This window comes from Shewanella sp. GutCb (genome assembly GCF_002836135.1).
Classification (GTDB): Bacteria; Pseudomonadota; Gammaproteobacteria; order Enterobacterales; family Shewanellaceae; genus Shewanella.
The window spans coordinates 288,357-403,699 of the sequence record NZ_PJBL01000001.1 but is presented as its reverse complement, the minus strand read 5'-3'; the positions used below and the strand labels follow the sequence as shown (position 1 = coordinate 403,699).

At 43.6% G+C, this 115,343-nt stretch carries 104 protein-coding genes and 1 tRNA gene (2 of these 105 cut by a window edge); 68 read left to right on the top strand and 37 right to left on the bottom strand.

Translation table 11 applies throughout. The features are described 5' to 3' along the window. The 6 genes from betI to CXF86_RS01765 all read left to right on the top strand — a co-directional run. On the top strand, positions 1–307 hold the 3' portion of the coding sequence (gene betI, locus CXF86_RS01790; RefSeq protein ID WP_101090509.1) for a transcriptional regulator BetI. The gene continues 299 nt to the left of window position 1, outside the view; 307 of the gene's 606 nt are visible here — the last part of the coding sequence; its start codon lies off the left edge, out of view; it ends in the stop codon at positions 305–307. Further along, positions 298–1,761, top strand: coding sequence for a betaine-aldehyde dehydrogenase (gene betB / locus CXF86_RS01785; RefSeq protein WP_101090510.1), 1,464 nt, complete (start codon positions 298–300; stop codon positions 1,759–1,761). The genes betI and betB overlap by 10 nt, the downstream gene beginning before the upstream one ends. A 9-nt stretch (positions 1,762–1,770) precedes the next feature. Continuing rightward, positions 1,771–3,471, top strand: a complete 1,701-nt coding sequence (betA, locus tag CXF86_RS01780; protein ID WP_101090511.1) for a choline dehydrogenase — start codon at positions 1,771–1,773, stop codon at positions 3,469–3,471. A gap of 305 nt (positions 3,472–3,776) precedes the next feature. Next, positions 3,777–4,994, top strand: a complete 1,218-nt coding sequence (locus tag CXF86_RS01775; RefSeq protein WP_101090512.1) for a choline transporter — start codon at positions 3,777–3,779, stop codon at positions 4,992–4,994. Between the two features lie 18 nt (positions 4,995–5,012). Next, positions 5,013–5,717 (top strand): TorF family putative porin, encoded by a 705-nt coding sequence (locus CXF86_RS01770; RefSeq protein ID WP_101090513.1) that lies wholly within the window; start codon positions 5,013–5,015, stop codon positions 5,715–5,717. A gap of 123 nt (positions 5,718–5,840) precedes the next feature. Then, positions 5,841–6,329, top strand: a complete 489-nt coding sequence (locus CXF86_RS01765; RefSeq protein WP_102038187.1) for a MarR family winged helix-turn-helix transcriptional regulator — start codon at positions 5,841–5,843, stop codon at positions 6,327–6,329. A gap of 33 nt (positions 6,330–6,362) precedes the next feature. Here CXF86_RS01765 and CXF86_RS01760 read toward each other — a convergent pair whose 3' ends face one another. From CXF86_RS01760 to CXF86_RS01750, 3 genes are all read right to left on the bottom strand, one after another. Continuing rightward, the gene (locus CXF86_RS01760; RefSeq protein ID WP_102038186.1) at positions 6,363–6,581 is read right to left on the bottom strand and encodes a hypothetical protein; all 219 of its coding nucleotides are present in this window, start codon (positions 6,579–6,581) and stop codon (positions 6,363–6,365) included. Between the two features lie 526 nt (positions 6,582–7,107). Then, positions 7,108–7,581 carry a GNAT family N-acetyltransferase gene (locus CXF86_RS01755; RefSeq protein WP_102038207.1) on the bottom strand — a complete coding sequence of 158 codons (474 nt, stop codon included), beginning with the start codon at positions 7,579–7,581 and terminating at the stop codon, positions 7,108–7,110. 32 nt (positions 7,582–7,613) lie between these two features. Next, a complete protein-coding gene (locus CXF86_RS01750) occupies positions 7,614–8,270 on the bottom strand; it encodes a Bax inhibitor-1 family protein (protein ID WP_101090516.1) in 657 nt (218 codons plus the stop codon). A 385-nt stretch (positions 8,271–8,655) separates the two neighbouring features. Here CXF86_RS01750 and CXF86_RS01745 point away from each other — a divergent pair, with 385 nt between their 5' ends. The 6 genes from CXF86_RS01745 (at position 8,656) to CXF86_RS01720 (ending at position 12,561) form a co-directional block, all read left to right on the top strand. Continuing rightward, positions 8,656–9,354 carry a 5'-methylthioadenosine/adenosylhomocysteine nucleosidase gene (locus tag CXF86_RS01745; protein WP_102038185.1) on the top strand — a complete coding sequence of 233 codons (699 nt, stop codon included), beginning with the start codon at positions 8,656–8,658 and terminating at the stop codon, positions 9,352–9,354. Between the two features lie 37 nt (positions 9,355–9,391). Continuing rightward, a complete protein-coding gene (locus CXF86_RS01740) occupies positions 9,392–10,387 on the top strand; it encodes a cobalamin biosynthesis protein CobD/CbiB (RefSeq protein WP_102038184.1) in 996 nt (331 codons plus the stop codon). Positions 10,388–10,537: 150 nt separating this feature from the next. Then, positions 10,538–10,915, top strand: a complete 378-nt coding sequence (locus CXF86_RS01735) for a DUF2721 domain-containing protein (RefSeq protein WP_101090548.1) — start codon at positions 10,538–10,540, stop codon at positions 10,913–10,915. Then, positions 10,912–11,535 carry a trimeric intracellular cation channel family protein gene (locus tag CXF86_RS01730; protein WP_101090519.1) on the top strand — a complete coding sequence of 208 codons (624 nt, stop codon included), beginning with the start codon at positions 10,912–10,914 and terminating at the stop codon, positions 11,533–11,535. The genes CXF86_RS01735 and CXF86_RS01730 overlap by 4 nt, the downstream gene beginning before the upstream one ends. Continuing rightward, entirely contained in the window at positions 11,535–12,014 is a 480-nt protein-coding gene (locus CXF86_RS01725; RefSeq protein ID WP_101090520.1) for a nuclear transport factor 2 family protein, read from the top strand. The genes CXF86_RS01730 and CXF86_RS01725 overlap by 1 nt, the downstream gene beginning before the upstream one ends. Positions 12,015–12,171: 157 nt before the next feature. After that, positions 12,172–12,561, top strand: a complete 390-nt coding sequence (locus CXF86_RS01720) for a hypothetical protein (RefSeq protein ID WP_101090521.1) — start codon at positions 12,172–12,174, stop codon at positions 12,559–12,561. 104 nt (positions 12,562–12,665) lie between these two features. Here the strand turns inward: CXF86_RS01720 and tyrS are convergent, their stop codons facing one another. Continuing rightward, complete coding sequence (gene tyrS / locus CXF86_RS01715; RefSeq protein ID WP_101090522.1) at positions 12,666–13,862, bottom strand: tyrosine--tRNA ligase; 1,197 nt, start codon at positions 13,860–13,862, stop codon at positions 12,666–12,668. Between the two features lie 126 nt (positions 13,863–13,988). Here tyrS and CXF86_RS01710 point away from each other — a divergent pair, with 126 nt between their 5' ends. Together CXF86_RS01710 and CXF86_RS01705 are read left to right on the top strand one after the other, a co-directional pair. Next, positions 13,989–15,410 (top strand): peptidoglycan DD-metalloendopeptidase family protein, encoded by a 1,422-nt coding sequence (locus tag CXF86_RS01710; RefSeq protein WP_101090523.1) that lies wholly within the window; start codon positions 13,989–13,991, stop codon positions 15,408–15,410. 43 nt (positions 15,411–15,453) lie between these two features. Then, on the top strand, positions 15,454–16,563 hold the full coding sequence (locus CXF86_RS01705) for an anhydro-N-acetylmuramic acid kinase (RefSeq protein ID WP_101090524.1): 1,110 nt from the start codon (positions 15,454–15,456) through the stop codon (positions 16,561–16,563). Positions 16,564–16,585: 22 nt separating this feature from the next. Here CXF86_RS01705 and CXF86_RS01700 read toward each other — a convergent pair whose 3' ends face one another. Further along, entirely contained in the window at positions 16,586–18,724 is a 2,139-nt protein-coding gene (locus CXF86_RS01700) for a winged helix-turn-helix domain-containing protein (protein WP_180960984.1), read from the bottom strand. Positions 18,725–19,084: 360 nt separating this feature from the next. Here CXF86_RS01700 and CXF86_RS01695 point away from each other — a divergent pair, with 360 nt between their 5' ends. The 5 genes from CXF86_RS01695 (at position 19,085) to CXF86_RS01675 (ending at position 25,566) form a co-directional block, all read left to right on the top strand. Beyond that, positions 19,085–21,844, top strand: coding sequence for a TonB-dependent receptor plug domain-containing protein (locus CXF86_RS01695; RefSeq protein WP_102038182.1), 2,760 nt, complete (start codon positions 19,085–19,087; stop codon positions 21,842–21,844). Positions 21,845–21,934: 90 nt separating this feature from the next. Beyond that, positions 21,935–23,386, top strand: coding sequence for an alkaline phosphatase (locus tag CXF86_RS01690; protein ID WP_257985254.1), 1,452 nt, complete (start codon positions 21,935–21,937; stop codon positions 23,384–23,386). A 187-nt stretch (positions 23,387–23,573) separates the two neighbouring features. Then, positions 23,574–24,269 (top strand): aquaporin Z, encoded by a 696-nt coding sequence (gene aqpZ / locus CXF86_RS01685; protein WP_101090527.1) that lies wholly within the window; start codon positions 23,574–23,576, stop codon positions 24,267–24,269. A gap of 134 nt (positions 24,270–24,403) precedes the next feature. After that, positions 24,404–24,784: a DUF2750 domain-containing protein gene (locus tag CXF86_RS01680; RefSeq protein WP_101090528.1), complete on the top strand. Its 381-nt coding sequence runs from the start codon at positions 24,404–24,406 to the stop codon at positions 24,782–24,784. A gap of 350 nt (positions 24,785–25,134) precedes the next feature. Beyond that, entirely contained in the window at positions 25,135–25,566 is a 432-nt protein-coding gene (locus CXF86_RS01675; RefSeq protein WP_101090529.1) for a hypothetical protein, read from the top strand. 87 nt (positions 25,567–25,653) lie between these two features. On the opposite strand, the gene erpA is transcribed toward CXF86_RS01675, so the two are convergent. Together erpA and CXF86_RS01665 are read right to left on the bottom strand one after the other, a co-directional pair. Then, on the bottom strand, positions 25,654–26,004 hold the full coding sequence (gene erpA, locus CXF86_RS01670; protein WP_101090530.1) for an iron-sulfur cluster insertion protein ErpA: 351 nt from the start codon (positions 26,002–26,004) through the stop codon (positions 25,654–25,656). After that, positions 25,997–26,800 (bottom strand): DUF6776 family protein, encoded by an 804-nt coding sequence (locus CXF86_RS01665; protein ID WP_102038181.1) that lies wholly within the window; start codon positions 26,798–26,800, stop codon positions 25,997–25,999. Before CXF86_RS01665 ends, erpA begins: the two co-directional genes overlap by 8 nt. A 66-nt stretch (positions 26,801–26,866) precedes the next feature. On the opposite strand from CXF86_RS01665, the gene CXF86_RS01660 reads away from it, so the two are divergent. The 6 genes from CXF86_RS01660 (at position 26,867) to CXF86_RS01635 (ending at position 32,962) form a co-directional block, all read left to right on the top strand. After that, positions 26,867–28,582, top strand: coding sequence for a chloride channel protein (locus CXF86_RS01660; protein ID WP_180960983.1), 1,716 nt, complete (start codon positions 26,867–26,869; stop codon positions 28,580–28,582). Positions 28,583–29,161: 579 nt separating this feature from the next. After that, positions 29,162–29,482 carry a c-type cytochrome gene (locus CXF86_RS01655; RefSeq protein WP_102038179.1) on the top strand — a complete coding sequence of 107 codons (321 nt, stop codon included), beginning with the start codon at positions 29,162–29,164 and terminating at the stop codon, positions 29,480–29,482. Continuing rightward, positions 29,482–30,708: a sulfite oxidase gene (locus CXF86_RS01650; protein ID WP_101090534.1), complete on the top strand. Its 1,227-nt coding sequence runs from the start codon at positions 29,482–29,484 to the stop codon at positions 30,706–30,708. Before CXF86_RS01655 ends, CXF86_RS01650 begins: the two co-directional genes overlap by 1 nt. Beyond that, complete coding sequence (locus tag CXF86_RS01645; protein ID WP_374702312.1) at positions 30,705–31,115, top strand: cytochrome C; 411 nt, start codon at positions 30,705–30,707, stop codon at positions 31,113–31,115. The genes CXF86_RS01650 and CXF86_RS01645 overlap by 4 nt, the downstream gene beginning before the upstream one ends. A 1-nt stretch (position 31,116) precedes the next feature. Next, a complete protein-coding gene (locus CXF86_RS01640) occupies positions 31,117–31,524 on the top strand; it encodes a c-type cytochrome (RefSeq protein WP_101090536.1) in 408 nt (135 codons plus the stop codon). A gap of 325 nt (positions 31,525–31,849) precedes the next feature. Next, positions 31,850–32,962: a glucosaminidase domain-containing protein gene (locus tag CXF86_RS01635; RefSeq protein WP_101090537.1), complete on the top strand. Its 1,113-nt coding sequence runs from the start codon at positions 31,850–31,852 to the stop codon at positions 32,960–32,962. A 120-nt stretch (positions 32,963–33,082) separates the two neighbouring features. Here CXF86_RS01635 and CXF86_RS01630 read toward each other — a convergent pair whose 3' ends face one another. Continuing rightward, positions 33,083–34,945: a methyl-accepting chemotaxis protein gene (locus CXF86_RS01630; protein ID WP_102038178.1), complete on the bottom strand. Its 1,863-nt coding sequence runs from the start codon at positions 34,943–34,945 to the stop codon at positions 33,083–33,085. A gap of 413 nt (positions 34,946–35,358) precedes the next feature. On the opposite strand from CXF86_RS01630, the gene CXF86_RS01625 reads away from it, so the two are divergent. The 4 genes from CXF86_RS01625 (at position 35,359) to CXF86_RS01610 (ending at position 38,553) form a co-directional block, all read left to right on the top strand. Further along, complete coding sequence (locus CXF86_RS01625) at positions 35,359–36,318, top strand: bifunctional Delta(1)-pyrroline-2-carboxylate/Delta(1)-piperideine-2-carboxylate reductase (RefSeq protein ID WP_102038177.1); 960 nt, start codon at positions 35,359–35,361, stop codon at positions 36,316–36,318. Positions 36,319–36,526: 208 nt separating this feature from the next. Continuing rightward, complete coding sequence (locus tag CXF86_RS01620) at positions 36,527–37,060, top strand: RNA polymerase sigma factor (protein ID WP_180960982.1); 534 nt, start codon at positions 36,527–36,529, stop codon at positions 37,058–37,060. A gap of 24 nt (positions 37,061–37,084) precedes the next feature. Next, positions 37,085–37,615, top strand: a complete 531-nt coding sequence (locus CXF86_RS01615) for a hypothetical protein (protein WP_102038176.1) — start codon at positions 37,085–37,087, stop codon at positions 37,613–37,615. Then, positions 37,612–38,553 (top strand): DUF4097 family beta strand repeat-containing protein, encoded by a 942-nt coding sequence (locus CXF86_RS01610; RefSeq protein WP_102038175.1) that lies wholly within the window; start codon positions 37,612–37,614, stop codon positions 38,551–38,553. The genes CXF86_RS01615 and CXF86_RS01610 overlap by 4 nt, the downstream gene beginning before the upstream one ends. Positions 38,554–38,609: 56 nt before the next feature. Here CXF86_RS01610 and CXF86_RS01605 read toward each other — a convergent pair whose 3' ends face one another. Then, on the bottom strand, positions 38,610–39,515 hold the full coding sequence (locus CXF86_RS01605; protein WP_101090542.1) for a LysR family transcriptional regulator: 906 nt from the start codon (positions 39,513–39,515) through the stop codon (positions 38,610–38,612). A gap of 657 nt (positions 39,516–40,172) precedes the next feature. On the opposite strand from CXF86_RS01605, the gene CXF86_RS01600 reads away from it, so the two are divergent. After that, the gene (locus tag CXF86_RS01600; RefSeq protein WP_102038174.1) at positions 40,173–45,077 is read left to right on the top strand and encodes a S8 family serine peptidase; all 4,905 of its coding nucleotides are present in this window, start codon (positions 40,173–40,175) and stop codon (positions 45,075–45,077) included. A 289-nt stretch (positions 45,078–45,366) separates the two neighbouring features. Here the strand turns inward: CXF86_RS01600 and rsuA are convergent, their stop codons facing one another. Then, the gene (gene rsuA / locus CXF86_RS01595) at positions 45,367–46,059 is read right to left on the bottom strand and encodes a 16S rRNA pseudouridine(516) synthase RsuA (protein WP_101092897.1); all 693 of its coding nucleotides are present in this window, start codon (positions 46,057–46,059) and stop codon (positions 45,367–45,369) included. 127 nt (positions 46,060–46,186) lie between these two features. On the opposite strand from rsuA, the gene CXF86_RS01590 reads away from it, so the two are divergent. From CXF86_RS01590 to CXF86_RS01570, 5 genes are all read left to right on the top strand, one after another. After that, positions 46,187–46,741, top strand: a complete 555-nt coding sequence (locus tag CXF86_RS01590; RefSeq protein WP_101092899.1) for a sugar O-acetyltransferase — start codon at positions 46,187–46,189, stop codon at positions 46,739–46,741. A 224-nt stretch (positions 46,742–46,965) separates the two neighbouring features. Continuing rightward, positions 46,966–49,050 (top strand): M13 family metallopeptidase, encoded by a 2,085-nt coding sequence (locus CXF86_RS01585; RefSeq protein ID WP_101092901.1) that lies wholly within the window; start codon positions 46,966–46,968, stop codon positions 49,048–49,050. 171 nt (positions 49,051–49,221) lie between these two features. Further along, complete coding sequence (locus CXF86_RS01580) at positions 49,222–50,004, top strand: RelA/SpoT domain-containing protein (RefSeq protein WP_101092903.1); 783 nt, start codon at positions 49,222–49,224, stop codon at positions 50,002–50,004. A 120-nt stretch (positions 50,005–50,124) separates the two neighbouring features. Further along, positions 50,125–50,526: an SMI1/KNR4 family protein gene (locus tag CXF86_RS01575; protein ID WP_101092905.1), complete on the top strand. Its 402-nt coding sequence runs from the start codon at positions 50,125–50,127 to the stop codon at positions 50,524–50,526. A gap of 25 nt (positions 50,527–50,551) precedes the next feature. After that, the gene (locus CXF86_RS01570; RefSeq protein ID WP_101092907.1) at positions 50,552–51,052 is read left to right on the top strand and encodes a DUF4447 family protein; all 501 of its coding nucleotides are present in this window, start codon (positions 50,552–50,554) and stop codon (positions 51,050–51,052) included. A gap of 148 nt (positions 51,053–51,200) precedes the next feature. On the opposite strand, the gene CXF86_RS01565 is transcribed toward CXF86_RS01570, so the two are convergent. Then, on the bottom strand, positions 51,201–51,824 hold the full coding sequence (locus CXF86_RS01565; protein ID WP_102038205.1) for a glutathione S-transferase family protein: 624 nt from the start codon (positions 51,822–51,824) through the stop codon (positions 51,201–51,203). Positions 51,825–52,037: 213 nt separating this feature from the next. Here CXF86_RS01565 and CXF86_RS01560 point away from each other — a divergent pair, with 213 nt between their 5' ends. The 9 genes from CXF86_RS01560 (at position 52,038) to CXF86_RS22975 (ending at position 60,103) form a co-directional block, all read left to right on the top strand. Continuing rightward, positions 52,038–52,574, top strand: coding sequence for a PH domain-containing protein (locus tag CXF86_RS01560; protein ID WP_101092909.1), 537 nt, complete (start codon positions 52,038–52,040; stop codon positions 52,572–52,574). A 59-nt stretch (positions 52,575–52,633) separates the two neighbouring features. After that, the gene (locus CXF86_RS01555) at positions 52,634–53,899 is read left to right on the top strand and encodes an Nramp family divalent metal transporter (RefSeq protein ID WP_102038173.1); all 1,266 of its coding nucleotides are present in this window, start codon (positions 52,634–52,636) and stop codon (positions 53,897–53,899) included. 15 nt (positions 53,900–53,914) lie between these two features. Then, entirely contained in the window at positions 53,915–55,072 is a 1,158-nt protein-coding gene (locus CXF86_RS01550) for a serine hydrolase domain-containing protein (protein ID WP_102038172.1), read from the top strand. Positions 55,073–55,149: 77 nt separating this feature from the next. Then, the gene (locus tag CXF86_RS01545; protein ID WP_101092916.1) at positions 55,150–55,632 is read left to right on the top strand and encodes a YehS family protein; all 483 of its coding nucleotides are present in this window, start codon (positions 55,150–55,152) and stop codon (positions 55,630–55,632) included. Positions 55,633–55,832: 200 nt separating this feature from the next. Beyond that, positions 55,833–57,521, top strand: coding sequence for an NAD-dependent malic enzyme (locus CXF86_RS01540; RefSeq protein WP_102038171.1), 1,689 nt, complete (start codon positions 55,833–55,835; stop codon positions 57,519–57,521). A gap of 333 nt (positions 57,522–57,854) precedes the next feature. Continuing rightward, positions 57,855–58,547 carry a YajG family lipoprotein gene (locus CXF86_RS01535; RefSeq protein ID WP_102038170.1) on the top strand — a complete coding sequence of 231 codons (693 nt, stop codon included), beginning with the start codon at positions 57,855–57,857 and terminating at the stop codon, positions 58,545–58,547. Between the two features lie 352 nt (positions 58,548–58,899). Beyond that, a complete protein-coding gene (locus tag CXF86_RS01530) occupies positions 58,900–59,535 on the top strand; it encodes a cytochrome P460 family protein (RefSeq protein WP_102038169.1) in 636 nt (211 codons plus the stop codon). Between the two features lie 2 nt (positions 59,536–59,537). Beyond that, positions 59,538–59,816, top strand: a complete 279-nt coding sequence (locus tag CXF86_RS22980; protein ID WP_257985251.1) for a hypothetical protein — start codon at positions 59,538–59,540, stop codon at positions 59,814–59,816. 14 nt (positions 59,817–59,830) lie between these two features. Then, entirely contained in the window at positions 59,831–60,103 is a 273-nt protein-coding gene (locus CXF86_RS22975) for a cytochrome P460 family protein (RefSeq protein ID WP_257985249.1), read from the top strand. Positions 60,104–60,286: 183 nt separating this feature from the next. Here CXF86_RS22975 and CXF86_RS01520 read toward each other — a convergent pair whose 3' ends face one another. Then, entirely contained in the window at positions 60,287–60,724 is a 438-nt protein-coding gene (locus tag CXF86_RS01520; RefSeq protein ID WP_101092926.1) for a DUF3069 domain-containing protein, read from the bottom strand. 33 nt (positions 60,725–60,757) lie between these two features. Further along, entirely contained in the window at positions 60,758–61,282 is a 525-nt protein-coding gene (locus tag CXF86_RS01515) for a phosphatase PAP2 family protein (protein WP_101092928.1), read from the bottom strand. A 186-nt stretch (positions 61,283–61,468) separates the two neighbouring features. On the opposite strand from CXF86_RS01515, the gene CXF86_RS01510 reads away from it, so the two are divergent. Together CXF86_RS01510 and queG are read left to right on the top strand one after the other, a co-directional pair. Continuing rightward, a complete protein-coding gene (locus CXF86_RS01510; protein ID WP_102038168.1) occupies positions 61,469–63,352 on the top strand; it encodes a tetratricopeptide repeat-containing diguanylate cyclase in 1,884 nt (627 codons plus the stop codon). Positions 63,353–63,427: 75 nt separating this feature from the next. After that, the gene (queG, locus tag CXF86_RS01505) at positions 63,428–64,612 is read left to right on the top strand and encodes a tRNA epoxyqueuosine(34) reductase QueG (protein ID WP_101092932.1); all 1,185 of its coding nucleotides are present in this window, start codon (positions 63,428–63,430) and stop codon (positions 64,610–64,612) included. A 43-nt stretch (positions 64,613–64,655) separates the two neighbouring features. Here queG and CXF86_RS01500 read toward each other — a convergent pair whose 3' ends face one another. The 6 genes from CXF86_RS01500 to metE form a co-directional block, all read right to left on the bottom strand. Beyond that, the gene (locus CXF86_RS01500) at positions 64,656–64,865 is read right to left on the bottom strand and encodes a dodecin (RefSeq protein WP_101092934.1); all 210 of its coding nucleotides are present in this window, start codon (positions 64,863–64,865) and stop codon (positions 64,656–64,658) included. Positions 64,866–65,071: 206 nt separating this feature from the next. After that, complete coding sequence (locus CXF86_RS01490) at positions 65,072–65,596, bottom strand: protein disulfide oxidoreductase (protein ID WP_102038166.1); 525 nt, start codon at positions 65,594–65,596, stop codon at positions 65,072–65,074. Continuing rightward, positions 65,596–66,375 carry a DsbA family protein gene (locus CXF86_RS01485; RefSeq protein WP_101092940.1) on the bottom strand — a complete coding sequence of 260 codons (780 nt, stop codon included), beginning with the start codon at positions 66,373–66,375 and terminating at the stop codon, positions 65,596–65,598. The genes CXF86_RS01490 and CXF86_RS01485 overlap by 1 nt, the downstream gene beginning before the upstream one ends. A gap of 120 nt (positions 66,376–66,495) precedes the next feature. Further along, positions 66,496–68,559, bottom strand: a complete 2,064-nt coding sequence (locus CXF86_RS01480) for a protein-disulfide reductase DsbD family protein (RefSeq protein ID WP_257985248.1) — start codon at positions 68,557–68,559, stop codon at positions 66,496–66,498. A gap of 195 nt (positions 68,560–68,754) precedes the next feature. Further along, positions 68,755–69,090, bottom strand: coding sequence for a hypothetical protein (locus tag CXF86_RS01475; protein ID WP_102038165.1), 336 nt, complete (start codon positions 69,088–69,090; stop codon positions 68,755–68,757). Between the two features lie 237 nt (positions 69,091–69,327). After that, positions 69,328–71,598 carry a 5-methyltetrahydropteroyltriglutamate--homocysteine S-methyltransferase gene (metE, locus tag CXF86_RS01470; protein ID WP_102038164.1) on the bottom strand — a complete coding sequence of 757 codons (2,271 nt, stop codon included), beginning with the start codon at positions 71,596–71,598 and terminating at the stop codon, positions 69,328–69,330. A gap of 175 nt (positions 71,599–71,773) precedes the next feature. On the opposite strand from metE, the gene CXF86_RS01465 reads away from it, so the two are divergent. Next, on the top strand, positions 71,774–72,676 hold the full coding sequence (locus CXF86_RS01465) for a LysR family transcriptional regulator (protein WP_102038163.1): 903 nt from the start codon (positions 71,774–71,776) through the stop codon (positions 72,674–72,676). Positions 72,677–72,732: 56 nt separating this feature from the next. Here CXF86_RS01465 and CXF86_RS01460 read toward each other — a convergent pair whose 3' ends face one another. Beyond that, a complete protein-coding gene (locus CXF86_RS01460) occupies positions 72,733–73,461 on the bottom strand; it encodes an HDOD domain-containing protein (protein ID WP_101092950.1) in 729 nt (242 codons plus the stop codon). A gap of 334 nt (positions 73,462–73,795) precedes the next feature. Continuing rightward, positions 73,796–74,389, bottom strand: a complete 594-nt coding sequence (locus CXF86_RS01455; protein WP_101092951.1) for a GDSL-type esterase/lipase family protein — start codon at positions 74,387–74,389, stop codon at positions 73,796–73,798. Between the two features lie 407 nt (positions 74,390–74,796). Between CXF86_RS01455 and CXF86_RS01450 the strand changes: the two genes are divergently transcribed. Continuing rightward, on the top strand, positions 74,797–76,953 hold the full coding sequence (locus CXF86_RS01450) for a TonB-dependent receptor (RefSeq protein WP_102038162.1): 2,157 nt from the start codon (positions 74,797–74,799) through the stop codon (positions 76,951–76,953). Positions 76,954–77,044: 91 nt separating this feature from the next. Here the strand turns inward: CXF86_RS01450 and lgt are convergent, their stop codons facing one another. Then, entirely contained in the window at positions 77,045–77,830 is a 786-nt protein-coding gene (gene lgt / locus CXF86_RS01445; protein ID WP_101092955.1) for a prolipoprotein diacylglyceryl transferase, read from the bottom strand. Between the two features lie 678 nt (positions 77,831–78,508). On the opposite strand from lgt, the gene CXF86_RS01440 reads away from it, so the two are divergent. The 3 genes from CXF86_RS01440 (at position 78,509) to nhaD (ending at position 83,005) form a co-directional block, all read left to right on the top strand. After that, a complete protein-coding gene (locus tag CXF86_RS01440) occupies positions 78,509–79,528 on the top strand; it encodes an aspartate carbamoyltransferase (RefSeq protein ID WP_102038161.1) in 1,020 nt (339 codons plus the stop codon). A gap of 28 nt (positions 79,529–79,556) precedes the next feature. Continuing rightward, complete coding sequence (hemL, locus tag CXF86_RS01435) at positions 79,557–80,846, top strand: glutamate-1-semialdehyde 2,1-aminomutase (protein WP_101092959.1); 1,290 nt, start codon at positions 79,557–79,559, stop codon at positions 80,844–80,846. Between the two features lie 911 nt (positions 80,847–81,757). Next, entirely contained in the window at positions 81,758–83,005 is a 1,248-nt protein-coding gene (gene nhaD / locus CXF86_RS01430) for a sodium:proton antiporter NhaD (RefSeq protein WP_101092961.1), read from the top strand. Positions 83,006–83,106: 101 nt separating this feature from the next. Here nhaD and CXF86_RS01425 read toward each other — a convergent pair whose 3' ends face one another. Both CXF86_RS01425 and CXF86_RS01420 read right to left on the bottom strand, forming a co-directional pair. Continuing rightward, on the bottom strand, positions 83,107–84,123 hold the full coding sequence (locus tag CXF86_RS01425) for a general secretion pathway protein GspB (protein WP_102038160.1): 1,017 nt from the start codon (positions 84,121–84,123) through the stop codon (positions 83,107–83,109). After that, a complete protein-coding gene (locus tag CXF86_RS01420; RefSeq protein ID WP_102038159.1) occupies positions 84,123–85,742 on the bottom strand; it encodes an ExeA family protein in 1,620 nt (539 codons plus the stop codon). Before CXF86_RS01420 ends, CXF86_RS01425 begins: the two co-directional genes overlap by 1 nt. 313 nt (positions 85,743–86,055) lie before the next feature. Here CXF86_RS01420 and CXF86_RS01415 point away from each other — a divergent pair, with 313 nt between their 5' ends. Together CXF86_RS01415 and CXF86_RS01410 are read left to right on the top strand one after the other, a co-directional pair. Then, positions 86,056–87,285, top strand: coding sequence for a multifunctional CCA addition/repair protein (locus CXF86_RS01415; protein WP_101092967.1), 1,230 nt, complete (start codon positions 86,056–86,058; stop codon positions 87,283–87,285). A gap of 229 nt (positions 87,286–87,514) precedes the next feature. Then, the gene (locus CXF86_RS01410) at positions 87,515–87,781 is read left to right on the top strand and encodes an Lpp/OprI family alanine-zipper lipoprotein (RefSeq protein WP_101092969.1); all 267 of its coding nucleotides are present in this window, start codon (positions 87,515–87,517) and stop codon (positions 87,779–87,781) included. A 204-nt stretch (positions 87,782–87,985) separates the two neighbouring features. On the opposite strand, the gene CXF86_RS01405 is transcribed toward CXF86_RS01410, so the two are convergent. From CXF86_RS01405 to folB, 5 genes are read right to left on the bottom strand one after another with little or no spacing between them, the layout of a single operon-like run. Continuing rightward, complete coding sequence (locus CXF86_RS01405) at positions 87,986–88,882, bottom strand: L,D-transpeptidase family protein (RefSeq protein WP_102038158.1); 897 nt, start codon at positions 88,880–88,882, stop codon at positions 87,986–87,988. A gap of 53 nt (positions 88,883–88,935) precedes the next feature. Next, complete coding sequence (locus tag CXF86_RS01400; RefSeq protein ID WP_101092973.1) at positions 88,936–89,769, bottom strand: putative RNA methyltransferase; 834 nt, start codon at positions 89,767–89,769, stop codon at positions 88,936–88,938. Between the two features lie 51 nt (positions 89,770–89,820). Further along, the gene (locus CXF86_RS01395; protein ID WP_101092975.1) at positions 89,821–90,621 is read right to left on the bottom strand and encodes an undecaprenyl-diphosphate phosphatase; all 801 of its coding nucleotides are present in this window, start codon (positions 90,619–90,621) and stop codon (positions 89,821–89,823) included. 24 nt (positions 90,622–90,645) lie between these two features. Continuing rightward, entirely contained in the window at positions 90,646–91,137 is a 492-nt protein-coding gene (gene folK / locus CXF86_RS01390) for a 2-amino-4-hydroxy-6-hydroxymethyldihydropteridine diphosphokinase (protein ID WP_102038157.1), read from the bottom strand. Then, a complete protein-coding gene (gene folB / locus CXF86_RS01385) occupies positions 91,138–91,491 on the bottom strand; it encodes a dihydroneopterin aldolase (RefSeq protein ID WP_102038156.1) in 354 nt (117 codons plus the stop codon). Between the two features lie 311 nt (positions 91,492–91,802). On the opposite strand from folB, the gene plsY reads away from it, so the two are divergent. Then, entirely contained in the window at positions 91,803–92,414 is a 612-nt protein-coding gene (gene plsY / locus CXF86_RS01380; protein ID WP_101092981.1) for a glycerol-3-phosphate 1-O-acyltransferase PlsY, read from the top strand. A gap of 91 nt (positions 92,415–92,505) precedes the next feature. Here plsY and tsaD read toward each other — a convergent pair whose 3' ends face one another. After that, complete coding sequence (gene tsaD, locus CXF86_RS01375; RefSeq protein WP_101092983.1) at positions 92,506–93,522, bottom strand: tRNA (adenosine(37)-N6)-threonylcarbamoyltransferase complex transferase subunit TsaD; 1,017 nt, start codon at positions 93,520–93,522, stop codon at positions 92,506–92,508. Between the two features lie 228 nt (positions 93,523–93,750). On the opposite strand from tsaD, the gene rpsU reads away from it, so the two are divergent. The 6 genes from rpsU to CXF86_RS01345 all read left to right on the top strand — a co-directional run bounded on the left by rpsU (position 93,751) and on the right by CXF86_RS01345 (position 99,823). Beyond that, entirely contained in the window at positions 93,751–93,966 is a 216-nt protein-coding gene (gene rpsU, locus CXF86_RS01370; RefSeq protein ID WP_020911290.1) for a 30S ribosomal protein S21, read from the top strand. A gap of 7 nt (positions 93,967–93,973) precedes the next feature. Further along, on the top strand, positions 93,974–94,417 hold the full coding sequence (locus tag CXF86_RS01365) for a GatB/YqeY domain-containing protein (RefSeq protein ID WP_101092985.1): 444 nt from the start codon (positions 93,974–93,976) through the stop codon (positions 94,415–94,417). 104 nt (positions 94,418–94,521) lie between these two features. Then, positions 94,522–96,252 carry a DNA primase gene (dnaG, locus tag CXF86_RS01360; RefSeq protein ID WP_101092987.1) on the top strand — a complete coding sequence of 577 codons (1,731 nt, stop codon included), beginning with the start codon at positions 94,522–94,524 and terminating at the stop codon, positions 96,250–96,252. Positions 96,253–96,378: 126 nt separating this feature from the next. Beyond that, the gene (gene rpoD / locus CXF86_RS01355; protein WP_180960981.1) at positions 96,379–98,208 is read left to right on the top strand and encodes an RNA polymerase sigma factor RpoD; all 1,830 of its coding nucleotides are present in this window, start codon (positions 96,379–96,381) and stop codon (positions 98,206–98,208) included. A gap of 245 nt (positions 98,209–98,453) precedes the next feature. After that, positions 98,454–98,530, top strand: a tRNA-Ile gene (locus CXF86_RS01350). A 936-nt stretch (positions 98,531–99,466) separates the two neighbouring features. Continuing rightward, positions 99,467–99,823, top strand: coding sequence for a hypothetical protein (locus CXF86_RS01345; protein WP_101092991.1), 357 nt, complete (start codon positions 99,467–99,469; stop codon positions 99,821–99,823). Between the two features lie 536 nt (positions 99,824–100,359). On the opposite strand, the gene CXF86_RS01340 is transcribed toward CXF86_RS01345, so the two are convergent. Continuing rightward, positions 100,360–100,950, bottom strand: coding sequence for an HAD-IB family hydrolase (locus CXF86_RS01340; RefSeq protein WP_102038155.1), 591 nt, complete (start codon positions 100,948–100,950; stop codon positions 100,360–100,362). A gap of 149 nt (positions 100,951–101,099) precedes the next feature. Then, positions 101,100–102,569, bottom strand: a complete 1,470-nt coding sequence (locus CXF86_RS01335) for a carbon starvation CstA family protein (RefSeq protein ID WP_101092995.1) — start codon at positions 102,567–102,569, stop codon at positions 101,100–101,102. 498 nt (positions 102,570–103,067) lie between these two features. Here CXF86_RS01335 and CXF86_RS01330 point away from each other — a divergent pair, with 498 nt between their 5' ends. Further along, positions 103,068–103,484, top strand: coding sequence for a hypothetical protein (locus tag CXF86_RS01330; RefSeq protein ID WP_232775143.1), 417 nt, complete (start codon positions 103,068–103,070; stop codon positions 103,482–103,484). 22 nt (positions 103,485–103,506) lie between these two features. Here CXF86_RS01330 and CXF86_RS01325 read toward each other — a convergent pair whose 3' ends face one another. The 4 genes from CXF86_RS01325 to CXF86_RS01310 all read right to left on the bottom strand — a co-directional run bounded on the left by CXF86_RS01325 (position 103,507) and on the right by CXF86_RS01310 (position 108,182). Further along, positions 103,507–104,535, bottom strand: a complete 1,029-nt coding sequence (locus tag CXF86_RS01325; RefSeq protein WP_308303107.1) for a hypothetical protein — start codon at positions 104,533–104,535, stop codon at positions 103,507–103,509. A gap of 317 nt (positions 104,536–104,852) precedes the next feature. Continuing rightward, positions 104,853–106,043: an alginate export family protein gene (locus CXF86_RS01320; protein ID WP_101092997.1), complete on the bottom strand. Its 1,191-nt coding sequence runs from the start codon at positions 106,041–106,043 to the stop codon at positions 104,853–104,855. 305 nt (positions 106,044–106,348) lie between these two features. After that, positions 106,349–107,212, bottom strand: a complete 864-nt coding sequence (locus tag CXF86_RS01315; protein ID WP_101092999.1) for a nuclear transport factor 2 family protein — start codon at positions 107,210–107,212, stop codon at positions 106,349–106,351. Positions 107,213–107,306: 94 nt separating this feature from the next. Then, the gene (locus CXF86_RS01310) at positions 107,307–108,182 is read right to left on the bottom strand and encodes an AraC family transcriptional regulator (RefSeq protein WP_101093001.1); all 876 of its coding nucleotides are present in this window, start codon (positions 108,180–108,182) and stop codon (positions 107,307–107,309) included. A gap of 141 nt (positions 108,183–108,323) precedes the next feature. Here CXF86_RS01310 and CXF86_RS01305 point away from each other — a divergent pair, with 141 nt between their 5' ends. From CXF86_RS01305 to CXF86_RS01280, 6 genes are all read left to right on the top strand, one after another. Next, on the top strand, positions 108,324–108,563 hold the full coding sequence (locus CXF86_RS01305; RefSeq protein WP_101093003.1) for an HP1242/YdcH family protein: 240 nt from the start codon (positions 108,324–108,326) through the stop codon (positions 108,561–108,563). A 211-nt stretch (positions 108,564–108,774) separates the two neighbouring features. Beyond that, entirely contained in the window at positions 108,775–109,680 is a 906-nt protein-coding gene (locus CXF86_RS01300; protein ID WP_102038154.1) for a prohibitin family protein, read from the top strand. 412 nt (positions 109,681–110,092) lie between these two features. Beyond that, positions 110,093–110,383, top strand: coding sequence for a putative quinol monooxygenase (locus CXF86_RS01295; RefSeq protein WP_102038153.1), 291 nt, complete (start codon positions 110,093–110,095; stop codon positions 110,381–110,383). A gap of 76 nt (positions 110,384–110,459) precedes the next feature. Further along, positions 110,460–111,116 carry an NAD(P)H-dependent oxidoreductase gene (locus CXF86_RS01290; RefSeq protein ID WP_101093009.1) on the top strand — a complete coding sequence of 219 codons (657 nt, stop codon included), beginning with the start codon at positions 110,460–110,462 and terminating at the stop codon, positions 111,114–111,116. Between the two features lie 321 nt (positions 111,117–111,437). Then, entirely contained in the window at positions 111,438–111,773 is a 336-nt protein-coding gene (locus CXF86_RS01285) for a hypothetical protein (RefSeq protein ID WP_102038152.1), read from the top strand. 115 nt (positions 111,774–111,888) lie between these two features. Further along, complete coding sequence (locus CXF86_RS01280) at positions 111,889–113,961, top strand: M13 family metallopeptidase (protein ID WP_102038151.1); 2,073 nt, start codon at positions 111,889–111,891, stop codon at positions 113,959–113,961. 103 nt (positions 113,962–114,064) lie between these two features. On the opposite strand, the gene CXF86_RS01275 is transcribed toward CXF86_RS01280, so the two are convergent. Continuing rightward, complete coding sequence (locus CXF86_RS01275) at positions 114,065–114,313, bottom strand: hypothetical protein (protein ID WP_101093014.1); 249 nt, start codon at positions 114,311–114,313, stop codon at positions 114,065–114,067. Positions 114,314–114,579: 266 nt separating this feature from the next. Here CXF86_RS01275 and CXF86_RS01270 point away from each other — a divergent pair, with 266 nt between their 5' ends. Further along, on the top strand, positions 114,580–115,343 hold the 5' portion of the coding sequence (locus CXF86_RS01270; protein ID WP_102038150.1) for an HAD family hydrolase. Its footprint extends 241 nt past the window's final position; only the first 764 of its 1,005 coding nucleotides appear in the window; it begins with the start codon at positions 114,580–114,582; its stop codon lies off the right edge, out of view.

Genomic DNA, 115,343 nt, shown 5'->3' with positions numbered 1-115,343 from the left:
CTCACGACCGGTAACAAAAACCTGGTTGAGCTTTTGGTCACAAGCCATGCACGAGCAAGGGCTTGCTAGATTGCAACATATCAACAGCCAACGTTTATACAGCAACCTTTTGTTCTCTTTCAAAAAACTACTCCCCAAGGATAAGGCAATCACTGCAGCCAAACAAACCGCAGCAATGATTGATGGTTTTTGGTTACGTAGTGCAATGAGTCACTCACCAGAGAAAGAGTTCGAACAGGCCCAAATTTTATGTAAAGCCTTTATCGAGGCCGTTATCATGCAGTACGGAGCAAATCGATGTCATTAGTTGTTTACCCAAATTACGTCCACGGGCAGGCGCTCTCCAATGAAACGGGCGAAACCTTTGAAGTCATTAATCCAGCCAATGGAGAAGTGAGCTACTTAGTTGAAGTCGCCGATGAGAAGATCCAACAAGCCGTCATTAAAAGCGCACAAGCCGGTTTTAACACTTGGTCAAAGATGACCGCGATAGAGCGCAGTCGCATTTTGTTAAAAGCAGTTGCCCTGCTTCGAGAACGAAATGACGAGCTTGCTGCTATTGAAGTACAAGATACAGGTAAGCCATGGCAAGAAGCCTCTGTGGTTGATGTTGTGACCGGTGCAGACTCTATTGAGTTCTTTGCCGGACTAGCCCCTAGTATCGAAGGCAATCAACAGACCGTTGGCGATGATTTTTATTACACTCGCCGCGAGCCTCTCGGCATTTGCGCCGGTATTGGCGCATGGAACTACCCACTACAGATAGCTTGCTGGAAAGCGGCGCCAGCGTTAGCTTGCGGTAATGTGATGATCTTTAAGCCATCAGAAGAAACCCCACGTGGCGCACTAAAACTTGCCGAAATATTGACTGAAGCGGGCTTGCCCGATGGCGTATTTAACGTCGTTCAAGGCGATGGCCGTGTCGGTGCTTGGCTAACGAATAATGACCAGATTGCTAAAGTCTCTTTCACTGGCGAAGTCGGTACCGGTAAAAAAGTAATGGCTGCCGCGGCAAGCTCACTTAAACAAGTCACCATGGAGCTCGGTGGTAAATCGCCGCTGATTATCTTCAATGACGCAGACATCGACAATGCGGTTTCTGCTGCCATGCTAGGTAACTTTTACACTCAAGGTGAAATCTGTACGAATGGCACTCGAGTATTTGTGCAGCAAGAGATCTACCCTCGCTTTATCGAAAAACTGTTGCAACGTACCAAAGACAACATCATTTGTGGCGACCCAATGGATCCTGAGACCAACTTTGGCGCGCTGATCTCAAAAGCCCATCAAGAAAAGGTGCTTGGCTATATTGAGATAGGTAAGAGTGAAGGTGCTGAGCTACTCATCGGCGGCCACGCACTTACCCCAGAAAACAGCCCTAACGGTTACTTTGTTGCTCCGACTATTTTTGGTCAGTGCACCGATGAAATGACATTAAGTAAAGAAGAGATCTTTGGCCCAGTGATGTCAGTGCTGCCTTTTACCGATGAAGATGAAGTGATTCGCCGCGCAAATGGCACTCGCTTAGGCTTAGCCGCTGGCGTATTTACCCAAGACATTACCCGCGCTCATCGTGTCATTCATCAAATGCAGGCCGGTATTTGCTGGATCAATGCTTATGGTGCATCCCCAGCAGAAATGCCTGTGGGCGGTTATAAAATGTCAGGTGTTGGCCGTGAAAATGGCAGTGAAACACTGAAAGCTTATACCCAAATCAAAGCCGTATACGTTGGTATGCAGCCTCTTGAAAGTCCATTTTAAGGCGCTGATATGACTCAATCTATGAACGAAACATACGACTATATTATCGTTGGTGCTGGCAGTGCAGGCTGCGTGCTAGCCAACCGTTTATCGGCCGACGCCAGTAACAAGGTGTTGTTGCTTGAAACCGGCGGCAGCGATAAGAGCATCTTTATCCAGATGCCAACGGCGCTGTCTATCCCGATGAATACCGCTAAATATGCGTGGCAGTTTGAAACGGAAGCTGAGCCACATCTTGATAATCGCCGTATGCATTGCCCACGCGGTAAAGTGTTGGGCGGTTCATCATCAATCAACGGCATGGTTTATGTGCGCGGTCATGCACGAGATTTCGATGAATGGCAGCAAACAGGTGCCAAAGATTGGGATTACGCCCATTGCCTGCCTTACTTCAAAAAAGCGGAAAGCTGGTCTTTTGGTGAGGATGATTACCGTGGCGTTGATGGCCCATTAGCGGTTAATAACGGCAACAATATGAAAAACCCACTGTATCAAGCTTTTGTGGATGCAGGGGTAGATGCTGGATATTTAGCCACCGCAGACTACAACGGCGCGCAGCAAGAGGGCTTTGGCCCGATGCATATGACCATTAAAAATGGTGTGCGTTGGTCAACATCTAATGCTTACCTAAGACCCGCAATGAAGCGTAACAACCTCACCGTTATCACTCATGCGCTAGTACACAAAGTGTTGTTTGAAACCAAAGCGGGTGAAGCTAAAAAAGCGGTCGGTGTGCATTTTGAGCGCAAAGGCAAGCATCTTGAAGTTAAAGCCAATAAAGAAGTAGTGTTATCAGCCGGTTCGATTGGCTCACCACATATTCTGCAACTGTCTGGTGTTGGCGCCGCGAGTACGCTTGCTAAAGCAGGTATCGAGCAAGTACACGAACTGCCGGGTGTAGGTGAGAACTTACAAGATCATCTTGAGTTTTACTTCCAATTTAAGTGCCTAAAGCCAATATCACTTAACGGCAAGATTGATCCACTGAACAAGTTGTTTATTGGTACTCGCTGGATATTGAATAAGTCAGGCCTTGGCGCAACCAATCACTTTGAGTCTTGCGGCTTTATTCGCTCTAAAGCGGGACTTGAATGGCCAGATCTTCAGTATCACTTCTTACCAGCAGCAATGCGTTATGACGGTAAAGAAGCCTTTGCTGGTCATGGTTTCCAAGTGCATATTGGCCATAACAAACCTAAGAGTCGCGGCAGCGTTAAAGTGGTATCAAGCGATGCTCATGTCGCGCCGAGCATTCAGTTTAACTATCTGTCTCATCAAGATGATATTGAAGGATTCCGTGCTTGTGTACGCCTCACTCGCGAGATCATCAATCAACCTGCGTTAGATGAATATCGCGGCGAAGAGATCCAGCCTGGCACTGCAGTAGAAACAGATGAACAGATAGACAGCTTTGTAAGAAGTTCAGTTGAGAGCGCCTACCATCCATCATGTTCATGCAAAATGGGCGAAGATCCGATGGCAGTCGTAGACTCGCAAACGAGAGTGCACGGACTACAAAGCCTTAGAGTGGTTGATTCTTCAATATTTCCTACCATTCCAAACGGCAACTTAAACTCACCCACCATTATGTTAGCGGAACGCGCAGCCGATCTAATTTTGGGTAAAGCACCACTTGCACCAAGTCGTGCTGCTGTTATTACCGCTAATGACTGGCAACAGCAACAGCGGAATAAGGCACCAACAAGATAGCGCGTTTGATTTGCCTGTTTGTGCAATAGGCAAATCAAATGATGTCACCAGCGACCTGAAGGTGCTCGGCAATCGATATGCCGCATCTTCAAATAGTTGGGTATAGGCAACTGACCAGCCTAAGCCAAGTAGGGCTAAATGGTCTTAATCGCCACGTTTAATTTATCAAACCTTAACTTTCGTTAAAGCGACAGTTAAGGCTTGAGGGATTTTTGCAGCCTAAATTTGCTGCAAGTTGGTAAATATAAAATAAGAAAAGGATTTAAACCTATGTTTTATCTTAACAATAAGTTGGGAGCCCAATAATGACTACTTGGCTTACTATCGGGATATTATTTACTTTTACCGCCATCGCCTTTGTCATTTATCGCTGGGGGAATGTGAAATGTGTTGGTGTTACACCAGTGCGTACCTTTACCTTCATCGCGATTTTGTTTACCTCTGGCTTAGATGTGGGACTGATCATGTTCCCACTGACCGAATTTGCCGGCTACGCTGATTTAGGCGCCAGTCCAGAATATGGCTTTACCAATCCATTGGCCATTGAATTTGGCTTCTGGGCATTTCTCATCTGGGCATTTTACTTTTTAACTTGTTTCTATTTTTGCGTGATAGAACCAAGAGTGAAGTACTTTGAGATCCCTGTGATCAAGTTTATTAACAACATTGTGATTATTGGTACCTGTGCTTTTACCGCATACCTGTTATTAACCAACTTACCTTGGTATCTGCCGGAGATGGGCGATGGCGAAACCATTGTCAGTAGCTTCTATCTCATCGTATTTGTGATTATTGCGGTCGCCGTTTACTCAAGCACCAGTATTCGTTATGTACGCATTCTTAGCTTAGCCAGTACTTGGTTATTTCTAGGTTTGATCGCACTAATGTGGGCCGGTGCTTTCATGTCGGACGGCAGCGGAATTGGTGAGTTTGTTACAACCTTCGCATTAATTGGCGACTACTTTGGCAATATTCATCACTTTGTATTGCCACTGAATGATTACCATGAATTTTATCTTTTCTGGTGGTTTGCTTGGAGCATCATGATTGGCCAGTTCACCTCACGCTTTGTTGGCGGCATGCGAACTTACCAAGTCCTGATCGCGATGATGGTGTTCCCGTCACTGCCAATCGCAGTGTGGTTTACCGTGTTGTATTACTACAGCGCCAATGAGATAGCCACCACAGGGTTCTATAACCTCGCCATGGTCTTTGTGGGCATCACTTTTGTAGTGAACTCACTCGACTCCTTGATCCGCCTTTACACCGACAACCTTAACCTAACCGTTGAGCGCTTTGGCAAGACCAAATACATCATAGGTAATGTTGCTCTAATGAGTAGCCTTACCTTGTTATTCCAACTGAATTTCTTAGAAATTCAGTGGGTTGGCGCCTTAGCGATTGGTCTAATATTGACGTGCTTCGGCTATATCATGACAACTAAATATAAGAAAGTTGCCGCGATTGAACATTCACCAATAGAAAACAAAATTGATTTTAGCAAAATTGAATTAGCTAACTAAAAATAAAAAAGGGAAATGATGAAAACTACAATTAAAAATCTTGCACTAGTAGGGCTATTAGCCTTGCCAACAACCGCATTTGCAGGCGTTAGTTCAACAATTAATGCAACATCTGATTACACCTTTAATGGTGTAAGCCAAACAGATAATGGCCCTGCTTTACAAGCAAGTCTTGATTACGCTGCTGATGCGGGTTGGTATGTAGGAACTTGGGCATCAAACGTTGATTACGGCTCAGGCGATGACACATGGTTAGAGCTAGATTTTTACGGCGGCATGTTCTATCAGCTAAGTGAAAGCGTGTCTCTTGATGCTGGTATTGCTTACTATACTTACCATGGCGACTCTTTCTCAGACGAGTACCAGTATCCAGAGGTTTATACTAAGTTCGGTTACGGCTCTTCATTGGGTCAGTCAGAATTAAACTTCTGGTATACATGGGATTACTTTGGTGTTGATGTTGGTAGCTATGTAATGATGGCTGCGCACACATTTACTGTAGCGGAAGGTCATGACATTCGTGTTAGCTTCGATCGCACGACTTCTACGGATGAAAACAAGTGGGCATGGGATGGTGATGAGGCTTATAACCACTACCGTGCTGAATACATGACGAGCTGGAAAGGTTTCGACTTTAACCTAGCCGTAGAAGACACCAGCATGAACATCGATACCGCCGATACACGTGCTGTGCTATCTGTCGCAAGAACGTTCGCATTTTAGTCTCTGACTCGATATAACCTTGCACCATAGAATAAAAATGCGGTATAACGCTCCGTCGTTATTCCGCATTTTTATAAATTTTAGCTATGTTGGCTATGCAGTTGGATATCAGTAGGAAAGATTATGGAAAAATATGAACAGTTATTGATTTCACTGCGCCAAGTGATCCGTGCGATTGATATACATTCACGCCAATTAAATAAGCAGTCAGGTCTTACCGGGCCGCAGTTAATGGTGATGCAAAATATTGAACAACTTGAGGCTCCACTAGCAAAAGAGATAGCAAAAGAAGTGTCTCTAAGCCCTGCCACGGTGACCACTATAGTCGATAGATTAGAAAGCCGTGAGTTGGTCATTAGAACCCGCAGTGAAACCGATAAGCGTAAAGTTCACTTATCATTAAGTGAGTCCGGAAAAACACTATTAAGTCGCTCGCCAAAGCCACTGCAAGAACACTTTATTACTCGCTATCAAAACCTTGAACAGTGGGAACAAAGCCAACTGCTATCGTCAGTAGAACGTATTGCCTCGATGATGAATGCTGATGAACTTGATGCTGCGCCGGTACTATTGGTAGGGCAAATTCAAGCGGATGAAGTGTCAAAGAGTTAATTGCTACAACGGGTTATTCTTGGGATCTCGAGATTAACCCAACACTAAAACCACCTTACTCTTAAGCTGTGACGCTTTAACAGGGCCGATATCATCGATACCGACACTGTTGTTATTCTCACCTTTAAACCAAAAATCAGATAACGCGTCGTTAGACGACATCTGCCGTACTTTTTCGTGGGCATTCTTTAAGAAGTGCAATGCCATCTCACTTTGTTGTTGACGCTCGTGTAAATGGGCTAAGTTATGCATACCCGCAATCCAGGCGAATAGCAGTTGGCGATCCCCCTCCTCTGTCGATCATTGCGTCTCAATCATCGAGACCGCGAGTTGATAGCAATATTGAGCATCCATCCAAGCAGACTCTTTTTAGTGTTGATTTCCCGACTGCATAACATCTTGCCCATTTTCCATCTCACCACAAACCCCATACTAATGATATTAATTATCATTTAAATCCAGCATGGTTAAACAGGGATCTCAAATGCCGCTTACATAATTTACTTGTTTAGCATGTGCGCAATTTAATTCTCTGGAGGGAATGGTAATAAACAGTTTATTGGGCAGAACTGCTTATTCCTGAACCTAAAACCAGAAATTTAAACCAGGGCAAGTCGAGACCGACTGGGAGTTGTTTAGGAATGAGGTTAGAGTGCGTTAAGAATGAGTTCAGAGAAAAATGAAGAGTGAGCAGATAAGAATGATGTGGTATTGAGCATATTGAAAGCTTCAGAGTGAGTGACTTATTCCCTCACTCTGATGCTCTATAACATGAACATTATAGTTCAAATGGCTTCATCATTGATTTAGACATGAACTCGCTATAAGGATCTTCTTGGTAGTCAGCAAACGGCTTACATTGCTCAAAGCCAAACTGTTGATATAACCTTTTAGCAGGCTCAAAGGCGGCCATTGAGCCTGTTTCAAGGCTTAAGCGTTGATAACCACGTAGCCTAGCCTCGGTAATAATATGCGCTAAGATTTTATGCGCCACGCCTTGTCTTAAGAAGTCCGCAGAGGTGCGCATCGATTTGATCTCGCCATGTTGCATATCAAGCGCTTTTAGTGCCCCAATACCAGCTAGCAACTCACCCTGCCACAGTCCAAAAAAAGTGACGTTATCAGCTTCTAGGCCGCTAATATCCAGCGCATGCACACTCTCCGCAGGAGAGTGCGACAACATATCTTGATGATGCTGCTGTAACAGCACCAGCACTTGTTCGCTCTCTAACTGGCCAACTCGGATCTGCATATTCGTCATCAGTAACCTGCTCTTATTATTGGCTATTTTCTACCAAGTATTCTAAGGATGCGTAAAAATAGATTAATAATATCCATATACAAGGCTGCAGCACTATCCACCGCATTGTCATATGTTTTAGGAATCGCATTGGCTCTTGCCCAGTCATAACCAATATAACCACAAAAAATAATCGCAACGATCCAATCTAAAATCCCGTGATGCGTATTGAATATGAATATTTCAATGAGCTCAACGACGATCACACACAGCAAGGCTATTGTAAGGCCACCCGCTATCTTATTAAAAAACGCAGGATACATTGAACCTAAAAGCATCATCACAAAAGTGACCATCCCAGTAACCCTAATCGCTTCTAGTACAATATCTGGATCATACTGGCTGACCACTAGATTAATAATGAGTCCGAAAGGAACAACGACAAAGTTATAGCCAATGAAACTCACGATCGGACTGTCAGATTTACTAAAAAGATAAATACCCAGAAAACATGAAGCAAAATATCCGACAAAGAAGACAATGGGATTGATACTGCTAATTGATTCAACGGGAATATTTAGAACCATTAACCAGTTTATGGCAAAGCCCCAGATTAGCGTTAAGCCGATAACCAAATTGTAAACAGAAGCACTTATTATCTTGTCATTGGTTTCTGTCCGGCTAAATACATTTACTTCCATTTTATTTCCCTATAATTTGAAATTTGCGCCACATGCATATGGCACATACTGCCTATCTACAAAAGCCTGTTATTATTTTTGGCTCCATTATTAATACCGCGAAAATATCACCATTAAGCCTTTGTTGTAAATTGAATAATCTATAATACGCTGACGAGTATCGCCGAAGTGGCACTTAATATCTCGGCCGCAAGGCCGCAGCTTTAATCCTAATGAGAACTCATAGGTACTTATATCTCGAGTTGTTCCATTGACCTGAGTTCAGCACATATGCAAAGCGATACTTTGCACAACCTCCCACCTTACCCATAAGGCTTTTTCACTAAAGCCTATCACCATGGTATATTAGCGCCCATATTCATTCAGGTAGTTAAAAGGTCATTTCATGAAAATCGGTATTATTGGCGCTATGGAGCCAGAAGTTGCGCATCTCATTGAATCGATGCAAAACTCGACTTCGACCACTATTGCGGGTATCGAGTTTATCGCGGGTCAGTTAGCAGGCAAAGAGGTGATTGTTACTCGTTCTGGTATTGGTAAAGTGACAGCAAGTATTGCCACGACATTACTTATCGAAAAGTATGCACCTGACGCGATAATTAACACTGGTTCAGCGGGCGGTTTCGCTAACGACTTAGCCATTGGTGATATCATAATTTCATCAGAAGTACGTCATCACGATGTTGATGTTACCGCTTTTGGTTATGAAATTGGCCAAATGGCGCAGCAACCAGCAGCGTTTATTCCTGATGCCGCGCTAGTCGCTGCAGCCCAAAAAGCAGTTGCAAGCCTTGGCGAAGTAAAAGCCATTGAAGGCCTTATCTGTACAGGTGATAGCTTTATTTGCGATCCCGTCCGCACAAAAACCATGTTGGAAAACTTCCCAACAATGGCAGCATGTGAAATGGAAGGTGCCGCAATTGCACAAGTGTGTCACCAGTTTGGCGTGCCATTTGTGGTTATCCGTTCGCTATCAGATAACGCTAATAATGATTCACCCGTTGATTTTGACGAGTATATTGTTAAAGCGGGTCATCATTCAGCATTAATGGTCATCGCACTGCTCAAGCAATTAAATTGCTAACGAGTGAGCCAATCTTTTTAAGGATATAACAGACACTATGGTTCCGGAGTTTACAAAATTCTTCTCGCAAGATGGTCAACTTTATATCGGTGCTATAGTGCTGTTAATGTCGATTCTTATCGCAAGAATGGCACCCTTACCGCGACAGCTACAACCACTAGAATGGTTAACCAATCTCGCCAAAAGCTTAAGCCTTAAAGTAAACCATACTCACCGAGCCGCATCACAGCAGTTTATTGCTGGCATGCTAGCAACACTGCTGTTGATCCTACCTTTTTGGTTCATCATTAGCTTTTTTGCTGAACTGGCCGAATTCCCATGGTTTGTTGAAGCACTGATTATTTATGTTTGCTTGCAAGATGATCACTTCAGATACATTGCCAATGAAGTATCCATGTCGATTCGGCGTGACAATAAAGCCCGAGCGCGCACATTACTATTGCCTTGGCTCAATCGCAGCACCCAATCTCTATCAAGCGTGGGGCTAAGTAAAGTCACCATAGAACGTCTTGCAACCACCCCCACTTATGGGGTTGCAGCCACAGTGCTGTTTTACTGTGTTGGCGGTGTACCACTGTTGCTCATGGCGAGAATGGTAAAGCAGTTAGATAATGCATGGCCGGTTTATAATCCGCAATATCGCTACTTTGGCACGCCAGTGTATGCGCTCAGTGCTGTCATTCACTTTATCCCCGCCAAGCTGTGGAGCTTTACCCTTGCTATTCAAGGGGGGCCAAGAAGCTTAGCGACGCTGTTCAACCCTAGCATTAATGCAACTCCAATTATTGAGTATCAAACTCATGCTGTTATCGCCAGTGCGTTAAATATTGAGTTAGGAGGCCCGGCTAAATTCCCTGCGGGTAAAAATGCAGAAACTAAGGTCAGCATGCCAAAATTGAAATATGGGCCATTGCCAACAGACGGAGATATTCAACGCGCCCTCAAACTGAATTCTATTGCATTTGGTTTATGGACGGTGTCGATTATTTTGCTACCCGTTATCTGGGGGACACTGAGAATATGGCAAGGTTAAGCACTGCTGTTATCTTGGTGAGTTATAATGACTTAAATAGACGCTAATTCATCCAGAATAATATCATCATCTTGTATAAATTATTGACCTAGGTATTATTATTGTTCTGGTCAATATCTTCATTAAAGGCTTATCAGTTTGTTAGATAACATTCATGTTTCACTCACCACGCCAGCATTGCTATTCCCAGCAATTTCGTTGCTGTTACTCGCCTATACCAACCGTTTTTTTGCATTAGCTGCACTTATTCGTAACTTGAGTTCCAATGGCCAACCGATTCACGATAGCCAGCTAAAAAACTTACGTCGGCGAATAACCCTCATTAAGAGAATGCAGGAATCCGGAGTGTTGAGTTTTGCACTGTGTGTATTGTGCATGATTTTTATCTATATTGGTTTTAACAAAATTGGTTCTCTCATTTTTGGCTGCAGCTTGTTATTGCTGCTTTATTCACTACTGCTTTCCGTCATCGAGATCCGTATCTCTGTTGATGCATTAAACATCCATCTAAAAGAGCTGGACAGATGATTGATTGGATCTATTTCTTTGATTTATGTGGTACCTCGGTTTTTGCGCTATCCGGCGCATTAGCTGCAGGCCGGCATAAGATGGATCCGTTTGGCGTTATTGTGCTCGCATCCGTTACCGCGATTGGTGGCGGGAGTATCCGCGATGCCATATTAGGCACTACGCCTGCTTTTTGGATCCAAGATCCCAACTACATTATTGTCATATTAGCGACTGTGCTTCTCACCTTTATTTTTGTCCGTAAACCTAAAAGAGTCCCACGGTATATTTTCCCGGTAGCGGATGCGTTCGGGCTGGTACTCTTTACCATTATTGGTGCAGAGAAAGCCTTAAGCCTAGAACTCGGTGGCATGATAGCGGTGGTCATGGGGCTAATAACTGGTGTCGGTGGCGGGATTATTCGCGACCTTCTTTGCCAACAAGTCCCTATGGTATTGCGTACCGAGATTTATGCGACCGCATCAATCATCGGTGGTATCTGTTATACCGTTAGTCTACATTGGGGAGCGCACGATATGTTTGCGCTGCTATTTGCGATGACGACCGCCTTGATCATTAGATTAGCCGCAATACGATGGCATCTGTCCTTACCTGCATTTGACTTAAAGACGCAACCATAATGAAATTACGCTTATTCAGTTTGATACTGGTTTTTTTCAGCCTACCTTGCTTGGCTAACAACGGCGACATGCCTAAAGAGCAACAGTTAGCAGTCAAGTATATCCAAGCCTTTACCAGACAAGACTATGCCAAACTGACCTCGTTTTATAGTCGTGATAGCGTCTTTAATGACAGAACCGCGAAACTTAAATATACTGGTAAACGCCATATATTACAGTTCTTAAAACGCGCCCATCTCGGCGTACTTGAATACAGTTTCAATGTTGAGCATATGTTTAATTCTGGCTCTCTGGTGGTGATGATAGGGAACTATCATTACAAAGGGCCTGGTGAGCAGTTTGGTAAGCCAGGACGCATTATTGATATCGCCATTCCAGGCGTAACCACCTTAAGTCTCGACATGACCAACAACCGAATTAAAGAGCATCAAGATCTAATGGATTATCAAACCATGTCAGATCAATTATCAACACAATAAACATTAACGAACCTGAGTTCGAGCTCGCCGCACACAGGGCTTAACGGCATATCCGCTAAAACTGATTGGGCGTTAGATCGCATTTTAGTGTTTTTTAAGGAAACTTTTTCGATTTAGCCTGTCAAAACAATAGAGACATTTTTGCTGTTAGGTCGTTATGAATATCCGTCGTACTATTTTTGCTTTATCAGTCCTCTTTTGTGGCGCAGCTTCTGCCTATGAGCAACCCATCGTCGTATCTTATGCTGTGCAGCCTGTTAAGCACTTTAACCAACAGCTTAACCAAGCCCAAATAGATTCTGAGCATTGGGCTCAGGCGCCTGAGTCTATTTCAGCACAATACTCCGGAGATAACTTTTCGTTAGCCAGAGTTAAGAATTTTCAGGGAAAGGTGGTCACCTATAACGTCAGTCAACAAAATGATAAGCATCCAAAAATGCTGTTGATTTTGTCAATGGAAAAACAGAAAGGCTTGTGGGTATTAGATGATGCCAAGCTCACTTGGCAGTGTAAAAACGGCCTGCACTTTGGCACAGACCGCTGTTAAAATACTAAGCAGTTAGTTTAGTATCGGTATAGCAACAGGTATAACGCGCTCAGCAAATGAATTCGCCAAGCACAATAAAGCTCCGCTTTTTAAAACAAAGTGCTTTATACCAAGGTGATTTTAGCGAACTTACGCTTACCCACTTGGAATACCCCTGTCGTGCCAGCCGTTAGCTGCATACGAGTATCTTCAATCTTGTCGCCGTCTATTTTTGCTGCGCCTTGCTTTATCATGCGCATCGCATCAGACGTTGAATTAACAAGACCCGCTTCTTTGAGTAAGTTAGCAATCGCTATCCCTTCACCAGCAGCAATCTCTAACTCTTCAATATCTTCAGGAATCGCGCCTTTTTGGAAGCGATTGATAAACTCTTGGTGCGCAGCATCAGCAGCGGCTTCGTCATGGAAGCGGGCAATGATCTCTTTCGCCAAAGCAATCTTAATATCACGCGGGTTAGCGCCGGCTTCAACGTCAGTCTTAAACTGCTCAACTTCTGTTAACGGACGGAACGACAGCAGTTCAAAATAACGCCACATCAACTCATCAGAGATAGACATGATTTTACCGAACATCTCTCCAGCAGGCTCACTAACACCAATGTAGTTATGCGCCGACTTAGACATCTTCTTAACGCCATCTAACCCTTCAAGCAGTGGCATCATGATAACGGTCTGTGGTTTTTGTCCCGCTGACTTTTGCAGCTCACGTCCCATCAATAAGTTGAACTTTTGATCTGTTCCGCCCAATTCAACATCAGCCTCAAGTGCAACTGAATCGTAACCCTGCAGTAGTGGGTACATGAACTCATGGATAGCGATTGACTGACCAGAACCGTAACGCTTTTTAAAGTCATCACGTTCCATCATACGGGCAACAGTTTGTTGCGACGCTAGACGGATCATACCTGCAGCGCCTAATGGCTCTAACCAGCTAGAGTTAAACTCAATACGGGTTTTGGCTGGGTCTAAAATCTTATAAACCTGTTGCTTATAAGTTTCCGCATTAGCCATTACTTGCTCACGTGTTAACGGAGGACGAGTACTGTTTTTGCCACTGGGGTCGCCAACCATACCGGTGAAGTCACCAATCAAGAAAATCACTTCATGACCGAGTTCTTGGAAGGTACGCATTTTGTTCAAAATCACCGTATGACCTAGGTGAATATCGGGTGCGGTTGGATCGGCGCCTAATTTGATTCTCAGCGGACGACCTTCCTTTAACTTCTCCAGCAGATCCGCTTCAAGTAAAATTTCGTCGGTACCACGTTTAATTTCTGCTAATGCTTGCTCTAAATCAGCCATGTCGGCGGTTACTCCTGGGAGCCTAATCATAAAATCTGGGGACTAATGTTACTTGTTAGCCAGCACAAATGAAAGTGTGTACACTAAGGGGATCACTAAGAAAGCGCGAATTTGGTACCAGGGTCAATGGGAAAGGTCATAACTTTATTTAAATTACTGCCAAAATTACATCAAGTACTCTTATGTATCTTAGTTTTTGTCACAGTAATTATTGTCTTAATGCCATCTGAAGATGTTCAAGCATCTAAGCAAACAGTCTCATCAAACGGTGAATACGGCGTAAATACTCGCTATGAAGTGCCGCTGGCTTTTCGTGCCCCCACGCCGCCTGCTGGATCTGAAGCACATAACTTAGAAAATAGTTTAAAACATGCCGAGACTCGAAAACAGCCATTAGTGCAGCCATCGATACACAGACAAGCTGAAACCGCTAAATCCATCGCAGAGCAGGTCGACGTTGCGCCATTACTCAACGAGAAATACTTCCAAGTTAAAAGTGGTGACACACTAGCAGCGCTATTTAGCCGCGCTGGCCTGACGGCAAAAGATGTTTATGATGTCACCCAACTGCCAAAAGCAAAGAAGAACCTGCTTAAGATCATGCCAGGCGACGAGCTAGTCATCGCTAAGAATGATGACGGCAAGCTGGTACAACTTCGCTATCATATCGATAAAATATCAACGTTAGTCGTTAACCGTGTCGGTAACGATTATAAAGAAAGCATCACCACAAAGACGGTTGAAACCCGCAATAAATTTGCCAACGCCACTATCGAGAGTAATTTCTGGAATGCGGGTGTTGTGGCAGGCTTAACCCCCAACCAAATCATGCAGCTGGCAACCATCTTTGGTTGGGATATCGATTTTGCATTAGATCTAAGAAAAAATGATCACTTCGCGATTCTTTTTGAAGAGGAGTACGCCGATGGGGAGTTCTTACGCAACGGCAATATTCTCGCCGCTGAATTTACCAATCAAGGTGACCGCTATACCGCAGTTAGGTATAAAGACGGTAGCTACTATTCTGCAGAAGGCCGCAGTATGCGTAAAGCGTTCTTGCGATCCCCTGTTGACTTTAAATATGTCAGTTCAAGCTTTAATCCGCGCCGTTTACACCCCGTCACTGGTCGAGTGAAAGCGCACCGAGGTGTCGATTATGTTGCTGCGGTGGGAACACCGATTAAGGCCGCAGGTAAAGGCCGAGTGATAAAGTCGAGCTATAATCAATATAATGGTAATTACGTTTTTATTAAGCACAACGATACGTACACCACTAAGTACTTGCACCTTAAGAAGCGTAAAGTAAAAACTGGCGCTTCGGTTAAGCAAGGGCAAATTATCGGTACACTGGGCTCAACAGGCCGTGTCACTGGCGCTCATTTACATTATGAATTTATTGTAAATGGGGTACATCGCAACCCGCGCACGGTGAAGCTACCTAAGTCAGAAGCTATCGCCAAGAAAGAAAGAAATCAATTTGCCATCGTCAGTAAAACGTTGATGACCGAGCTTGAACATAATAAGCAGGTACAGATAGCATCGCATTAGTGTTTCTTATGCTTAATCAACGCCAACAGAAGAGTTCAATACTATGAACAAAAGCTATTACATTGGCCTCATGTCAGGCACCAGTATGGATGGTGTCGATGCCGTGCTGGTTAAATTTACCGCTGACACACCTACTTTGGTTGAATATCATTCTGAAGCTATTCCTGCGCCGCTGTTAAACAACTTACAGAAGTTATGTTTGCCTGGAAATGACGAGATAAACCGTTTAGGTCACCTAGACCGCGCAGTGGGTAAGCTATTTGCTAAAGCCGTCAATAACCTACTTGAGAAAGCAGGGGTTGATAAGCTTGCCGTTATTGCCATAGGCAGCCATGGTCAAACCGTCCGCCATATGCCTAATTTGGAGATGGGCTTCACCTTACAAATTGGCGATCCAAATACCATTGCCGCCGAAACGGACATTGATGTTATCGCCGACTTTAGGCGTAAAGATATTGCGCTCGGTGGCCAAGGCGCTCCATTGGTACCCGCCTTTCATCAGCATGTATTCGCAATGCCAAACCACAAGCGCATCATTCTCAATATTGGTGGCATCGCCAACATTACTTACCTGCCGGGTAACACCGACGCGGTGACGGGTTTTGATACGGGTCCAGGCAATACATTAATAGATGCATGGATCCAACATCAGCAAGATCTACCCTATGACAAAGAGGGAGCATGGGCTAAAGCAGGAACGACCGATGAGAAAATGCTTCAGCATTTGCTATCGCACCCTTATTTTTCTTTAGCGGCACCTAAAAGCACCGGCCGAGAACTGTTTAACCAAGCGTGGCTAGAGCAACAACTGGCCGAGTTTAATTATTTATCCGCAGCGGATATTCAGTCAACCCTACTGGACTTAACCTGTTACAGCATTGCCAATGACGCATTAGCATTGGCAACTGAAGCTGAGATGTACGTTTGTGGCGGCGGAGCTTACAACACAGAACTGATGTGTCGTCTGCAAAAGTTACTGCCTAATTACAAAATAGTCACCACCGCAGAGCTTGGTATTAACCCCCAATGGGTTGAAGGTATTGCCTTTGCGTGGCTCGCTATGCGCTTTCATTTGGGGCTACCCGGCAATTTACCCGCGGTCACAGGAGCCAGTCGAGCAGCAATACTGGGCGGCAAGTTTTACGCCCTTTAGTTCTCTAAATATAAATGTTCTATTAGTTGAGTAGCTTGTGCTTCAGCATCATGACATCGCGATCAGAATATTTGAGCGTCATCAACAATTGTTGCTGATGCTCATTAAAGCTCATTGAGCCAAATGAGCTTAAACTTGATGAGGGCAGGCGCAGTATTGGCTCAATCACCTTTAGGGTAAAGTCCCAGTAATTTATCTGTTGATAACCCACGCTATTCGCTTTAAAAAAGATGCCGTTATCAGTCACTGTCCAATTATGATTTTCTTTAAATACCTGTGACGGTACCAGCATCGTAAGCTTATCAGGGGCGGCTAATGATAGCGCCCACAAACCATTACGGTCCTCTCTGGTAAACAACAATCGATTATCACTGGTTGCGTGAGCCAAACGTACTGCAACGCTAGAGATAAGTCTCACTTGGGGCTTACCGAGATAAAACTGGCTTAAACCATCTTTGGTCGAAGTGAAAATTGAGGCGTCATCATAGCTCCAGTTTAAGCGGCCATGATCGATATAGGGCGAGGCTAGAATACTTAAGCTTTGGCTCGCCAAATTGAGCACATGGATCACATTGCCCTCGCCTTTAGCATCTGGCGCTAAAAAAGCAATATCCTTACCATCGTGAGACCAACGAGGATAAGCCACTCGCTGATTGAGCGTTGTTAACTGGCGGCGGTTATCGCCATTATGGTCTGCGGTCCAAAGCTCATTTGCGCCTGTAATATTCGATACATAAACAATGCGTTTAGTTTGGGTTGAATAATCAGGATTACGAAAGCTAAAGCCGGACTGCAACAAAGGAAATGGCGCACTTGGCACGGTTGAATGAGTGGGTAAATAAACAATTTTATATTCTTTGTTATGACGTTCAAAGACTAACGCATCGCTGTTGTCTAAAAACTTAGGATAACTTAAGCCTTTGATATCTAATGCGTGTGTCTGTTTACTATTAATATCAATAATAAAACCATTGCGTACACCGGATGTCTCAGTACTAAACACCACACGCTGGTTATCATGATGCCAAGTAATTCCTCGAATATCTTCCAAGCCTTCCGTTAACCGCATCTCTTCACCGGTATGACGGTTGCGAATAAAGATATCTTCTGAAATATTGCCAAAACGCCGTGCAATGGCTAACCATTTTCCATCATGGCTATAAGCCAGATCACGGTCTCTGTAGTTACAATCCACTAAGCAAGAAAGCCTGACGGGCTTTGATCCCGCTTCAACTAGCTTAAATATATACAGCCCGCCAATGTCATACTCAGAGTCGAAGCCGATATAAGCAAGTTCGCCTCCGTTAGGTGATATATCAAGTGCTGACATATAGCTATTGCAGCGGGCCAATGGAACCGTCTTTGCCGTCGCGACAGTAAAGTGATTAATAATACATTGGCCACTTTGTTTGTCTTCACTTGGAAAATACAGCACGGTGCCATCTTGACTCCAAACTGCACGCGCTTCTCGGCTGGCATTGGAAGTGAGTCGTTTCGGGCTACTGTTAAAATCGCTGAGGTCTTTCAGGTATAAGCTATAGCTCTGACCATGACTACGACTGCCAAACACTAACCATTTACCGTCTGGCGATACCGCCGGAAATCGTTCAGCTTCTCCGCCCCAAGATAAGCGCGTTATCTGCGTCTGCATCATTTCAATACGATCACGATAAAGGTGATAGGCGAGCGTCATCAGGCTAATTACACAGAGAACAAAAATACTTATCCAACTGCGTTTAAGAGCAATAGTTAGCTTATCGACTTGCCTTTGCACTTGCTGCAATACATTGACATCATCAACCAAATCCGCTGGATTATATTTGGGTTCAACCAATAAACGATAACCACTTTTACGCACCGTCTCGATAACAGGCTCGTCAGAGATCGGGTTGAGTTGCTGGCGTAAATGCCATATCGCATTGGTTAGTGCTTTACTGCCGACATACGCATTGCCGTCCCAAACGTGTTCAATAATCTCTTCACGAGATACCACTTCAGGGTAACGGCTAGCAAGGTACGCGAGCACTTCAATAAATTTGGGTTGCAGTGTAACGCTGTTATCAGGCGAAGCATGCTCGTTAGCTGCCGTAAAACGTAAGCTATGATCGCTTGGATCAATAATGCAGCTTGCAAGCTCAAACCTAATCACTAATTTCTTCATTGCCACTACACCTCTGTGCATATTTAGCCAAACATGAACTGACTCTGTACGTTATTCATTATTTCTGCCGTGGCAATTATAGTGATTACGATCATTTACTCCACACTTTTAACATTGCAAACCATGCGTTAAAAGTCATACTAACTTATTAATTAAAAACAGAATAGACATTAAATAGATATATAAACAACGAATAAACGACACACAAGCCATTGCTAGAGGTTAACAAAGTATTTACAAGTTAAGTCCGGGCAAACTGAAGGGACCGCACCACACCTAAAGACATAGCTCCTATAAAAAAATAGCCAGAGGGTCTCCCCACTGTTATTGGCTAAATAAAACAAAAAAGGACGACAACTGATGAAACGAACAATACTAAGTATGGCGATTGCGCTCGCCACAGTAGCACCGACTACCGCACTTGCTGCAGACATCACTCCAGAGCAAAATGCAAAGCAGCCAATAGAGAAAATTCAGGTAACAGGTTCGCGGATCAAACGTACCGACTTTGAAGGTGTCGCCCCGGTAACCGTCATTACTGCCGAAGAGATAGCCAATAGCGGACTCAGCTCTATCGCTGAAGTACTGCAATCATCAATAGCCAGCAGTGGTGGTTCTTTAAATGGTGAAAGCGATGGCTTCACCGACAGCGCTAGCTCAGTCAACTTACGCGGTATGGGTGCCAACAGAACCTTAGTTCTCATCAATGGCCGTCGTCAGGCATCTTTTCCAAGTGCAGCAGGTGGAACATCAAACTTTGTTGACGTTTCAGACATCCCTACCGCAGCCGTTGAACGTATAGAAATACTAACGGGTGGCGCCTCGGCCATTTATGGTTCTGATGCCGTGGGTGGTGTGGTGAACATCATATTAAAAACCGAATATGAAGGCAGTAAAATCGCGGTTAAATATAACGACCCTACACAGGGGGGTGGCGAACAGCTCGACCTATCTTACCTGCAGGGCTTTAATACCGAAAAAAGCCAAACACTGCTGATGATCGAATATAAAAATGTACAGCAGATCCAAACGGACCAAAGAGATCTATTCTACAGTCCTGCTTATTACGAAGATGAAGACGGCGATAAACGCTGGGGAGCAGGCCCATACGGCGATGCATCAGCCTCTAGCTGGGCATCATGGGTTCGCGATTACGATAGCGTCTACACTGATGATAAATACAGCCCAGTCGATGAAGCACAATGTGAAAACCTATTTGGTGATAAAGGTGTTTATACGCCCGTTAATAAATATGATTGCTACTATGACAAATATGCAGACCGTGGTTTGCAATCAGCATATGACCGCATCAACTTAGTCCTCAGCAGCACCTATGATCTCAATGATGACTGGCAGATCTACGGCATGGTCAACGCCTCTTACAAAGAATCGACTAAGTACAAAGACGAGAAAGGCTTCGGCGCTTATATCTACGAAGATGATGCTACCGGCGCACTCAGTTACGAAAAAACTGACTTTGACGATTACAATAAATTCCAAATGCGTCGCCGTATGGAAGAGTTCTCAGGACCGCGTACTTACGATACTCAAAACACTAAAGCAGCGCTCTCGTTTGGCGTCGACGGTAATATCGGTGAGTATGAGCTAGATGTCTCTTGGTCAAGCAGTTACAACAAGTACGAGAAGCAAAATCATCACATGGTGAAAGCGGATGCACTTTTGGACATGCTGACATTCGACCCTAACGATACCGATGCCGCTAAGTGGTATCCAAATAACAAGCTCAGTACGGAACAAGTGAATGCATTGATTGGTGATTCAACCAAAGAATCAGACTCAAGCATGCATCAATTTCAAGCGGTATTCACTGGCGACTTGATGGAGCTATCAGCGGGTACTGTTGGCTTTGCAACAACCGCTGAGTGGGCACGAGAAAGTTACGAAGATACGCTAGATGCCGTCACTACAAGCGGCGGTTATATCGGTATGGGTGGCACGGGCGGTAAAGGTGACCGCGATCGTGTTGCCGTTGCTGGTGAATTACAGATCCCACTGCTCTCCAATATCACTGCGGTTAAATCACTCGAGCTTTCAGCTGCACTGCGTTATGACCAATATTTAGATGATTCCGACGTTGGCGGCGCCACCACACCACAGGTAGGTCTGATGTATCGCCCAATTGATGAAGTGCTTGTTCGTGCCAACTGGGGCAAAAGTTTTAGAGCACCAGATATGCATCGTCTATACGCCGGGATCACACGTAGCTTTGGCAGCACCGAGTACCCTCACCCAACCATACCTGATGAAGTTTACGACGATCAATACAATAGCATTAGCTCGGGCAATATAAACCTGACCGAAGAAAAAGGTGATTTCTGGAACCTAGGTTTGGTCGCCAATATCACCGACAACGCTGACTTAACCTTAGACTGGTGGAACATAAAACTAGAAGGTGCTGTAAAAACCATCTCAACCGATGAAATGTTAGATGATGCCGCTCAGTATGATCAAACAGGCAATTACACCAGCTGCGATCAAATGAATGTTGTTGGCTACTTAAATGAGCTTGATGACGACGGTATTGAAAACCTAGACTGTATGCGTAAAGGCCCAATTAATAGCGCTTATGAAGCCTCTGAAGGTATTGATGCAAGTTTTAATTATCAATTCCCAGAAACTGCAGCAGGTGAGTTTAAATTGAAACTGGCTGCCTCTTACTTAATCAAAAAAGAGTATCAGGAAACCGTTGAAAGCGAGATTGAGGAACAGACTGAAACCGATTATTTTCCTAAATGGAAAGGTCAGGCAAGCGTAAATTGGAAGATGGAAGATTTCTCAGCGACCTTAGCCTATTACTACACAGGTGAAGCCAAAGGCCAAGATACCTTTACCTTAATCGATGCCGATGGTGACGAGTATGAAGAAGAAGACTACACCGATGTGCTTGGTGCCTATCAAACCCTTAACCTGACGCTAAGTTACAGTGCGCCTTGGGACGGAAAGTTCACCGCAGGAGTTAAAAACCTGACTGACGAAATGCCGCCTCTATATGATGAGCGTAACGACGAGCATGACAGCTGGCCTTTCTATGAAGAGGATAACAGCAGCTACTCGGCTGTAGGCCGTAGCGTATTCTTCGGTTACTCACAAAAGTTCTAACATCGCCCTTTATGGCGCCTAACTCTCTTTCTAGGCGCCCTTTTTAAATGCACACAAAGACACTCGGATTAGCCTCCCTTTTTTAGGGGGATGTTTACTATCGAAGCGACGCCGAGACTGCTCTTTACTGCCATTATTGTGTTTCAATTTAGGGATATTCCTATGCAGTACTTATTGAAATTCTGCGGGTTACTGTTTCCACTGTTGACCGTTTTCACAGCTCAATCGGTAACAGAGTCAGTACCAATTTCCGCTCAAAGCACAGCCCAAAAGAGTGTTGAACAATCAAGCACTCAAACACCTAAAAACATCATCTACGTCATTGGCGATGGCATGGGTCCAGCCTACACCAGTGCTTATCGCTATTTTAATGACGACCCAGCAACTCAAGCTGTCGAGCAAACCATATTTGATCAGCTCTTGGTTGGCATGTCGAGTACCTATCCCGACGATGACACCTATGTCACCGATTCAGCAGCCGCTGCCACGGCACTGGCCACCAGCCATAAAACCTATAACGGGGCAATCTCTGTTACCAAAGATCAGCAACCTTTAACCACCCTGCTTGAGCAAGCGAAAGCGGCAAACAAAACCACCGCTGTAGTGGTAACCTCTCAAATTAATCACGCGACCCCAGCAAGCTTTTTGGCGCATAACGAATATCGTCGCAACTATGACGCCATCGCCGACAGCTATCTGACCAACCTTATCAATGGTCAGCCAGTTGCAGACCTTATGCTCGGCGGCGGGAAAAAGTACTTTGTCCGGAATGATAAAGACCTCACTAAAAGCTTTATCGACCGCGGCTACCACTACATAGATAACATGGACAACCTCAATCAACTAACAAGGCTGCCCGCTCTCGGCCTGTTTGCGAACAAAGGATTAGCGCCAGCATTGGGCAATAAATATCCAGCGCGTCTAATGCAGATGACGGAGAAAGCGTTGCAACTTGTTAGCGCACGTGAGCAACCTTTCGTCATGATGGTAGAAGCGAGTCAAATCGACTGGTGTGGACATAGTAATGATATTAGCTGCGCGATGGCTGAAATGGAGGATTTAGCCAAAACGGTGATCTTAATCAAAGCCTATATTGATCACCATCCGGATACCTTGCTGGTGATGACCGCTGACCATTCAACCGGGGGGTTAAGCTTAGGCCGCGCGGGCACTTATCAATGGAAAGGCCAGGCATTGAAACATGTCACTATGATGCCCAATGCAATTGCAGCCAAGATGCTTGAATCTACGCAGCCGCTAAAACTGTGGCAGCAAGCGACTAAACTCCCCTTAACTGAAGTGCAACAAGTATTGTTAACCGCCAATATTGCAACGGCAAAGACAGCAAATAAACCGCTTAAAAAACTCACCCATTCAGTAAAGCAATTAATTGATGAAGTGACCTATACCGGATGGACCACCAGCGGCCACGATGGCGTAGATGTCCCCGTTTTTGCCTATGGCATGGGTTATCAAGCCTTTATCGGTCATCAGGACAATACTGATATTGCCAAGACCTTAATGCAGATGATCGCCCTTTAGCCCCCCTTCGTCACGCTTGTGCGTCTACTCAAAACAAGCGTGATGAATGTCATCAAAATAACATTTCTTCGAATTATGCTTTATATTCAATAGCGAGTGCGCAAGTTTTATACATAAACCACATAATGAATGGTGAGTGCAGTCTGTTCATTGAGGTATGTCGGTCAAATCAAAAGGATCAGGATTTATGAATATATCTCAAAAAATGATGGCTGAATTTATTGGCACATTGTGGTTAGTGTTAGGCGGCTGTGGTAGCGCAGTAATGGCAGCCGCTTTCCCCGAGGTTGGTATTGGTTTACTGGGGGTTGCATTTGCCTTTGGTCTTACCGTTCTCACCATGGCATTTGCGATTGGTCACATATCGGGCTGCCATTTAAACCCAGCAGTCTCTTTCGGTCTATGGGCAGGTGGCCGTTTCCCTGCATCGGATCTGGCACCTTACATTATTGCTCAAGTTGCTGGCGGCATTGCAGGCGCAGGCATTTTGTACCTGATTGCGTCAGGCCAAGATGGCTTTAGCTTATCAGCAGGCTTTGCCTCAAATGGATATGGTGAGCACTCTCCAGGAGGTTATAGCTTAACGGCCGCGTTGATTTGCGAAATCGTGATGACCCTTTTCTTCCTCATTATTATTCTCGGTGCCACTGATGAGCGCGCACCAAAAGGCTTTGCGCCTATTGCTATTGGCTTAGGCCTAACGCTTATCCATCTGATCAGTATTCCAGTAACCAACACCTCGGTAAACCCAGCCCGTAGCACAGGTCCGGCACTCTTTGTCGGTGATTGGGCATTGTCACAGCTTTGGCTATTTTGGGTCGCACCGATTTTTGGCGCTATATTAGCGGGGACTATTTACAAGTTCTTTAATGCAAAAACATAGCAATAACTAAAAGCAGAGCCTATTCGGCTCTGTTTTCTTTTTCATTCTCCTGCTAAATGTTACTATCCGTTCCAATTCGGCGCATTGCGTGCATAGCTTACGCCCGCCCCATTTAAAATTAAGAGATGTAGACCATGAGCAACAAAAGCAAAAGCATGAAGCAGATTACTGAAATGACGCCAGAATCTCGTTACGACTACCTTGTAGAGCAAGTAACAGAGCACAAAACATTGTGGTCTCTACAGGATGCAGATGGTTGCGTAATGCTAACCACCGATGATGAAGACTGTATCCCAATGTGGCCAACTGAAGAAGCTGCAGCGCTTTGGGCTGTTGATGATTGGCAAGATTGCCAAACATTGGCTATCCCACTTGATGAATGGTTAGAGCGCTGGGTTCCAGGCATGCAAGATGACGACCTTTTCGTTGCTGTATTCCCTGTACAAGAAGATCTCGGTGTAGTGATTCAACCGTTTGAGTTAGAAGAGCGCCTTGCACCAAAAAAGAGCCACTAATTTAGTAAAGCTTCACGGCTAGCAACTTCGTGCTAGCCGCAGCCGCACTAGGGGCTGTTGATCTTTCGAGCTTAGTTTTTGTTCTAATTCAATGATTTTAGTACAAGGCTTGAGCGATGATGCTTAGCTGGCTAAGCGAAAAGCTCGTAACGCATTCTAGTCAAGACTAAAAGCATTGAAACGAACCCTAAGGGCCGCGCTTCTTGGCTATTTTTACGGTGTTGTAGGCTATTTGTGGAGAATGACTAAACGACATAGCCTCCGCCTTGTCAAAATAGCCAATAAACGGCGGCAAAAATAACCGTGAAAGATCTACAGCCCCTAATTGTCTGCCTAAAAGAGAATAAAAAGTGGATACCAATAACCCTGCCACCGCTTCCAATACGCTTAGCAAAGTTAACCCGCCGAAACGCCTTATCGCCCTATTAGTCTTTTTGGTACTGATATCCGTCACTGGCCTGATAATGAAGCAAGGGGTGTTGTTTTGTATTCTCACCCTGTTCATGGTGCTAGCCATTATAGGTAAGCAAAAAGCAGGATTAATCATGCTGCGTGTATACACCTCTTTGCAACTGGCCATTGTGAGCATGTTACCTTTAGTACTTTACGATCCTGAAAACTTGGCATCAAGTTTTGCTATCGGCAGCTTTAACGCACAAGTACCTGATTGGATAATATTTAGCATTTTGATTTTGTTAGCGATCGTACAGGTATGGATAGCCTTCACGCGTAAGGTTGGGCAATATTTTAATCGGGAAGTTAACCTTAACATTATGCGTTGACCGATATTAATAGAACAGACACAAAAAAGCCGTCAATTGACGGCTTTTTTATTGAACGACACTTCAGTGCCTAACGCTATAATCAGTTTACACTGAGAAGCTAGCACCACAACCACAGGTTGTCGTTGCATTCGGGTTTTTCACGAAAAAGCGTGAACCTTCTAGGCCTGTAGTGTAATCCACTTCACCACCAACAAGGTATTGTAGGCTCATAGGGTCAACAACTAACTGAACACCCTGCTTCTCTACAGTAAAGTCACCCTCGTTTACTTTTTCATCAAAAGTAAAGCCGTATTGGAAACCAGAGCAACCGCCACCTGTTACGTATACACGTAGTTTAAGTGCGTCATTTTCTTCTTCATCAAGCAAGGTTTTTACTTTTGACGCTGCCGCATCAGTAAAGCGGATTGGCAGAGCATCTTCAGCTTGTTCAGTCATTATTACCTCTTACATCTAATTGCTGTGCAGAATTATCTAATACCTGACCGTTTTGTTCAAGTACTATGCTCTGCTCATTTTCAGTGACTCGTAATTCTTGTGAACTGTATTCTTGTTCAGTTTGTGAACCTTTAGCCCAGCGACTCGCTGGCACGGTAACTTTGGCCTTCACTCTAGACAAGATAAAACCATCTGGCAAAGTGAATTCTGTCTCTAACACCTGAAAATACCTAAACTTAAATTTAAAAGATGCATCACTTAGCTCAGATAACTTAATCGACTTAGGTTTACCGTCTTCAAATCCGATGAATGTCACTTCACTTCGCCCTGACACTGAACGTTTGCGCTTTTCGAGTTGAGTGAGCACTAACTTAAGCCTATATTGACCGGGTATAAGCTCTGCAGATACCTCTAAGCCATTAATCGCAACGCCATCGGCGCTGTTTTCCGGTGCCATGACACTGCGATAAAAAGCCAGTTCTCGCGCTAACGACTGCTGCTTACCCTCTTGCTCAACAAACATAGTGTGCATATTGGCATTAGTCTCTCGCGCTAATGCTAATTCAATATTGCGTGCGGCGAGGGTCTTTGCTTGCGCATGTAGCTGCGCTGAAAGCGCCTCAGTTCGATCAGCTGGTTGCTCTACTTTCACTGCAAAATAGCTCGAACCAACATCAAAGCACAGTGCCCCTAATACTAATGAAGACACTACCAACAAAGATAAATATACGCTTGAGGTACGAAATTGTCGTTCAATCACTTGCAAGCGATCGATCCAACGATGATAATTTGCCATTAAGTAACAGCCCCTTAATAAAAATCTCACATTTCAATGCGAATGTGACAATCAAAAATTTTGGAAATGTCTGTGTATCAAACAATCGTTAAAATGCGACAGCAAACAAAAAAGTATCTCAGCACTGATCTCAAAGATACGCTTTCTCAAGCAAAAGTCAGTGTTCAGCTGTGTTTACTCGCATTGCTTTTTGCGTTGTTTGCGTCAGCTGTCATCCTACTTTTTAGATTGCTCTTAGTGTGGTTTGACACCTATACCCAGACTCAAGCTCTGAATTTTACGGATATCATCGACGACTGGCGAGTGTTATTGCCACTTTTCGGCGCTTTTTTAATTTGGGGTGTGGCAAAGATGGGATCTCAGCGTTATAAACGCATGGGAATAGCCTATGTAATTCATCGTGTTAAGCTGCATTACGGCAAAGTTCCACTGCAATCAGCTCCGGGGCAATTCTTCCAAGCCTTGTTTGCACTTGCCACTAACTTTTCGGTCGGACGTGAAGGTCCCGCCGTTCATCTTGGTGCTGTCAGCGCCAGCGTACTGGCCGAAAAATTTAAACTGCCCGATAACAGTGTTCGCATTATGTGTGCCAGTGGCATCGCTGCTGGTATCGCTGCCATCTTTAACGCTCCTCTCGCCGCAGTGATCTTTGTTTTTGAAGTCGTGTTACGTGAGTACAAAATTCACTACTTTTTCCCGATTATGCTATCTGCCATTTGCGGTGCATTAAGTAGCCAAGTGGTTTTTGGCAACGTCCATGAATTTGAACAGATTGGCGCTGCCGTCATTCCTCTAAGCCAGTATCCCTTGCTCGCACTATTTGGCATTGTGTTGGGTTGCATTGCCGCAGTGTTCAATCACACCTTGCTTAGCGTCACAGCTATGGGGCAACAGTGGCCACTACTGCAACGCTTGTTATTGGCAGGTGCCATTACCACTCTCGTCGGCCTTATATTGCCCGAAGCGATTGGTAGCGGCGAGTTAGCCATTGCAGAAACCATTAGTGAGCATCCCAGCATTCTGTTTTTAAGCGCCATATTGATTGGTAAAATGGTGGCAACGATTGCCGCTATTGGACTCGGGATCCCTGGCGGTTTGATTGGTCCGCTTTATGGCATAGGGGCGTTGCTCGGCACTATCTTAGCCTTGGTTTGCGCTATGTTTTTTCCGTCTATCGCGCCTTATATTGGCTTATACACCATCATTGGTATGACAGGCATGATGGGCGTCTGTTTAAGCGCGCCACTTGCCGCGTTAGTCGCTCTAATAGAGCTCACTGATAATGCCTCTATTATTTTGCCATCGATGTTTGTGGTTATCCCGGCATTTTTGATTTCACATCAAGGATTTAAAACCAAATCGATTTTCTTCAAACAACTTGAGATTATGGGCCTTGGATATAAAGTGGCTCCGGTTAATTTAGGGTTGCAAAAAGTCGGTGTTCGTCACCTTATGGACAAACGCTTCGTGATTATTAGTAATAATGACGAGCTGCTGCTTGAGGTGTTAAAACGCGCAGAAGGTCGCTCGGTGTTAGTGCGCAATGCCATAAATGAAGTCGAGATGATACAACTTGAGCTGCAAGCCAGTGATGATGCGACGACGTTGACTCGCCACCCCATTCAAGGAGTACCTGATACCGCAACGCTCAATGAGGTGTATTTAATTTTGTCGAAAGCACGACGAGGCGAGGTTTATATTTATCAAGAAAATAAAGACCATATAGTCGGTGTCATCAACTGGGCCTCGTTGCAAAAAGAGATCAGTGTAGGCCAAGTTTAATGAATGAGTTTAATGGCTGCTTTACTGAATGAGTTTAATCGTCATTAAACGCTCTTCCCTACAGAAAAACAACAACTATCTCGCGTTGATTATTAGCCAGTTTTAAACAATGGTTAGCGCCATGTTAGGCCATAAATAATCAATATTTTTGCGACCTAACACCCTCTGAAAACACCATCTAAATGACTCCGCAAACACTTTTCCCGTCGCTCCTAACTGCTAAAGCCCCTCTAGTCAACATTCACTCACCAATAACTAAACCTGCAACCAGGTTCGTATTAATAGGTTAATTCTAGTTATAAGAAGCAATTTACATTCTACTAAATGGGTTCTTTTATAACTTTTCACAACTTTTTACAGGCTAAAGATCACATTTATCTGTAGTTTTACGATCTCAATCGCCGCACCGGTTAGCGATGTACATTTTCATGTGCTGTTCCAAAAGGCATTGGCAACTATTGCGTACATGAAACATGTCGCAACGGGTGAGTGAGCAAAAACATCGTCAGATAATCACGTTAAAGGCATCGAGCCTTCGGCGTAAAAATAGCAATAATATCATCCCGAAAAGGGCTACCTATGAGTGTAATGAAGATTAAGTTAGCTGCGTTTATGTTAGTACTTGCTCCGCTTACTGGGCAGGTGCAACAAGCACAGGCACAAGAGAATCAAAAACTGCTCAATATGTGTATCGCCTGCCATGGTATTGATGGCAGCAACAACTACGGCTCTATCCCTAATTTAAAGGGCCAAAATGCGCAATATATGATTGAACAGCTTAAACAATTCAAGTCAGATCAACGTCAAGATAAGACAATGAGCAAAGTCGCCAAACTGCTGACAGAAGAGCAGATGCAGTTTATGGCACATTATTTTAGCACTGGGAAGGAACAATACTGATGGCAATCGATAGACGTAATTTTTTAAAAGGGGCTGTCGCCACTTCGGTAACTGCAATGCTCCCAGCAAGTTGGGCATTTGCCCAAAACCGCCCAGCTGGAATGGCACCACTTGATGTGTCAGCGGTCACTTGGTCAAAAGTAGATGACCTACCTAGCCACTTTAAAGTATTAAACTCCAACCCATTGAATGCCTTTCCCCCAGAGCATTTGCTTGCACCGGTAAAGACCCCTGCCGACGTTGCATTTATTCGTTGGAATGGACAGATGCCAGACTTTGCTAGCATCAATCCCGACACTTGGGAGTTCACCGTTGACGGTGAGTCGATTGAAACCCCAAAAACCTACACCATTGCTGAGTTAAAGGAAAAATTCAAAACCGTGACCCAGCAGTTGGTACTAGAGTGTGGCGGTAATAGCCGTGAGAACTTCTATCCCAATGCCAAAGGTAACCAGTGGAGTAATACCGCTGTGTTCTGCGCCGAGTGGACCGGCGTATTAGTCAAAGACGTACTCGCTGACTGCGGCGTAAAAAGTGATGCCGTGTATACCGCTCACTATGGCCTCGATAAACACCTTAGTGGTAAGGGCGCAGCTATTTCACGTGGCGTTCCTATTGAAGCTGCCATGAATGAAAACGCGATGATTGCTTGGGGCATGAATGGCGAGGATATCCCTTATATGCATGGATATCCTCTACGTATTGTTTTCGGCGGCCGCCCAGGATCCGTATCTCAAAAATGTGCCATCGGCATGGGTGTTCGTGATCGTGTTCACGACGGTAAGAAGATGGGTGCCCCCGCTTATCAAGTACCAAAGAATCCTGTTGCGCCAGGCGAGAAGGTCGACAATAAAGACTTTAAAATTATCGAAGAGATGATTGTTAAGTCTCTTATCACTGCACCGCAAACTGGCGGTGAGTTATCGCTAGGCGATAAATTACAGGTTAGCGGACACGCCTGGGCGGGTACTCGTGATGTTGCTAAAGTCGAAGTCAGCTACGACTATGGCACCACATGGCAAACGGCATCATTAACCAAAGCCGTTAACCCGATGGCATGGCAACAGTGGAGCATTAATATAACACTGCCTCAAACGGGTTATTACGAGGTGTGGGCCCGTGCAACTGATATTAAAGGTGATAGCCAACCTATGGTACAACCACAGTGGAACCCTAAAGGATACCTCTTCAACGGTTGCCATCGAGTAGCAGTAAGGGTCGTATGATGAAAAAAGCACTCTTATTAGTAGCAGTGCTGAGCGCGATGTCATTACCTGCCGCTATGGCGGCAGATACCGCCCCAGTCAAAAGCTATCCGATTGACCCCACTACGGGTCTTATCATGGCACCTGGCTGGGAAGTGGTTAAGCATCAATGTAACGCATGCCACACCAGTCTTATCATTCCACAGAATGTCGGCAGTCGTGAAGTATGGCGCGAGACGATCCAATGGATGATCGATACCCAAGGTCTTTGGGATCTTTCTGATACTTGGGACCCTGTACTCGATTATCTATCGACCTATTACAACGAAACTGAGATTGATATGAAGATCTTCAGACGTAAGCCATTAGATGCAGACAAAATGCCACCAATGCCAGTGGTGTTGTCATCATCGAACAAGGATCATTAATATGGCTAACCGTATATCAAAGGCCATATGGGCCAGTACGCTAATATCAGGGTTACTGTGCAGTAATGTTCAAGCTACAGATAGCTCATTTAAAGACACGCTTGCCGTTGCCGAACTAAAACTTGATAGCAGTGTGCTTAACTATCAAGCCGATGCAAGCAAAGGGGAGATTCTGGTTAACCAGCGTTGTATTGCTTGTCATGGAGACGCCATGCTTAAAATAATGGCAACTTACCCTAACCTAAAAGGCCAAAAGGGCGCTTACTTGTTTAAACAGTTAGTCCAGTTTAAGCGCGGTGAACGTACTAACCCCATTATGCAAGGCCAAGCGGGCATGCTTTCTGAAACTGAAATGAAAGATGTGGCTTACTATTACTCCCAGCAAGTCGCTGCTGATTTGAGCAAGTAATCCCATATTCTCGCTATTAAAATGAAAGCCCAGATTAACCCTCTGGGCTTTTTAGTGCTTGCCAATGAGCCTTGCACAACCTGTTGTGATAACTTGCAAAACAGCTTAACTACTTCAAATATCGTTATAACATGTAAAAATATAGGTGCTCTTACGCCATAACCCGCTCGAAAACAGACCAATACCATCGTCATGTTTCGCCACAATAAAGCGCCAACTTTACAAATGAGTAACAATAAAGGAATATTGAATAAGGATCGACTAGATTTAGACTGTAGCAATAACCTTGATACAGCCTCATCGCTATCACCTAAAGGACGCTTCGATGCTTAGAAAACCTCAGACCCAACTTGCTCTGCTTGCCGCCTCAGTCCTGCTGTTACTTTATGCTGCTAACTCTCAGTTCAATCCCGACAACAGTGACGCAGTCATTAATACTCCAGCCCCCGTCACTAGCGCTAAAGTGGCACTCAAAACCCAAGTTAATCAAAGTAAATCAGAGCCCGATAAAACAGGTTCAGTACAGCAACGCATAGTCGCTGCTGATCTTGCTACCGCTTCAAATTCAACTGAAACCCAAATGAGCTTTATTAATGTATCAGATGCTCGCCCCACTAAGGCACCTAAAGAGATAAAAATAAACTCACTTGATGAATTGTCGTCACTGTTTGATTCGCTAAATTATAATACTCAAAGCTGGATCGATGGCAATCGAGAGGTCCCTAGGCTAACGTTTGAGTCGGTCAGCGAACGCTGGCAGGAAACCTCTAACAATATCCCCGTGCAGCAAAAGAAGATGGTATTTTTCAGGCTAATCGCACCGCTTATTTTAGTTGCGAATGAAAATATCCTCTTAGAAAGGCGCTTAATTGAATCAGCACCATTAGATGATATTGTATTGCTCAATATCGCCGCTAAGTATCGGATAATTACCCGCCTTGACCAGACGATTACCGAGCAGCAGAGACAGATGTTATTAGAGGAGATAGACATACTGCCGCCGTCATTAGTATTAGCCCAAGCGGCTGAAGAAAGTGGCTGGGCAACCTCTAGATTTACGGTCGAAGGCAATGCATTTTTCGGTCAATGGGATTTCAGCGGTAATGGCATGATACCGAAACAGCAGCGTAAGGAGCTTGGCAATTATGGCTTAGCGCGTTTCGACACGCCTTTAGCATCCGTTGAGGGCTACATGCTTAATCTGAACACCAATAATGCTTATAAAAAGTTACGTAGCCTAAGGGCCAACCTTCGTGCCAGTAACGCCGCTATTACCGGCATTGAACTGGCGGGTACTTTAGACAAATATTCAGAAAGAGGCCAAGCCTACATTGATGGGATAAGGCAGATGATCCGTTATAACAAGTTAGACCAAGTTGACGAAGCCTACTTAAGTGACGCTGCGCCGCTACACCTGCTTTCAAGTGCCGACCAATAGCGGGGGTTTCAAGAGAGTATCAACACTGCTAAAACACTGCATATTTAACCAACGCAAAAGTAAAAAGGGTTAGCTTATTCAGCTAACCCTTTCGAAAGATGAAACTTTACCTTTAAGCTTTTACACCTTAAATTTACTCACGGCGTGCAGTAAAAACTCTGCCCGTTCTTTAACATTCTCAGTCGCTGATGAGTTCGCAACCGCTCTATCAGCGGTCTCTTGCGCAATATCTCTAATAACAACCACATTTTTATTCACTTCAGTCGCCACCATGCTCTGCTCTTCAATCGCAGCCGCTATCTGAGTGCTCATGTCCATTATATTAGTAACATCGCTGTTTATCAGCTGTAGAAGTGCCCCTGCAGAAGCAGCTTGCACCGCGCTTTCATCACCTTGAATTCGACTAGCTTCCATCACTTTCACAATAGAGCGAGTTCGGCTCTGTAAAGTCTGAACAATGGCAGAGATCTCTTCGGTAGACTCTTGGGTTCGCATGGCTAAACTACGCACTTCATCGGCCACAACAGCAAAGCCACGACCCTGCTCGCCTGCTCTTGCAGCCTCAATAGCCGCATTCAATGCGAGTAAGTTAGTCTGATCTGCTATCGACTTAATCACACCAAGCACTCGGCCGATAGTCTCACTGTCCTTTTCGAGCTCATTGACAACAACTGCAGATTGATTGATTTGCTGTGCCAAAGACTCGATTTTTTCAATGGTTTGCTCGACACCTCTTTGACCTAGCAGTGCATTATCATGGGTGCTACTAGCCTTGTTAGCTGCCAGTTCAGTATTTTTAGCGATCTCTTCAATGGTGGCACCCATCTCGGTGATTGCGGTGGCGACCATATCAGTTTCATTTAATTGGCTTATCACACCTTCAGATGCCTGAGTGACATTACCGGCGAGATCTTGGCAAGACTGATTCATGGTGCCGACGGATGTTGTCACCTGTTCAATCAACTCTTGAAAACTTTCTACCATGCTATTGAAGTGTTTAGCGATTTGTCCAAGTTCATCATCACTACTCTCATCACATCGCATCGACAGATCTTTATTCACTTCAATCTGAGTGATAATTGCGGTGATCTGTTTAACAGGGTCAATAATACTGCGAATAATCAAAAAAGTTGCGCCAGATAACGCCAGTGCTATCAATACTGCTATCGACAAACCTAAGTAAAATGCAGACTCTTCCTCGTCTTGAATCGCAGTGTTGGCTAACGATTCAAGCTGCGCCAATGCACGATCAGTATTAGCAACCGCTTGCCTTAACTCGCCCATTTGACCTTGGGTGACAGATAAGCCGAGTTGCTGCTCTTTAGTGACCAGCTGTTTAAAATCTGCATTATATTGCTGAATGAGTGTGCTGATCTGCTGTTTAGCGGCAGGAGTAACGGTCGATTGAGCTAACACGGTCTCGAAATTAATTAAGCCATCATCAAACTTTGCCACGTAACTTTGGCTGCGCCTGAGCATAAAGTCTTTTTCTGCTCGACGTAATTGCAGCATCTGCACCATTAATGCGGGTTGATCGTATTGTTTAACCAGAGACTCGACTTGATGAACCGCATCACGCAGTGCGCCGTATAAACCCGCCTTTGGTGTTAATCCCATCTGCTGGTGTAACCCTACCACCTTGGTGAATGTGCTTACATAGATAGTAAGATCGCTATTGAAGTTAGCAAGCGCTTGAGTCGGAATGCTGTACTCAGTAAATACGCGGTCCAATTCTCGGGTGAGTAACTTAATGTCATTATGATTCGATTGATGCTTATCGACGTATTTAAGATCCAACCTCGCCAAAAAATCTTTCTCGTCACGACGAAGGCTCAACACTTCACTTTTGAGACTCGAGACCCCCTGAGATGCTTTAGACAGTTCAGACTGAACTTGACCAAAATAAAGCTGTAAACCAAACATAGCCCCTAGTGCAGCAATAGATACCGCAGCGCTTAAAAGCAACTTGTGGCGAATTAACATATAAACCCCAACAGCAAGATGAAAACATCTAATGAGTAACATTTACGAAGGGCGCGATTCTACAACATTAAACCAGTTAACACCGTATATTTAATCGTTAACACTAGCCGTTAATAAAATAGCAGTACGAAACTATCTTGAGCACTAAAACCACAGTCAATTCAATACCAATAATGAATTGATTTAATTACAGTTTACGGTCCATTTTAACGGTTAAAAAATACTTAGTTTACGTTATCTCAGCCTCACGCCCATTAATCACATGACTGATAAATCAAAGATGAACTCTTTTGGAGTTACACGCTGTTCGTACTGTTGCTGGTCACGCAAAATTAACCATATAGCAATATAAAGTTGATTGATTCATACTGCGACAACTAATGATATAAAATATACCGTTTTCAGGAGCCCTTATGCTAGTCATCAATGCCGAGTCTGTGCACCAGTCTTTAAATTTTAATGAGCTTGTCGACGCGCTCGACGAAACATTCTCTCGTCCCGCGGGTATGCCCCAAAGGCAGGTTTTTAGTCTGGATGAGTCAGCAAGCCACAGTGATGCATTTGCAGTATTACCCTCTTGGAACGACAAAACCATTGCCGTTAAAGCCTTTACTTACTTTCCGGGTAATCCACAAAAAGATCCTAAGCTCGCCAGTCTCTATTCTAAAATATTAATCTTTAATCGGGTCACCGGTGAGCCACAAGCATTAGTCGATGGTACCAGTGTGACATATTGGCGCACGGCGGCCGTTTCTGCACTGGGTAGCCGTTATTTGTCGCGTGAAAATTCAAGCAAATTACTGGTATGTGGTACCGGCAACTTGGCGTCATTTATGGCACTGGCTCATGCTAGTGTGCGGCCGATTACCCAGATTAGCGTTTGGGGACGTAATCAAGATAAAGCGCATGCGACAATGGCGCTTATCCGCAATCAACGTCCTGACATTAAGGTTATCTATTGTGACAATCTCGAAGCCAGCGTACGTAATGCAGACATCATTAGCTGTGCAACAGGCTCTCCTACACCGCTGTTTCCTGGCGAATGGGTTCAAGCGGGCACCCATACTGATTTTGTCGGCAACCACAACCACGATCGCCGTGAATGTGATACAACACTCATCCAAAAATCGGCAGTATTTGTTGATTCAAAAATCAATGTCTTTGCCGAGGCGGGAGAACTACTCATTCCAATTGCAGAAGGGCAATTTTGCTTCGATGAGGTCAAGGGCGAACTGGCACAATTGAGCCAGTCTACAATCTCCGCGCGCGAAAGCGCTGAGCAGATAACCCTATTTAAAACCGTTGGCACTGCGTTATCAGATCTTGTCGGTGCTCAACTGGTCTACGCCAAATTAACTTCAGCTGAGTCTTAATTTTTATCCGGTGAGGCCACTGATACTGGCCTTATTGCTAGCATCATTTCTTATCTCCGCCCCCTAAAATAGCATCCCATCTGGGCATATTCCCCCTCATTAATTAAAGCGGCGATGACGCTAAAAATAATTTATTTTATTTTCGTTTAAACCTTTTTATAGGTTAGCTTTGTCTTATCTATATCGGTAAGCACATAAGGAACATGTAGTGACAGCACAAATAAAGGTCTTGCAGCAGAGTTCATTCAACGAGCCGGATCTTATCGATAGTGCAAAAAAAGGCGACAAAGCTGCATTTAAACAGCTTTACCAACAACACCATCAACGGGTGTACGCGCTATGTTTTCGCATCACCGGTCAAGTTGCCTTAGCTGAAGATGCCACTCAAGACTGTTTTGTCACCTTGTGGCAGAAATTGCCGCAATTTAAAGGCCAAAGCCAATTTACCACTTGGTTGCACAGTTTATCGGTTAACCAAGCGCTCAATAGCCTCAAGAAACATCGTTCGTTTTGGTCTCGATTTGTAGCATCAGAAACTGATGCTGAAGCGGTACAAGATGAATATGAAGATCTCGACAAAATCTTAGTTAAATTGCCAGAAAGAGCTCGAATTGTTTTTGTACTATTTGCACTTGAAGGCTACAAGCATGAAGAGATTGGTCAGCTAATGGGAATTGCGTCTGGCACCAGTAAAGCGCAATACCATCGAGCGCAAAAGTTACTCGCTGAAATGCTGAATTAGATGATGCTGAAAAAGGACGCACAAATGAGTCATTCACAAGATAAGTTACAGCAATTAATAGCCAAAGCACCTACAGCATTAGCGCCAGAACGTGAGCTTTGGTCAGGTATAGAGAAACAACTCGATAAACCCGAATTTTCTCAGCCAAATCAGTGGCGCCGTATTGCTGTAGCCAGCATCATTTTGTTAACCGGGATATTGGGCACGACGATGTGGAGCAACGGCGTCATTACGCCGCTCTATACAGCGCAATCAAATACATCTCCGCTACTGATAACGTTATCAGAGATCAAGCTAGAACATCGGCAACAAATTGCACTATTACAACAAAGTCATAAGGTCAACTGGCAATCCACCGAGCTTGGTCTGCCGTTAAATCAAGGCATTGAGCAGCTAAGAAAAGCGGCCGAAAAAATCTATCAAACACTCACCAAAACACCCCATGACAAAGAGCTATGGCAGCTTTGGCTTTGGACCCAACAAAGAGAAATCGAATTATTACAGCAGGGGCAAACACTGCCCGCTGCAGAGCAAAATCAGGGAGCACGAATATGAATAAAACACCGCTTATCAGCCTTGCATTAACCACACTGTTTATTAGCCAAACAACACTTGCAGGCACCGCAGTGGATCAAACTCAACAAGTCGAATCGAATCCCAAAGTCAGTATTAATGTCTCACGAGGCGATGTCGTCATTAAGTCATGGGACAAGAGTGAGATTAGCGTTAAAGGCGAGCTTGATGAGTTGAGCGAGGGGCTAACTTTTACTGTTAAAGGCAACCATGTAGTCATCGAGGATGAAATGCCAAGGCAATACAGCGGCAGCAATAAAGATGGCTCGCAACTGACCATCACACTGCCACGTCAAATTAAACTGCAGGCTGAAGCTATATCTGCAAATTTCCGTATCGATGCATTTGACGGAAAAATGGATATCAGCTCTGTCAGTGGCGATATAAAAGCCAGTAAACTAAGTGATAAAGTGATGTTGCATACCGTATCAGGAGACATATCCAGCCGTGAGCTTGGTGGCAAAGTGATGCTTGAAACCGTCTCAGGTGAAATAAAAGATACTGATAGCTCAGGCAAAGTCGGTTATCGCCTTGTCAGCGGCGAGTTAACGGCCAATACCAAAGCTGACCAAGTCTCTGTCGAGCTGGTATCAGGTGATGCAACTGTGGCGCTTGCCGATATTGATAGCTTGAGTATAAAAACAGTCAGTGGTGATATTGACCTTTCCATTGCCAGCCTTAAAGACAAAGCAAAGCTCGGCAGTGTCAGCGGTGATATCAACATCCATTTTACTAACGAGGTAAACGTCTCCTTTGATATCAATGGTGGCCCGGGCGGCAGTATCAGCAATAAGTTAACGGCTGATAAAGTGACAACAGAAAGGTATTCACCGCAAACGTATCTAAAATTCCAAGCGGGAGATGGCAGCGCCAACCTCAGTGCATCTACCATTAGTGGCGAGATTAAGTTATCTAATTAGTCCAAGGCTCAGTTTAATAAAAAGGTAACCCTTGGGTTACCTTTTTAATATTATCTTTACGACTTAGATGCTTGCAAAATAAAATTAATAAAACGTTCATCGGCTAAACTCAAGCGCTTGTTTTTAAGATAAACAATACAAAATCCAGCTTTTATATTTGGCATATTCTCAACATTTAGCGCCACCAGCCGCCCCTCTTTCAGTTCTTTTTCAACCGATATTTCTGGCGTGATCACCACCATATCGCAGTTATATAATGACTCCTTAATAGGCTGAAATTGGTCGAACCTTACTAAGCCCGAAAAATCATGTCTATCAAGATCAAAGAGGTCATCAAATTGTTCTGCAAGTTTTTTTGGCATTGAGCGTGCGACGGCTAGCGGATAGTCCCTTAACGTCGGCAGATAGACATGATTCTCCAATAACAAAGGGTGTTCAGGTCGACAACAAAATATAGCATTTGATGCAGGTAGTGGCACCACGATCAAATCATCCTGTTCATCAAGAGAGGTTGCTTTCGCTTCCGCAATAAATAGCGATAAACTGCCTTTGAGCAATAGTTCATGCAAACGGCTCCATTTCTCCACTTTAAGCTCGACACTTATCTTGGGGTTGTCTCGAATAAAAGGGCCTATCACGGGGCCAATTAAACTGTTGGAAGGAATAGGGCTAGCGCCGATGATTAGCTGGCCAGACTCGATCCCTCTTAGAGATTGGATCTCAGATTCTAAATAATCAACATGATAAATAATGCTCTCGCCATGTTCCAATACCAACTCACCATAAGTAGTGAGTGATAAACTATTAGCACCACGCTTGAATAGCTTAACGCCGAGTAAATCTTCCATTTTTTGAATACTTCGAGATAGAGACGGTTGCGCAAGATTTAACTGACTAGCGGCTTGATTAAAACTGTTTAGTCTAGCTAGCACCATAAAGTGCTTTAAATGCCTTAACTCCATAATCTTTGCCTGCTTTTAATTATTTTATTTAGCAAAGACAGCTCTCATTGTCCCCCGACAATCAATGCGAAAATAGATTGGTTTTATATTTATGACTAATTTAATCGTCTGATTAATTAGTTTTTTATTAAGCTAACGACTAAAGCAAATCAGTTCAAGCTATCCAATTAACAATTTGTATCAGGTATCCGTCGACTTAAACAAAAAACTAGTTTAAGTATTTGTTATTTTTAGTTAATAACCTTAACAAATAGCACTTTCACAATCTTTCCTTTCTATTTCCATTTCACAACAAAAAAACCAAAACGAACAAATCATTAACAAGTTGTATCAAACTAGCAGCCATCTACCATCAAAATAAGAACAGCAGCACAACATGAAATACTATCCAGCGTAAGCTAGGGCAAACACAACCACCAGTAAGACGCAAACTAACAACTGCTAACACCAGCAAAGCCAACATGCACAATATTAATACCCAAACCAGCGTAATTTAACAAACTGATACGTGTAGCGCGTAAATGCATAAAACGCATACCCCCATGCATATTACGCATTGGATTGTTAAGCCCTTCATGTTTAAAAATCGACCTCGAAATAATATCCCAATGCTAGATATTAGCCCGATCGAAATAACAAAAAAATAGGGAATCTACAATGAAGTTAAAAAAAATAAGCATGGTGACCATAGCGGCGATTTATGCCGCGGGGGCCGGTGCTGTAGCAGCTGATAGTGCAGTGAAATCCTCAGCACAAGAAAAACATGATTTCATTAAAGAGGTCTCTATTACTCCTCAAATGGTGGCAGATAGTGAAGCACGTAAAGTAAGAGCTGACCGATTTAATCCGGGTAACACTCAACAAGCCACCATTAGCCAAGCGAATACCCACAGAGCAGCTGCACAAAAAGTTCCATTCAAGTGGGAAGCTGACGTCGAAGGAATTCAAACCTATATTATCGAGTTCAATGACAGTCCAGTTGCCACTTATAATGGTGGGATATCGGGTTTATCAGCGACTAATGTTCGTGGGTTATCAAAAGTCCCTTCAAGCCTAGTCGCTAGTCATTCCTATAAAATTGATGTTAATAGCCAAGAAGTTAAAAGCTATGTTCATTACCTAGAACAAAAGCAAGCGCAACATATCTCAAACGTTACCGCCATTGTTGGCAGTAGTGCGAAAGTGAACCGAACATTCAAATTTGCACTTAACGGTGCAACAATGAAGATGACGCAACAGCAAGCCTCTCGCGTAGCAAAACTAGCGGGGATAAAAAATATCCAACGCTCAATTAATTACAAATTGAATACCGATGTTGGCCCAAAACATATTAAAGCCGATGAGATATGGATCCCTAATACACAATCTTTAGCTAACAAAGGCGAAGGTGTTGTGGTGGGAATTTTAGATACCGGTATCAACTCAGACCACCCCTCTTTTGCAGCAGTGTCTGGTGATGGCTACACTCACAACAATGCCCGCGGTCAATTCTACGGCGATTGTGAAAAAGTAGAATTTGCGAGCATGTGTAACGATAAGCTCATCGGTGTGCGCTCATACCCAGTGATCACCGATTCTTATAGTGACCCTGCATTTCAAAACCTTGGTTATTCTGAAAAAGTCGACCCTAAACGCCCAGAAAACGGTGAAGATTACCAAGGACATGGCTCGCACACGGCATCTACAGTGGCGGGTAATGAACTGTTTGATGTCCCCTATCAATTCCCCCAATATGGCGAAACCAATGACGGCTTTGATACTGAGCTGACTTTCGCGCATATGTCGGGTGTAGCACCTAGGGCAAACATCATATCTTATCAGGTGTGTTACCCAGGAGATGGTTCATATGGTGCCGGCACTTTTTACGGCACCGAACAATATCAAGGCTGCCCAGCTGAAGCCTTAGTCAGCGCTGTTGAAGATGCGATCATTGACCAAGTTGATGTGATTAACTTTTCTATCGGTGGTGGTGAAAGTAACCCATGGGAAAGTGTCTTAGAGATGGCGTTTCTATCTGCCCGTGAAGCGGGCATTGTGGTCGCAGCATCTGCAGGTAACTCAAGTTATGCGTTTATCGATCACGTTGCACCTTGGATCACTAGTGTTGCAGCCACAACTCACGGTCGTACCGTTGAGTTTTCAGAGAAACGTCTAGAAAGCCTATCTGGTGGTGACACCACCGCGCCAAGTGACCTTATTGGTGCAGGTTACACCGAAGGCTTTAGTGGCAGTATTGTATTAGCGGCTAATTATGGCGATGAAAATTGTAATAGCCCATTTACCGCTGATACGTTCACTATTGATCAAATAGTGGTGTGCAAACGTGGCGATATCTCGCGCTTAGAGAAAGCCATCAATGTACAAGCTGGTGGTGCTGGCGGCTTTGTTTTATATAACGCTGACTACACTCAAGATGCACCTAATGGTTATGCTGAACCTAATGATCCCTATGTCATTCCTGGCGTGTTAATACAAAGCTGGCCAGGTCAGCAATTAACAAGCTGGTTGTCGTCAGGCACGGACCATATGGCAAGCATAAATGCTTCAAGCATGAGCACAGCAATAGGTGAGGCTGATTTCGTCGCAGACTTCTCCTCTCGCGGCCCAAGCCTTACAACACCTGATTCAATGGCGCCTAAAATTGGTGCTCCAGGTGTTGATATTTATGCTGCATTCGCCGATGACCAACCTTTCACCACCTCACCATTTACATCCGACTATACAATGATGTCTGGTACCTCAATGGCTGGGCCTCACATTGCTGGTTCTATGGCGTTGCTGAAGCAACTAAACCCTGAATGGACGCCTGCTGAAATTGAATCTGCGTTAATGATGACAGCAAATAATACAGGAACAATCACAGGGCAATGGGGTGACATTGTTGCGGCTGGATTTAATGATTTTGGTAGTGGTGTCGTTAATGTGAAAGCGGCCTCTATGGCCACGCTAGTGATGGACGAAACTGCAGATAACTATCGTGCTGCTAATCCCCATAATGGCGGCGATGTATCATCGCTTAACACCCCCTATTTATTTGGCACTGCTTGCTCATTAAACTGTAGCTTTGTGAGAACATTCCGCGCAACTGAAGATGGTGCATGGAATGTAGAGATGGAAGAGCACACCGCTGAAGGCCTGGCTCTATTGCAGCTCTCGGCAAATCCATCAAGCTTTACGTTGAAGAAAGGTCAAGTTCAAACCGTACAGTTTAGTGCCAATGTTTCTGATATTGGTAACGTCTATGGGGGAATTCAAGATGTGGAGCTTGAAGGTCATGTCACCATTACCCCACAAGATACAATGAAACCAGCACAAACTTTACCGATGCGTATTGGTTTTAATTCAGACGGTTTACCGAATGATCTTTCAATGAATATGCACAGAACTAAGAGTGTTGCGCTTACGCCTGAATTGTTCACAAAACAGGTCGGTGCGGTAAAAGTCAGTGGATTAGTCAAGGGCGAACAACAGGTTCATAACTTAGTGCCATATTCGTTAGGCATAGGAACACCTGATGATATTGACAATGACCCTGGTATTGCTCAAATCAACTTTATCATCCCTGAAGGCACTAAACGTTTTGTATTTGAAGTGACAAATATTGAAGGTAATACTACGGCTCACGATACCGCAATCGATATCGGCTTCGACGCTAATGGCGATGGTCGAGCACAATGGAGTGATGAAGCAATCTGCTACTCATTCAGTTATGCACGTGACTTCTGTGCAGTAGAAAACCCAACCCCGGGTGACTATTGGGCATTAGTGGGTAACTACACCCTGTATGATCCTAACTACCCAATGGGCAAGGATCAACCATTAGGAATAACCAGTTCGCTGGCTATTATTCCAAATGAAATGAATGGCGAATTGAGTGCTGAAATCGTCGGCGAAGCTAATGGGGCTGACCCTTACCGCGTTAATTTAGCATGGGATGTACCCACAGCTGAAGAAGGCGATGTGTACTATGCTGCCGTTGAGTTAGGCCGTAACGACGAAAACCCAACTGACGTAGGAATGATGGGACTTCGTTTAGAAACTAAGGGGTCTGACCTTACTTTTGAAGCTAGCCAAGATGCAGCAAAAGCGGGTGATATTATCGACTTCTATATGGAAGCCGATCCCAACATGATGGAAACAGATCGCAACTTCAGCCTAAAAGCAGTGTTACCTGAAGGGCTTACATTGGTGAAAAGCAGTGTTGAGGTTGCAGGTATCTATGCTGATATGGCTACCATTGATGGTAACAATCTCACCATCGAAGGTGTTCAACCTACATCAGCTTATACCCCTCGGGAATATGTGTGGACGACCAACGAAACAGATCCTTTATGTCGCCAGCCTTATGCAGATGCCGACTTCCAAGAGAACTTCATAGACTTGGGGCAAATAATGCTTCCAACTGTTATTGAGGGTGGTGCTTGGGACTCATTAAGGCTAGACATTTGGCAACTTGGTTTCGACAAGGTCAATCACTATGGGCAGGACAGAGACGGTCAAATGCAAATAAGCCCCGGTGGTTATATCGCCTTTGATCAAATGCCTTACATGAACTGGGGCCACATGCCAATGGAGAACTTAGCGTTCCCAGATACCATGGTTGCACCACTTTGGCATAGCGAAGGTCGTATCAACCCAGGCTTTGACATGCTGACGGGGGCATATAGCGGCGTATATGTAGCAAGGACTGATAAAGAACTCCTTGTCCAGTGGAATAACATGACGGTTAACGATTGGTGGACAGGCGCCAATGGTAGTTATACCTTCCAGACCATCTATGCGGTAGAACCTGATTTCACTCCAGGTAAAAATGAAATCATCTTCGCCTATAAACGTCTTGATGAATCATTAAAAGGTAAAGGCTCAATCGGTACTCGTGGCTACCATGGTTTCCGTAACCCTTGGGCACCTAACGAAGGTTGGTTAGCTGACACATTTGCCTTTGATAACGTGCTTGATAAAGTATCTGAATTCTCAATGGTTTGTGGTAACTATCAAGGCCCAGAGCAAACAGCGGTGAAAGTTAAGTTCAGTGCAGTGGTTAATAACAACGCAGCAGGAAACAATATGGACCTTGTTATCAGCAGTGATTATGATAATGCCGTCACTAAAACTATCACCCACAATGTGATGGTTAACGGCAACATCAACATGGGTCAATTCAACGATGTCACTATCGATGAAAACACTAAGTTAACAGATCTAGCGGTTGTCTATAGCACGAGTACTAACACTGATAAAGTTATCAGTGTCAGTGGTGATAACATCACGGCGATGATAAACGGTCACACCTCTGGCTCAATGGTAGACGTTATGCCTGATAGCGATTGGCATGGCAGCACCATGGTTACTGTTACCGTAAGCGATGCAGCCAATAGCAACGATATGGTATCAAGCAGCTTTATGTTGACGGTGACTTCTAATGGTGTTGAACCAACGCCACCAGCCACTGAGACACCAGATGAAGAAGTTGAAGATGATTCAAATGATTCAGGTGGTAGCTTAGGTTTCTTAGCGCTAGCATTGCTCGGATTATTTGCAGGACGTCGTAAGCTACATTAATCAGTAAGAGCACAAAAGTTAAGCATTTGCGATTTGCTTAACCTTGTCTTTGGGCCCTCAATTGAGGGCCCTTTTTTGTGCATTCTTCATTATTTAGAGGGCAATATTACAACCAATGCAGATGATTAATGACTCCCAGATACAACAAAGCACCGAACGCATCCACGTTCAGTGCTCTATCTAACCAGCGACTATCCGCTATCCAATTCCACTCAGGTAAGCTGATATCACTTATCGAGGAACCGTCAGCGTGTTTTGCAGGCTTATTTTACGGAGCAAGTTTACTGACTTACTTTACTGATTTGGCTTCAGCGTCAGTTAAAAAACGCCATTCACCCAGTTCAAGCGTACTATCGAGTTCAATTTCGCCCACTTTTTCACGGTGTAATTTAGTCACGTGATTACCAACAGATGCCAGCATACGTTTAACTTGATGGTATTTGCCTTCGGTAATCGTTAAGCGCGCTTGATGCGTGCCTAACAATTCAAGTATGGCAGGCTTAGTTAAACCGTCTTCATTATGAAGTTGTAACCCTGTCGCAAACTGCTCAACTAACTCAGTAGCTAGCGGTTCTGCAGTTTCTAGCAAATAGCGTTTACCACACTCTTTTTTAGGAGAGGTGACTTTGTGCGACCATTTGCCGTCAGTCGTAATCAAGGTTAGGCCTGTGGTGTCTGCATCTAAACGCCCTGCGATATGCAAATCTTCAGGTCGAATAACATCGAGTAAGCCAATAACAGACGGATACTCTTCGTCAATCGTTGAGCAGATAGTATCAACTGGCTTGTTGAGCATGATGTAACGTGGGCCAATGACTTTGAGTATCACACCCTCTAAACGAATTTCATGGTCATCAGTGACTTTAAAACCTGAAGTTTTAACCACTTCACCGTTGCAAGTGACATCGCCACGATGCAGTGCTTTTTTGGCTGAAACACGAGAATGGGAAGTTGACTCACAAATATATTTATCTAAACGCACTGTAACACTCAGCTATATGACCATAATGGCCGACATTATGAGGGCTGAGAGACTAAAGGGCAAAGTTTTGCTTGTAACCTCTGCGACAGAAAGACTATGGTGCAATGCGCTAAACAAGGATTGATCGATGACGCCATTACTGACTTCTGCCCAAAACAAACAATTTGATAAGATGGTGAAGGGTGAACAATACAATTGTTTTGATCCTGAACTATCAAACTATTGGCAACAGCAACAAGCACTTAACCATCGAGTTAATCTCTCTTGCGAAATTGACCGAGATTTACTGCCTAACATTGCGACAGATACAGTGATCCGAACACCTTTCTTTATCAGTTACGGCATTAACCTTTTTATTGCCGAACAAGTATTTATTAATGCCAACGTCACGCTACAAGACAACGCTCCGATCCACATTGGTCGTCAAACAATGCTCGGGCCTAACGTACAACTTTACACCGCCAATCATCCATTAGATCCGACAAAGCGTTGCCAAGGGTTTGAAATAGCTCAATCGATTCATATTGGTGAACGGGTATGGATTGGTGGCGGCGCGATAATTTTACCGGGGGTGAGCATTGGCGATGATGCCGTCGTTGCAGCGGGCTCTGTTGTCACAAAAGATGTCCCAACGGCGACTGTAGTAGCAGGAAATCCTGCAAAATGGCTAAAGTCGATATAAAACTGTTCATCCGGGCTTTAGCGAGATAAATGACCTCAAGGAAACCTTTTCTTACAGATCATCAAGTAATTATCGCCCTTCGTTACAAACATATGCTTGTTCACGCAAACAAAAAAGCCTTAACATGTGTTGCTTAATGTAACTTGCAGCTTATTAACATGCATTTTAGTTGTCATTAATTGCAAAATATAATAACAAATTGACGGTATATAAAAGGAAGAAAAATGAAAAAAGTACTCGTTGGGGGCTTATGCGCTTCCCTTATCGTTGGCCTAAGTGCGTGTAATAGCGACACAGCAGCACCGAAGATACCAGAAACAACTAAAACGGAAACGGCTGTAGCCGTACAAAAAGCCCTTTCATCAGGCATCGATTTTGCTAATTTTGATAAGTCAGTTCGTCCGCAAGATGACTTTTACTCCTACGTAAACGGCACTTGGATAAAGAACACGACTATTCCTAGCGACCGCACTAGCTCTGGTGCATTTTACGATCTCCGTGAAAAGTCACGTGATGATGTAAAAGCCATTATCGAAGAAGTTGCTGCAACGCCAGATCTTAAAGCCGGTAGCGACGAGCAAAAAGTTGCCGATTTATATCGTTCATTCATGGATACTGAAACCCTCAACAAATTGGGCATTAAGCCAATCCAAAGCGAACTGGATAACGTCAGCGCGATTAAGTCAAAAGATGAACTCGTGACTTACTTTGCTCATAGCCAAATTGTCGGTGGCGGCACCCCAATGGCATTTTACATCGACGTAGATGCTAAAGATTCTAGCCGTTATGCTACGCATATCTGGCAATACGGCCTAAGCTTGCCCGAAAAAGATTACTACTTTAACCAAGATGAGCGCTTCGTCAATATCCGTAAGGCGTTTATTGAGCACATCGAAAAGATGTACACCTTGGCTGGACTGGCTAATCCTAAAGCCAGTGCTGAAGCGGTACTCGCACTTGAAACATCAATTGCTGAAAAGCATTGGGATGTCGTTGAAACACGTGACAGCACTAAAAGTTACAACCTATATCAAGTTAAAGATTTAGCCACTCTAGCACCGGATATTAACTGGAAAGGTTACCTGTCAACATTAGGCGTAGATAAGCAGGCTGATATTATAATCAACCAGCCGACCTTTATCTCAGGTCTAAATGACGTTATCAAGAATACTGATCTTGATACTTGGAAGACCTACATGCAGTGGCAGGTACTGACACATGCAGCAGGCAGTCTAAGTGAAGCGCTTGATACTGAAAACTTCGAGTTTTTCTCTAAAACGCTTAACGGCCAAGAAGAGCAAGAACCTCGCTGGAAGCGTGGCGTTGCCTCGGTCAACAGCCTGCTCGGTGAGGTTGTTGGTAAAGTCTATGTTAAGCGTCACTTTTCTCCTGAAGCAAAGACACGCATGCAAACGTTGGTTGAAAACCTACGTGGCTCTTACGGTGATAGCATTGAGTCTTTAGAGTGGATGAGCGCTGACACTAAAGTCGCCGCTAAAGATAAGTTAGCTAAATTTAATCCTAAGATTGGTTATCCAGACCGTTGGGAAAGCTACGACAAGCTAGCGATTAAAGCTGACGACCTATTTGGTAACAACCTGCGCGCAAGCCAGTTGAGCCATGAAAAAGATCTTGAGAAGCTAGGTGGCCCAATCCGCACATGGGAATGGGGTATGACTCCACAAACGGTTAACGCTTACTACAATCCAACGATGAACGAAATCGTATTTCCAGCCGCTATCTTACAACCTCCGTTCTTTAATATGGAAGCTGACGATGCAGTAAACTACGGTGGTATTGGTGCGGTTATCGGTCATGAAATGGGCCATGGTTTTGACGACCAAGGTGCTAAGTTTGACGGCGAAGGCAACATGCGCGATTGGTGGACAGAGCAAGACTTAAAAGAGTTCTCTATTCGCGGTAAAGCGCTAATCAATCAGTATAATGATTATGCTGTATTTGATGACCTCAACGTTAACGGTGAATTGACACTCGGCGAAAACATTGGCGACCTATCGGGTGTAACCATTGCTTATCGTGCATACAAGAAATCACTTAACGGTCAAGAAGCACCTGTGATTGACGGTCTAACCGGTGATCAGCGTTTCTTTATTGGTTTCACGCAAATTTGGCGTGCAAAAATTAAAGAAGAGTCAATGCGTAACCGTGTAGCAACTGACCCACATTCACCAGCACAGTTCCGCTCACTTGGCGCGCTATCTAACATGCCTGAATTTTACAGCACCTATGATGTTAAGCCTGGCGATGCGATGTATATTGCGCCAGAAAAACGCGTAAAAATCTGGTAATTCAGTCTAAGTATACTTAGAACCAAAAAAGCCGTTGATGACATAACTCATCAACGGCTTTTTTAATTTTCCAGTTCCATATCACTGCATGAATAAAGCTTAATGTGTCATTCAGCATAGCTTAAGTATTGAAGGGTTAGATTAAGTCCACAGCAACAAAAAAGGACTGCTATGAACCGGTTATTGCGAACATTCTTCATCTTCTTATTATTGCTCTCGACTCGCTCGGCGATTGGCCAAATTGCCCCTATTGAGCAAGAGACAAATGAGGCAAACAGCGGTTACAGTGCCAAGCTAGCTTTTGCTAATAACCTCGACGGTTTGGCCGCTATAGAGTCAATGCAGTATCAGCAACCAAGGCAAACCAGCGCCGACCTTGATACTCTTTACGCCATCGCGCCAGATGCACAACAAGAACTCGCAGACTTGTTAAGCAGCATCACCAACCAAACTCAAACTCACGCTGTCTTAGCGGATATAAAAAGCCGAGATAGAGCTCAGGTAAAACTAAAGAATAAACTCAATAATGATGCCAGCCAACTCACAGACCTTGTACGAGCCAGTATCGTTAGCAAAGATATCTATAACCTAATGCAAGCTTATGCATTGGTAAAATCTGACAGTCAGATTATTCAAGTGAAAAACCGCTTCTCTGAGCCAAAAGATTCAGGATACCGAGATTTAAACCTGCTTGTTAAGCTGCCAAAGTCACAAATGATTGCTGAAATTCAACTGCACTTAGCAGATATTGCCGACATAAAAAGTGGCGATGAGCACCTCGTTTATGAACAGGTGCAACAGATGCAGAACCATGCCCTGCAACAGCAACGTGATTTAAGTGATATTGAAAAAACAAAAATAGTGCAACTACGTCAAGAGTCACACAAGCAATACCATAAAGCGTGGCTCAAATATAAGCGCTTAGACCAAGCCGATTTTCTGGTGGCAGCATAACGACATGAATGGGAGTTCAGCAAATGCTGATGCTCCCTATTATTCTCAACACAGCTTTTTTGTGCCTTCCCCGATAAAAGTCTATACTCCCGCCCAATAGCCTTAACACACGAAAAAATTATGAACGATATCATTGAGCAGCTACAAGAGATGAGCGAGACAGTTCCGGTACCATTAGAGCTGGCAACCTTTGAACAAATTGTTGAAGTAGAAGAGGAAATTTTAATGCCACTTCCTTTGGCGTTGAAAGAGTACTTGTTGGATGCCAGTGACCTTATCGTTGGCAGCTTAGAGCCTGTGACCGCCAGCGATCCTCACTCGCACACCTTTTTATCAGAGGTTACAGCATACGCTTGGTCTATCGGTTTACCGCGTGAATATATCCCTATTTGCCAGCAGGGTGATAGTTTCTTTTTCATCACCCAAGAAGGTGAAATACAATTATGGCAAGACGGTGAAATCCATGAAGACAGCTGGGAATCATTTTGGGAATGGGCCGAGAATGTTTGGATGCGTAGCTAACCATAAAACTAATTAAGGAAACACCATGTCTAAAAATCTCGGCCTCAATGCCATTGAAATGCAGTATCTTCGCCACTCTCTGGCACTAACAACTGCGCAAGTAGCTGAAATAGGCAAAGTATCAGAAGCCGATGTTATTGCTTGGGAAGCAGGCGAAAAGCCAGCACATATGCCCGTACAAAAGAAGCTGATAGAGATTGATGAAGTTATCGAAATGCAGGTACTTAATACGTGTGACGGTATCGAAGCACTCTTTTCTAAAGAGCCTAAACGCACTTTAAGTTTTGTGGTTTACCCAACACAAGCGCTATACGCACAATACAATCCTGAGTTTTTAGGCAGCTTACCATTAGCTGAGTTATACAACACTTCAGCATGGCGCATTAAAAAAGAGTGTAAACTAGTACTTGAAGTTGAAGTGGTACTCGTCGCACTCGAGTTCGAATCGTATAAAGCTTACCGCGACAAAGACGGCCTTAAAGAGAGCAGAGAAAACCGTGCTAAGTGGGCTGCAGCTCAGTTATAAAAGCTAGGTTATAGAGTCTAGGAACAAGCTAAGACGGAACAGCCGGATAATCTGAGACGGATAGATTAAAGATGGTTCTAGTCGCTTAATTGAACTCAAAATAAAAAAGCATCCATTTGGATGCTTTTTTAATGACTGTTTATGACTCTTAAACAGCGCCTGCTTCCTCTTTTTTCAGAGCACTGGCCATCGCCTTACGCGCGGTTATACGATCTCGATATGCCGCAAGCTTAGGCGGAATATCTTGCTCAAATCGCGTCGCCCACATCAAAGTCTGTGCTAATAATATATCGGCTACGCTAATCTCTGCACCTAGCAAGAACGGGGTATCGGGCAACCACTGCTCAGCAATTGCCGCCGCTTTATCAAACTCCCACTTAGCCACGGTAAACATCGCCTCAAGCCTAAGTTCTTCTGGTATCGCAAACTTATGTTTGCCGATGCTCCACAAAGGTTGTTCAAGCTCATTAGTAATAAAGCTTATCCATTGATGGTGCAACGCTGAGGCATCAGAGCCCGCTTTTGGCAGTAAGCGTCCTTCGCCATACTTTTCAGCTAAGAACACAGCAATAGCGGCAGATTCGGTAATAACGTTACCATTGTCGATAAGCGCTGGCACTTTTCCACACGGGTTAACGGCTAGAAAATCGGGATGTCGGCTGTCGCCTTTTGAGAAATTAATAAACTGATATTCCCACTCAAGCCCTAACTCTTCTAACGTCCATGACACTCTCAGTGAACGGCTACGTGGAACCCCGTATAAAGTAATCATCCTGCCCTTCCCCTGCTGCTTGAACATAAATAACATTTTAAACTACTCTTATAATCCTAAAATAGGAACCAGCAAGTTATTCTAAAATCATAAAATACTTCAAATTAGATTCAATTTTGCTTAAGTTAGCCTAAGGGCAATAACAATAGCAGCCTCAAGTCATAACTACGCTCCGCGTCGCACCATCATCAGTTGCAAAAATAAGGGTTAACCATGCAAAAGGGTTTGGAAAAAAGTATCAAGCAAGCAGAGTTTGCCACTAACTTAGGTCAATACTGGTTAACGCCAGTTGCCATCGTGCTGACGTTATCCATCATCGGCATTCCACTGTTACTGCTTTGGCTACCCATTGGCGGTATTTTTACTCGCCGCTATATCGCCAATATGAGCACCGAGCTCACAGATCGAAAACTCATCGTCCGCAAAGGTATTTTTACCCGCACCGAAAACACGGTCCCATTAGATAAAATCACCGACATGGCGTTAATCCAAGGGCCACTGATGCGATTCTTTAAGCTGCACAAATTAACGATTGAAACTGCGGGGCAATCGGGTTCTGGCGCGCTATTAAATCTAACAGGGATCATCGATGCAGCCCACTTTAGAAGCTTGGTGTTAGCTCAAAAAGAAACCCTGAACCAACTTGAAAGTGACAGTACAGCAGATGAAAATAATGACACTTATGTGATTACTCTTTTACAAGAGATCTCTGATACCCTTAAACGCCTTGAAAACAAAGCGAGTCTTTAGATTTCAATTTAAAGATTCACCTACCTCCTTTAAATTTTTACAGATGAAGTAGCCAAATAATGAGCAACAGCAGTACTCCTACACTATCAAAGTCCCCTCTTCAGCTAGGTTCTGTGATCGGAGCCATGGGGCCTGGCATTTTAATGGCCGCCGCTGCCATTGGCGCCTCTCATCTGGTTGCTTCTACCCGAGCGGGCGCCGAATTTGGTTGGCAATTAGCTTGGGTTATTTTGGCCGTCAACTTACTCAAGTATCCCTTCTTTGCCGCTGGTGCTCGCTATACAGCCGCCACAGGCGAGAGCTTACTCGCGGGATATTTAAAACAGGGTCGCAACTATTTATTACTGTTTACCGGCCTCAATGTGATAGCTGCGATAGCCAGTACAGCGGGGGTAGCGATGTTAACCGCGGCAATGTTGACCCAGTTTGTCCCGCTCTCTATCGACCTATTAGCGCTACTGGTGCTGATCTCGAGTTTAGTCATACTCATTTTTGGCCATTATGCGCTACTCGACAAGATGACGAAAATCATCATGTTGGCGCTAACATTAACCACCTTAATTGCGGTTGCTCTCGCATTTAATGCACCTTCTATCGTGCAACCAGGCTTTGTGTCTACCTCACCTTGGCAATGGGCTTATATCGGCTTTTTAGTCGCAATGATGGGCTGGATGCCCGCACCGATTGAGGTCAGCGCTTGGAACTCTCTCTGGTTGCTGGAGAAACAAAAAAGCCAACAGGTGACAAAGCAACAAGCCCTATTCGACTTCAACTTTGGCTATATCGTTACCGCCCTGCTCGCCATTGTATTTTTGGCGCTTGGCACTCTGGTGATGCATGGCAGCGGCGAAACCTTTTCAGCCTCTGGCGTGCAGTTCTCTAAGCAGCTAATCGACCTTTATAGCAAGGTGATGGGCAATGAAAGCCGATATTTAATTGGTTTTGTGGCCTTTTTATGTATTTTCAGCACCACTGTTACCGTTATTGATGGCTATAGCAGAACCTTGAATATGGGTTGGCAACTGCTAAAAGGCCGCCAATACAGCCAAAAGAGGCTTAACACTGTGATGTGTTTAATGAGCTTATGTGGACTGGCTATTATTTTATTTTTTAAAGGGGCGTTACTGCCATTGCTTGAGTTTGTTATGATCCTTGCGTTTATGACCACAGTTATTTTCGCTTGGCTTAACTATAAATTGATGATCAGCACAGCACTTCCTGTTGAAGACAGGTATGGTAGCGCGATGAGGATACTCTCTTTGTTTGGCTTAACTTACCTTATTAGTTTTGCGGTTTTATTCATCTACTGGATGCTTACTAAATAACGGACTACACCTGCGATGCATTTTTTAACGAAAACAATTCTGAGTGTTATATTGCTCACTCTGTGCTTATGGGCTGCGAATAAAGCCAGTGCCAACCGCATAGCCAACAGTGATATAGCCAAACAGCTACCCACTATCATCACTCAAAATGAACGGCCTTTTACTGGCATTATTATGGTAAAACGCAATAACCAACCGCTGTTTACCTATATTTCCGGCGATAATGTCAGTCTGAAATCTGAATTTATTATCGCCTCGTTATCTAAACAGGTCACCGCCACGCTAGTGCTTAAAGCCGTTGATGCTGGCAAGCTAGCGTTAGATCAGTCGGTTAATCATTATCTGGGATCACAGCCATCACAAAAGGGTCCCGACAATATCCCTGACAGCGTAACCATCTCGCACCTACTCAGTAATACCTCAGGGCTCGTCGAAGCGGGTAAGCCGCCGTTGTTTGAACCCGGTAGCCAATTTAAATACTCAAACTATGGTTATGCCCTGCTTGGACAACTACTTGAGACCGTCAATCAACAACCCATTACAGAACAAATCAACGCATTCAACCTGCAGGCAGGATTGGGCGGACTGAGTGCGCACTTAGGCAAAACATCAACCATCAAAAAGACATCCCCGCTACTGTTACTTGGCCAAGAAGAAACAAGGCATCAGCAGCAAGACGGCAATGACACCTCAAGTTATGCCGCCTCTGATGTCGAGATTAATCAGCAGCTGCTCACCGCTGGTGGCATGATGGCGACAGCCGATGCCTATAGTCATTTTCAATATGCGCTATTCACAGGCCAGCTTATTAGTGAACAAAGCCTACTAGAGATGACGACTTCCCATAGCACCCGAGAACATCGTTGGGGAGCATTGGGCTATGGCTATGGCACGCAAATCAGTAATATCAACGGCATAACTGAATATAGTCATAGTGGTTACCTTCCTGGCTATGTCAGCCTTGCACTCTATTACCCACAGTCGAACGTCAACGTGGTCATTTTAGAAAACACCTCTTGGGATCTGCAAGATATCAATCGCACTTTTGGGCTGCACGATAAGATCCGCAATAGTATTAACAGTAAACTGGTGGCGTTAGAAGACAGACCCGTAGCTAAATTATACCAAGCAGGAAAAGAAGCAATCACAGCAACTTTACTAGCAGCAAAGTAAATACCAAACGATTCTGCTATAATACGCACCGATGATTACGCAGCCGCGCAGTCAAATAGCATAAAGAAAATACAAATATGATTAACAACGATATTATACGTAAAGTCCGCTACATCCTTGATTTAAGCAATGCCAAAATGCTACGCATTTTTGCTAAAGCTAATCACGAAATCAATCAAGAAGAAATCATCAACATGTTGAAAAAAGAGTCTGAAGAGGGCTATCAGCCTTGTAACGACAAAACCATGTGTATGTTCCTTGATGGATTTGTGATCTATAAGCGCGGACTAAAGCCTGGTGCTGAAATACCAGAGCCATTATCACAGCTAACAAACAACCTTATCTTTAAGAAGTTAAGAGTTGCTTTTGAATTGCGTGAAGACGATATTATTGAAGCTCTGACGCTAGCCGAATTTAATATGTCTAAATCGGAACTTGGCGCACTGTTTAGAAAACCTGGCCACAAGCACTATAAAGCGTGCGGCGATCAGGTTTTACGAAACTTCCTAATGGGTTTATCCCTGAAGCATCGTCCAAAACCCGCTGAAACTGAAGCTTAGGCTTTAGTTTGAGTTAAGGAATAAAGCACAGCATTTGCTGTGCTTTTTTGTACCTGAAAAAGTCCACTACTTAACAATATTCTCTGATTAAAAAATTCATCTTATCGGCAGACAAAACGCAACAAAGATCACGGTTTGTGTTAATCTTCCGTGATTAACATCACCTCCTTAAACTAACAAAAACAGAGAAAAGGTTTCTAATGGACGATAACAAACGCCCGCTCTATCTTCCTTTTGCCGGTCCTGCCATTCTTGAAGCACCTTTGATTAACAAAGGCAGCGCATTTTCCGACGAAGAACGTATTTTTTTCAATCTTGAAGGCCTATTGCCGCATGTGATTGAGACAATCGAAGAGCAAGCATCACGCGCCTATGATCAGTATAAGAATTTTTCTAATGATTTAGACAAACACATCTATCTTAGGAACATTCAAGATACTAACGAAACGCTCTATCATCGTTTAGTGCAAAACCACATTTCTGAGATGATGCCTATTATCTATACCCCTACTGTGGGTATGGCATGTGAGCGTTTCTCAAAAGATTATCGTCGTAACCGCGGGCTGTTTATCTCTTACCCGAACAAAGATCGTATCGACGACATCTTAAATAACTCGACTCGCCAAAAAGTAAAAATCATCGTAGTCACCGACGGTGAACGTATTCTAGGTCTTGGCGACCAAGGTATTGGTGGCATGGGGATCCCGATTGGTAAGCTTTCGCTCTACACCAGCTGTGGTGGTATTAGCCCCGCTTATACTTTGCCAATCACGCTTGATGTCGGTACCGATAATCCACATCTACTTGAAGACCCTATGTACATGGGTTGGCGTAACCAACGCATTGGCGGCGAAGAATACAAAGAGTTTGTCGAAGCCTTTATGCAAGCGGTTAGCCGCCGCTGGCCAGATGCACTGATTCAATTTGAAGATTTTGCGCAAAAGAACGCCATGCCATTGCTTGAGCGTTACAAAGATCAATACTGCTGCTTCAATGATGATATTCAAGGCACTGCTGCTGTTACTGTAGGTTCACTACTCGCAGCCTGTAAAGCGGCTGGCACTCAGCTTTGTAAACAACGAATCACCTTCTTAGGTGCGGGCTCTGCAGGTTGTGGTATTGCCGAAGCTATTGTGGCGCAAATGGTATCTGAAGGCATTAGCGAGACCCAAGCACGCCAACGAGTATTCATGGTTGACCGTTGGGGTTTGTTACAGTCAAACATGCCGAACTTACTGCCTTTTCAACAAAAACTAGCGCAACAATGTAGTGATGTAGAGAGCTGGAATAATTTCAGCGACAACATATCCCTACTCGATGTCGTCAGTAACGCTAGGCCAACCGTGTTGATTGGTGTCTCTGGCTCACCAGGATTATTCAGTGAAGAGATCATCAAGGCGATGCATAGCCATTGTAAACGCCCAATTGTGTTCCCGCTGTCGAACCCTACAAGCCGCGTAGAGGCCACACCAAAAGATATTTTGCATTGGACAAACGGCCAAGCATTAGTGGCAACAGGTAGCCCCTTTGAGCCTGTTGTGATTGATGACATTACCTATGAAATAGCCCAGTGCAATAACAGTTATATCTTTCCTGGCATCGGCCTTGGTGTGTTAGCTGCTGGTGCAGCCCGCGTCAGTGACGCAATGCTAATGGCGTCTAGCCGTGCATTAGCCGAGTGCTCACCTCTTGCAATTAATGGTGAAGGCTCTTTACTACCGAAGCTTGAAGATATCCATAGCGTCAGTAAACATATCGCTTTTGCTGTCGCTAAAGTGGCAGTTGAAGAGGGTCATGCACTGCCGAGCAGCGATGAGTTATTGACTCAAGCAATCGAAGATAACTTTTGGACAGCTGAGTATCGCCGTTATAAGCGAACTTCGTTCTAATTTCAGTTGTGAGCGATTGATCTCAGCGGTTAGAGGCTAAGTTCACAACTAGCACTAAGAATTTACGCTAAAAAAGCTGTCAGTATTTACTGGCAGCTTTTTTTTGTTTTTAAATTAGGGGATACACTTGCAGATTTAATTGCGAATAAAGGTACGGCCTACGGCCAAGGTTAGTCGTAAGCCTCTGCAATATCCGTACATACGGCCGTTCATTCACATCTAAGCGAGATAGAAACCACAATAAAGTACTAATACAATTGAGTTATTAGTATTTTGTTATATATAATCAGCGCCGTTACAACAAATTAATTACAAATGAAAAAAGGACTTACAATGTACAAAAATTTATTAGTGGCATTTGCCATATTAACGTTATCAGGCTGCGTTTCTCCCATTGCTTTGCAAGAACAAACACCTACCCCTGAATATAATAACGCTGCCCCCATTCTTATCAGTGTTATTGATAACCGTAAAAAGGTTAAAGAAGGTAAACCCGAAACTTTCGTTGGTCGCGTACATGCAACCTTTGGTATTCCAGTTGATTGGGATGTAGATACCATCTTGGCAACGGAAAAAGACGATAAGTCGTTAACCTTAAGTCAGTGGCTACAAAAAAGAATCGTAAAAGGGTTAACGGAAAAGGGATGGCAAGTAAAACCTGCTGATTTCAAAACAGTACCGACAGAAACCATAGCGAGCTATACGTTAACAGAGCAAGGGTCACAACATCTTTTAGTTCTCGACTTGCAAGAGTGGTTCTTCAGCATCAATTTAAACTGGGTTTCATCATTTAATTTTGATACCAATGTTGATACATACCTATTTGATAAAGATAGCGGTTTAACTTATCAACATAACACCCAAGAAAGGGACGTCATTGATGAAAAAGCCGATGAATCACCTCAAAATAATGTCCTTCGTGCTTATCACGACCAATTATTACAGATTCTTTCAGACCCCGCGCTAAAAGCACAAATTCAAGAAAAGGCGCAAACACAAATGGCTGAGTCTACAACGACACTCTAACGGCCATATTAATAAAAACGTCTGTTCCGCCTCGTTATTGCAAATGATATTTTCTATAACGAGGTTTCCTTGTCTTCAGCGCCAATGTCTATCTCACACCCCATAAGTTGCGTTTTTCTAACCGAGCTAAAATATCATTAGCACCACTTTTGGCTGAATCTGACACGTTTATGCCCAAAAGTGAGCTAGGGGTGTAAATTATTTCAGCCTCATTTCGTGTTAGATCTCTCTGAACGAGTAGGCAAATTCAACCTCGAATCACATTCGTGGCATCTCGCTTCAAACAAAATCATAACATTGCCCTTCAGTGGAAACGTACTACGCTTGTCTTTCATCTCTAGGAGTATTAACAATGCAACAATTGAAAAAAATAATAAGTTTTGTAGCCGTTGGAATATTCGCTCAACTGCTCTTAATAGTGCCAGCTATTGCGGAAGAGTATTACACCATAAAAGATGGAGTGCTAGAACGGCCCACAGGTTATCGCGAGTGGATTTATGTGGGTACTCCGGTAACCCCAAATGATATGAATAATGGCAAAGCGGCATTTCCCGAGCATCACAATGTGTATATCGATCCAAAAAGCTGGGCGCATTGGAAAGAAACGGGGAAGTTTCGTGACGGTACTATTTTAATGAAAGAGCTGGTCAGTGTTGGCTCAAAAGCCGCAGTGAGTGGTCAAGGGTACTTTCAAGGTGAGTTTATTGGTCTGGAAGCAACCATCAAGAGTAAGAACAACTTTCCTGATGAGCCTGGTAACTGGGCTTACTTTAGCTTTTCCAGTAAAGACCATAAGACCTTAACAAAGACCGCTAAGCCGTTTCCTTCAGCATCCTGTAATAGTTGTCATCTAGCATCGGCAGCGGATGATTTTGTTTTTACTCAGTACTACCCGGTCCTTAGCTCGGGTAAAGCAAAGGGTAAGAAGGCTACGGGCGGTCATGAATCAGACTTGAACAATAATTATATTGAGCCAAAAGGTAAATAATAATGCTATCCATTAGACTCAAAAAAATAGGCGGCAGTTTAGCTTGTTTGATCATGCTTAGTGTTGGTTCATTCTCGGCAGTAGCAGATGATACGTTCTCAGATTATGTTGATGAAAAAGGCAATATTAGTTTCCCTCATAATTTCCGAACCAATATGGTTCACTTAGGGTCATGGTTCGTTCCTGAAGGCGGTGCCAGCGGTTTTCATGATGTGTATACCGAGAAAGAATCGGTTGAGAGTTTCCGCAAGTCAGGCAAGTTTCCGATGGTGCCACGATAGTAAAAGAGCTTCGGGTGTCTAATGCGGGAAGCTATACTACGGGAGCAGGGGTCAGCTATGCGACAAAAGACGTCAAACAATGGTTCGTAATGATCAAAGATGTGAAAGGCCGATTTGCCGACAATCCTCTATGGGGCGATGGCTGGGGTTGGGCGCTGTACAAGCCAGAGGATAAAGACAAAAACCTCGCAACAAACTATAAAACTGATTGCTTGAGTTGTCACAAACCAGTGGAACATAAGGATTGGATATATACAGAAGCCTATCCGACTCTTAGTAAAGAATAGCTCAAATCAACATTAGCAATGTAAATACAATCAGATGATTGGCGGTGTCATTAACTCGTTCCGGTCCACTAACGAGCTATAAAATCATCAAATATTTAACCCTTGGCGCTATTTGGCACAGCAAAAAATAAGGCCATGGTTTCCCATGGCCTTATTCTTTAACGCTAACACAAACGTAAGGGTTTACTTACCTTCGATAACGGCTTTAATGCTGTTAAGCATTGAGCGATCGGTACGGGCTTTCTTCAGCTTACGAACACTCTCTTTGAGTGAAGCATCTGATAAACGGGTGAAAATACCGTTGTATTCTTTCTCGGCGATCTCATCATCTGAGTCGGCCATGTCGGCAATATCTTGTGCTACGCGGCTCAATTGAAACCAAGCATTAGCAATATAAAAACCGTGAAAATCTTCTTGCGGCAATAGTGCTCTGGCGCTAGCTGGTAAGGCGTTCCAGCCACTATTGAATTTAAGATCGGTATCTTCAATTAACTCATTACAAAGGTTGGCATAAGCTTCTAACAAGCTCTCTGGGATTTGATCCATTGGCATAACGGTATTACACACGTTTAATGCCACCAGCTCAGCACGAGCTTTATATTCAGCGTTTACTTCAGTCATTTTTTGATCTCTATTACAATTTTACAATACGGCCTAGAAAGTGCCGCTAATATACACGCCATAATTGCCGTTACCTACAATTGGCGTGATGGTAATGTCTTTATATGGGTCGGTAAAGTATAAGCCAGATAGTACACCGATTGCCGCGCCCGCTAACACATCCTCGAGCTGATGCTTATCGCTTTCTACCCGTGTATAGCTAACATATGCCGCGCCAACATAGGCAGGAATAGCCCACTTCCAACCATAGCGTTGCTGTACAAATGTGGCTGCAGCAAAGGTATCAGCAGCATGTCCTGACGGAAATGAATCATCACCCGAACCATCTGGACGCTCTTTATCTACCGTATATTTAAGCCCTTCGACAACAAGACGAGAAACCACGCCAGTCTTAACCAACTGCCATGCGCCCTCGTAGTCATCTTCGTACATTAAACTGCCACCGAGCGCAGCGACTGGAATGAGAAGATGTAAAATATCACCTGATTGCTCTAAATCTGATTTAGCAGATACTGACCAACTCATCAGCATCAGCAAACAAGCCAAAATCTTTTTCATTACATTACCTTTGAGGATTAGTCCTTTAAACACGGCGTTGTTATACAGATCCCAACTAGTAAATGCAAAACTTGTCGGCGGCAATATTGGCTTGCTAGCCTTAGTGACCAAAAAATGACTCTAAAAATATTATATCGTGTATGCTAACCATGAATATCAATGACTTCAGGACTAAGCAAACGCTAAATGCCAAAGCCGTTTTTGTTAGTAAAAATCATGCTATTTGCAAACTTACTTTCAGTGAGTTCATTCTGCTATGCCGAGCAAAGCAACACAGATAAAGCCGATGCGCTATTTACCTTGATTAATAGCGGTACTGTGATTAACAACCAAACGCTTAACACCTATATTGAACGACTAGAAGCAATAATCGCTAAAGATGATACTTCAAGACAACTGCAGCTAACTCGCGTGCGTTGCTGGGCATTTGATCCCAACGAAGCAGACCAACTCTCCAAAGCTTTAGCCTTTGCACAACACGCATTAACCAAACCAGATTTAGCTGACTTCCCAAGCCATAAATTAGACTTAGAACTGTGCCAAGCTTGGTTTACTGAGCAGAATGGGGATGTCGAGTTAGCGCTAAAAGGCTATAACAAGGCGGTAAATGATGCATATGCATTAGAAGACCTACGCCTGATTGCTGATGCCAGAAGTATTCGCGGTTACTTAAATTCTTACCAAGGAAATTTCACCCAAGGCCTTGAAGACCTAATCACCTCTCAATCTCTGTATCAAAGTTTAAATTTGCCTGCATGGGTAAAGTTCAACCTTTACGAGATAGCCACCAGCTATCGTCGTTTTGGCGATCAAAAAAATGCGATTCGTTATTATAAAAAATTGGAACATAGCTACATCACAGACAAAGACTTTGATGCCGCTATTGCTGTAACAGTTTCCATTGCTATTGCCGAAGAAGAGTTAGGTAATTTACAGACCGCCAAAAAACTTTTCGAACAAGGCTACTTATACTGGAAAGCCAATAAACAAGAGTTACAACAAGCAAGGGTAGCGGTAAATATGGCTGGTACCTTGATTAAGCTAGGTGACTTTAAAAAAGTTAATCAATATTTAAATGAAGCTGAACCTTTTATTTTGCCTACCGATGAAGCCTTTTACAGCTTTATGCACCTATTTAGAGCGCAAACATACCTTGCCAATGGCAAGTTAATTCAGGCTCACGAAAGCCTAGCATTAGCACGAGCAGCCTTCAAGCGTGTAAAAAACATCCGAGGCTTAGCAGAATTGCAGCTAGTCGAAAGCCAAATATTTCTGAGTCAAAATAACTGGCAACAAGCTTACCGCGCGCTTAATGAGTATGTGAAACAACATAAAGAACTCGATTTAAAGCGGCTTTCAAGCTATACAACTGAAATGCGTACTCGCTTTAATGTTGATCAAATAGAAGCAGAGAATCGCCACCTGATAGAAAATCAGCGGCTCAAGGAGATTGAGTTTGCGATGTTAGAGCAAAATAAAATCCAGCAAGGGATCATCATTTTTCTCGGCAGCTTCCTTATCATTATTATTTCCTTTTTTGCTTATAAGCAATCGCAAAAGAACAAATTATTATCGGAACTCGCACTGACTGACCATTTAACACAATTACCTAATCGTCGTTATATCTATACCAAAGCGCAGCGCTGTTTTGAGGAAGCAAAGAAAACACAAACGCCGTTATCTGTGATTATATTTGATGCTGACCATTTTAAACTTATTAATGACAACTTCGGTCACGAGGTGGGCGATCACGCGCTAGTACTGCTTGCTGATACCTGTCGAGAAATACTCTCCTCCGAGTACCCAACTGCACGCGTTGGTGGCGAAGAGTTTTTGATAATCTTACCCGAGACAGATAAAGCTCAAGCGTATAAAATTGCTCAGAATCTTATAAAAACAGTCTGTGAAGCTAACTTCTGCAAGTTTCCACGGGGCTTTGCTCTAACCATCAGTGCTGGGGTTGCTGGCCTTTCTACCACAGATGATAAGCTGTCACTGCTCCTCAAAAAAGCTGACGATGCGCTCTATCAAGCCAAAAGCAATGGACGCAACCAAGTAAAAATGAGTTAGAGAAGAAGGCGGGGATACCTATTCCCTCCCAATAACTGCTATCATTAGCCGTTACTTCAAGCCGTTATTAGAGCTATGCCAGACACTCCTTCACTACCTGCAGCAATTGATACCTTAACGCCCACTCAACTCGGCGAATTGGCCCTTAAAATTAAAACCTGGGGTCAAGAGTTAGGTTTTGCGCAGATCGGCATTTGCGACACAGATCTAACGGCCGAAGAACCTAAACTGCAGCAATGGCTAGACAACGACTACCATGGTGACATGGGCTATATGGCTAATCACGGTATGATGCGTGCCAGGCCACATGAGTTACACCCTGGTACCCGAAGAGTCATCTCCGCAAGAATGGATTACCTGCCCCCTAATGCAGGCTTTGCCACCAATCTAAAAGATCCCAACTTAGGCTATATCTCGCGGTATGCAGGCGGCCGAGACTACCATAAAATGATCCGTAGTCGACTCAAAAAGCTGGGAGACCGAATAGAGGCTGAACTAAAAGAGATGGGGTTCAGTAAATCCAACTCCCGTCCTTTTGTCGATTCAGCGCCGGTGCTAGAGCGGCCTCTCGCCGATAAAGCGGGCTTAGGCTGGACGGGTAAACACAGCTTACTGCTCAATCAAGAAGCTGGTAGTTGGTTTTTCCTCGGTGAGTTGTTTATCAACCTGCCTCTGCCTGTCGATATTCCGGTAAGCGAGAACTGTAACACCTGTGTGGCCTGCATTAAGTCATGCCCGACTAACGCCATTGTCGAGCCTTATGTGGTTGATGGGCGCCGCTGTATCTCCTACCTTACCATTGAACTACAAGGGGCTATTCCGGTCGAGTTTCGTGAGGCCATAGGCAATCGAATTTACGGTTGTGATGATTGCCAACTCGTTTGTCCTATCAATAGTCAGGCACCTATCACCGCTGAACAAGATTTTCACACTCGCACTCCGTTACAGCAGCCTGAATTATTGACGTTATTTGCATGGAGTGAAGCTGAGTTCTTAAAGCTAACCGAAGGCAGTGCGATCCGCAGAATAGGTCATCGACGTTGGCTTAGAAATATCGCTATCGCTCTTGGCAATGCACCGACTTCAGCATCCATCATGTCGGCACTTGAAGCGCGCAAATTATCGGATGAAGTTGATGAGATGGTAGCTGAACATATTGACTGGGCACTCGAACAACAAAGTACCAAACAGAGCCTATTAAGCCGTAAAACACAGCGGGTCATTCGGACGGTAGAAAAAGGGTTGCCACGAGATGCCTAAAGGCTGCTCACAATAGAGTAGCCCTTCGGTATATTAACTGTATTTATTTGGGATTAAGTGTAAAACCTACTTTGATTGTCACTTGCCAATGAGCCACCATCCCCTCCTCCAAATGACCCCGAGTTTCCGTCACCTGAAACCAGCGCATATGCTGTATTGACTCATTTGCCGCCGCAATGGCATTTTTTATTGCATCATCCGAACTAATCGGGGATGAACCTGTAAGCTCAATAATCTTGTAAGTATGACTCATGGCTAGCTCCAACGCGGTTAAACACAAAGATGTTAACCAGTATAGAACACCAATGACGGCGGTGTTTTCCATTTCATTTATAATGATGAAGTGCTTAGCAGAGTGCAGATCACCGATAACTCTTCAGTGCACAAATATAATAGATAATAAAAAGGTAGCCGACTTGGCTACCTTAGACTGAATACAACATGAGGGAACAGCTGGCTTTATGCCAACAGCATTCGCCACCACATTCCTGGTAAGCTGGTAAAACCACTGGTATAGAACTGCAGTTCACCGTCTTTAATCACCATCAACGTCGGCGTCACATTGACTGAAAAGTCTCGGGAAAGTAGCCCCTTCTTGTCATTAACCACTGGGAAATCATATTGTTTGTGCTTCAAATACTGGCTGAGTTTTTCATCACTGCCGGAGTTCATCGCCACAGTCACCACCGAATATTGTGACGCCATTATATCAACCGATGGACTAACAAAGCTGCACACTGGACACCATGTTCCCCAAAAGTACAGCAGAACAGGCTCCTGATAACTCATCGCCAGAATATCTACGGGCTCATCATTTAGAGTCATCGCTTTTAAGTCTGGCAGATTATCGGTGGGGATATCTTTACTGCGCCACAGATCTAACGCTGCAGAAAACAAGGTGAAAACCACCAGCATAATAGCTATTTGTTTAGCCCCATAAAGTACTTTACTCAATAGGGATTTAGAGGCATTCGGCTTCGTCATTATCCTTGTGCCTTAAGCGCTTTTTCAACCTCTTGTTTAAGCGTTTCAAACGGTACTAAACCAGGGATTATCTGCTCACCAATAATCATACTTGGGGTTCCCCGAAGACCGAGTTGTCGCATTAACTGTAGATTTTCATCCACAATGGCATCCACTCGGCTGTCATTTTTACCCAGCCACTTCTGCGTGTGTGTTAACTTGGCCACTTTGGCGATAGTCGCGGAGTCGAGCCGGCGAGGCGCTGCCATCAAAGTCTTTTTAAGTGCAAGGTATTTTTCAGGTTCATTCAGCCAAACCGTTTGCGCCAACTCGACCGCTTCTACAGCACTTTGTCCCTGTAACGGTACCATTTTAATAATGATTTTCAACTGAGGAAATTCGGCTATTAATTTTTCCAACTCTGGCTCTAACTTTTTACAATAAGGACAGTTAAAATCGGTAAAATAAACCATGGTAACGTCTGGCGACTCAGCGCCTTTCCATGGATCTGTTTTTGTATTAAATAGCGCCTGTTGATACTGCTTGATGAGCGACTTAGCGCTCGCTTTCTGCGAACCTTGCTCGCGTACTTGCATAGCAATAATCGCCTCTTTAAGCAGATCTGGGTCATTGAGCAGCATCTCTTTCAATATACCCTTAACTTCTTGCTGTTGCCCTGCACTAAGCTTACCTTCATCCGCTTTAACACTTGCGCTACTCACCGTTTGAACCCCGATAAATGTGAATATGACCGCTAGAGCCACGCCTATTATGCTTTTTGCTTTTACGCTTAATGTCATCTTAATACTCTCTTAAAAATACTATCTTCAAACGGTCCTTTTAACCGTTTTCAGTCATATAGGTTTAGCTCGCTAGCGTCTGTCACTATAGTCGCTAGCGAGTTAGGTTTGCCGTATACGCTAAAAAGGACCTTTAGCAGAGGCTTTATTGATCGCTGCGATCACCTCCTTTGAAGACAAAATCACAGGCAGTTCGATCCCATCAGGAGCATTGGGCCCATAAACCACATTAAACGGTACGCCATAGCGATTATGGCTCTGTAAATAGTCGGTAATAGGCGCCGAAGGTTTAGTCCAATCACCGATAACAAGATCTATATCATTTTGTTTTAAGCGGCTATAAACAGGGTCTTGTAATATCACCCCGACTTTATTGGCTTTACAGGTAATACACCAATCTGCGGTCACATCAACGAAGACCACTTTCCCTTCAGCGACTTTTGCCTGAATGTCACTTTGTTGCAGTGGAGTCCAACTAAGATCTGTGGGTAACGGACGCGCCCAGTTATCTGATGTGGCAAAAGCAGTTATCGCACTGACAAGAATACCCATGCTAATACTGGCGATCACGGCAGCAGAGCCATGAACCCTAGCCATCAACGTGATAAATAACAGCACTAATATCGCCGCAGCAACCCATAGAATGCCCGTTGAAATGAAGTTGGCTAATAAGCTAATAAGCCAAAGACTGGTGAGTAACAATAAGCCTGCAAAAATAACCTTAACCACATTCATCCAGCGACCGGGCTTTGGAAAGTAATTCGCCACTTGCGGGACTGCCGCGACCATCAACCATGGTAACGCCATTCCGACAGCTAAGGCCGTAAAGATAACAAACAAGCTGATAGCATCTGCCCCAAGTGCAAATGCGACTGCAGTGCCTAAAAAAGGTGCGCTACAGGGTGTGGCCAATAGTGTCGCGAACATCCCTTGTAAAAAGTGACCACGGTTGTCATTGCCACCGGTCGTCGCCAGCTTTGTTTGCACACTAGAAGGCAAGTTAATTTCAAATGCCCCTAACATGTTTAAGGCAAATACAGAGGTGATTAGCGCCATAAAGCCAATAAACCAAGGGTTTTGGAATTGCACGCCCCAACCTATTGCTTGTCCGGTGACTTTTAGGGTAAGAATAAAGCCCGCTAACAGCCAGAAAGAGACCAAAATACCTAAAGCTGACGATAAAAATTGTTGTCTTATCTTAGTTTTATTAAATTCTGGCGCGGCCACAACTGCACTTAACTTCATACCGAGAACCGGTAACACACACGGCATGACATTCAAGATCAAACCACCGAGTAGTGCTATCAGCAACATAGTCAGTAATGACGATCCACTATCAATAATATCCACCGCGGTCACCGGTGCGCTGTACTCAATAGCCGTATCCGCCTCTATCACAGTGACATTTAACGATTTACCAATGAGATCCGTTTCTCCTAACCAACTGCTACCATCAAAAATGGCTTTTAGTTGTTTAACCCCTTGATCATTGGTACTGGTTTCTACCTTTTTTAATTTAAAGGTAACGTCGGGTTCACCATCAATAATCAATTGCGGATATTGCCAATCGCCCTCGTTTAGTAACACTTCAAGTTGTCGCTTTTCTTGATCCCAACCAAGGTTAATGTCGGCGTCAGTCTTATGCAGTGGCACGCTCGATGTTGCCTTGTTATAGGCAAACATCGCGGCGGGATCCGCTGTCATACGCTTAGGATCAATGTTTAGGTTTATTTCATAATCGGTTAACACGCAGATGTTGGTACAGCTAGATAACGTGAGCAAACCTTTAATTTTAATAGGTTTATTAATATAATTACTCTGTAATAACATCGGAAACATCACATCATGCTTATATCCAAATGTCTGTAAACCCAGTAATGAAAAGGCTTCTGGTGTGGGCCAGTCCCAACTTACATTGGCAAGGTTTTCCGATTGTTCCCAATCAATACTAGGAGCAATGCCGCCTTCTCCAGGGCTGCGCCAATAGGTTTTCCAATCACCGTCAAGCTTAACCTCTAACACCGCCGGCAAGGTCTTGCTTACGGGATCTAGCTCGCCAGTAAGCATGAACTTAGCGGTAACTGGCGGGTGATTTGGATTTTCAATCCACCCAGTAGATTGGGCAAAGGTTGAGCTCGATATTAACAAGCCAAATATCAGTAACAAGGGTTTAACAATTTTCAATTTCGTCTCCGTAGAAATGCATAATCTCAGCTCTCTAAGCAATAAAGAGGCTGAGCTTTTTGAGCTAAGTCGTTATGCTGTCAGCACATTTTCAAAAGGCTTACTGAGTCACAGTAAGCGCAAAATATATTGATAAAAGATGGTGTAAAGCGCAAATAGAGTCAGTTTAGCGGTAAAGCTAATGACTTTTATACGTTACTCTTGAAAACGACAAAAAAAGAGGTGTATTCGCCGTGGTTTAGGCAGAATCGGAACATCAAGAACCCAATGCAATTGGCGGAAAACGATAGGTAACATTGGAATGAAAAACAGCAATAGCAATACAAGGCTTAGATTCGGTTCATCCATGCAAACCCGTAAAGATTTTGCAGATAGCTCACAAGCCTTTACGGTTAATTCATCCAAAGATTGTTCTGCCGTCAAACTCTGCGTGCTGAATTGCGGCACATCATGGCTAATAATCTGATTGATAGTATGAAATATTCGACTATTTTGCATCAAACATAAAAAAATCAGCACAGTAAAAACCATGACGACTCCATTATTAGTGGTTTGTTTTTTGCAAAAAAAGCGAATAACGAACTCCAGAACTATCGATTATCACCAGCGTCATGCGCCAATAACAGATAAGACCGAGCTTTAGCAGATTTAGTTCATCAAGATATAGAAATAACTTTGTCTCGATGTAATTAAGTTCAATTTGAGTCCAATGACACTCACTGAAGTTAAGTGTCATTGGAGCTATTACTGAGGATAAATATAGCCCTCTTAGCTTAATTTTCTACGGAGGATCTTGGTGGCTTCAACAAGATTGATCAACGCTGGCTCAACTTCATCCCAAGTACGTGTTTTAAGACCACAATCAGGGTTAATCCACAGTTGCTGCACATCGATTTTTTGCACTGCTTTTTCCATTAATGCCACAATGTCATCAACCGACGGAGTGTTCGGGCTGTGAATATCGTAAACGCCTGGACCAATTTCGTTCGGATAATTGAAATATTCAAATGCGTTCAGCAACTCCATCCGTGAACGTGAGGTTTCAATGGTAATCACATCCGCATCCATTGCAGCTATTGCGGCGATGGTTTCATTGAATTCGCTGTAACACATGTGCGTGTGGATCTGGGTGTCATTTACCACACCTGCTGCGCTTAATTTAAAGGCATTAACCGCCCAGTTAAGATAGTGATGCCAATCACTCTTTTTAAGCGGTAAGCCTTCACGAAACGCAGGTTCATCGATTTGAATAATACCAATCCCCGCATTTTGCAACTCGACCACTTCATCACGAATCGCCAAACCAATCTGAGTCGCTATCTGTTCACGGCTGATATCTTCTCGGGCAAATGACCAATGCAGGATGGTTACCGGACCTGTTAGCATGCCTTTCACCGGTTTTTCAGTCAGACTTTGAGCAAATTCAGCCCACTCAACCGTCATAGCACTGCGGCGCGATACATCACCATAAATAAGCGGCGGCTTAACACAGCGAGAGCCATAGCTTTGTACCCAGCCAAATTGCGTAAAGCCGACACCATCAAGCTGCTCACCAAAGTATTCCACCATGTCATTACGTTCAGCCTCACCATGCACTAATACATCAAGACCAAGCTTTAGCTGACGTTCAACCGTATCTTTGGTGACTTGGCGTAATTGCTCATTGTAGATTTCTAGTGTGATCTCTCCTTTACGCCAGCGACCTCGTAAGCCGCGAATGGCTGGGGTTTGAGGAAAGCTGCCAATCGTCGTCGTGGGTAATAACGGCAGTTTATATTTCTGCCTTTGCGCTGCTTGACGTATTGTAAATACATCATCACGCTCGTAATCAGCCGCGCTTAACCCTGCAACTCTGGCAATGACATCTTGATTAGCCGCTTTTGCTCTAACGGTTCGTCGCGCTACACACTGCTTAACAATCTCAAGGCTTTGTGTTGAATTAGGATCTATCAACAACTGCTTAAGTTTGCTCAGTTCAGACAGTTTCTGTTTTGCGAAAGAAAGTTGCTGTTTCAATTCTGGCGCTAATTGGGTTTCTACTTCCAAATCGACAGGGCTATGCAGCAATGAACATGATGGTGCTAACCAGAGTCGCTGCTTAAGATCATTGGCCACATTTGAGATAGATTCTGCAATATGGTCCAGTTCTGCCGCCCATACATTGCGGCCATTGATGACACCAACGGATAGCACCTGTGTTGCTCTTAACGTCTCAACAAATGGCGCGAGCTGCTCGGGTCCACTAACAAGATCAAGATGTAACCCTGCTACGGGTAACTTAGCCACCAATGTATGATGATGGGCGATGCTACCGTAATAACTTGCCAGTAGAATACTCACTTCACTGCTTGCTAGCGCTTGATAAGCTTGAGTAATCGCTTCGGTCCACTGGCTATCTAACTCGAGCGCTAAAATAGGTTCGTCTAACTGCACCCATTCAACGCCTTGCGCCGTAAATCGAGCCAATATTTTACCGTAGGCGATTAATAGCGCTGGCAACAATGACAGTTTATCAAACTCACTATCGACCGTTTTTGCCAAGTAAAGAAATGACACAGGCCCAAGCAGTACCGGTTTGGCTTGATAGCCTAACGCCTGTGCTTCTGCGACCTCTTCAAATATTTGTTCATAGCCAATACCGAATTGTTGATTTTCGGTGAGTTCCGGCACGATGTAGTGATAGTTAGTATTGAAATACTTGGTCATTTCTGCGGCGGGAGCGTCTTTTCCTGTTGGTGCTCGGCCACGACCGACGCGAAACAAAGTGTCTAGGTCTATCCCATTTTCACCGCGGTGACGAACGGGGATCACATCTAAAGTGGCACTCAAATTAAGGATCTGATCATAATATGCAAAATCCCCAACCGGGATTAATGAAACTCCAGCATCAGCCTGCCAGCGCCAGTGTGTTGCACGTAATTCTTTCGCAATATCAAGTAGATCATTCTGACTACTCTCTCCTCTCCAATACTTCTCGACAGCGAACTTCAATTCACGTAACCGACCTATTCTAGGGAAACCCAAACTATTTAATTGCATACTGTATACCTTCTAGTGTTAAGATGAGCAAAATTCAGGCATACGCTCATCTGAATAGCATTATTCCAATACCCATCAGGATGTCTGGACGTCTAGAAGTTTATTGTGATAGTCTCTTTCATCGCAATCGAAATGAATTCAAGAGCAACATGAGAAAATTTCATCTGAGGATAAAATGATAGAGCTTAGACATTTACGTACATTAGTTGCCCTTAAGGAAAGCGGCAGCCTCGCTGGAGCTGCCAAGAAACGCTTTGTCACGCAGTCGGCACTGTCTCATCAGATCAAAGAACTTGAAACCAGGATTAATTCGACCATTTTTGTGCGAAAAAGCAAGCCTCTCTCTTTCACCCAAGAAGGTGCCAGATTGCTAAACCTGGCAGAAGATATTTTACCTAAAGTCATTGAAACCGAGTTTGACCTCAAAAAGGGACTTGAAGAGGGCGATAACAAGCTTGGTGTCGGTATTGAATGCCATAGCTGTTTTCGCTGGCTAATGCCCGTTATGGAGCAGTTCAGGCAGGAGTATCCACAGGCCGATCTCGATCTTTCGAGCCGCCATCTTTTCGACTCTCTCAACGCGCTTGAATTAGGAGAACTGGATGTGGTGCTAACGTCAGATCCTGTGCCAGGACAAGCAATTGCTTACCAACACCTTTTTGACTTTGAAGTGCGACTTGTTGTGTCCAGTGATCACCCGCTTGCAAAAGAGCAATATGTCACCCCAAAACAACTCGAAAACTTGCCGATTTTAAGTTACCCAGTGTCGCTAGAACGTTTGGATATTTATCGTCATTTCATGGAACCTGCTGGCATTCAAGCAGGGCCGGTGATTAAGTGTGATCTCACCATGATGTTACTACAACGCATCGCGTGTAAAGATGGTATTGCTGCGTTACCAAACTGGTCTATCAGCGAAAGCTACGGCTTAAACCTCGTTAGCATTAAATTGGGTAGCGAAGGGTTAAAAAGACCCTTGTTTGGTGCTTATCGCAGAAATGGGGCTAATGCACGTTTAGCGCAGCATTGGCTAGAGATGGTGGCAAAGGAAGGGATTTATCAACAGAAACTCGACTAACGATTTAATACTGTTACTCATAAAAAAAACCTGCTAACAGCAGGCTTTTTTATGTTCTATAACGGTCGCAATAATAGCTTTCTTTTAGCGAGCGTGCGCCGAAGCACCAATCCTGGTGAAGCAGCATTATGTGTTTGGCGTAAATTATGTGCGATCAAAAACTCATCACGTAACTCTTCATCGAGCCCCAACGATTCGAAAGCTTCCATCGTCAACGTTTGTTGCTGATTTTCAATAACGGCTTTAAGCACACTAAGCGAGTAGGGCTTATCGTTATCATGGTTTAAATAAGCAAACGCAGTCAACGCGATGATGTCACCAAATACGCTAAATAATGCTAATGTTTGCACTTCATCTGGGCTGATATCAAAGCTATTCATTTGATGTAGGCTATCAACAGCCTCTGTTGCAACGGCTTCAGTCAGTGCCCAGTAACCATGAACTAGTTTTTTATATGGCTCTTTTAGCTCATCTAACCTTTCTTTCAAATAAAAGGTAAACGCATAACGATAGATGTTCACCTGCCCTAGTCTCACTAAAGCATCTTTCAATGAACGATTCTTTATGGATGAGGCCGAGATTTGATTCGCCGTACTGCTGCGCCACAGTAAGTGCGCCGATAACGCCGGATCTGACGAGACAATATCAATCACATTTCGAATATCACCATCAGCAATGATGGCTTTTTTTAACGGGATAAGTATCCCTCTACGGCCAATTACCTGCTCTTCATTGCTGATAATAGCGCGTACTTGAGTAAATACCTGCTGCTCAAGATCTGTCATTTCAAGCGTTAAACCTTTTATTATATTTATTGATATACGCAATCAGCTTAAAGCTCTTAGCCATTGGTATTTGGGGCCAAGCCCTCATTCCCTAGCTTACCAAGTTTCAGCCATCTAATGCGCATTTAATTTCGTTCAGTGAATAAATCTGTGATTCGATTAACAGTCCAAATAAAGACTGCACTAGTGCGACAAATCCAAGTAATTAGTCTGTTTTATTCGCTGGCTGTTGCTAAAGTCCTCAGCGACTCAGTCAGGAGTCCAATGTACGTTGAGTATTCCTCAGCTAATTTTTACTGATAATACTGCCTACGGCATCATTTACCATGATTTATCACTGGTTTATCTTTTCAAGTATGGACTTGGCGAGTGCTAAGTAGCCACTATCATTAAGATGGATGGCATCTGACTTCTGACTCGAACGACTCAGTAAGTCGCTGAGTACGTCCTCAATGAGCACTAATCGATACTCGTCTGCCAATTCAGCATAAATAGGCGATGGTGATAGAAACAGACTTTTTTGAGGCACCGCTACCAACAATACTGTCACCCCTTGTGATTGAGCTTGTTCAATCATGGTTGCCAAATTAGCTTTAGTGCTCGCTTTAGACTGATTTCTGAGAAAGTCATTACCACCTTCAAGCAAAATGAGTAGTTCAGGCAAGTGTTTTGCTAATACGCTAGGCAACCTCTTAGCACCTTGACGAGTTGTTTCTCCCGACACCCCTGCATTAATCACATTTAGACCACTCATATTTGCCAGTTGACTAGGATAATCCATCCCTTTTGTCGCCCCTACACCTGCTGTTAGGCTATCACCGAATGCGATAACGGTAGCGTTATTCGACAATGCTGTCACTTTGGGTTCTTGGCAAGCTTGTAGCAGCAGTGCGAGCGACAATATAATAAAAATTAGGCTATTTCTCATTAGAGGCCTGTTATTTCAGTTGCAAGGAAAGATGCCAGTTAGCATACAAGTTATTGGCTTCAATTTGAAAGCTCAACTTAGCACTCGCTTTAACGACAGAGCCTTTGTAAATTTGTGTTTAATTTCACATATAATTTCGCCCAGCCCTCGGGTTTAAACGCCTAAAATTCATCCACTAACGTTATAAAACCATTCAAAGAAAGTCATAACTTAGATCTAAATCACAATCCTTATCATTTGCATTAAACTAATTGAACTTTACATAGACAGCAGAAATGGGCTTCGACATAATCGCCATCAACAATAATCATTATCATTTACAATGCGCGGTTAACACACCTTAAAGGATTGCTACACCAAGGGAAGGGATTGATTTATTACGGTGTCTCCGCTTTACGGGATCTATCATGAAGTTTAAGACCTCTTTAGTCGCACTGTCGATTTCAGCTACACTACTGCCACATATTGCTCAGGCTCAAGATGAAGATATAGAAATCATCACCGTCACCGCTAGTCGAATGGATAAGCCTGTCAGCTCAATTCCTAATACTGTTACCATCATCGACCAAGAGCAATTAGAAGAGCAGTTTCGTACCACTAAAGACCTCTCAACCATCATTGGCAATTTAGCGCCGAGCTTCTCTCCAAGCCGCCAAAAAATGAGCAATACTGGTGAGACACTGCGTGGCAGAGCCCCGTTAATCATGATAGATGGTGTACCGCAATCGAATCCACTGCGCAGCGGCGGTCGTTCAGGGCAGACGATTGATCCCGCGATGATCGCGCGTATTGAGATTATTCATGGTGCCAACGCCATGCATGGTTTAGGTGCCCAAGGCGGCATCATCAACTACATCACTAAAAAACCCACCGGCGACAATAAGCACCAAGTAAGTTTTGATGTCAGTGTGCCTAACAGCCTAGACGGTGATGGCATTAGCTTTGGTACCAGCTATGCCTTTTCTGGTGAATCAGAAAACTTAGACATGATTGGTTCTGTCAGTTACCGCAATAACGGTGTTTATTACGATGCTAACGACGACATGATTGGGGTTGATACCACTCAAGGCGAGTCGATGGACAGCCAAAGTGCCGATTTCTTTATCAAACTTGGCCACGATTTCGATGAGTCTCGATTGGAGCTAATGGTTAACCATTACAATATGGAAAACAACGGCAACTATATGGCCGTTAAAGGCGATAAAGAAAACGACGTGCCTACTGGCGCAATCGAACAAGACCAGCCTTGGGAAGCAGCCAACAATCAAGTCACCACCACTAGCTTGACCTATATCCATGAAAACATTGGCGGTCAGCAGCTAAACCTACAGTTTTTCAATCAAAATTTTGAAGCGGTTTACGGTGGTGGTTGTTGGGCGAGCTTTTACGACCCAAGCATGGAAGGCAGCGATCAGGTCACAGTCTGTGGCACTGGCACCAACGGCGAGTCTCTCTACTATGAGCAATCGCGTAATAAGTCAGTTAAATGGGGCATGAAAGCATCAATGCTGGCCAAAAATATCGCCGATTCTGGTGTCAGTATTGCGTACGGCTTGGATGTCTTCCGCGACACAACTGAGCAAGATATGGTGGTCAGTGGCGCCTCTTGGGTACCTGAAAGCACCTACGATAACATTGCGCCTTTCGCGCAAATAGATTACGACATCATCGACAATCTAACCCTATCGGGTGGCGTGCGTTATGAATACGCTAAGCTCAATGTCGATGATTACAAAACGTTATACGGTTACGGTGACAAACACATCGAGGGTGGCTCACCCGATTTTACCGAAACGCTATTTAATATCGGCGTTTCTTATAAACTGAACTCCGCGCTACGGATCTACACCAGCTACAACCAAGGCTTTGGTATGCCAGACGTTGGACGCGTACTCAGAGACGGCGATAACTTTCAAGGCGTGAACCCAAGTATTGAAGATAGCTTAGCGCTAGAGCCTATTGTGACTGACAATATTGAGTTTGGTGCCGATTACCAAGGTGACAACTTCTCAGCCAAAATCGCTTATTACCGCTCATCGAGTGATTACGGCTCACGCATGGTCGAAAAAGGCGATGGCAGCGGCTCGTTCGTGATTAAACGCGAAAAGAGTGTTATTGAAGGCATCGAGTCGAACATCACCGCTTACCTAGGCGATCATGATGATGTGGGCGTTAATATCGCAATCCAAAATGGCGAGTACGATTCTAATAATGATCAAAGCGTAGATACTGATCTAGATGGTGCCAACATGTCACCCAATCGTATTAACCTATTTTGGACCCATAACTACGACAACGATATCTCTACCCGAGTACAAGCAAATTACTATATGGATAAAGACTTTAAAAACGCGGATAACGATGTGTACGCCAACTTTGATGGTTACACCACGGTTGATGCATCTATCGCTATTCCAGTCTACGACGGCACCCTAAGCATCGGGATCCAGAACTTGCTCAACGAAGACTATTACACTTACTACTCACAGACTGTCGGTACAGACACACGTTACTTCAAAGGCATGGGGCGCACCGCCACTATCGGCTTTACACTACCGTTTTAATAACGAAATCAATAGACATTAAAAAAGCCACTAGCGTTTAACGCTAGTGGCTCTCTTTTATCTCTAATCAAGACTTAAGTTTAGCCGTTCATCATCCCTTACGCTTACGCACATAAGGCAGTACTAACAGTGCAACACCAACGAGCAAGAATGGAATACTCAACAGTTGCCCCGCGCTAAATGTCCATGCATCAGCATAAACGGCTTGTTTAACCTTGACCATCTCGATAGCGAATCGCGCACTAAAGACTAATACCAAGAACAAACCAAAGATAGCGCCGTGCTTCTGCTTCATCTCAGTCAGCTTATAAACCGCCCATAACAACACAAATATTAATAAGTAAGCTATCCCTTCGTACAGCTGCGCTGGGTGGCGAGGTAGCATATCAACTCGCTCAAAAATAATTCCCCACGGTGCATCTGTCGGCAAGCCCAAGATCTCTGAATTAACAAAGTTGGCCATCCGCACGAAGAAGCCAAAGATAGCGGTCGCTATCGCCAAGCGATCGAGTAAAAACAAGAAGGGTAGCTTAACCTGACGCTGGTAATAGTAGAGTGCCAAAATAGCCCCTACACCCCCACCATGGCTGGCTAACCCACCTTCCCATATCGCGAAAATTTTCATTGGATGACTGAAGTAATAAGCAGGGTCATAAAATAGACAATGCGCTAAACGCGCACCAACAATAATGCCGACAACGCAATACATCAGTAAGTTATCCAGCGACTCTACCGGCAGTTTTTCCTTTATATATATACGCTTCATTACCTGAAAGCCCGAGGCTATCGCTAGCGCAAACATAATGCCGTACCAATGTACTTTAAGCCCCATAAAGCTAATCGCTACAGGGTCTACATTCCAAATTATATGGTCCAAATTTAACCTTCCAGATCTATGTCTTTAAATCAAAACGCCTAAAACTATTGCGCAGTTTTACCCTGCAACAAACGATTTAGCAAGTGCTAACAACCATATACATAGTGGCTGTAGATCTTTCACGGTTGTTTTTGCCGCAGTTTATTGGCTATTTTAACAAGGCGTAGGCTATGTCGTTTAGTCATTCTCCACAAATAGCCTACAACACCGTAAAAATAGCCAAGAAGCGCGGCCCTTAGGGTTCGTTTCAATACTTTTAGTCTTTTACAACTAGAGTGCGTTACGCGCTTTTCGCTCAGGTTGCTAAATCATCGCTCAAGCCTTGTACTAAAATAATTATTCCTTACGGTAAAGAATCGAACAAAAACCAAGCTCGTAAGATCAGCTGCCCCTAAACTCATGGGAACTTAATTAGTTCTCTAAAATGTGACCTCATTATTTCAATCTGATCATCAGCACGGCCGACATCTTCAAATTGCGACGATATTAACGGTCATTGTGGGTCGAAAACCCATCCAACTGTAAACATTTAGGTGAGCATATTCAATTGCGCGCATATTCCACTGCAACAGAATTTTTGCTATAGTGCCGCCTCAGCCACCCTACATAAATTTAGGGCTCACTAGCCGCGATTTATTGCCTGCTATAAAGCCCCCCAGAAATTGGAAATATAGGCTGATGACTCAGTTTCAAGGTTCACATATCCTCTCGGTAAACCAACTTAGTTTGGATTCCGTACAGAACATATTCAACGTTGCCACCCGAATGACCCCTTATGCTTTAAGACAAAAACGCACCACCGTCTTAGATGGAGCTGTATTGGGCAATCTTTTCTTTGAACCAAGTACGCGTACTCGCATCAGCTTTGGCTGCGCGTTTAGCTTGCTCGGTGGCAAAGTGAATGAAACCGTGGGTATGGCGTCATCCTCTTTGTCAAAAGGCGAATCCTTATACGATACCGCCAGAGTGCTATCGAGCTACTCAGATGTGATTGCGATGCGTCACCCTGAAGCATTTTCAGTTAAAGAATTTGCCGAGGGCAGTCGTGTTCCAGTCATCAATGGTGGTGATGGCTCAAACGAGCATCCAACTCAAGCATTACTAGACCTGTTTACCATTCAAAAAGAGCTCGCTGCAGGTGGGCGTGATATTAGCGGCATGCATATCGCTATGGTAGGCGACCTGAAATTTGGCCGCACAGTGCATTCACTTTCTCGACTCTTGTGTATGTATAAGGATGTCAGCTTCACGTTAGTGTCACCGAAAGAGTTAGCAATGCCTGACTATGTGATCAATGACATTGAAAATGCTGGGCATACGATCACAATAACAGATCAACTTGAAGGCAATTTAGACCGCGCTGATATACTCTATCTAACGCGTATTCAAGAAGAGCGCTTCCCTTCGCAAGATGAAGCAAATAAATACCGTGGAAAATTTAGATTAAACCAAAGTATTTATACAAAACATTGTAAATCGAACACAGTGATCATGCATCCGCTGCCACGAGATTCTCGTAAGCAAGCAAATGAACTGGATAACGATCTTAATAACCACCCTAACCTCGCCATCTTTAGGCAGGCTGATAACGGTTTATTAATTCGTATGGCACTGTTTGCACTGACGCTTGGTGTTGACTCTCAATTAGAGCAATATGAGCGCCCAGTTAATTGGTATTCACGAAAAGCTGAATTTTAATCAAGCTACTGACTTTTAAGGATCTAAAATGACCCGTTCCGACGAACTCTTTGAACAGGCTAAAAAAACCATTCCAGGCGGCGTTAACTCTCCAGTCCGCGCATTTAGTAGTGTTGGTGGTGCTCCACGTTTTATTGAAAAAGCCGATGGCGCATATATCTTTGATGCCGACGGTAAAAAATACATCGATTATGTTGGCTCTTGGGGCCCAATGATCTTGGGACATAACCACCCAAAAATTCGTCAAGCAGTACTTGCTGCGGTTGAAAACGGCTTATCATTTGGTGCGCCAACTGAACTTGAAGTCACTATGGCTGAAAAAGTCATCGAAATGGTGCCTTCAATGGAACAAGTTCGTATGGTGAGTTCAGGTACTGAAGCCACTATGAGTGCTATCCGTTTAGCACGTGGCTTTACTAACCGTGACAACATTTTAAAGTTTGAAGGCTGCTACCACGGCCACGCTGACTGCTTACTCGTAAAAGCAGGTTCAGGTGCACTCACTTTAGGTCAGCCAAGCTCTCCTGGTATTCCTGAAGATTTCGCCAAGCACACTTTAACGGCAACTTATAATGACCTTGATTCGGTTAAGGCACTATTTGAGCAATATCCAGATAGCATCTCTTGCATCATTCTTGAGCCTGTTGCTGGCAACATGAACTGCATTCCACCAGTTGAAGGTTTCTTACAGGGCCTACGTGCAATCTGTGACCAATACGGTGCATTGATGATTATCGATGAAGTAATGACGGGTTTCCGTGTCTCTAAGGGCGGCGCACAAGGTCACTACGGCGTAACACCGGATCTAACAACACTTGGTAAAGTGATTGGCGGCGGCATGCCAGTGGGGGCTTTTGGTGGCCGTAAAGATGTGATGCAGTTTATTGCGCCTACTGGCCCAGTTTATCAAGCGGGTACACTGTCAGGTAACCCAATAGCAATGTCTGCAGGTCTTGCACAATTGGACGCGCTTTGTGAAGACGGTGTTTACGAGCAACTCGCCGCTAAGACACAGTATGTTGCAGAAGGCCTTAAAGCATCTGCAAACAAGCACGGCATTCCAATGGCAATCAACTACGTTGGCGGCATGTTTGGTTTCTTCTTTACAGAAGAAGAGCAAGTGACCTCATTTGAGCAAGTGACCAAGTGCGATGCTGAGAAATTCCCAGTGTTTTACCATGGCATGCTCGATGAAGGCATTTACTTAGCACCAAGCGCTTATGAAGCAGGTTTCATGTCACTGGCTCATGGTGAAGCAGAACTGGAAGCAACGCTTGCTGCTGCTGATCGCGTTTTTGCAAAAATGGCAAAAGGCTAGACTTAACGCATACAGTTAAGGTTATAGACCCTAGTTAACGTCAAAGGAACACCTAGGTGTTCCTTTTTTATGGGCTTAATTTTAGATAATAAAAAAGGATGCTTTCGCATCCTCTTATATCGTAGCCACAGCACTAAGTATTTGACCCATTCAGAGCACCTCAGACTTTTCAATTCAAGACGCATTAGTGAAGCAATGGTTATTCCCGTTTAAGCCAATGCAAAGCAGAAGTGGAAAATCAGAGTCGCTTAACGAGTGCGGCCGACGTTTAAAGTAAATGGCAAAGCCCTTTAAGCTTCGTTGTCGGTTTTCGATATACGATTAAGTGGTCTATTTTGTTCCATACAAAATAAGACATTCCCGCCCTCCTTGGCGGTCAGATCCAGGAGATACGAGTCCGCGGATGGACGAAGGTAGAGCTATTACCAAGGATGCCAGAGCCGAGTATAACGATTAGTTTCAATGCCCCATCTTGCCTACAGGGCTTTTAATTCCCACATAATGGTCGAACTTTTAATACAACGGGTATAAGTTTTAACTATAAAGTCCATCATCTGACCATGCCTATTTTCCGTTATATAAATTCAAGTACATGTTTTTGCTTAATGGCAATAATTTCTTATTCAATCTCTCTTAGTTAAGCTATCTACTGCGTGTATTTTAACCACGAAAAAACAGTCATTGTCGCTACACATTAATAACAAGTCAGCGGTTAACACTAAGTTATACAAAATCCACAGTGTTAAGCTCACGTTTCTGCAATAACTTTGATCCAGATAACAGTTGCGTTCTTATTTATGCTGTGGTCTGATCGCCGCGCTCTAGCAAGGAAAGCTTAAACAAACCTTAAATTAGAGCAAGCCTGTACTGATTTCAGTATCCAATATAAAAATCTGTCTGTGAGTAGCCCTATGTTGTACGCATTTTTAATATCGCTAGCTGTACTCGCGTTGTTGAGTATTGTGTTTGAAGAAGTTACCCATCTAAATAAAGCTAAAACCACTCTGTTTTTTGGATGTATCTCTTGGATTGTGCTCTTTATGGCCGCGGGAGATCCCAGCCATGAAAAGTTAGTCGAAGAACAACTAAACGAAAATCTGCTGGAAATTGCCACCTTATGGTTGTTTCTGATGTCTACCATGACCTTTGTTGCGTATCTCAATGCCAAAGGAATGATCCAAGTACTGGTGCAAAAGCTATTTCCTGAACGTGTATCGGTGCGCATGTTAATGCTGCAAGTGGCATTGTTCTCACTGGTACTTTCCGCTATTTGCGACAACGTGACCGCAACGCTCGTTTCTCTGGGCTTACTCACCACTTTCAACCTAGAAAAGAACATACGTAGACGCATGGCCGTGCTCATCATTTTTGCGGTTAACTCGGGTGGAGTCGCGCTTATCACAGGTGATGTGACAACCTTGATGATCTTTCTTGGTGGCCATGTCCATATGTCAGAACTTCTGATGCTATCTATACCTGCTGCGGTTAGCGTCATGCTGCTAGCAGTGCTATTTTCACTTAAAGCTGAAGGCGAAGTCTGTACGACACCCATTAAAACAGAGGTTCGCTCAGTTGATATCGGTATCGCTGTCATCTTCTTTACCACGATTGTAATGACAATGGTGTTAAACATATTATTTGGGATCCCTCCAGTACTTACCTTTTTAACCGGACTGTCGGTGATGTTCCTTGTTGGGCATACAACACGCAGCAATAAAGAGGAGCTGCAGATCCTGGAGTATATCCGTCAAGTTGAATACGACACCCTGTTGTTCTTTTTAGGGATTTTACTGCTTGTAGGCATGCTTAAAGAGATTGGCACCTTGGATCTATTAACTCAGGTTTATACTCAGTTTGACCCTAACATCTCCAACTTTGTTGCCGGTATTGGTTCTGCGTTACTTGATAACGTGCCATTAACCGCGGCATTATTAAAAGCCGAACCCGCGCTTAATACACCTGAATGGTTAGGGCTGACATACTCAGTTGGTGTTGGCGGATCTTTACTTGTTATCGGCTCAGCGGCCGGCATTATCGCCATGAGTAAAGTAAAAGAACTGACCTTTGTTAGCTATCTTAAATATGTGCCAGCTCTAGCCCTATGTTATTCCGTCGGCTACGCACTGACCTTACTGTTGGCTTACCATTTCTACGGCTAGCACGACCAACAACAGAAAGTGATACGCACTAAAAAGGCCTAACGATTGTTAGGCCTTTTTAGTGACGATACTGCTCGAAGAACAGTTGTCAGTAGATTCACCTAGATTGCAGGGACCTTAAATTCGGTGCCCTGTATCGACAACACCACATCTCGAGGTCTAATCTCTACAATGGTGAGTTTACCTTGGATCTTATCGCCCTGCTGCAGTTCAGCGCCATCCACATTCAACCAGCGATTGTCCTCAACACTTGAGTATACATGCGCATTAATAGAAAATTCTGGAACCTGTAACTGCAAGCCTGCGGGTAACTGCCCGTACTTAGGAATACTATCCGTTTTTGGCGTGGTAGGGATAGGGTCTAATGCTGGCTGAGTCACCGGAGTGGCAAATGCGTTTTCTCGCTCGATATCTTTAAGCGCAGCTTCAAAAGCGGCAACGAGGTTATTGTCATTTTGTGGTTTCGGCTTTGAATCTAAACCAACGTCTGCAGCTGCAAGATCAACTTCGTATTGCAGTGATGCCAACATATCTTGACCACGTTGATTAGCATTAGCGCCCAATATAATCGGATCGGGTTGATTGCTAACGGCTTGCGGCTTAACTTCGTCAGGACTCTCGTCCGCTTCAATACTCTGTTGCGCTTTAAGTACTGCCGCGAGTAAATCGTTACCTGCTGCATCGTTCGACGTTGTCACTCTGCCAGCGGGTACAAACGATGTTTGACGGGCTTGAGGTCCACTGTTAGGCATTGCCCTTGCTACAGGTAACGCGACTTTGCCAGCAAGCTTTACACTTGCGTCATTAGCCTCAAACTGACGACCCGCCGCTGATGCAATATTGAGCGGTGTATTCGGTTGGTTCTGCTCCGGTGCGATTGCAAACGTTTGATTAGCGACGTTATCGTTATTATTGTTTTCTACCATGAACATTTGGCTCAATAACCACGCTAACGCAACGCTAAGTAACAGTAAAGCTGCAAATACCACGGCGCGTTTAGCCATTTGATGCTCATGGCTAACCGTCTTATATTGGGCTCTAGGCGTCATTACAACATCATGTTGGATACCTTGAGACTGCTGTTTATCTCTCGTCACAGCATCGAGTAAAATTGACATTAATACAACCTCTTAGATTGACCTAAACGAGGTCCGACATCACTTAAGTAGAGGTTTAACTGCACCAATGTTTGTGCTCCGGCAATACCGTCAGCCGCCAATCCATGTTGCCGCTGAAATGCTTTTACTGCTTGCTCTAACTGGCCGTCAAACTGATACACTAATCGAGGTGATGATTCTGTCACAATGGCTAAACTATTTTCTAACCACTGCAATTGAGCCTGATTGGCAGACTTACCAATTTCACTGACTTGATTGTGAGGTGCTTGCCAAAGTATTTCGAACGTACCGCTAAAGTGTCGCGTAAACCAGTCTCGTTTAACCCACAACTGTTGCTCATTAAGTTGCAGTAACATCTGCTCACCTTGTCTTGCGACAACGGTGCCATAAAATGCTTGTTGCTGCTCATCGACAAGGTAAACAACGGCGGGGAAGTTTAACCTCACTATCGAATTCCAGTTACCCTGCTGCTGATAACAAGACAAGCCTTGTTGCTGCGCAGATTGACAGGCGGATAGGCCGATATAAGGCGCTTTCTCCCACAAGCCTAAGATACTGGCATAAGCGGTGTCGATATCACGACTTTGTGCCATCGCATTTTTGAGTACTCGCTGACTGCTGCTCAATGTTGTTGTAGTGGTATTCACCTCAGTGCTCGCACTTCCATCATTAGAGGCTGAAGCTGGGAAACGATTAGGTTCTGAATTTGTGGTGTCGTTTGCCGATTGGCTAAAGAGGTAAAATGCCCCTGAAAAAGTCAATATTATTGATGCTGCTAAGCCGATGGGAAGCCAGATGTTTTTCTTTTCAGGTTCTTCACCTAACACTTCTCGTGATGCCATATTGATCATATTTTTATCAATAGGCACTTTAGATTGCGCATAACTGGCCATTAGTGCACGTTCGCACAACAGGTTAATTAACCTGGGGATGCCATCACTGTGCTTATGTAATGTCTTAATGGCACTTTTATGGAATAAAGGTTCGTGTCGACCCGCCACTTGCAGTCGATGCTGAACATAGAGTCCAACCTCTTCCAGCGTTAATGGCAATAGGTGGTAACGAGCGGTAATTCGCTGTGCTAACTGGCGCAACTCTTGCCGTTTAAGCAGCTGCTGTAACTCTGGCTGGCCAATTAGAATCACCTGCAATAACTTCTTGGTATCGGTTTCTAGATTAGTCAGTAATCGCAGTTGCTCAAGCACTTCCGCTTTAAGGTGCTGCGCCTCATCAATGATAAGTACCGTATTACGGCCGTTACTGTGATTATTGAGCAAAAATGTACTGATACGGTCCGTCAGTTGTTTAAGGCTTGGAGATTCACAGTAACTTATCTCTAATTCATCACATAATGTCGCCAGTAGCTCTAACTCCGTCAAAGCTGGGTTGAGAATAAAGGCTGTATCTGTGTTCTCGGGCAGTTGATTGAGTAAGCAACGCGACACAGTGGTTTTTCCGGTACCCACCTCCCCCGTCAGCAACACAAAGCCACCGGTTTCACCTAATCCATAGGTCAGATGTGCTAACGCTTCTCTATGGCGATCGCTTAGAAACAGATAATGTGGGTTTGGCGCTATAGAGAAAGGGTTATCTTTCAACCCAAAAAAAGCCTTATACATACTGCTTTTAATCCTTGTTAGAGGAGCAAAACCGCCGATTGGGCCGTTAATCACTCTGCTATTTAGAAAACGTTTGAATGGCTGCAACATAACACTTTGAGTGCCACTAACCTATCAGCTTAATGCTCAACGCTTTGACAATAATCTAGAAATTACACTCACGTTAAAGCCAAGCAGATCAGTTGTCAAAACTTGCGACAACTTAAGCGGCTAAAGTAAGAGGTCTATCGGCTCAAGTAAGAGGTCTATTTTGACAGCTAACATCGATTTATCCATGCTAAACTGCTACTTATGTCCATAAGTGAGCTTTATTGTGAAAATCTATCTCGTTGGCGGCGCTGTCCGCGATAATTTGCTAAATCTGCCGATAAAAGATCGTGACTATATGGTGGTGGGTGCCACGCCAGAGCAGATGCTGGCCTTGGGTTATAAGCAAGTCGGTAAGGACTTCCCGGTATTTCTGCACCCCAGTACCCAACAAGAGTATGCCCTTGCCAGAACCGAGCGAAAAACCGCGGCAGGATATGGGGGCTTTAGCGTGGATGCTGCACCTAATGTAACCCTAGAGCAAGACTTACTCCGCAGGGACCTGACCATTAATGCCATTGCCCAAGATAGTGACGGAAACCAATATGATCCGTACTTGGGGATTGCCGATCTTAATGCCCGTATATTAAGGCATGTGTCCGATGCCTTCGTAGAAGATCCACTTCGCGTACTGCGTGTTGCCCGTTTCGCCGCCCGTTTTCATGCTCTGGGTTTTACCATTGCAGCAGAGACTCTCGAGTTAATGAGAAAGATCAGCCAAAGTGGTGAACTCGAGGCCTTAACGCCTGAGCGAGTTTATATTGAACTCGACAAAGCATTATCGAGCAATGCGCCACAAGTCTTCTTCAGCGTATTAAAAGACTGCGGTGCTTTAAGTATTTTATTCCCAGAAATTGATGCGCTTTTTGGCGTACCACAGCCTGAACAATGGCACCCTGAAATTGACACTGGCATCCATACGTTAATGGTGCTTGAGCAAGCCGCCAAGCTGTCTAATGACAATGCTGTAAGGTTTGCCGCACTACTACATGATCTCGGTAAGGCGTTGAGCCCTAAAGAATCACTACCAAAACATTATGGTCATGGACAAAAAGGATTGCCCCTCATTAAAGCGCTTTGTCATCGCTATAGAGTGCCAAATGAATACCGCGATCTGGCATTACTGGTCAGCGACCAACATCAAAACATCCATAATGCGATGGATCTTAGGGCTGACACCATCGTTAAGCTGTTCGACAAAGCAGATTTTTGGCGTAAACCGCAACGCATAGAACAGCTCTTACTCAGTTGTGAAGCCGATGCTAAGGGCCGTAAAGGTTTTGAGCTAAATGAGTATCCTCAGGCTGACTACATACAAGCGTGTTTTGATGCCGCATCGAATGTGGCAGTAAAGGCCATTATTGATGATGGTTTTAAAGGTGCGGACATTAAGCAACAACTTACTATCAAGCGAATTGCAGCGGTACAAGCACTCAAAAACAATCAGCCAAATTAAGGCGAAAATAAAAACTCAGCTTAGATTGATATTAATAGTCTAAGATTATGATTGTGTGAATTAGCATTTAAATTGCACTTAGCTTGCAATTGAGCAATTATTCGCTAAGGTATTCAGAGCTTAGCATTAAAATTCATAGCAAATTTTTTTGTCTATGACATAATTAAGCTGCTCAGTTGTTATGTGCAGCTGTGCTAATTAAATCCAACCTAAATAAAGGGAATTCCCGATGAATAACAAAATACTTTTGATTGCTGGTGTAGCAATGACTACCCTTCTAGGTGGCTGTGCAAACACTACTGCTCTTGAAGAAAGCGTTGCAAACCTAGGTAACAAAGTTGACCAGCTTTCAGCTGAAGTTAGCTCTCTAAAGTCTGATCATGGCAAAATGTCTGCTGACATTAATGATGCAAAAGCAGCTGCTATGGACGCACAAGCAGAAGCTAAGCGTGCTAACGACCGCATCGACAACGTAGCAACTTCTTACAAGAAGTAATTACGTTGAGGCATTAGCTTAATCATTAAGCTAGTACCCAAGGCTTGGTTTCAAGGTAACTTGACCAAGCCTTAAATTTATCTGCACTAACCTCACAATATCTCTCGACGTTCAAACACGGTTAAACTCCTCACTGTTTTTAAGCGATAAAAAAGCGCCCTATATGGACGCCTAATAAAGCTTGTCAAATGCATCAGCTCAAAGCTATTGAATATTGGTTGGAATACCACGCTGAGTGAGTAAAGCATCATTGGCTTTACTGTAATCGACAGTATCTTGACCAATGAACTCGATGACATCGCGATTCATCTCAATCACACGACTACTTTGTCCTTCAGACTCAGACAATGGCGAGTGAACTTCAATTAATTGTTGTCCATCAGGTTCGGCTGAGATTTTTACAGCTTGATTAATGACGGTAACAGAATCGCCGTACTTAACTTTATCAAATAACCATTCAATATCATCAGGGTTTAGTCGAATACAGCCCGCACTCACCCGCATCCCAATACCAAAATCTTTATTGGTACCGTGAATAAGATAGCTACCGTCACCATAGGATAGTTGAATAGCAAACTTGCCTAGCGGATTGTCTGGCCCCGCGAGTACCACTCTTGGTAGCTCTTCGCCACGCTGCTCTAAATGCTCTTTTCGAATACTTGCTGGCGGCGTCCAACTTGGATTAGGGATACGAGATTTAATCTTTGTCACCATCTCTGGTGTTTCTCGCCCTACTCTTCCGATCCCGACAGGAAAGACATGGACCTCTTTGCCGCCTTTTGGAAAGTAATAGAGCCTCAGTTCAGCCAGATTAATCACCACCCCTTTATGAGGCACATCTGGCAGCAACATTTGCGTAGGGATCAACAAGCGGCTTCCTGGCGTAGGTAAGAAAGGGTCTACACCGGGGTTAGATTCCATTAACTCCAAAATACCAATGTTGTACTGTTTAGAGATGGTTTGGAAGTAATCGCCTTTTTGCACCATATGCTCTTGTAATTCACCGACTAAACGACTGCCGCCTTGAGGGATTTGATAAACATTAGCAAAAGAAAACAACGGTAAAGTCGCTAAGATGAACAACAGCAATATACGCATCATCAGTATCTATAATTCCATTAGGTTGAATAAGCAAAGGTTACCCTGAGCCAAGACTATTTTCTAGTCATCAAGTTAATTACAAAGTCTATCTCTAGTGAGTCAAACTTTGCGTGTTGTATATGGTGTCGCATACTGTCATTCGCTCGCCAAGCATAAGGCGTCATGTCAAGAAGTGCGATAGCTTGCTCTCCAGACACCTTAACACTGATTGATAGACGTTCGCTTTGCAGTAACTCAAGCTCTTTGGGAAGATTATTGCTGACCGACTTTTCGCTGAGATCTGGGTATATAAACTCTCGAATTTGCCATAAGTGTCTAGGACCAGCTGCCACTTGCAACAAAATACCATCTTGTTTAAGCACTCGAGTCAGCTCTTTTCCCTTAAGCGGCTTATCGATTAAGGTGATCAGGTCAAAACTTTCATCTTTGATTGGTAGATGTTTTAAGTTTGAAACAATATAAGTCGGACCACTTTGTGATTTTGCAGCTGCAAAAATGGCATTCTCAGCTTCTGAAACCCCGGTTTGCTCCAAGGCGGTTTCAGGTTGTTGCTCAGTCAAGATATCCTTGACGGTTCTTAAGAAGTAACCTTCACCACAATCATAATCTAACTGCGATAATGACGCTCCTTCAGCAAACTGAGGCAAGTTAGCAATGATCTCAGCCAGTTTCTCTGCCAGTGGTACATAGATGCCGGACTCAAGCACGTAACGCTTAGCACGCATTACAGCTCGTGAGTCTATTTTAGGTTTTTTGACTAGACCAAACAGCCAATAGCCTTGTTCATTCTTGTCAAAGTGGTGCTTGTTTTCACAATGCATGCCTTTTGACTCTTCGTGCACCATTAGCGGTGATTGGCAAGTTGGGCAAAGATAAATACTGTTCATGACACGCTCGCTGTTAAAATAAATAAGTAATTAAAGTGTGTGTAAGTCGCTTTAAAGGAAGATAAAGCCACACAACACCGCCCCTAGAACTAGGCGATAAATAACAAACGGAGTCATGCCCATTTTGCTGATGATTTTCAAGAAATAGTGAATACAAACATAGGCTGCGACAAATGACACAATAATGCCTAAACCTAACGCTTGATAGTCGATAGCTTGACCACTGGAAATGAGATCTTTAGTCACTAATATCGCCGCACCTAAACTGACTGGCACCGACATTAAAAAGGAAAATCGCGCCGCGGCTTCACGACTTAAGCCAAGCATTAACGCTGCCGTAATGGTGGCACCAGAGCGTGATGTCCCTGGAATAAGCGCCATTGCCTGCGCAATACCAATCACCAGTGCTTTTTTCCAACCGACTTGAAACTCAGTAAAACCTTGACGTTGCATTCTGTCTGCCCACCAAAGCAATAAACCAAAGATAATGGTGGTTGCAGCAATCACTTCAATATTACGAAGATGAGTTGCAATAAAGTCTTTTGCCGTAAAACCAACAATCACCGCAGGGATCGTCGCCAGTATAATCCACCAAGACAGCTTACTTTCTTCTGTTTGCTTACCGCTGACGATACTGCCGGTCCACGCTTTAAACATCGAGAGCAGCTCTTTACGAAAATACATCACCACAGCCAGCAGTGAGCCGGTATTGACTGCCACATCAAACGACAACCCTTGATCTTCCCAATTCAACAATTGAGCAGGCAAGATAAGGTGTGCTGAGCTTGAAATGGGTAAAAACTCGGTGAGGCCCTGGATCAGCGCCAATATAATCACCTGAAAAGTGTCCATAACTATCCTATATTAAAAAGCTTTTTATACTGACCAATCGAATTCAATAGGCCATAAATGTTGTTGAGTCTTGTCATATTCATCCCAAAGGATTTGATATGGCTCATGGGTAACCGGGTGAGTTAACAGCGGCGCAATTTCAGCCAACGGCCAAAGTACAAATGCGTTGTATAAAATCTCAGCACGCGGCAGCTCTATTGGCGTCTGACAAACCACGTCATCATAAAGCAGTAAGTCGAGATCTAATGTTCTCGCTGCAAACTTCTTGGCGCCTTTCACCCGACCGTGGTCTTGTTCAATCTGTTTAAACGTCGCGACAACGGCCTCTATTGGCAATGCTGTTTCAGCAGCAACGACCATATTTAAAAAATTGGTGCCGTCAAAACCTACCGCTTCACTTTCAAAAACCGACGAAAGCAGCAGTTCATCGAAATGACAATTCAAATCAATTAAAGCCGCCTTAAGGTGACGAATCGGTTCAATATTACTGCCTAGACTTATATAAATTTTAGCCATTTATACATGACCTCGTTCAATCTCAACGCCTACAGCTGCCGCTGTCGGTACAGCGCCAGGCTTCATTACTTTTACTTTCACCCAAGGCACGTTGAATTCCACCATCACACAATGTGCGACCTGCTCAGCAACCGTCTCAATCAGCTCGATTGGCTTCTCCGTGATCAGCGCCGTGAGTCGATTCGACACGGTTTCGTAGCACAAAGCATTTTCATAATCGTCACTCGCGGCGGCTAAGCGATTATCCCAAGCCATATCTAAATCCAGTAACAAGGTTTGATGGATCTGCTTTTCCCATTCATAGACCCCAATGACGGTTTCTATTTTAAGTTCTCTGATCAGTACTTTATCCATGATTTCTCCAAAACCTTAATCTTTACCATTGAGGTCTGATTAGCTAAAGCGAACAAAAAGGATATAATCCGTCGCAAAGCTAAGATATTACTCTTTGGCTCTTTCGAACGAGAGAAAATCCAAGTAGGATAATTCCTCGTAAATAAAGAATTTATAAAAAACAGCGGCTCTATATGCAAGGTAGCTAAGAAAGCTGTAAAGCTGTTTTTTGTGCTCCAATTCACTGGCTAATTTACAAGTCAGTCAGCTAAGTTTAAAGAGCATTTTTTTATGTTGCGCGATAATACCCTAAGACGGATAAGGAAACCAATTTGACCAGTACTGCACTAACAATAATGATGATAGTGGGCGCCTATTTGGCAGGCTCAATATCGAGTGCTGTACTTGTGTGTAAAATGCGCGGCCTCCCCGACCCAAGAACCGTAGGTTCAGGTAATCCGGGGGCGACCAATGTATTGCGTATAGGCGGCGCGAGTTCCGCTGTACTGGTACTTTTTTTCGATATGCTTAAAGGCGCTGCTCCAGCATATCTCGCTTTTAGATTAGGTGTTGACCCCGTAGCGCTTGGGCTTATCGCCATTGCTGCTTGCTTAGGTCATATTTTCCCCATCTTTTTTGGATTTAAAGGCGGTAAAGGCGTTGCCACCGCATTTGGCGCAATGGCGCCCATAGGTCATTATCTAGCATTATTTTTAATGCTGACTTGGGCCGCTATAGTACTCATCACCCGCTACTCATCTTTGGCAGCCATCTGCACGGCATTGCTCGCGCCAGTGTTCACATGGTGGATTGACGATAGGTTTACCATTCCGGTTGCGATGTTATCAACCCTGATTGTCATTCGTCATCGCGATAATATTAGCCGCTTACTAAAGGGCGAAGAGGCTAAACTGTCACGAAAACGTCGTAATAAAACCTCTTAGATAATTATCCTCTTAAATGTCCAAGCTCATACTCGAAAACAGCGCCATAAAAAACGGCGCTTAAAAGCGCCGTCATAATTAGGATTCAGTACTAATCGACCGGTTCTAACGTATCTAAAGGCCATCTTGGTTGACCTTTAACGCTTAAATCATCTGTTTGCCCCGCCTTTAAACGCTGTAAGCCCGCATAAGCTATCATCGCGCCGTTATCGGTACAAAACTCATCACGAGGGTAATACACTTTGCCGCCCAGATTTTTCATCATCTCGGCCAGTGAAGCACGCAAGCGCGTATTGGCGCTGACACCGCCAGCAATCACTAAACGTTGATAACCCGTTTGCTTTAATGCACGCTTACATTTAATCGCTAGCGTGTCGACAACCGCTTCTTCAAAGGCACAAGCGATATTAGCGCGTGTTTGGTCATCTTTTGGCTCTGCAGCTATCGTATTGGCTGCGAATGTTTTAAGACCTGAAAAACTAAAGTTAAGCCCAGGTTTATCCGTCATCGGCCTTGGGAAGCGATAACTCTTTTCAATACCCTTAGCCGCGAGTTTCGCCAACCGGGGTCCGCCGGGATAATCAAGCCCCAACAATTTGGCGGTTTTGTCGAATGCTTCACCTGCAGCGTCATCAACCGACTCACCGAGTACCTCGTAGCGACCAATGCCTTCAACACCTACCAACATTGAGTGCCCACCAGACACCAATAATGCCAGAAATGGGAACGCTGGCACGTCATCTTCTAACATTGGCGCTAATAGGTGTCCCTCCATGTGATGCACCCCAATAGCAGGTTTATCCCATGAGAAAGCTAATGCACGACCAACGCATGCACCTACCAGCAACGCGCCAATAAGTCCTGGGCCCTTGGTATAAGCAATACCATCGAGATCTTCAATTGTCATATCGGCATCGGCTAATGCTTGACGAATTAAAGGTACGATTTTACGAACATGGTCCCGAGACGCCAACTCAGGCACTACGCCACCGTAGTCCGCATGCAACTTTACCTGACTATAAAGGGCATGTGAAAGTAGCCCTTTTTTATCATCATAAACTGCGATTCCTGTTTCATCACAAGATGTCTCTATTCCTAAAACCCGCATTATCTCTCATCTTTACTGCATATAATTACCGCCAATTCTACCTGCTGTGCTTTAATTACTCCAGAGTCCGATAGCGTTCTAAGCGCATTATTACCAAATAGACATAATCCCGATCGTTATAAGGGGTTTACAAAAGGTGTCTAGTCGTTATAGAATTCCGCACCATTTTTAAATTATCTGAGTCAATTAATTGTCTCAATGCAACCGACACCTAAGGGGTGATGGCTAATGCCAATTATTAAAGTACGTGAAAACGAACCATTCGACGTAGCTCTTCGTCGTTTCAAGCGCTCTTGTGAAAAAGCTGGTATCTTAGCTGACGTTCGTGCTCGTGAGTTCTACGAGAAGCCAACGACTGCACGTAAACGTGCTAAAGCCGCTGCTATCAAGCGTCTTGCTAAGAAGCTTTCTCGCGAAAACGCACGTCGCGTACGTTTATATTAATCTCATTATGAGCCTAATCGATCAGCTAAAAGAGCAGATGAAAGACGCCATGCGTGCCAAAGAAAAGGTACGCTTGGGGACTATTCGTATGGCACTAGCCGCCGTCAAACAAATTGAAGTGGATACCCGCGAATCTTTGGATGACGACCAAGCTATAGCGGTCTTAACCAAAATGGTAAAACAGCGTCGCGATTCTATTGCTCAATATACAGCAGCAGGCCGTGACGAATTAGCGCAAAAAGAAGCAGAAGAAATTCAAGTGCTTGAACACTTCTTGCCTCAGCCTCTTACTGAAGAGGAAATTCTTGCGTTAGTTGATGCTAGCATCTTAGAGATGGGCGCATCCTCCATGGCGGACATGGGTAAAGTAATGGGATCGCTAAAACCGAAAGTAATGGGTAGAGCAGACATGGCGGCAATTGGCGCTATGATCCGTGCAAAACTCAAGTAGTTTTAGTTTTAGTGATGAATGAGCCGTGCTTTTGCGCGGCTTGTTTGTTTTCGATTTTCTCTATTTAAACTTCACGAAATTAAAGGCGGCATTTAACAATACTAATGGCGATACCTCGTGATTTTATCAATGAGCTAGTAGCTCGCATCGACATTGTCGACTTAATAGACCCTAAAGTACCCCTAAAAAAGGCGGGTAAAAATCACTCTGCCTGTTGTCCTTTTCATAGCGAAAAATCTCCCTCTTTCACCGTTAGTAGAGACAAGCAGTTTTATCATTGTTTTGGCTGCGGCGCACACGGAAATGTTATTGATTTTGTCATGGAATATGACCGACTCGACTTCGTGGATGCAATTGAAGAACTCGCCGGACAGTTAGGACTTGAAGTTCCACAGGAACAAGGTACCGGTAAGCCTCGCGATCAAGAGTTAAGTCGCGATTTATACCAACTGATGGAGGAGTCGAGTTTATTCTTCCAAAGTCAGCTAAGACAACACAGTGACAAACAAAAAGTGCTTGATTATTTATCACATCGAGGGCTTTCAAAAGACGTAGTAGAACACTTTAACATTGGCTTTGCCCCAGATGGTTGGGATGGTTTGTTAAGCCGCTATCGTCAAAATCAAGATTCACAGAACAAACTGCTTACTGCTGGTATGGTCATTGAAAATGACAGTGGTAAGCGATATGACCGATTCCGCGACCGATTAATGTTCCCAATCAGGGATAGACGTGGACGAGTCATTGGCTTTGGTGGCCGAGTTTTGGGAGAAGGTACGCCAAAGTACTTGAATTCTCCAGAAACGCCCATATTTCATAAGGGCAATGAGCTCTATGGATTGTATGAACTAAAGCAACGCCATCGAGACCCGCAACAAGTACTCATTGTTGAAGGCTATATGGACGTCGTAGCACTTGCGCAATTTGACGTTGATTATGCCGTAGCCTCATTAGGCACCTCGACCACCGCTGAACAATTTCAGCTGTTGCTGCGTAGCGCAAAAGAAGTTATCTGTTGTTACGACGGCGATAAAGCAGGCAAAGAAGCCGCTTGGCGTGCGCTAGAAACCGCTTTACCACTGTTAAAACCGGGTAATCAGGTTCGCTTCATGTTCCTGCCTGAAGGCGAAGACCCTGACACTCTCGTCAGGCAGATTGGTAAAGATAAGTTCGAAGAAAGTATTGGCCACGCCATGGCATTGCCAGAGTTTCTATTTGATAATTTGGCGAAAAAATTTGGCAAAGAAGACAAAAGTGTATTGGCAAAAAATGCCATTAAACTGATCGAAAAAGTGCAAGACACAGTATTACAAAGTCTATTGCTTGAAGATTTAGCACACAAGCTAAGAATGAACGGTGCTGACGAGCTTAAACGAAAATTTAACTTTTCGACTAAGTCGGCCGATAAACCTAAACAGCACAAAGCGTTGAAAGGACGTGGCACCCCGATGCGATTAGCCATTGCATTGTTGGTACAACATCCACGCTTAGGTGAGAAATTGCCTCAGCAACCAGCGCTAAAACATATACAGATGGCAGGTATTGACTTACTGACCCTTGTATTAGATTTAACTCGCGGCAAAGTAATGAGCAGCGCACAACTACTTGAACAGTTCAGGGGCGATGATAAATTCAGTACCCTAAAAAAACTGACCCAATGGGACCATCAAGTGGCGGACGAAAACTTGCTCCGAGAGTTAAAAGAAACACTCGTGTGGCTAAATAACCAGTATATTGAGCAACGTTATCAAGAGCTGAGTTTAAAACAGAACCACACGAAAGAAGAACGGTTGCAGCTTAAAAAGCTAATCGCAGTGATCCAAAAGCAAGCTTAAAGGCAATTTTTGCACCAAAAGTAAGCACTTGGACTAGCACAGCGAAGCACCGAAGGCTATAATTAACGACTTACGTGGCTGTTTTTTGCCCGTCGTTTTAACTGTTTCCCAACTTGGATGATATCTATGGATCATACTCCGCAGTCGCAACTTAAATTGTTGCTTGCCAAAGGTAAAGAGCAAGGTTATTTAACCTATGCAGAAGTCAACGATCACCTACCTGCTGACATGGTCGATGCCGACCAGATCGAAGATATTATCCAGATGATCAATGATATGGGTATTCGAGTCTATGAACAGGCTCCGGATGCTGATGATATCATGATGTCTGAAGACAGCACCGATGATGATGCTGCCGAAGAAGCTGCTGCCGCACTGGCTACAGTAGAAGCTGAATTAGGTCGTACTACCGATCCTGTCCGCATGTATATGCGTGAAATGGGTACCGTTGAACTACTGACCCGTGAAGGCGAGATTGTCATCGCTAAGCGTATTGAAGAAGGGATCAACACGGTTCAAGCTTCAGTCGCCGAATATCCGCAAGCAATTGCGATGATCCTTGAGCAATTCGATCGTTATGAAGCGGAAGAAGTTAGATTATCTGACATCATATCTGGTTTTATCGACCCAAATGCTGAAGATGTTGCTCCAGCAGCAACTCACGTCGGTTCTGTTCTGTCTGAAGCTGAATTAGAAAATGCTGATGATAAAGACGATGAAGATGAAGAAGAGGAAGGTCCAAAAGGTCCCGATCCTGAAGAAGCAAAAGAAAAATTCACAACGCTTCGCCTAGCTCACGAAAGAGCATTAGAAATCATCGCTGTAAAAGGTCGTGGTCACCCAGAGTCGACTGTCGCACTATTTGAAATTGGCGAAATTTTTAAAGAATTCCGTTTGATGCCTAAGCAGTTTGACCGCTTAGTAAAAAGCATGCGCGCAATGATGGATAAAGTCCGTGTTCAAGAACGTTTGATCATGAAGCTTTGTGTTGAACAAGCTAAAATGCCAAAGAAAAATTTCGTTAAGGCTTATACCAGCAACGAAAGCAGCATTGAGTGGTTCAACCTAGAATTAGCATCAGGAAAATCACATGTTGAAGGCCTAAAAGTCGTCGCATTTGACGTACAGCGTTGTCGTGCAAAGCTTGACGCAATTGAGAAAGAAACTGGCCTAGCTATCGGTGCGATTAAAGACATCAACCGTCGTATGTCAATCGGTGAAGCGAAAGCTCGTCGCGCTAAGAAAGAGATGGTTGAAGCCAACCTACGTCTCGTAATTTCTATCGCTAAGAAATACACCAACCGTGGTCTACAGTTCTTGGATCTTATTCAAGAAGGTAATATCGGTTTGATGAAAGCGGTTGATAAGTTTGAATACCGCCGTGGTTATAAGTTCTCAACTTATGCAACATGGTGGATCCGTCAGGCAATTACTCGTTCAATTGCTGACCAAGCTAGAACTATCCGTATTCCAGTACATATGATTGAGACGATCAACAAGCTAAACCGTATCTCTCGTCAAATGCTACAAGAGATGGGTCGTGAACCTTCTCCAGAAGAGCTTGCTGAGCGCATGTTAATGCCTGAAGACAAGATCCGTAAGGTACTTAAGATCGCTAAAGAGCCTATCTCCATGGAAACACCTATTGGTGATGATGAAGATTCGCACTTAGGTGACTTTATCGAGGATACCACCCTCGAGTTGCCGTTGGACTCTGCGACAGGCGAAAGCTTACGTAATGCAACACACGAAGTACTTGCAGGCCTAACGGCTCGTGAAGCTAAAGTACTGCGTATGCGTTTCGGTATCGACATGAACACTGACCACACGTTAGAAGAAGTGGGCAAGCAGTTCGATGTAACCCGTGAGCGTATTCGTCAGATTGAAGCGAAAGCGCTACGTAAGTTGCGTCACCCTTCTCGTTCAGAGATTTTGAAGTCATTCCTAGACGAATAGTCTCAAGGATAAGAGGCGAATAGTCTTACACTAAAGACTAATCATCTTAAGATAGATTCTACCTCTGTTTAAAAAGCTGCCTATGGGCAGCTTTTTTTGTATAAATTCAACTAAGCTGGCTTGAGATTGATTAACAGATAAGCAGTTGAATCGATAGACGTGCATTATGCGTAAAACTCAGGTGACAATCGCTTTTAAACCTCGTATACTTTCCTCGCTTTCGATAGTGACGACTATCTTAAGTCGGCCCCTTAGCTCAGTTGGTTAGAGCATACGACTCATAATCGTCAGGTCCTGTGTTCGAGTCACAGAGGGGCCACCAATTAAAACGAAAAAGCCTACCTTGTGTAGGCTTTTTTGTGTCTGAAATTCAATACCGGCTACAGTCCTTATTTTTGAATTTAGGGTCCATCGCGCCGATATTACACATTATGCCTAAACAATTTCAAAGCATGTCGAGAAGTGATAGCGTTCAGGTCGCTAATGGCATCGGCATTAACGACATTTCCACCGTCCGTAGTACTCTTCATTAAATAGCTGGACTCGTTATTCGAATTCAATATTTGTGCTAAATTTAAGATCCATGACCCAAAGCCAAATAGAGCTCATTTCACCGTTATAAACTCACGTAGTTCAAGTTATGCAGGCTAAACAACCTTGATAGGCCGTTCAAACGTTTTTCTGCCCTAAGCTTCAAGTCAATAACCCCAGAGCCAGCTTTCACTTATGTCATCATTATCGATTCAGACAACTCTCCTCTCCCTAAGAGCAACCACCACATAACCCCTACTATTTATAGGTTATTATATATAGGATTTAGGTTAGATTTCTTAATGACATTGCTCACAGAACAGGGGGAAATATAATGTGATTAGTTATATTTGCAGTAACATTATTTACGAAGATAATGTTTGCTGATTATTGACTCCATCTTTGTGCTAGCAGTATCAGTTTAATCTATCAAAGTTTGGCTGATCCAATTTTTCAATGTGTTGCCGGAAACATCAATATGAGCAAAGCATGGGACAGTGACGCTGTGGCTTAAGTACCGTAAAACAAACATTGATCATTAAACATGGGCTTGATAAGTCAATCATTGCACTCTAGCATAGTTCGAAACAACATGGTCACAGCTTGACAGCTGAAGAGTCAGCGTCAATATTTCTACATGATTCTATTATTTGTTGCCATGATTTGTTCAGCACGCAAGCTAACGACGGCAAACACCAACTGATTATAAATAATGAGGCAACACCCAATGAACACATTTAAGAAAGTACTACTCGCTTCAACTTTTGGTGCAGTAGCACTTACAGGTATGGCTCATGCAAGTGATCTAACATGCAAAGTATCCGATGGTGACAATATCACTATGAAGAATATCAATATTCTGCGTTCTAACGAGTCGATAGTTAAGATTGATGGTAGCTACAAGTCACCTGTACTAAGCGACATCTATAGAATCGATGGAGTAGATGGTAAAGACATTAGCGAAACGCCTACTTATCTATTATACAGTCAGTATCCGGTAGCTGACCACGCGTTACGCGCAACAGTACAAGTCTACGGCGAAGACGCTGTAACAGGCCTTTGTACTGTGACTGAAGAAATGTAAGCAATAGATTCAAATTGCCGCATGCGGCAGCATGGTTTGTTGTTGTACTATTGACGGACAAGGCATCGATATTCACTTGATGCTTTGCTGTTCAATAAAAAATTAATGGTGAAATGCCTTTCTACAAATACTTATATACTCAAACAACCTCGAAATACAGGGTCCAACATAACGAGACGTGTCTGAGTTCAAGGTCGTTAATTGCGCCTGCATTATCGACATATCCATCGCCCATGATGTCTTCATGGAAATGCAGTACTCGTCATTATTGGCTCCGGCATCCTCGGTAACGTCTCCGGCTTTGCTCAATCTCCTGAATCTGACTTCTATGCCATCGTAATTCAATGTTGATGTTCATGAATTTGGAATGCAAAACAATGTGACTTATCACCTTGCCCTTCAAATGTTGATGTAGAAGCCTGCGTGAATAGCGCCGAAAAATGAAGTTGGGTTCAAGCATTAAGTCATCAGTACGCTCACCGGCATCAAAATAGCATAAGCTAAAAAATGGGCTACTGTGTGCTCAGCTTCAAAACCTATACTTTGATGCCATTCATATAGGCGTGATCTGCTATCGCTAACATGGCCAGATCTTCGTGAGTATCTCCGTAGGCAAAAACCTCAACATAATCACTTAACGTGAACTGGCTTTGCACCTTAGTTACTTTCATATCACAGCTACAATCACCTGACACATAAAACCCGGTGTAGGTCCCCTCTTTAACAGACATTTCGCTACAAATTAGTGTTATTCCCATTGATTCACACCAGGGTCGTAAATAGAGATCTAACGAGGCTGAAACCAACACCACTTGAGCACCATCCGCTTGGTGCTGTTTTAGCGCTGCTAGCATCTCAGGACGGATTGATTGTGGGATAACATTGAGTGCGTACTGCTTACCAAGAGCAGATATAACTGTTTTATCTCGACCAACAAAAGCACAGTAGCTGACTAAAGGCCTTAGCTTTCTCGCTGGGATAACCCGCAGCCTATAAAGAACATATAACGGGGAAAGGAAAACAGAACCAAGTACCAAGCGTACGGGGCTTGCTGAATAAAGGATAAAACGAGTGTACATGTCATGATGGGTTAGCGTGCCATCAAAATCAAATAGCGCGAGTTTCAAACTGTACTCCTCTAATTCAATTATCCGTGTAGTAAGGTAACTCTATAATCTATACCCAGTTTAACAGCAGTCCCAAAATTAAGGATTAATAAAAACGATAATAAAAAGGGACTGCAATTGCAGTCCCTTTAAAGGTCACACTGGTTGTACTATGACTCAGTGACAACTTTGCGTTTTTGGTGCGCTAAAATCAGTCCTATTAAGCAAATTACACCTACTGCAAGCCCCGCTGGCTGGCTCATCGATTGAGGTAAGCCTAAGCCAATCCCTGCTGTCATAATGTAAGACACAGTAATGCTGGTTCCCACAATAGCAGGCAAGCTCACAATCCAGTGGAACGTTCCGCGGTCAAACAAATACTTAGTCGCTAACCAAAGCACACTGGTAGACAACAACATATTTGAGAATGCGAAGTAACGCCAAATCAATGAGAAATCAATTTTAGTCATGAAATAAGCAATCACTAAGATAGGAATGGCTAAAAGTAAACGGTTACGCATACTTTGCGGGATCTTAAATGCATCAGTAATGGTTAAACGTAATGACCTGAATGCCGTATCGCCCGAAGTGATAGGGAATATTGCAACCGCAATAATCGCCATAATCCCCCCCGCAGCGCCGAGATAAGTTGTAGCAACTTGATTTACAACAAGACCAGGACCACCTATATCGAGAATACTCTTAAGTTCAATATAGCCACCTGGGAACGCTGCAATACCCGCTAGAGCCCAAACGCAAGCCACAATACCTTCAGACATCATCGCGCCATAATAAACTGGGCGAACATACTTCTCATTGGTTAAACAGCGCGCCATGATTGGGGCTTGGGTTGAGTGAAAACCACTAATTGCACCACAAGTGATCGTCACAAATAGCAGCGGCCACACTGGCAAACCGTCTGGGTTCGGCTCTAACAAATCGTTGTTATAATGGCTGTGGTCAAAATAGGCAAAAATATCACCAACTTCGGGAAGCTGTGGCGCACTAATTAACAGTGCAACAGCAATAGAGACAGTCATAACAATCATCAATAAGCCAAAGATTGGATAAAGCTTAGTAATAATTTTATCGATAGGCAGCATAGTCGCTAAGAAGTAATAACCTAAAATTGCTAATACCCAAAAAGTATTATTGGCAAAAATAGTGCCTTCAAAGTATTCCAAGTTACTTAACAGACCCGCTGGGCTCATGATAAACACAACCCCAACGAAGAATAACAACATCGCGGTAAAAACGAGCATCACACCTTTGAAATAGATATTAAAATAGTGTCCCGCTATTTCAGGAAGGCTTTTACCGTCTTCTTTAATGCTTAAAACGCCGGAGAAGTAGTCATGCACTGCACCGCCTATGATATTTCCCAGCACGATCCATACCAGCGCTATAGGTCCATACAATGCACCTAAGATAGGACCAAATATCGGTCCAACACCTGCAACATTCAAGAATTGAATTAAGTAAGCTTTTACTGGGTGTACTTTTACATAGTCAACGCCATCTTCAAAACGAGCTTGAGGCGTTTGAGCTTTAGGGTCAATCCCAGCTTGCCGCTCTACGAAAGGGCTGTAGAACTTGTAAGCGAGCACTAACAGCGCAATACAAATAAAGAAAATAAGCATTTTATATTAATCCATTTTTGTAGGGTAATTATTGTTATCCAAGTGTCAATCACATCCATAGTGCGGTCAAGTAACAATGTGTTATACCAAAGTAGGGCTTGCGGTCATGACTAATTTAGTTAGGAGCTATTTTACTTTTTACCCTTGCTTAATAGAGGGGGGAAGTAAATAGATATTAACGCCGTTGATAAGCGGTTAAATCAATACGCCTTTATTAACTGCATTTAAATTTAAAGAGCAATAAAAAAGTGCCAATGCTTACAGGCAAAGGCCAGCATTAAAATAGGTGTATTGATTTATCATATGCAGTGGGTATTGAACAAGCCGTTACATAACCTTGCGACTCTATCGCTCAAAATTGCGATATTAAGTCAGGCGAAAGTGATTTATTTACGACTTATTCACAGAAAATACAGCTCAACATTACGCTACCCATTCCTACGCTGTTCAAAATAGGATAGCTTTAGAGCACTAATCAAAATGAGAATTTGTAGGCACATGAAACAAAAGAGTATATTAGTAAAGAGCTACTTTGCAAAAATCGAAACCGATAAGCGTGAAGAGATGTGGGCCGCTAAACCCAAAACCTCACAGTGGGAATACTCAAACTGTAAAATCGATTCCGAAAGGCTCAATAACGATCTGCAACAAGCGATTGAAACCTTAAATGAGCAAGGTTATCGCGTTATGCAAATCACTACGATAACCTCAGGTAATTATCATTTTAGTGATCACTTAAGTGATCCCCATCTGCTTGGCAATGGCGTCACAACCGAAGGCGGTTATGGTTATGGGTTTTCCTATACCGACAGCTTAGTTATTTTGGCTGAACAAACACAGCAACAACCAGTAATGGAAACAGAGTCAGTAATCGATCAAATAACACTATCTGACGCGGTTATTATTGTCGATTAATAACCGTCTATACCCTGTGGCGTCAGACATTGTGGAATAATATCTCTAGCGTTAAGGTGATGATCACCTGATTAATACGTTCAGACTCTGCATTTTCTTTACTCCAGTTATATTCTGGCGTCACTGAAAAAAATAACCAATCTCGGGCAAAATTTTGTCTGTAAGTTAAACCGATATTTGCATCCTTAATGTAGTAATGGGGCTCATCGACACTGTGTATCGCCGCTTGATAACTAATAGCCTGCTTGCTGCTGATATATTGATAAAGCTGAAAACTCGATCCTAACTCCCAACCATTGCCACGAGATTCATATTGAGCTGCAGCACTCCAGCGAGCCAAGAAAGTTTCATTAAATGAATGTTCAATATCGAGGTCACTGGATTCACCTGTGACCTTCTTGTCTTGATATAGCTTTTGAGTAAATCGAGTAATGGTGCTTTCTGATAATGGATAAGTATAGCGCCATCGAGCCTCAACTTTAGGGTTAAAGTTGGCCTGAATATTAAAACTGCTGCGCCCTTTGGCATACCAATCATAGCGGAGGCCTACTTCCGTTTCTCTTTCTGCACTAGGTCCTTTAGAGGGGGCAAACGGATCATCTTCATCCGACGTTTCCAATACCAATTTGAGACGTTTATTAACACCGGGTAAATTTAAACGTGCACTGATATTGGCTCGATAACTAAAGTCTTCTTTCTCATAAAAAGAGAAATCATTGAACCAACGAATAATGGTGCCAGCTCTGGCATCATCTGCAACTCTGTCATCGACAAAAAAAGTGTCGAACCAAATAGCGGGTTGGCAAAACTTAGTATTGAGGTAATCAAAAGCACGGTCAATCGCGTGATCAGTTTGAGATAGGCTAAAACAGGGATCAGTGGGTTCTTCATTAGCAATATTGTCAGTAACAGGTGAGCTCTGTTTTGCGTCAGTTATACTCTTAGCTTTTATTTGTGCTTCATGTTCAACCAATACTTTGTCAGCCGCAAAGGCGGGAATGAGTAACAGTAGACTCACAATAGATAGACAGAAGATTGATTTAAGCTTCAATGACAAAAACCACACTCAACGATGCACTCAACAAAAAATACTTGTCGCAATAGTAACACTGCCTACAACTTGGCTACACTTTTTTAACGATTTGTTATTGTGCCTACTTAACGGATGATGAACAGGTTAAAGCGCATAGACCTTCCCCCCAAAAAAACGTATTTCCAGAGGTTGTTCATCCGTACATTTCGGCGTTTAAAAAGCGAAAAAAAGCAGGAGTAAAATAATTTTCCTGCTTGGAAGGGAGTCCGAGCTGCTAACGGTATTGACTCGATATAGCTAACGAGTCAATACCGCTGCGGCAAAATACTTAATAATTAATATTTAGCCTGCAACGTTAACCAAAGCTTGTCGGTATCATTTGAGAAGCTATAACCTTCGTCTGCGCCACTAAAACTGGCATATTTAACACCTACACTATAGTGCTTTGCAAACGGATAAGTCGCGGCTACGCCCCACTCTTTACCCATATCAATATCGCCAAAATCTGAATCAAATTTGTGATATTTAGCCAATAGTTTTAATCCAGCGACTTTAGCCGTCAGAATCACATGAGCATCAACCAGACCATTGTTCCAGTTACCTTTACCACCGAATAGAAACTTATCAGTCCAACCGTTAAATGCATGCAGAGTCGCCAGAGGAGTGATGAAACCCGCCTTGCCGTCGTCAGAACCAAGAACTTCGTAGCCTGCTTTAAAACCAAAGCTAGCTAAATTAATCCCCGCACCTAACTTATAGTAAGACGCACTATAACTAACAGGATTGTCACCCGCTTCAGATTGCTGTGCAAACTCAGCTTCATAACTCAATTTAAGCGCATCTAATTTCACATCACCCGTGGCGCGAATACCATAAGTATCGCTAGAGAATGCAGCAACATCTTGGTTATCAATTAAGTAGCCATAACCGGTGATGTTTGCAAAATCCAAGCCTGAGTAGTTAATGTTAACAAGGTTGGTTTCGTTCTCATGCTCTTCTTTACCTGAGCCTTCAGGGAAAATTCGATTAACAGTAGCAACATAGGCGTAGTAAGCCGTTAGCCCTTCTATTACCGTATTCTTTACCGAAAATGCATCATATGTTTGCTCATTTTGACGGAAACCCACACCACCAACAAAACGTTGATTATCAAGTAGAATACGTTGACGACCAAACTTAGCCAGTGTTTCAGCTGGACCTCTATAACCAATAAACCCCTGATTAATCTGAGTGTAGGCATAGTCGGCGATAAGTGGCTCATTATCCGTAGAGCGAACATCATCAATTTCAGCTACGGCAAACAGCTTATAGATATCGCCTGTTTGATAGTTTAATCGAGTACGTAAAGTGGTTTGATTTTCTTGGTCAACGTTCGCAACATCAACATCTTCAAATCGAAGACGGAATTGAACTTTAACTTTTGAGTCATCAATAAAAGCTTTCTTTAGTGGATCAACTGTGTCGGCAGTGGCGGCGGTAGAGGCTAAACTTGCAAGTACGGCTAACGTTAGGGCATGGACTTTCATTTATTGTAATCCTTTTGTTTTCATCATTCTTATGGGTTGTTATAAAGCTGAAAACAACTTGATAACTTGATCTAGAACAATGTTGCTAAATGATTACATTTTCGTGTTAAGAACTGTGAGCACGATCATCACCAACTACTAATTTAGGAGTACCTATAAATAGGTATTTGATTCATTTTGCTTAAGTTTATATTTCTAATGCAGGTAGTTATTAAGATAAACAATATCTAATTTACACATAAAATCAAAGCAGAAAGCCTGCCTATACTCATGGAGTACAAGCAGATTTTATAAAGCATTAACCGCTATAGATTACCGAATTTACCATTAGCATTCTTCCATTGCTCTTTGTTTAAAATGGTTTCCATTACATCCCAATGCTCAGCAATTTTGCCATTTTCAATACGGAACAAGTCATAATATGAGGTAGGTTTTCCCGCAAAGCGACCTTCGCTAATGGCTAACACAAAATTACCTTCACCTAATATTTTAAAAGCCTTATCGTACTCCATGGTGATCCCTTGTTGTCCCATCGCCTCAATCGCTTGGCCTAAACCAGATACGCCATCGGCAATTGCGGTGTTATGTTGCAGATAATGATCACCATCGAAGTACTTTGTAAGCTTGTCGTACTCAGCGTTGATCAAAATAGTTTCCACAAAATCTGCTACTAACGCTTTATTTTCTGCCGTCTTATCTAAATCTAATACTGTCGTTACACCATCTAACTGTGTTCTACCACTTGGGTTAGCCTGTTGTGCTTTTTGAGCTAAGTTATCCCAATGCTCAACAATCTGACCATTTTCAAATCGGAATAGATCAAAGCCAACTTTAGGACCAAAAAAATTATAATCGGTATGAGTAAAGACATAATCACCATCTTCAAATACACGCTCAACATTGACCTTAGCGCTACCTTTTGGCAGCGCCTGTAGCGCTTCGCCAAAACCTGCTAAACCGTCTGCAATAGCCAAATTGTGCTGAGTATAGTCACTGGCATTCACATAAGAGATTGCTTTACTGTCACCGGTCTCTATCGCATTGAGTAGCGCTACCGCTTTAGTTTTATTTGAAATATTCATCGTTGACTCCGATTCTGCAGAAAGATTTGAACAACCGCCCAGTAAGCTGCTGCTCACCAGTAGTGTTGCAAGTAATTGGGTTTTCATTGTGTATCCCTAACAATTGAATTCGGAGCCATTGTAGGGTTTGAATGCAGGTTTCAGCAGGTAAAATCAAGCTGTAAAATGGTAAATATGAGCCTTAAGTATTTCGTTTAAATTGGCTTGGGGTCATTAAAGTATGCTTCTTAAAGTACTTAACAAAATTAGTAGGCTCATCAAACCCTAAATAATCAGATAGTTGCTGAACCTGTATATTATCAATCGACAAACGTCTCTTCGCCTCTAAGATGGTATAAGAGTCTATCAACTGTTTAGCGGTACGATTCGTCGCCATCTTACAAACTTTATTCAATGTCTTATAAGTCGTCCCAACCTGTAACGCTAATGCCTTAGCATCTCGCGTATGAGTAAAGGCGTCACTTAAGGTTTCAGTAAAGCGATCAAAACAGTTAATTTGTGTCGGTGTCATCTGATGGTGATAAATATCAGGTCTACATTCACTGACTTTAGTCAGAAGTGCGGCAAACAACACCTGTAGATAACTAATATTAGGGGTTGTTAACTCGTACTCGGTGAAGATTAATTCCATCAATCTAACTAATGAATGTGCTTGCTCTGTAGATAAATTAAAGTTTTGCAGATATGAGCTCACTAAATGAGTGGGTGCAAAAATCTTGATGTCGATGGCAGCTGCCACCCTATCTAAATACTCATCGGTAAAAATAACCACCTTGCCTGCGGGTTTATTGGTGAGATCAAACGCATGTACCTGACCTTTATTGACCAACACGACGCTGCCTTTTTCTACCTGAAGAGTATTAAAGTCAACGAAATGATCCCCCTGATTGCCAGTAAAGAAGATCAGGTTATGAAAATCTATCCTGTGGGGTTTACCAAAAAAGCTTATCTCTCCTGCCGCCACTCTGTCATACAAGCTGGAGAGCTCAATAACTTCAAATCCAACATCCGGAAGCTTGGTATCTCTGAAACTAATTTCAGGCACTAAATCGTTCATTTGAACTCACTTATCATTACGTCACCTCCCCAGTATACCTAAAGCGTAAAATCTGTCTTTATCGACTTGAATTTAATCAAACAATTGACTTTACTTAACCGGTTAAGGTTGTATTTACTCATATAAGATTAAGGGGTTTTTATGTTAGGCGAAGATCATTCTCTGCTCCATGAGTTTCCTGAGCACCACGCTATTATTATGGAACGGTGTAAAAGTGATGCAGCATTTAATAAAGATGCCAAACACTACAACGCATTGGATAAAGAGATCCGAGTGCTGGAATTAAATGGCGCACCAATAGATGATGAATCCATGCACCAACTAAAGCATGACCGAGCTGAATTAAAAGACTCGTTATATATGCGTTTATCAAACAAATAGTGTTTCGCTAAGCTAGGTATGATGCATCGGCGCTAACGTACTGCGAGCTTAGATTAGCCAAATAACGATTAAGGCCAAGGGTAAGTAACTTGGCCTTTTTTATTGCAGTTGCAAATTAACACCACACTTTGGCAACCTAAAACAAACAAATGTTTCATAACATAGAGTTAACTGGTATCTTTGCCGCGCATATTAAGAAAGGATACCTAACATGTCGCTGTTAAAACCATCACCACTTGCATTTTTAAAATCAATTTCAATAGTAAAATCTCTACCAATACTGCTCATTATCATTGCCTTATTTAACTCTTACTTTATTGTAATTGAAGGGCATGTGGGTGTTGTTAAGCGCTTCGGAGAAGCGAAAGAACAACAAAATCCAGGCTTACACTTCAAGATCCCATTTATCGAAACCGTTGAGCTGATCGAAGTTCGTACCCGTAAAAATGCCGAAAAAATGGCATCAAGCACTAAAGAGCAGATGCCCGTCACGATTGAGGTTTCGGTTAACTGGACCGTTAACAAAGAAGCTGCTTTAGAGCTATTTAAACGTTATGGCGGCTTAACCCAGTTTGAACAACGTATTCTCGACCCACGTTTTCGCTCAGCGACAAAAGATACCATTCCTCAATTTGAAGCAGAGCAACTGATTCAAGACAGAGCCAGTGCGATACGAGGTATAGAGAAGCGCTTGGCTGAAGAGATGGAAGGCTTTCCAGTCGTGGTTGATAATATTCAAATTGAGAATATTATCTTGCCGCAAAAATACATCAACTCGATAGAGATAAAGCAAACTGAGAAAAACCTTGCAGCAGCAGAGGAGCATAAGCTTGAGCGTCAACGTTTAGAAGCACTGCGAGCAGTAAATACTGCAGATGCTCAGGCAAAAGGGATTTTGAAAATTGCCGAAGCTGAATCTAAAGCAATATTACTGAAAGGTTTAGCTGAGGCACAGGCAATTGAAGCAAAAGCTAAAGCGCTCAAAAATAACCCGCTGATTGTAAAGTTAACCGAAGCGCAAGCTTGGGATGGAAGACTGCCAAGTACCATGATGGGTAACGGCGTAATGCCAATTATGGATATTAGAGCTGAAGCTGACGCTGAATCTAATAAATAACATAGATATTATGCATCGATTCCTTTAATAAAAAGTGGTTAACAAAGCGGGGCCTTATAAGGCCTCGTTTTCATACTGTTACTGAGATTTCTATTCATAACTAACGGATCCGTTTACTGACGAGTTTGCCTACAGCGTCAATTTTCTTAACCCTCACCTACAGACATCACAGCTAATTTTATGGTCAGACTTGGCAGATAAATCCTCTGATTTAGCTATCCTCAAGTAATACCCATTTTAAAATTTAAATAGCGTTGGTTGCAAATAGGCACATTATCAATTTTTTATTGATAATAATTCAAAAGCTAAGCTGTTTTTGTTTTGAATCGTTAGCGCTACTATGCACCGCATAGAAAGCACGTACCAAATGCATTGCCAAGAAGACAGTTAGACTTAAACACAGGAGTTCAGCATGGCCAACCTCACTATCGTCGCTAACATCATCGCCAAAATAGACAGCATTGAATTCGTCAAAGCTGAGTTAATCAAGCTTATTGACATTACCCGCGCTGAAGCAGGTTGCATCAACTATGACTTACACCAGGACAATGAAAACCCTGCCCACTTTGTGTTTTATGAAAACTGGCAATCACGTGAACAATTACAAACACATCTAGCAAATAGTCACCTAGCTGATTACATCGCCGCCACAGAAGGCCGCGTTGAGCTATTTAGCATAAATGAAATGACTAAAATTGGCTGATGTGCGTTTTAATCCCAACTTACAAACAATATTAATGGTGCCAGTCCAATAACACTCGCATCAAAAGGAAAATTTCATGACTCACCCTATCATTACCGATTTAGACAAGCGTTACACAGCTAAGAAATACGATGCGTCAAAGCGTATTCCGCAAACAGATCTTGATGTAATTTATGAAGCAATGCGCCTATCAGCGTCTTCAATTAACTCTCAACCTTGGAAATTCATCGTCATTGAGAGTGATCAAGCAAAGCAGCGCATGCATGACACCTTTGCCAATAAATTCCAGTTTAACCAACCACATATAAAGTCAGCATCGCATGTCATCTTGTTTGCACACAATCCAAGCTACACTCGTGAGGATTACGCTAAAGTGGTTGATAAGGGGATCGAAGATGGTCGTACTAAACCTGAAGATAGAGAGCAAGCGTTTGGCGGCTTTGCCTTTGTATCACTCAACACTGACGAAAAAGGTAACAATGAAGCTTGGACTAAGTCGCAAACATACTTAGCCGTAGGTAATACGATGCATGCTCTCGCCCGTCTTGGTATCGATTCAACACCGATGGAAGGTGTTGATAGCGAGCTTATCGGTGAAATATTTAAAGATGAACTGGGCGGTTATGTCTGTGAAGTGGCGTTAGCCATCGGTTATCACCACCCAGATGAAGATTATAATGCTAACTTGCCAAAATCACGATTGGCTTCAAAAGACGTGATGACGATCATTTAACCAGCGACTTCTCATCAGTGTATTGACTAGAATGCCATACATACCTAATCGTATTGTATGGCATTTTTTATAGGTGCTTAACCAATCTCCCGCCACCACATGTTCATCACTAACTCACTTTTCCCCGTAAAGCATCAACAGTTCTAAAAATGCCTAAAACATTGCAATTATTGATTGAATAAAAATAACTTTATGTTAATTCCCCTTTGTTTTTTTATAGCATAAATAGAATTACTGGTTAGATGAAGGTGCACTGCAACCACTAAGGGAAATAGAAGTTATTTTATGACATGATCTAAGTTAACCATCAACATACTAGGCATGACGCTGCCTGCATTAAGTGGCTGCGTCCTTTCACCAAAAAATGTCAACGATATTCAATTTAAGGATCCAAAGTTTGCGCAATGTATTGCACAAACCGGCATTACAGAACTATCAAAGATTAATGAACTCAGCTGCATTGATAAGCAAATAACCCACGTCGATGAAATTCGTTACATGTCAGCACTAACTGATCTCGTTTTAATCGATAATGAACTAACGGAGTTTGATTCAATAGTACAGCCTAATCTTCGCCGTCTAAACCTGACCTTAATGTCACTTAATATTCATGATGGAAGAGAACATACTAGAACAGAAGAGTGCATTAAGGCCTAAAGTAGCCTCTCATTATAACTTTGCTAACAATTGCGCAGTTGACATTTTATGCCATTTATAGAAGATAGAATCGCTAAAAAATTATAATAACTTCAGCAAGGAAGAGCATAAAATAATGAAAAAATCACTAATTGCTATTGCCCTAGCCACTGCCTTTTTAGGCGGCTGCGGTACTTCGGATGTTAACAACAGCAAAGCAACAACAGAAGTCACTAAGACAACAGCAAACAAAGCAGAGCTAGGTAGCTTTGGCGTTGAGTTATCGGCGCGTAATGAAGCCGTCAAACCTGGTGATGACTTTTTTATGTATGCCAGCGGCACCTGGTATGACAATTACATCATGCCGGCAGACAAGACACGCTATGGTGCATTCACCGGTCTTGCTGAGCGCAGCGAAACACAAGTTAAAGAGATTATCGATGATATTGCCAGTCGTAGCGATCTAAATGCTGAAGAGCAATTAATTGCCGACTTTTACCAGTCATACATGGACACCAACACCATTAATAAATTGGGCATAACCCCAATTCAAGGCACACTTGATCAGATCGCGGCGATAAAAACAACGGATGATCTAACCAAGGTCTTTGGCCAAGCATGGCTTACTGGCGCAACGTCACCTATTTCAGGTGGGATGTGGTTTAACCGCCTCGACCCAAATCAATACGAAATGTCTATTGGCGCTGGCGGCTTAGGTTTACCAGACCGTTCATATTACCTTGAAGACAGCGAACGTTTTGTAAAAATTCGTACTGCTTACGTCAATCACATCGCAGAGATGCTGGCATTTGCAGGCGTTAAAGATACCGAAGATCGTGCAGAAGCTATCCTGGCACTTGAAACCAAGATGGCTGAAGGGCAGTGGCCACGAGAGAAACGTCGAAACCGTGATTTAACCTTAAACCAAGTTAAGCGCCCAGATCTTGCTAAAGAGTATCCAGGTTTTGATTGGGATATGTATTTTGCAGAAACGGGATACAAGGTTCCTCAGCTGAATATCTCACAACCAGATCCAGTGAAAACCATGATTGGCTTAGTTAACAGCGAGTCACTCAAGGTTTGGCAAGACTACCTTACTTTTCATACAGTGAGTAACAACGCTGATGTGTTATCTGAAGATATCTACGCTGCTAACTTTGCTTTTTACGGCAAAGAGTTAAGCGGACAAGAGGAGCCTCGTCCTCGTTGGAAACGTGCGGTATCTGAAATGTCAGGCACGCAGTCATTAGGCTTTGCCATTGGTAAAGTATACGTAGCACGTTACTTCCCTGAATCATCTAAGCAGCAAATGTCAGCGCTAGTTGAGAATTTGCGCACTGCAATGGGCCAACGTATTGATGGCCTTGACTGGATGGGTGCAGAAACAAAAGTAAATGCCCACGCCAAGCTTGCCGCTTTCACCCCTAAAATTGGTTACCCTGATGTTTGGCAAGAATTTGAGGGTTTAGCCCTGACAAAGACAGATCTAGTGGGTAACCTTCACAATTTACGTGAGTACTTTAAAGCTGATAGTGTGGCTAAAGAACTACAGAAAACTGACCGTAATCGCTGGGGCATGACACCGCAACGTGTTAACGCCTATTACAATAGCTCGTTTAACGAGATTGTATTCCCAGCGGCGATTCTACAACCTCCGTTCTTCGACCCAAATGCCGATCCTGCCGTGAACTATGGCGGTATTGGTGCTGTTATCGGCCATGAGATGGGCCACGGATTTGATGATCAGGGCTCTAAATCTGATGCTAATGGTATTCAACGCAATTGGTGGACTGATGCAGATCGCGCCGCATTTGATGCCAAAGCAGATCAACTAGCAGCTCAATACAGTCAGTATGAGCCTATCCCTGAAAATTTCGTTAATGGTCGTAACAGCTTAGGCGAGAACATTGGTGATGTAGGCGGCCTTTCTATGGCGTACCACGCATATAAGCTTAGCCTTAATGGTAAAGAAGCACCGGTAATCGACGGCGTCACTGGCGATCAACGCTTCTTCCTTGCGTGGGCACAAGTCTGGAAAGAAAAACGTACCGAGCAAAGCATGCTTAATCAGCTTCGAGCTGGTACACATGCTCCAGGGCGATATCGTGCTCAAGCACCTCGCAACCACGATGCTTGGTACAAAGCATTTGACGTTAAACCAGGCGATGCACTTTATTTAGCAGAAGATGAGCGTGTACGTATTTGGTAATGTAGGCAAATAGCTAACACTGTTTAATCTACTTGAAATTAATGCAGTTCAGTTCAGTTCGCTGAACTGCATTTTTTATAAATATTTTAAAAAATAAAAGCGTTTAGTGCTTTCCTTTTACGCCATTGCCCACCATATCTTTGCCCGTTGCAAAAATCTCATCGGTTATCCAGCGCGCATGCAATAATTTGTGCTTATTATCGAAGACCGCAACAAAATGGCGACCGTCGGCGTTATTGGTAGCCATACCAACGCCCTCGATCCCTGCAAGACCTAAACCACCATTTTCCACTGACAGCAGAAATTGTTCTAGTTTAGCTAAGCTATCGATAACACTTTGTTCATCATTCATCTTTATACTCTCTTCATTTTTACGTAGGCAACCGATCTCAGTAGCCACGCTTATAGTGCGATATTGTGACTATTTTAGCGCTACTGACAAAGGATTTAAACTGAGTTGCATAACAATAGCGGCTGAGTTTTAAATAAAGCTCTCAAGCTACTTGATTTAATTTCGAATTAGAGCTTTAGTTTCATCATAAAACGAGGGTTTTTACCTGTTATTTTTAGCTGATTTTTTTGTTTAACTGATATTCCATCAAACTAAAGGGTTACTTTATGAAACTTCAATCTCTATCTTTGGTTGTTATGCTAGCACTCTCGTCTGCCCCCGCCCTAGCCATGAGTTGCCAATCAAGTGACAGCGCCCTGAAGTCATGGTCACAAAGTGAGCGCCGAACTGCAATCGAGACCTTTGTAAAAGAGGTTACGGATCCTAAAAGTCCACAGTATGTAGCAGCAAAAGATCGTATCGCCGTGTTTGATAACGACGGCACCTTGTGGTCTGAAAAACCGATGTACTATCAGCTAGTGTTTACCATAGAGCAAATAAAAGGCCAGGCCAAAAACAACCCCGAATGGAAAACAAAAACGCCCTTTAAATGGGTACTAGAAGACGATCTAGAATCGCTGATGAAAGCCGATCACCATGCATTACTTGAGTTGCTCCAAGCTACGCATACAGGGGTCACTGTTGAGGCGTTCCAGCAGATAGTCAATACATGGGTGACCAAGAGCAAAGATCAGCGCTTCAACCGTGCCTACATTGACCTAACCTATCAACCAATGAAAGAGATGTTGGATTACCTAAAGGAAAATGGATTTACTAACTATATTGTATCCGGTGGTGGTACTGATTTTATGCGAGCCTGGACAGAGCAAGCTTATGGCATACCGGCAGAGAATGTCATTGGTAGCAGCTTTGGCTATGATGTCGTGAAAATCGACGGTGATACCCTTCTCGTTAAAAATGGCACGCTAGTGTCTAATAATGATAAGCAGGTAAAGGTTGAAAATATTCAACGTATTATTGGTAAAAAACC

Bases quoted from the DNA above. Each gene is read 5' to 3' on its own strand.
- betB (WP_101090510.1), top strand. From the start codon at position 298: ATGTCATTAGTTGTTTACCCAAATTACGTCCACGGGCAGGCGCTCTCC.
- betA (WP_101090511.1), top strand. From the start codon at position 1,771: ATGACTCAATCTATGAACGAAACATACGACTATATTATCGTTGGTGCT.
- CXF86_RS01775 (WP_101090512.1), top strand. From the start codon at position 3,777: ATGACTACTTGGCTTACTATCGGGATATTATTTACTTTTACCGCCATC.
- CXF86_RS01770 (WP_101090513.1), top strand. From the start codon at position 5,013: ATGAAAACTACAATTAAAAATCTTGCACTAGTAGGGCTATTAGCCTTG.
- CXF86_RS01765 (WP_102038187.1), top strand. From the start codon at position 5,841: ATGGAAAAATATGAACAGTTATTGATTTCACTGCGCCAAGTGATCCGT.
- CXF86_RS01760 (WP_102038186.1), bottom strand. From the start codon at position 6,581: ATGCATAACTTAGCCCATTTACACGAGCGTCAACAACAAAGTGAGATG.
- CXF86_RS01755 (WP_102038207.1), bottom strand. From the start codon at position 7,581: ATGCAGATCCGAGTTGGCCAGTTAGAGAGCGAACAAGTGCTGGTGCTG.
- CXF86_RS01750 (WP_101090516.1), bottom strand. From the start codon at position 8,270: ATGGAAGTAAATGTATTTAGCCGGACAGAAACCAATGACAAGATAATA.
- CXF86_RS01745 (WP_102038185.1), top strand. From the start codon at position 8,656: ATGAAAATCGGTATTATTGGCGCTATGGAGCCAGAAGTTGCGCATCTC.
- CXF86_RS01740 (WP_102038184.1), top strand. From the start codon at position 9,392: ATGGTTCCGGAGTTTACAAAATTCTTCTCGCAAGATGGTCAACTTTAT.
- CXF86_RS01730 (WP_101090519.1), top strand. From the start codon at position 10,912: ATGATTGATTGGATCTATTTCTTTGATTTATGTGGTACCTCGGTTTTT.
- CXF86_RS01725 (WP_101090520.1), top strand. From the start codon at position 11,535: ATGAAATTACGCTTATTCAGTTTGATACTGGTTTTTTTCAGCCTACCT.
- CXF86_RS01720 (WP_101090521.1), top strand. From the start codon at position 12,172: ATGAATATCCGTCGTACTATTTTTGCTTTATCAGTCCTCTTTTGTGGC.
- tyrS (WP_101090522.1), bottom strand. From the start codon at position 13,862: ATGGCTGATTTAGAGCAAGCATTAGCAGAAATTAAACGTGGTACCGAC.
- CXF86_RS01710 (WP_101090523.1), top strand. From the start codon at position 13,989: ATGGGAAAGGTCATAACTTTATTTAAATTACTGCCAAAATTACATCAA.
- CXF86_RS01705 (WP_101090524.1), top strand. From the start codon at position 15,454: ATGAACAAAAGCTATTACATTGGCCTCATGTCAGGCACCAGTATGGAT.
- CXF86_RS01700 (WP_180960984.1), bottom strand. From the start codon at position 18,724: ATGAAGAAATTAGTGATTAGGTTTGAGCTTGCAAGCTGCATTATTGAT.
- CXF86_RS01695 (WP_102038182.1), top strand. From the start codon at position 19,085: ATGAAACGAACAATACTAAGTATGGCGATTGCGCTCGCCACAGTAGCA.
- CXF86_RS01690 (WP_257985254.1), top strand. From the start codon at position 21,935: ATGTTTACTATCGAAGCGACGCCGAGACTGCTCTTTACTGCCATTATT.
- aqpZ (WP_101090527.1), top strand. From the start codon at position 23,574: ATGAATATATCTCAAAAAATGATGGCTGAATTTATTGGCACATTGTGG.
- CXF86_RS01680 (WP_101090528.1), top strand. From the start codon at position 24,404: ATGAGCAACAAAAGCAAAAGCATGAAGCAGATTACTGAAATGACGCCA.
- erpA (WP_101090530.1), bottom strand. From the start codon at position 26,004: ATGACTGAACAAGCTGAAGATGCTCTGCCAATCCGCTTTACTGATGCG.
- CXF86_RS01665 (WP_102038181.1), bottom strand. From the start codon at position 26,800: ATGGCAAATTATCATCGTTGGATCGATCGCTTGCAAGTGATTGAACGA.
- CXF86_RS01660 (WP_180960983.1), top strand. From the start codon at position 26,867: ATGTCTGTGTATCAAACAATCGTTAAAATGCGACAGCAAACAAAAAAG.
- CXF86_RS01655 (WP_102038179.1), top strand. From the start codon at position 29,162: ATGAGTGTAATGAAGATTAAGTTAGCTGCGTTTATGTTAGTACTTGCT.
- CXF86_RS01650 (WP_101090534.1), top strand. From the start codon at position 29,482: ATGGCAATCGATAGACGTAATTTTTTAAAAGGGGCTGTCGCCACTTCG.
- CXF86_RS01645 (WP_374702312.1), top strand. From the start codon at position 30,705: ATGATGAAAAAAGCACTCTTATTAGTAGCAGTGCTGAGCGCGATGTCA.
- CXF86_RS01640 (WP_101090536.1), top strand. From the start codon at position 31,117: ATGGCTAACCGTATATCAAAGGCCATATGGGCCAGTACGCTAATATCA.
- CXF86_RS01635 (WP_101090537.1), top strand. From the start codon at position 31,850: ATGCTTAGAAAACCTCAGACCCAACTTGCTCTGCTTGCCGCCTCAGTC.
- CXF86_RS01630 (WP_102038178.1), bottom strand. From the start codon at position 34,945: ATGTTAATTCGCCACAAGTTGCTTTTAAGCGCTGCGGTATCTATTGCT.
- CXF86_RS01625 (WP_102038177.1), top strand. From the start codon at position 35,359: ATGCTAGTCATCAATGCCGAGTCTGTGCACCAGTCTTTAAATTTTAAT.
- CXF86_RS01615 (WP_102038176.1), top strand. From the start codon at position 37,085: ATGAGTCATTCACAAGATAAGTTACAGCAATTAATAGCCAAAGCACCT.
- CXF86_RS01610 (WP_102038175.1), top strand. From the start codon at position 37,612: ATGAATAAAACACCGCTTATCAGCCTTGCATTAACCACACTGTTTATT.
- CXF86_RS01605 (WP_101090542.1), bottom strand. From the start codon at position 39,515: ATGGAGTTAAGGCATTTAAAGCACTTTATGGTGCTAGCTAGACTAAAC.
- CXF86_RS01600 (WP_102038174.1), top strand. From the start codon at position 40,173: ATGAAGTTAAAAAAAATAAGCATGGTGACCATAGCGGCGATTTATGCC.
- CXF86_RS01590 (WP_101092899.1), top strand. From the start codon at position 46,187: ATGACGCCATTACTGACTTCTGCCCAAAACAAACAATTTGATAAGATG.
- CXF86_RS01585 (WP_101092901.1), top strand. From the start codon at position 46,966: ATGAAAAAAGTACTCGTTGGGGGCTTATGCGCTTCCCTTATCGTTGGC.
- CXF86_RS01580 (WP_101092903.1), top strand. From the start codon at position 49,222: ATGAACCGGTTATTGCGAACATTCTTCATCTTCTTATTATTGCTCTCG.
- CXF86_RS01575 (WP_101092905.1), top strand. From the start codon at position 50,125: ATGAACGATATCATTGAGCAGCTACAAGAGATGAGCGAGACAGTTCCG.
- CXF86_RS01570 (WP_101092907.1), top strand. From the start codon at position 50,552: ATGTCTAAAAATCTCGGCCTCAATGCCATTGAAATGCAGTATCTTCGC.
- CXF86_RS01565 (WP_102038205.1), bottom strand. From the start codon at position 51,824: ATGATTACTTTATACGGGGTTCCACGTAGCCGTTCACTGAGAGTGTCA.
- CXF86_RS01560 (WP_101092909.1), top strand. From the start codon at position 52,038: ATGCAAAAGGGTTTGGAAAAAAGTATCAAGCAAGCAGAGTTTGCCACT.
- CXF86_RS01555 (WP_102038173.1), top strand. From the start codon at position 52,634: ATGAGCAACAGCAGTACTCCTACACTATCAAAGTCCCCTCTTCAGCTA.
- CXF86_RS01550 (WP_102038172.1), top strand. From the start codon at position 53,915: ATGCATTTTTTAACGAAAACAATTCTGAGTGTTATATTGCTCACTCTG.
- CXF86_RS01545 (WP_101092916.1), top strand. From the start codon at position 55,150: ATGATTAACAACGATATTATACGTAAAGTCCGCTACATCCTTGATTTA.
- CXF86_RS01540 (WP_102038171.1), top strand. From the start codon at position 55,833: ATGGACGATAACAAACGCCCGCTCTATCTTCCTTTTGCCGGTCCTGCC.
- CXF86_RS01535 (WP_102038170.1), top strand. From the start codon at position 57,855: ATGTACAAAAATTTATTAGTGGCATTTGCCATATTAACGTTATCAGGC.
- CXF86_RS01530 (WP_102038169.1), top strand. From the start codon at position 58,900: ATGCAACAATTGAAAAAAATAATAAGTTTTGTAGCCGTTGGAATATTC.
- CXF86_RS22980 (WP_257985251.1), top strand. From the start codon at position 59,538: ATGCTATCCATTAGACTCAAAAAAATAGGCGGCAGTTTAGCTTGTTTG.
- CXF86_RS01520 (WP_101092926.1), bottom strand. From the start codon at position 60,724: ATGACTGAAGTAAACGCTGAATATAAAGCTCGTGCTGAGCTGGTGGCA.
- CXF86_RS01515 (WP_101092928.1), bottom strand. From the start codon at position 61,282: ATGAAAAAGATTTTGGCTTGTTTGCTGATGCTGATGAGTTGGTCAGTA.
- CXF86_RS01510 (WP_102038168.1), top strand. From the start codon at position 61,469: ATGCCAAAGCCGTTTTTGTTAGTAAAAATCATGCTATTTGCAAACTTA.
- queG (WP_101092932.1), top strand. From the start codon at position 63,428: ATGCCAGACACTCCTTCACTACCTGCAGCAATTGATACCTTAACGCCC.
- CXF86_RS01500 (WP_101092934.1), bottom strand. From the start codon at position 64,865: ATGAGTCATACTTACAAGATTATTGAGCTTACAGGTTCATCCCCGATT.
- CXF86_RS01490 (WP_102038166.1), bottom strand. From the start codon at position 65,596: ATGACGAAGCCGAATGCCTCTAAATCCCTATTGAGTAAAGTACTTTAT.
- CXF86_RS01485 (WP_101092940.1), bottom strand. From the start codon at position 66,375: ATGACATTAAGCGTAAAAGCAAAAAGCATAATAGGCGTGGCTCTAGCG.
- CXF86_RS01475 (WP_102038165.1), bottom strand. From the start codon at position 69,090: ATGGTTTTTACTGTGCTGATTTTTTTATGTTTGATGCAAAATAGTCGA.
- metE (WP_102038164.1), bottom strand. From the start codon at position 71,598: ATGCAATTAAATAGTTTGGGTTTCCCTAGAATAGGTCGGTTACGTGAA.
- CXF86_RS01465 (WP_102038163.1), top strand. From the start codon at position 71,774: ATGATAGAGCTTAGACATTTACGTACATTAGTTGCCCTTAAGGAAAGC.
- CXF86_RS01460 (WP_101092950.1), bottom strand. From the start codon at position 73,461: ATGACAGATCTTGAGCAGCAGGTATTTACTCAAGTACGCGCTATTATC.
- CXF86_RS01455 (WP_101092951.1), bottom strand. From the start codon at position 74,389: ATGAGAAATAGCCTAATTTTTATTATATTGTCGCTCGCACTGCTGCTA.
- CXF86_RS01450 (WP_102038162.1), top strand. From the start codon at position 74,797: ATGAAGTTTAAGACCTCTTTAGTCGCACTGTCGATTTCAGCTACACTA.
- CXF86_RS01440 (WP_102038161.1), top strand. From the start codon at position 78,509: ATGACTCAGTTTCAAGGTTCACATATCCTCTCGGTAAACCAACTTAGT.
- hemL (WP_101092959.1), top strand. From the start codon at position 79,557: ATGACCCGTTCCGACGAACTCTTTGAACAGGCTAAAAAAACCATTCCA.
- nhaD (WP_101092961.1), top strand. From the start codon at position 81,758: ATGTTGTACGCATTTTTAATATCGCTAGCTGTACTCGCGTTGTTGAGT.
- CXF86_RS01425 (WP_102038160.1), bottom strand. From the start codon at position 84,123: ATGTCAATTTTACTCGATGCTGTGACGAGAGATAAACAGCAGTCTCAA.
- CXF86_RS01420 (WP_102038159.1), bottom strand. From the start codon at position 85,742: ATGTATAAGGCTTTTTTTGGGTTGAAAGATAACCCTTTCTCTATAGCG.
- CXF86_RS01410 (WP_101092969.1), top strand. From the start codon at position 87,515: ATGAATAACAAAATACTTTTGATTGCTGGTGTAGCAATGACTACCCTT.
- CXF86_RS01405 (WP_102038158.1), bottom strand. From the start codon at position 88,882: ATGATGCGTATATTGCTGTTGTTCATCTTAGCGACTTTACCGTTGTTT.
- CXF86_RS01400 (WP_101092973.1), bottom strand. From the start codon at position 89,769: ATGAACAGTATTTATCTTTGCCCAACTTGCCAATCACCGCTAATGGTG.
- CXF86_RS01395 (WP_101092975.1), bottom strand. From the start codon at position 90,621: ATGGACACTTTTCAGGTGATTATATTGGCGCTGATCCAGGGCCTCACC.
- folK (WP_102038157.1), bottom strand. From the start codon at position 91,137: ATGGCTAAAATTTATATAAGTCTAGGCAGTAATATTGAACCGATTCGT.
- folB (WP_102038156.1), bottom strand. From the start codon at position 91,491: ATGGATAAAGTACTGATCAGAGAACTTAAAATAGAAACCGTCATTGGG.
- tsaD (WP_101092983.1), bottom strand. From the start codon at position 93,522: ATGCGGGTTTTAGGAATAGAGACATCTTGTGATGAAACAGGAATCGCA.
- rpsU (WP_020911290.1), top strand. From the start codon at position 93,751: ATGCCAATTATTAAAGTACGTGAAAACGAACCATTCGACGTAGCTCTT.
- CXF86_RS01365 (WP_101092985.1), top strand. From the start codon at position 93,974: ATGAGCCTAATCGATCAGCTAAAAGAGCAGATGAAAGACGCCATGCGT.
- dnaG (WP_101092987.1), top strand. From the start codon at position 94,522: ATGGCGATACCTCGTGATTTTATCAATGAGCTAGTAGCTCGCATCGAC.
- rpoD (WP_180960981.1), top strand. From the start codon at position 96,379: ATGGATCATACTCCGCAGTCGCAACTTAAATTGTTGCTTGCCAAAGGT.
- CXF86_RS01345 (WP_101092991.1), top strand. From the start codon at position 99,467: ATGAACACATTTAAGAAAGTACTACTCGCTTCAACTTTTGGTGCAGTA.
- CXF86_RS01335 (WP_101092995.1), bottom strand. From the start codon at position 102,569: ATGCTTATTTTCTTTATTTGTATTGCGCTGTTAGTGCTCGCTTACAAG.
- CXF86_RS01330 (WP_232775143.1), top strand. From the start codon at position 103,068: ATGAAACAAAAGAGTATATTAGTAAAGAGCTACTTTGCAAAAATCGAA.
- CXF86_RS01320 (WP_101092997.1), bottom strand. From the start codon at position 106,043: ATGAAAGTCCATGCCCTAACGTTAGCCGTACTTGCAAGTTTAGCCTCT.
- CXF86_RS01315 (WP_101092999.1), bottom strand. From the start codon at position 107,212: ATGAAAACCCAATTACTTGCAACACTACTGGTGAGCAGCAGCTTACTG.
- CXF86_RS01310 (WP_101093001.1), bottom strand. From the start codon at position 108,182: ATGAACGATTTAGTGCCTGAAATTAGTTTCAGAGATACCAAGCTTCCG.
- CXF86_RS01305 (WP_101093003.1), top strand. From the start codon at position 108,324: ATGTTAGGCGAAGATCATTCTCTGCTCCATGAGTTTCCTGAGCACCAC.
- CXF86_RS01300 (WP_102038154.1), top strand. From the start codon at position 108,775: ATGTCGCTGTTAAAACCATCACCACTTGCATTTTTAAAATCAATTTCA.
- CXF86_RS01295 (WP_102038153.1), top strand. From the start codon at position 110,093: ATGGCCAACCTCACTATCGTCGCTAACATCATCGCCAAAATAGACAGC.
- CXF86_RS01290 (WP_101093009.1), top strand. From the start codon at position 110,460: ATGACTCACCCTATCATTACCGATTTAGACAAGCGTTACACAGCTAAG.
- CXF86_RS01285 (WP_102038152.1), top strand. From the start codon at position 111,438: ATGACGCTGCCTGCATTAAGTGGCTGCGTCCTTTCACCAAAAAATGTC.
- CXF86_RS01280 (WP_102038151.1), top strand. From the start codon at position 111,889: ATGAAAAAATCACTAATTGCTATTGCCCTAGCCACTGCCTTTTTAGGC.
- CXF86_RS01275 (WP_101093014.1), bottom strand. From the start codon at position 114,313: ATGAATGATGAACAAAGTGTTATCGATAGCTTAGCTAAACTAGAACAA.